General features: G+C 66.2%; 82 protein-coding genes and 1 tRNA gene. 31 read left to right on the top strand and 52 right to left on the bottom strand.

Annotated elements, in window-relative coordinates; translation table 11 throughout:
- Window positions 1-96: 96 nt before the first annotated feature.
- Complete coding sequence (locus ABR323_RS14435; protein WP_439449814.1) at window positions 97-1,053, top strand: DUF2268 domain-containing putative Zn-dependent protease; 957 nt, start codon at window positions 97-99, stop codon at window positions 1,051-1,053.
- A gap of 159 nt (window positions 1,054-1,212) precedes the next feature.
- Here the strand turns inward: ABR323_RS14435 and queC are convergent, their stop codons facing one another.
- From queC to aspS, 19 genes are all read right to left on the bottom strand, one after another.
- On the bottom strand, window positions 1,213-1,878 hold the full coding sequence (gene queC / locus ABR323_RS14440; RefSeq protein ID WP_253078807.1) for a 7-cyano-7-deazaguanine synthase QueC: 666 nt from the start codon (window positions 1,876-1,878) through the stop codon (window positions 1,213-1,215).
- 77 nt (window positions 1,879-1,955) lie between these two features.
- The gene (gene queE, locus ABR323_RS14445; protein WP_439449815.1) at window positions 1,956-2,657 is read right to left on the bottom strand and encodes a 7-carboxy-7-deazaguanine synthase QueE; all 702 of its coding nucleotides are present in this window, start codon (window positions 2,655-2,657) and stop codon (window positions 1,956-1,958) included.
- Between the two features lie 236 nt (window positions 2,658-2,893).
- On the bottom strand, window positions 2,894-3,712 hold the full coding sequence (ybgF, locus tag ABR323_RS14450; protein ID WP_135274846.1) for a tol-pal system protein YbgF: 819 nt from the start codon (window positions 3,710-3,712) through the stop codon (window positions 2,894-2,896).
- A 3-nt stretch (window positions 3,713-3,715) separates the two neighbouring features.
- Window positions 3,716-4,234: a peptidoglycan-associated lipoprotein Pal gene (pal, locus tag ABR323_RS14455; protein ID WP_439449816.1), complete on the bottom strand. Its 519-nt coding sequence runs from the start codon at window positions 4,232-4,234 to the stop codon at window positions 3,716-3,718.
- Window positions 4,235-4,298: 64 nt separating this feature from the next.
- Window positions 4,299-5,618, bottom strand: a complete 1,320-nt coding sequence (gene tolB / locus ABR323_RS14460) for a Tol-Pal system beta propeller repeat protein TolB (RefSeq protein ID WP_439449817.1) — start codon at window positions 5,616-5,618, stop codon at window positions 4,299-4,301.
- A 145-nt stretch (window positions 5,619-5,763) separates the two neighbouring features.
- Window positions 5,764-6,180 (bottom strand): TonB C-terminal domain-containing protein, encoded by a 417-nt coding sequence (locus ABR323_RS14465; protein ID WP_439449818.1) that lies wholly within the window; start codon window positions 6,178-6,180, stop codon window positions 5,764-5,766.
- Between the two features lie 4 nt (window positions 6,181-6,184).
- Window positions 6,185-7,237 (bottom strand): cell envelope integrity protein TolA, encoded by a 1,053-nt coding sequence (gene tolA, locus ABR323_RS14470; RefSeq protein ID WP_439449819.1) that lies wholly within the window; start codon window positions 7,235-7,237, stop codon window positions 6,185-6,187.
- Window positions 7,227-7,655, bottom strand: a complete 429-nt coding sequence (gene tolR / locus ABR323_RS14475; protein ID WP_006386166.1) for a protein TolR — start codon at window positions 7,653-7,655, stop codon at window positions 7,227-7,229. The genes tolA and tolR overlap by 11 nt, the downstream gene beginning before the upstream one ends.
- 24 nt (window positions 7,656-7,679) lie before the next feature.
- The gene (gene tolQ / locus ABR323_RS14480) at window positions 7,680-8,459 is read right to left on the bottom strand and encodes a protein TolQ (RefSeq protein WP_439449820.1); all 780 of its coding nucleotides are present in this window, start codon (window positions 8,457-8,459) and stop codon (window positions 7,680-7,682) included.
- Window positions 8,460-8,469: 10 nt separating this feature from the next.
- Complete coding sequence (ybgC, locus tag ABR323_RS14485; protein WP_135274849.1) at window positions 8,470-8,901, bottom strand: tol-pal system-associated acyl-CoA thioesterase; 432 nt, start codon at window positions 8,899-8,901, stop codon at window positions 8,470-8,472.
- Window positions 8,891-9,931 (bottom strand): Holliday junction branch migration DNA helicase RuvB, encoded by a 1,041-nt coding sequence (ruvB, locus tag ABR323_RS14490; RefSeq protein ID WP_135274850.1) that lies wholly within the window; start codon window positions 9,929-9,931, stop codon window positions 8,891-8,893. The genes ybgC and ruvB overlap by 11 nt, the downstream gene beginning before the upstream one ends.
- A gap of 332 nt (window positions 9,932-10,263) precedes the next feature.
- Window positions 10,264-12,183, bottom strand: coding sequence for a potassium transporter Kup (locus ABR323_RS14495; protein ID WP_135273444.1), 1,920 nt, complete (start codon window positions 12,181-12,183; stop codon window positions 10,264-10,266).
- A gap of 49 nt (window positions 12,184-12,232) precedes the next feature.
- On the bottom strand, window positions 12,233-12,826 hold the full coding sequence (gene ruvA, locus ABR323_RS14500; protein ID WP_005410756.1) for a Holliday junction branch migration protein RuvA: 594 nt from the start codon (window positions 12,824-12,826) through the stop codon (window positions 12,233-12,235).
- A gap of 13 nt (window positions 12,827-12,839) precedes the next feature.
- Window positions 12,840-13,361 carry a crossover junction endodeoxyribonuclease RuvC gene (ruvC, locus tag ABR323_RS14505; protein WP_439449821.1) on the bottom strand — a complete coding sequence of 174 codons (522 nt, stop codon included), beginning with the start codon at window positions 13,359-13,361 and terminating at the stop codon, window positions 12,840-12,842.
- Between the two features lie 129 nt (window positions 13,362-13,490).
- The gene (locus ABR323_RS14510; protein WP_135273446.1) at window positions 13,491-14,222 is read right to left on the bottom strand and encodes a YebC/PmpR family DNA-binding transcriptional regulator; all 732 of its coding nucleotides are present in this window, start codon (window positions 14,220-14,222) and stop codon (window positions 13,491-13,493) included.
- Between the two features lie 201 nt (window positions 14,223-14,423).
- Window positions 14,424-15,056 (bottom strand): esterase/lipase family protein, encoded by a 633-nt coding sequence (locus ABR323_RS14515; protein WP_439449822.1) that lies wholly within the window; start codon window positions 15,054-15,056, stop codon window positions 14,424-14,426.
- Between the two features lie 75 nt (window positions 15,057-15,131).
- Complete coding sequence (locus ABR323_RS14520) at window positions 15,132-15,653, bottom strand: GNAT family N-acetyltransferase (RefSeq protein WP_439449823.1); 522 nt, start codon at window positions 15,651-15,653, stop codon at window positions 15,132-15,134.
- A 32-nt stretch (window positions 15,654-15,685) separates the two neighbouring features.
- Window positions 15,686-16,018: a DNA primase gene (locus ABR323_RS14525; RefSeq protein WP_439449824.1), complete on the bottom strand. Its 333-nt coding sequence runs from the start codon at window positions 16,016-16,018 to the stop codon at window positions 15,686-15,688.
- Between the two features lie 16 nt (window positions 16,019-16,034).
- Window positions 16,035-17,786, bottom strand: a complete 1,752-nt coding sequence (gene aspS, locus ABR323_RS14530; protein WP_439449825.1) for an aspartate--tRNA ligase — start codon at window positions 17,784-17,786, stop codon at window positions 16,035-16,037.
- A 158-nt stretch (window positions 17,787-17,944) separates the two neighbouring features.
- Between aspS and ABR323_RS14535 the strand changes: the two genes are divergently transcribed.
- Entirely contained in the window at window positions 17,945-18,694 is a 750-nt protein-coding gene (locus ABR323_RS14535) for a DUF3011 domain-containing protein (protein WP_439449826.1), read from the top strand.
- A 100-nt stretch (window positions 18,695-18,794) separates the two neighbouring features.
- Here ABR323_RS14535 and ABR323_RS14540 read toward each other — a convergent pair whose 3' ends face one another.
- From ABR323_RS14540 to blaL2, 3 genes are all read right to left on the bottom strand, one after another.
- A complete protein-coding gene (locus ABR323_RS14540; RefSeq protein WP_439449827.1) occupies window positions 18,795-19,436 on the bottom strand; it encodes a hypothetical protein in 642 nt (213 codons plus the stop codon).
- A 53-nt stretch (window positions 19,437-19,489) separates the two neighbouring features.
- Window positions 19,490-20,704, bottom strand: a complete 1,215-nt coding sequence (locus tag ABR323_RS14545; protein ID WP_135273453.1) for a cation:proton antiporter — start codon at window positions 20,702-20,704, stop codon at window positions 19,490-19,492.
- Window positions 20,705-20,789: 85 nt separating this feature from the next.
- Complete coding sequence (gene blaL2 / locus ABR323_RS14550) at window positions 20,790-21,701, bottom strand: L2 family extended-spectrum class A beta-lactamase (protein ID WP_439449828.1); 912 nt, start codon at window positions 21,699-21,701, stop codon at window positions 20,790-20,792.
- Window positions 21,702-21,876: 175 nt separating this feature from the next.
- On the opposite strand from blaL2, the gene ampR reads away from it, so the two are divergent.
- Complete coding sequence (gene ampR / locus ABR323_RS14555) at window positions 21,877-22,740, top strand: LysR family transcriptional regulator AmpR (RefSeq protein ID WP_439449829.1); 864 nt, start codon at window positions 21,877-21,879, stop codon at window positions 22,738-22,740.
- Between the two features lie 91 nt (window positions 22,741-22,831).
- On the opposite strand, the gene ABR323_RS14560 is transcribed toward ampR, so the two are convergent.
- Window positions 22,832-24,697 (bottom strand): ABC-F family ATP-binding cassette domain-containing protein, encoded by a 1,866-nt coding sequence (locus tag ABR323_RS14560; protein ID WP_439449830.1) that lies wholly within the window; start codon window positions 24,695-24,697, stop codon window positions 22,832-22,834.
- Window positions 24,698-25,033: 336 nt separating this feature from the next.
- On the opposite strand from ABR323_RS14560, the gene ABR323_RS14565 reads away from it, so the two are divergent.
- Both ABR323_RS14565 and ybaL read left to right on the top strand, forming a co-directional pair.
- Complete coding sequence (locus tag ABR323_RS14565; RefSeq protein ID WP_439449831.1) at window positions 25,034-27,421, top strand: TonB-dependent receptor plug domain-containing protein; 2,388 nt, start codon at window positions 25,034-25,036, stop codon at window positions 27,419-27,421.
- Between the two features lie 210 nt (window positions 27,422-27,631).
- Complete coding sequence (ybaL, locus tag ABR323_RS14570) at window positions 27,632-29,332, top strand: YbaL family putative K(+) efflux transporter (protein ID WP_135274854.1); 1,701 nt, start codon at window positions 27,632-27,634, stop codon at window positions 29,330-29,332.
- 324 nt (window positions 29,333-29,656) lie between these two features.
- On the opposite strand, the gene ABR323_RS14575 is transcribed toward ybaL, so the two are convergent.
- Window positions 29,657-30,943, bottom strand: coding sequence for an O-acetylhomoserine aminocarboxypropyltransferase/cysteine synthase family protein (locus ABR323_RS14575; RefSeq protein WP_439449832.1), 1,287 nt, complete (start codon window positions 30,941-30,943; stop codon window positions 29,657-29,659).
- A gap of 181 nt (window positions 30,944-31,124) precedes the next feature.
- On the opposite strand from ABR323_RS14575, the gene ABR323_RS14580 reads away from it, so the two are divergent.
- The 3 genes from ABR323_RS14580 (at window position 31,125) to ABR323_RS14590 (ending at window position 34,089) form a co-directional block, all read left to right on the top strand.
- Complete coding sequence (locus tag ABR323_RS14580; protein WP_439449833.1) at window positions 31,125-31,862, top strand: winged helix-turn-helix domain-containing protein; 738 nt, start codon at window positions 31,125-31,127, stop codon at window positions 31,860-31,862.
- Window positions 31,859-33,148 (top strand): ATP-binding protein, encoded by a 1,290-nt coding sequence (locus ABR323_RS14585; protein WP_439449834.1) that lies wholly within the window; start codon window positions 31,859-31,861, stop codon window positions 33,146-33,148. The genes ABR323_RS14580 and ABR323_RS14585 overlap by 4 nt, the downstream gene beginning before the upstream one ends.
- A 140-nt stretch (window positions 33,149-33,288) precedes the next feature.
- Window positions 33,289-34,089, top strand: coding sequence for a MipA/OmpV family protein (locus ABR323_RS14590; RefSeq protein ID WP_439449835.1), 801 nt, complete (start codon window positions 33,289-33,291; stop codon window positions 34,087-34,089).
- A 72-nt stretch (window positions 34,090-34,161) separates the two neighbouring features.
- Here ABR323_RS14590 and clpB read toward each other — a convergent pair whose 3' ends face one another.
- Together clpB and ABR323_RS14600 are read right to left on the bottom strand one after the other, a co-directional pair.
- Complete coding sequence (gene clpB, locus ABR323_RS14595) at window positions 34,162-36,747, bottom strand: ATP-dependent chaperone ClpB (protein ID WP_439449836.1); 2,586 nt, start codon at window positions 36,745-36,747, stop codon at window positions 34,162-34,164.
- Window positions 36,748-36,928: 181 nt separating this feature from the next.
- Window positions 36,929-37,750, bottom strand: coding sequence for a DUF3014 domain-containing protein (locus tag ABR323_RS14600; protein ID WP_439449837.1), 822 nt, complete (start codon window positions 37,748-37,750; stop codon window positions 36,929-36,931).
- 170 nt (window positions 37,751-37,920) lie between these two features.
- Between ABR323_RS14600 and ABR323_RS14605 the strand changes: the two genes are divergently transcribed.
- On the top strand, window positions 37,921-38,631 hold the full coding sequence (locus tag ABR323_RS14605) for a glutathione S-transferase (protein ID WP_439449838.1): 711 nt from the start codon (window positions 37,921-37,923) through the stop codon (window positions 38,629-38,631).
- A gap of 79 nt (window positions 38,632-38,710) precedes the next feature.
- Here the strand turns inward: ABR323_RS14605 and ABR323_RS14610 are convergent, their stop codons facing one another.
- The 4 genes from ABR323_RS14610 to ABR323_RS14625 form a co-directional block, all read right to left on the bottom strand.
- Window positions 38,711-40,315: a hypothetical protein gene (locus ABR323_RS14610; RefSeq protein ID WP_439449839.1), complete on the bottom strand. Its 1,605-nt coding sequence runs from the start codon at window positions 40,313-40,315 to the stop codon at window positions 38,711-38,713.
- Window positions 40,316-40,743: 428 nt separating this feature from the next.
- On the bottom strand, window positions 40,744-42,462 hold the full coding sequence (locus ABR323_RS14615) for a thiamine pyrophosphate-dependent enzyme (protein WP_439449840.1): 1,719 nt from the start codon (window positions 42,460-42,462) through the stop codon (window positions 40,744-40,746).
- Window positions 42,463-42,591: 129 nt separating this feature from the next.
- Window positions 42,592-43,449: an XAC2610-related protein gene (locus ABR323_RS14620; protein ID WP_439449841.1), complete on the bottom strand. Its 858-nt coding sequence runs from the start codon at window positions 43,447-43,449 to the stop codon at window positions 42,592-42,594.
- 36 nt (window positions 43,450-43,485) lie between these two features.
- On the bottom strand, window positions 43,486-43,968 hold the full coding sequence (locus ABR323_RS14625; protein ID WP_005410781.1) for a DUF3574 domain-containing protein: 483 nt from the start codon (window positions 43,966-43,968) through the stop codon (window positions 43,486-43,488).
- 214 nt (window positions 43,969-44,182) lie between these two features.
- Between ABR323_RS14625 and ABR323_RS14630 the strand changes: the two genes are divergently transcribed.
- From ABR323_RS14630 to otsA, 4 genes are all read left to right on the top strand, one after another.
- On the top strand, window positions 44,183-46,618 hold the full coding sequence (locus ABR323_RS14630) for a TonB-dependent receptor plug domain-containing protein (protein ID WP_439449842.1): 2,436 nt from the start codon (window positions 44,183-44,185) through the stop codon (window positions 46,616-46,618).
- 232 nt (window positions 46,619-46,850) lie between these two features.
- On the top strand, window positions 46,851-47,609 hold the full coding sequence (otsB, locus tag ABR323_RS14635; protein WP_439449843.1) for a trehalose-phosphatase: 759 nt from the start codon (window positions 46,851-46,853) through the stop codon (window positions 47,607-47,609).
- Window positions 47,610-47,649: 40 nt separating this feature from the next.
- Complete coding sequence (locus ABR323_RS14640) at window positions 47,650-49,431, top strand: glycoside hydrolase family 15 protein (RefSeq protein ID WP_135274869.1); 1,782 nt, start codon at window positions 47,650-47,652, stop codon at window positions 49,429-49,431.
- On the top strand, window positions 49,428-50,792 hold the full coding sequence (gene otsA / locus ABR323_RS14645) for an alpha,alpha-trehalose-phosphate synthase (UDP-forming) (protein WP_439449844.1): 1,365 nt from the start codon (window positions 49,428-49,430) through the stop codon (window positions 50,790-50,792). The genes ABR323_RS14640 and otsA overlap by 4 nt, the downstream gene beginning before the upstream one ends.
- A gap of 71 nt (window positions 50,793-50,863) precedes the next feature.
- Here the strand turns inward: otsA and ABR323_RS14650 are convergent, their stop codons facing one another.
- Genes ABR323_RS14650 through rluD form a run of 4 tightly spaced genes read right to left on the bottom strand, consistent with a single transcriptional unit; the run spans window position 50,864 to window position 53,550 of the window.
- Window positions 50,864-51,289, bottom strand: coding sequence for a thiol-disulfide oxidoreductase DCC family protein (locus ABR323_RS14650; protein ID WP_439449845.1), 426 nt, complete (start codon window positions 51,287-51,289; stop codon window positions 50,864-50,866).
- Entirely contained in the window at window positions 51,264-51,770 is a 507-nt protein-coding gene (locus ABR323_RS14655) for a DUF4166 domain-containing protein (protein WP_439449846.1), read from the bottom strand. The genes ABR323_RS14650 and ABR323_RS14655 overlap by 26 nt, the downstream gene beginning before the upstream one ends.
- Window positions 51,771-51,790: 20 nt before the next feature.
- Window positions 51,791-52,561: a peptidoglycan editing factor PgeF gene (gene pgeF / locus ABR323_RS14660; protein WP_439449847.1), complete on the bottom strand. Its 771-nt coding sequence runs from the start codon at window positions 52,559-52,561 to the stop codon at window positions 51,791-51,793.
- A complete protein-coding gene (gene rluD / locus ABR323_RS14665) occupies window positions 52,561-53,550 on the bottom strand; it encodes a 23S rRNA pseudouridine(1911/1915/1917) synthase RluD (RefSeq protein WP_439449848.1) in 990 nt (329 codons plus the stop codon). Before rluD ends, pgeF begins: the two co-directional genes overlap by 1 nt.
- A 113-nt stretch (window positions 53,551-53,663) precedes the next feature.
- Here rluD and ABR323_RS14670 point away from each other — a divergent pair, with 113 nt between their 5' ends.
- Both ABR323_RS14670 and ABR323_RS14675 read left to right on the top strand, forming a co-directional pair.
- Window positions 53,664-54,551 (top strand): outer membrane protein assembly factor BamD, encoded by an 888-nt coding sequence (locus ABR323_RS14670; RefSeq protein ID WP_135274874.1) that lies wholly within the window; start codon window positions 53,664-53,666, stop codon window positions 54,549-54,551.
- A 190-nt stretch (window positions 54,552-54,741) separates the two neighbouring features.
- Complete coding sequence (locus tag ABR323_RS14675; RefSeq protein WP_439449849.1) at window positions 54,742-55,944, top strand: lipase family protein; 1,203 nt, start codon at window positions 54,742-54,744, stop codon at window positions 55,942-55,944.
- Between the two features lie 56 nt (window positions 55,945-56,000).
- Here the strand turns inward: ABR323_RS14675 and ABR323_RS14680 are convergent, their stop codons facing one another.
- The 3 genes from ABR323_RS14680 to sucC all read right to left on the bottom strand — a co-directional run bounded on the left by ABR323_RS14680 (window position 56,001) and on the right by sucC (window position 59,940).
- Entirely contained in the window at window positions 56,001-57,635 is a 1,635-nt protein-coding gene (locus tag ABR323_RS14680; protein ID WP_439449850.1) for an NAD+ synthase, read from the bottom strand.
- Between the two features lie 238 nt (window positions 57,636-57,873).
- On the bottom strand, window positions 57,874-58,749 hold the full coding sequence (gene sucD / locus ABR323_RS14685; protein ID WP_439449851.1) for a succinate--CoA ligase subunit alpha: 876 nt from the start codon (window positions 58,747-58,749) through the stop codon (window positions 57,874-57,876).
- A gap of 21 nt (window positions 58,750-58,770) precedes the next feature.
- Window positions 58,771-59,940, bottom strand: a complete 1,170-nt coding sequence (gene sucC, locus ABR323_RS14690; protein ID WP_004154430.1) for an ADP-forming succinate--CoA ligase subunit beta — start codon at window positions 59,938-59,940, stop codon at window positions 58,771-58,773.
- Window positions 59,941-60,344: 404 nt separating this feature from the next.
- On the opposite strand from sucC, the gene ABR323_RS14695 reads away from it, so the two are divergent.
- A complete protein-coding gene (locus tag ABR323_RS14695; protein WP_439449852.1) occupies window positions 60,345-61,958 on the top strand; it encodes a sensor histidine kinase in 1,614 nt (537 codons plus the stop codon).
- A gap of 60 nt (window positions 61,959-62,018) precedes the next feature.
- A complete protein-coding gene (locus ABR323_RS14700; RefSeq protein ID WP_135274879.1) occupies window positions 62,019-63,392 on the top strand; it encodes a sigma-54-dependent transcriptional regulator in 1,374 nt (457 codons plus the stop codon).
- Window positions 63,393-63,625: 233 nt separating this feature from the next.
- On the opposite strand, the gene pilB is transcribed toward ABR323_RS14700, so the two are convergent.
- The 3 genes from pilB to ABR323_RS14715 form a co-directional block, all read right to left on the bottom strand.
- On the bottom strand, window positions 63,626-65,359 hold the full coding sequence (gene pilB, locus ABR323_RS14705; protein ID WP_439449853.1) for a type IV-A pilus assembly ATPase PilB: 1,734 nt from the start codon (window positions 65,357-65,359) through the stop codon (window positions 63,626-63,628).
- Window positions 65,360-65,580: 221 nt separating this feature from the next.
- A complete protein-coding gene (locus tag ABR323_RS14710) occupies window positions 65,581-65,988 on the bottom strand; it encodes a pilin (RefSeq protein WP_135274881.1) in 408 nt (135 codons plus the stop codon).
- Between the two features lie 151 nt (window positions 65,989-66,139).
- Window positions 66,140-66,562, bottom strand: coding sequence for a pilin (locus tag ABR323_RS14715; protein WP_439449854.1), 423 nt, complete (start codon window positions 66,560-66,562; stop codon window positions 66,140-66,142).
- A gap of 350 nt (window positions 66,563-66,912) precedes the next feature.
- Here ABR323_RS14715 and ABR323_RS14720 point away from each other — a divergent pair, with 350 nt between their 5' ends.
- The 3 genes from ABR323_RS14720 to coaE are packed head-to-tail and all read left to right on the top strand — an operon-like array spanning window position 66,913 to window position 69,666.
- On the top strand, window positions 66,913-68,172 hold the full coding sequence (locus tag ABR323_RS14720; RefSeq protein ID WP_439449855.1) for a type II secretion system F family protein: 1,260 nt from the start codon (window positions 66,913-66,915) through the stop codon (window positions 68,170-68,172).
- 7 nt (window positions 68,173-68,179) lie between these two features.
- Window positions 68,180-69,043: a prepilin peptidase gene (locus tag ABR323_RS14725; protein ID WP_046985453.1), complete on the top strand. Its 864-nt coding sequence runs from the start codon at window positions 68,180-68,182 to the stop codon at window positions 69,041-69,043.
- Window positions 69,044-69,054: 11 nt separating this feature from the next.
- Complete coding sequence (gene coaE, locus ABR323_RS14730; protein WP_439449856.1) at window positions 69,055-69,666, top strand: dephospho-CoA kinase; 612 nt, start codon at window positions 69,055-69,057, stop codon at window positions 69,664-69,666.
- An 86-nt stretch (window positions 69,667-69,752) separates the two neighbouring features.
- Here coaE and ABR323_RS14735 read toward each other — a convergent pair whose 3' ends face one another.
- The 6 genes from ABR323_RS14735 to rimK form a co-directional block, all read right to left on the bottom strand.
- Window positions 69,753-71,120 (bottom strand): sensor histidine kinase, encoded by a 1,368-nt coding sequence (locus tag ABR323_RS14735; protein WP_135274886.1) that lies wholly within the window; start codon window positions 71,118-71,120, stop codon window positions 69,753-69,755.
- A complete protein-coding gene (locus ABR323_RS14740; RefSeq protein ID WP_005410804.1) occupies window positions 71,083-71,760 on the bottom strand; it encodes a response regulator transcription factor in 678 nt (225 codons plus the stop codon). The genes ABR323_RS14735 and ABR323_RS14740 overlap by 38 nt, the downstream gene beginning before the upstream one ends.
- Before the next feature lie 153 nt (window positions 71,761-71,913).
- Window positions 71,914-72,375 carry a hypothetical protein gene (locus tag ABR323_RS14745; RefSeq protein ID WP_135274887.1) on the bottom strand — a complete coding sequence of 154 codons (462 nt, stop codon included), beginning with the start codon at window positions 72,373-72,375 and terminating at the stop codon, window positions 71,914-71,916.
- Window positions 72,376-72,477: 102 nt separating this feature from the next.
- On the bottom strand, window positions 72,478-72,954 hold the full coding sequence (locus ABR323_RS14750) for a hypothetical protein (protein WP_135274888.1): 477 nt from the start codon (window positions 72,952-72,954) through the stop codon (window positions 72,478-72,480).
- Window positions 72,955-73,049: 95 nt separating this feature from the next.
- Window positions 73,050-73,526, bottom strand: coding sequence for a hypothetical protein (locus ABR323_RS14755; protein WP_439449857.1), 477 nt, complete (start codon window positions 73,524-73,526; stop codon window positions 73,050-73,052).
- A gap of 246 nt (window positions 73,527-73,772) precedes the next feature.
- Window positions 73,773-74,651, bottom strand: a complete 879-nt coding sequence (rimK, locus tag ABR323_RS14760) for a 30S ribosomal protein S6--L-glutamate ligase (protein WP_135274890.1) — start codon at window positions 74,649-74,651, stop codon at window positions 73,773-73,775.
- A gap of 166 nt (window positions 74,652-74,817) precedes the next feature.
- Here rimK and ABR323_RS14765 point away from each other — a divergent pair, with 166 nt between their 5' ends.
- Window positions 74,818-75,183, top strand: coding sequence for a hypothetical protein (locus tag ABR323_RS14765; RefSeq protein ID WP_439449858.1), 366 nt, complete (start codon window positions 74,818-74,820; stop codon window positions 75,181-75,183).
- Window positions 75,184-75,262: 79 nt separating this feature from the next.
- Window positions 75,263-75,685: an acyl-CoA thioesterase gene (locus ABR323_RS14770; protein ID WP_439449859.1), complete on the top strand. Its 423-nt coding sequence runs from the start codon at window positions 75,263-75,265 to the stop codon at window positions 75,683-75,685.
- A 1-nt stretch (window position 75,686) separates the two neighbouring features.
- On the opposite strand, the gene ABR323_RS14775 is transcribed toward ABR323_RS14770, so the two are convergent.
- The 3 genes from ABR323_RS14775 to ABR323_RS14785 are packed head-to-tail and all read right to left on the bottom strand — an operon-like array spanning window position 75,687 to window position 77,733.
- Window positions 75,687-76,076, bottom strand: coding sequence for a hypothetical protein (locus tag ABR323_RS14775; protein WP_439449860.1), 390 nt, complete (start codon window positions 76,074-76,076; stop codon window positions 75,687-75,689).
- A gap of 31 nt (window positions 76,077-76,107) precedes the next feature.
- Entirely contained in the window at window positions 76,108-77,289 is a 1,182-nt protein-coding gene (locus ABR323_RS14780) for a hypothetical protein (protein WP_439449861.1), read from the bottom strand.
- Window positions 77,290-77,328: 39 nt separating this feature from the next.
- Complete coding sequence (locus tag ABR323_RS14785) at window positions 77,329-77,733, bottom strand: DUF805 domain-containing protein (RefSeq protein ID WP_439449862.1); 405 nt, start codon at window positions 77,731-77,733, stop codon at window positions 77,329-77,331.
- Window positions 77,734-78,030: 297 nt separating this feature from the next.
- Between ABR323_RS14785 and ABR323_RS14790 the strand changes: the two genes are divergently transcribed.
- A complete protein-coding gene (locus ABR323_RS14790; RefSeq protein ID WP_439449863.1) occupies window positions 78,031-78,768 on the top strand; it encodes a hypothetical protein in 738 nt (245 codons plus the stop codon).
- 137 nt (window positions 78,769-78,905) lie between these two features.
- Here the strand turns inward: ABR323_RS14790 and ABR323_RS14795 are convergent.
- Both ABR323_RS14795 and ABR323_RS14800 read right to left on the bottom strand, forming a co-directional pair.
- Window positions 78,906-78,979 (bottom strand) — tRNA-Gly (locus ABR323_RS14795).
- 121 nt (window positions 78,980-79,100) lie between these two features.
- Window positions 79,101-80,954: an autotransporter outer membrane beta-barrel domain-containing protein gene (locus ABR323_RS14800; protein ID WP_439449864.1), complete on the bottom strand. Its 1,854-nt coding sequence runs from the start codon at window positions 80,952-80,954 to the stop codon at window positions 79,101-79,103.
- 207 nt (window positions 80,955-81,161) lie between these two features.
- On the opposite strand from ABR323_RS14800, the gene thiS reads away from it, so the two are divergent.
- From thiS to ABR323_RS14820, 4 genes are all read left to right on the top strand, one after another.
- Window positions 81,162-81,362: a sulfur carrier protein ThiS gene (thiS, locus tag ABR323_RS14805; protein WP_046985464.1), complete on the top strand. Its 201-nt coding sequence runs from the start codon at window positions 81,162-81,164 to the stop codon at window positions 81,360-81,362.
- Between the two features lie 153 nt (window positions 81,363-81,515).
- The gene (locus ABR323_RS14810) at window positions 81,516-82,310 is read left to right on the top strand and encodes a thiazole synthase (protein ID WP_439449865.1); all 795 of its coding nucleotides are present in this window, start codon (window positions 81,516-81,518) and stop codon (window positions 82,308-82,310) included.
- The gene (gene trmB, locus ABR323_RS14815) at window positions 82,310-83,044 is read left to right on the top strand and encodes a tRNA (guanosine(46)-N7)-methyltransferase TrmB (protein ID WP_439449866.1); all 735 of its coding nucleotides are present in this window, start codon (window positions 82,310-82,312) and stop codon (window positions 83,042-83,044) included. The genes ABR323_RS14810 and trmB overlap by 1 nt, the downstream gene beginning before the upstream one ends.
- A 27-nt stretch (window positions 83,045-83,071) precedes the next feature.
- Entirely contained in the window at window positions 83,072-84,919 is a 1,848-nt protein-coding gene (locus ABR323_RS14820; RefSeq protein ID WP_439449867.1) for an SLC13 family permease, read from the top strand.
- Window positions 84,920-85,125: 206 nt separating this feature from the next.
- Here ABR323_RS14820 and ABR323_RS14825 read toward each other — a convergent pair whose 3' ends face one another.
- Window positions 85,126-85,461 carry a Rieske (2Fe-2S) protein gene (locus ABR323_RS14825; protein WP_135274898.1) on the bottom strand — a complete coding sequence of 112 codons (336 nt, stop codon included), beginning with the start codon at window positions 85,459-85,461 and terminating at the stop codon, window positions 85,126-85,128.
- Window positions 85,462-85,639: 178 nt separating this feature from the next.
- On the opposite strand from ABR323_RS14825, the gene ABR323_RS14830 reads away from it, so the two are divergent.
- The 4 genes from ABR323_RS14830 (at window position 85,640) to ABR323_RS14845 (ending at window position 88,819) form a co-directional block, all read left to right on the top strand.
- Complete coding sequence (locus ABR323_RS14830; protein WP_135274899.1) at window positions 85,640-85,921, top strand: hypothetical protein; 282 nt, start codon at window positions 85,640-85,642, stop codon at window positions 85,919-85,921.
- A 75-nt stretch (window positions 85,922-85,996) separates the two neighbouring features.
- The gene (locus ABR323_RS14835) at window positions 85,997-86,713 is read left to right on the top strand and encodes a fumarylacetoacetate hydrolase family protein (RefSeq protein ID WP_135274900.1); all 717 of its coding nucleotides are present in this window, start codon (window positions 85,997-85,999) and stop codon (window positions 86,711-86,713) included.
- 55 nt (window positions 86,714-86,768) lie between these two features.
- Complete coding sequence (gene mscL / locus ABR323_RS14840) at window positions 86,769-87,173, top strand: large-conductance mechanosensitive channel protein MscL (protein WP_439449868.1); 405 nt, start codon at window positions 86,769-86,771, stop codon at window positions 87,171-87,173.
- Window positions 87,174-87,397: 224 nt separating this feature from the next.
- Window positions 87,398-88,819, top strand: coding sequence for a M28 family peptidase (locus ABR323_RS14845; protein WP_012481115.1), 1,422 nt, complete (start codon window positions 87,398-87,400; stop codon window positions 88,817-88,819).
- Window positions 88,820-89,022: the final 203 nt, after the last annotated feature.

The raw sequence follows: 89,022 nt of genomic DNA on the forward strand, positions 1-89,022 counted from the left end.
CCGGCAAGCGGCCGGCACTACCCCGATCTGGGCTGTCGGCCTAAACCTTTCAGACGACTACTGCATCCCAGCTGTGATCCCACTGCGGAACTCCGGATGCGCCTGCCCTTCAGCCTGCTTGCCGCCCTGCTGCTGCCCTGCGCGGCACTGGCCGCCCCGTCCAAGGTTGTCACCGACGATATCGGCCGCTTCTGGGCCACCTATGACGCGGTGCGCGCCGAGCCTGACGTCGAACGCCAGGCAGCACTCGTGCAGCAGCGCTACATCGATCCGGGCAGCCCCGGCCTGCATGCGCTGATGCAGGTCCGCAGCTACACCGCCCGCGAATACGCCGAGGCCATGCGGGCGTGGCCACGCTTCTGGGCATCGGTTCGGCCATTGACCACCAACGCGCAGCAGGCCAGCGCAACGCTGGAGCGGGATCTTTCCGACTTCCGGGCGCTCTACCCGGCTTTGCGCCCGGCAACGATCACCTATGCGGTCGGCGTGCTGCGCACCGGCGGCACCACGCTGGGTGACAAGGTGCTGATCGGAGCCGAGATGGCGCTGGGCGATGAGCGCGTGGACGTGAGCGAGTTGCCGGAGCCGATGCGCAGCCGCCTGCGGATCTTCTACGACAGCCGTCCGGGTGCGAACAACGCGCAGAACAACCTGCACGAGTACGTGCACACCCAGCAGCGCGAGACCTCCGGCAGCCTGGCTCAGTACGCGGTGCGCGAAGGCGTGGCCGAATACGTGGCCGAACGGCTGAGCGGGCGTCGGCCGGCGCTGCCGCTGTACACCTACGGGCCCGCGCACGAAGCGGAAATCCGCACGCGCTTCATTGCCGAGATGGATGGCGACGACCTGGACAACTGGCTGTACAACAGCGCGCGCAATCCGTTCGGGGTGAGTGACCTGGGCTACTACGCCGGCTACCGCATCGCGCAGGAGTACATGCGCCAGCAGACCGATGAGAGGGCCGGCATCGCGCGGATGATCGAGTTGGACTATGCCGATCCGAAGGCGGTGCGGGCGTTTATTGAAGCATCGGGGTGGTTGCGGCAGCGGTAGCACCGGGCCATGCCTGGCGGGTCAGGGAGTGCGAACCAACGGTTCGCACCCACCAGCGTCAGACCTCCCCGGTAGCGCCGGGCCGTGTCTGGCGGACAGTGCCAACCAAGGTTGGCACCCACGGGAATGCCGGCCAGCGGCCGGCACTACCAGAAGCGGTCAGGCGTACAGCGTCGGGTCCGGCACGCCGGCTTCGGTGAAGCCCTGCGCGCGCAGGCGGCAGGCGTCGCAGTGGCCGCAGGCGGCGCCGTTGGCGTCGGCGTTGTAGCAGGACACGGTCAGGCCGAAGTCCACTCCCAGGCGCACGCCTTCGCTGACGATCTGGCCCTTGCTGAGGAACTGCAGCGGCGCGTGCACCTTGATGCCCGCGCCTTCGACGCCCGACTTGGTGGCCAGGTTGGCCAGCGCCTGGAACGCGGCCACGAACTCAGGCCGGCAGTCCGGGTAGCCGGAGTAGTCCACGGCATTGACGCCGCAGAAGATGTCGTTGGCGCCAAGCACTTCGGCCCAGCCCAACGCCAGCGACAACATGATGGTGTTACGCGCCGGCACGTAGGTGACAGGGATGCCGGCGCCACCGGCCTCGGGCACGTCGATGTCATCGGTCAGTGCCGAACCACCGATGCTGCGCAGGTCCACGTCCACGGTCTTGTGCGCGATCACACCCTGGGCCTTGGCCACGCGGGCGGCGGCATCCAGTTCGGAGGTATGGCGCTGGCCATAGCGCACGCTCAGGGCATGCACGGCAAAGCCCTGTTCCTGGGCCATGGCGATGACGGCGGCTGAATCCATGCCGCCGGAGAGAAGCACGACTGCCTTCTTCATGGGAAAAACGTCCGGTTGGAGGGGAAAGCCAGCACGCTGTCCCGCGCCGGAGCTACATCAGGGAACGTTGCGCGGGCTCATCGACCCGGCTCGTCGTTCCACAGGATTTTATGCAACTGCATCTGGAAGCGCACCGGCAGCCGGTCCTCGACGATCCAGTCAGCCAGTTGCCGCGCGGTAATCTCGCCCTTGCTGGGCGAGAAGAACACTGTGCAGCGCTTCACCAGATCGTGTTCGTCCAGCATGCCCTTGGCCCAGTCGTAGTCCTCGCGGCTGCAGATGACGAACTTGATCTGGTCGCGGGCGGTCAGCAGCGGCAGGTTCTCCAGGCGGTTGCGCGCGACCTCGGCCGAACCCGGCGTCTTGATGTCGACCACGCGCGACACGCGCGGGTCCACGGCGCTGACGTCCAGCGCGCCGGAGGTTTCCAGCGAGACGTCCATGCCGGCATCGCACAGCTTCTGCAGCAGCACCAGGCAGCGCTTCTGCGCCAGCGGCTCGCCGCCGGTCACGCAGACATGGCGCACGCCCTGGGCCAGCACCTCGGCCACGATGTCGTCGATGTCCCACCAGGTGCCGCCGTGGAAGGCATAGGCGGTGTCGCAGTACTGGCAGCGCAGCGGGCAGCCGGTCAGGCGCACAAACACGGTCGGCCAGCCGGCGGTATCGGCTTCGCCCTGCAGCGAGGTGAAGATCTCGGTGATCTTCAGGCGTGGCAGGGGCGACTGCACGATCTCGCTGGGCGTAGCGGCGGCGCTGGACGGGGTAACGGCGGTCATGGTGGGTACTTCTTGGTGGGACACGTGGCGGGTGGGCTACCGTGGCCGGTAACGAAAGCAGCCGAGCATGGCTCGGCTCTACAAAAGCAACCGGGAGGGCGGCCCAAGCCGGCAATGCAAGCAGCCGGGCATGGCCCGGCGCTAGCGGATCCGGGCGGGTTTGCCGATCCGGAAACGAAAGCAGCCGAGCGTGGGCTCGGCGCTACAGGGCACCCATTGTACGCCCGGTCAGCGGATCAGCGGATCTGCTTGCCGAGGCGGATGGACTGCAGACGGTCCTGCGCGGTGCGCGCGGCGTCCGAGCCGGGGTACTGCGCCACGACGGTCTCCAGCGTCTGCTGGGCCTGGTCGACCTTGCCCTCGCCATACTGCGAGAGGCCGACCTTGAGCAGGCCGCCAGCGGCCTTGTCGTGGGTCGGATAGCGCGAAAGCAGTTCACGGAACTGGGTCTCGGCCATCGGGAAATTGCGGGTGGCGTAGTAGCTCTCGCCCAGCCAGTACAGCGCGTTCGGCGCGTAAACGCCGTTCGGGTACAGCTGCAGGAAGCTCAGGAACAGCTGCGCCGAGTCATCGTACTTGCCGGCCTTCAGCGAATCGAAGGCGACGTTGTAGGTGGTGCGCTCGTCGCCGGTGGCGGCAAGGCTGCCGGCATCACCATGGACCGAAGGCGGCCGCTCGGAAGGGGCCGCCGCTGCGGGTTTTGCCGGGGCCGGAGCGGCCTTCGGCGCGCTCGCCGGAACGGGCGGCAGGGCCGGGGCGGCATTGCCCCCTTCCAACCGGTTCAGGCGGCTGTCCAGATCCAGGTACTGGTCCTGGGCGGACTGCTTGAGCTGGGCGTTGTCGTGCTGCAACTGCTCGATCGAGGCCTGCAGGCTGGTGACCTGCTGCCGCAGCTGGTTGATCTGGTTCAACAGGTCCTGGTTGGCACTGTTGTTGTACATCTGCTGCTCGATCGCGCCGACACGGTCGGCCAGACTCTGTCGCTGTGCATGCGCCGGTGCGGCAGCCACGAGGGCTGCCGCAACGACCAGCATCAGTTTGATGCCAATGCGCATGGATTACTGCGCGGTGTAGACGATTTCGACGCGACGGTTCTGCGACCAGCAGGACTCGTTCGACTCGGTGCAGACCGGACGCTCTTCACCGTAGGACACGACGGTCAGCTGCGAAGCCGAGCCACCGTTGGCCTGCAGGGCCGAGTTGACGCCGTTGCCACGACGCTCACCCAGGGCCTGGTTGTACGCGCGCGAACCGCGCTCGTCGGTGTGGCCCTGCAGGGTGATGCGCGAGGACGGACGATCACGCAGGTACTTGGCGTGGCACGCCATGATGGCCTGGAATTCCGACTTCACGTCTTCCTTGTCCAGGTCGAAGTAGACAACGCGCTGGCGCAGGCAAGCGTCGGTGTCCAGGTCGCCCGGGCCGTACAGGCCGGAGGTCGACGGAGCGGTCGGGGTGGTGGTCGAGGTGCCGGTGTCGACCGGGGCTGCCGGCTCTTCCTTCACTTTCTTCGAGCAACCGGCCAGGACGGCCACAGACAGCAGGGAAACAAGCAGAACGCGGGTGGACTTGTTCATGGCGATACCTTTGTGGCTCCTAGGCCGATGAGGGGATCAAGACAGCGAAAATATTAACACTCTTTTAGCGCTGGGTACGGTATGGGGACCATGCCGGTTCGCGCACATCTCCGTCGGCCAGAACCAACCGCTGGCGCACGCGCGCATCGGCCGAAACGGCATACAGCACACCACGGCCACCCTCGCGGGCGGCGTACAACACCATGCTTGCGTTGGGCGCAAAGCTCGGAGACTCATCCAGCGAACCTGGGGACAGCGTGCTCCAGCGGGGCGAACCCAGCGAGCTGTCCATCATCGCGATCTTGTAGCTGTTGCCCGAGCCCTGGGCAACGGCGATCTTCCTGCCATCGTAGGACACCGAGGGCTTGGCGTTGTAGTTGCCCTGGAAGGTCACGCGCTCGGCGCTGCCGCCGCCGGCACCGACCTTGTAGACCTGCGGACGGCCGCCGCGGTCGGAAGTGAAGTACACCGCGCTGCCGTCCGGCGCCCAGGTCGGCTCGGTGTCGATGGCGAAGTGGTTGGTCAGCTGCGCCAGCTGCTTGCTGCCCAGGTCCATCACGTAGATTTCCGGGTTGCCCGAACGCGACAGCGTCAGGGCCAGCTTGCGGCCGTCCGGCGAGAAGGCCGGGGCGCTGTTGATGCCGCGGAAGCTGGTGACCAGTTCGCGCGCGCCGGTGCCGATGTTCTGGATGTAGATCGCCGAATTGCCACGCTCGAAGCTGACGTAGGCCAGCTTGCTGCCATCCGGGCTCCACGACGGCGACAGCAGCGGCTCGGCCGAACGTACGATGGTCTGCGGATTGAAACCATCGGAGTCGGCCACCATCAGCGCATAGCGCATGGCGTCGCCCTTGCCGCTGGCGGTCACATAGGCGATGCGGGTCCAGAAGGCGCCACGGACACCGGTGATCTTCTCGTAGATGGCGTCGGCCATCTGGTGGGCGACGTCACGCATGGCGTTGCCACGGGCGGTCATCGCCAGGCCCAGCAGGCGTTCGCCCTTGGGCACGTCGAACAGTTCGTATTCGACGCGGTAGGCGCCGGCACCGGCGTCGAGCACGCGGCCGACCACGATGTAGTTCTGCTTCAGCGCGCGCCAGGTGGCGAACTGGATGTCACCACCGCGCACCGGCTTTTCAACGATCTGCGCTTCCGGCAGCGTGCGGAACTGGCCGGAACGTTCGAGGTCGGCGCGGACCACGCCAGCGACGTCGGTCTGCGGTGCGGCCGAAGACCCTTGGTAAGGCATCGGCACAACGGTGATCGGCAGCGCGGAGGCATTACCACCGATGATGTCGATATCCAGCCCCTTCTGCTGCGCGACGGCAGCAAAGGGCAGCAACAGGGCCGCAAACACGGCAAGCCAGCGAGGCATCTTTTTCATGGAGCGCTCAATAGGGGGAAACCGGAACGAGGGATAGCAAAGCGGGAGTGAACCGCTTCGCAATCATGAACCAAGGGTACGTGAAAGGAGAGTCACCCGGGAAATGTCAATCACGAGCTTTTAACAAAAATGTACCCTCTCGCGGCTACTCCGCGATGAAAGTCATCAGCAGATCCCGCACATAGACACGCTCGAATCCCTTGGTGGGCAAAGGCTGGGCTCTGCGGACGGCATCTTCCAAGGATGTCCGCCCGACGGCATCGAACTGACAGTCCGCCTGCGTTTCGACGTTGATCACGGTGCCGGTAGCCAACTGCACGATGCGCGCGGAGCAGTGTTGGCCGGGCAGCACCGAAGCAGGACGCAGCCAGTTCTCCAGGACGCGTGAGCGAATGGACTCGGCGTAGGCCCGTTTCAATGCAGGATCGTCATTGCGGGTAGCGGCGGACGGCTCTGCTGCCGATAGCGACAGCGCCACCGGCAGCAACAAGGCGAATGCACACAGCCGCAGAACCGCCTTCGTGGCAGGTCCGTCACAACGCTGGGAATGGGCGTCCACCATGCCGTCAGTCCTGCGCGGTAAAGGTCAGGTTGAGCGTGCGGTTGAACACCGACTCAAAGCCCCGGTACGGCAGCGGCTGGGCATTGAGCACGGCGGCCTCGATCGAGCGCTTGCCGGCCTCGTCATAGGGGCAATTTGCACCAACCTTGGCCTGCAGCACCTGTCCACCCGGGATCTGGGTGATGGTCACCTGACACCTCTGCCCCAGCGGCACGCTGTCCGGGCGGGTCCAGGTGTCACGCACCTTGGCCTGGATCGCCGCAGCGTACTTGGCAGTCAGATCATCGCTGTTGCCACCACCACCGGCGGCCGGCTGGGAGGCACCCCTTGTACCGGCAGCCGCACTACCGACAGCGTTCTGCGCAGCAGCCACCTGGCGCAGCTTCTGCTCGGCCAGCTTGGCTTCCTTTTCGGCCTGCTCGCGGCGGGCACGGATCTCGGCGATCTTCTTCTGCTTCTCGGCCTCGGCCTTGTCAGCCGCCACGCGCTCCTGCTCGGCCTGCTTCTTCTTCTCGTCCGCTTCCTGCTGCTTGGCCAGGCGCAGCTTCTGCTCGGCATCTTCCTGGCGCTTGCGTTCGGTCAGGTCGATCTGCTCCTGGCGGCGCTTGGCTTCCTGTTCCTGCTTGGCCTTCTCCTGCGAGATGGCCAACGCGCTCACTGCCTCCTGATCCTTGGTATCGGGCTGCGCGACGCGTTCCTGCGCCTGTTGCTGCTGCGGCGTCGGCGCGTCCTGTGGGCGTGGTTCGGGAATCGGCTGCGGCGGCGGAATGGTGTCTTCCGGCACCGGGATCGGCTCGGCGACCGGCGGCGGCAGGTCTTCCAGCTTCTCCGACTGGCGCAGCGCCTGGCGCGCGGCAGCGGCCTCGGACGAGGACAGCGCCAGACTGGCCTCGACCGACGGATCGCCGGCGGCGGCATCGGTGTTGCGCTGGGGCGACCACAGCCAGGCGCCGATGAAAATCAGCGCGACCAGCAGATGCACCAGCACGGCCAGGGCCAGGGGCAGGCCCCAGCCGGGTTCGCGCTCATGCGAGGGTGGCAGGGCGTCAGCGTGCATCGGTGGCCAGGCCTACCTTGTCTACCTTGGCGCGCTTGATCACATCCATCGCGGCAATGACCTTTTCATAGGCCACGGCACGGTCGGCGGCGACGATCACGCGCACGCCCTTGTCCTGGGCGGCGATGCCGGCCAGGCGGCCTTCCAGTTCCTCGGCCGACACGGCGGTCGGCTCCTTGGCGTCGGGCAGCTTCAGGCTGAGCTGGCCGTCCTGGCGCACCGAGACGATCACCGGGTCCTGCTTGCTCTCCAGCGCCTTGGCGTTGGAGTTGGGCAGGTCGACGTCGAAGCTCAGGGTGAGCAGCGGTGCGGTGACCATGAAGATGATCAGCAGCACCAGCATGACGTCGATGTAAGGAACGACGTTGATTTCCGATTTCAGCTTGCGGCGCTTGCGGCGACCGATGGCAGCGGACATGGCTTGGACTCCCGGGTCAGTCGCTTACTCGTCGCCAGCGCTCTGGCGCTGCAGGATGGAGCTGAACTCGTCGGCAAAGGTCTCGAACCGCACCGACATGCGCTCAACGCGCGTGGTGAAGCGGTTGTAGGCCCACACCGCCGGGATCGCCACGAACAGGCCGATGGCGGTGGCAAACAGCGCTTCGGAGATGCCCGGCGCGACCGCGGCGATGCCGGCCTGGGCACCGCTGCTGATCATGTCGTGCATGGTCACCATGATGCCGAACACGGTACCGACCAGGCCCACGTACGGGGCGGTCGAACCGATGTTGGCCAGCAGTTCCAGGTTGCGCTCGAGCTGGTCCACTTCGCGGGTGTAGGTGGTGCGCATGGCGCGCTGCGCGCCTTCCAGCTGCGCACGGCCATCCAGCCGGCGCTTGTCGCGCAGGCGGGAGTACTCGCGGAAACCCGCTTCGAAGATGGCTTCCAGGCCGCCGACATTGCGGCTGCGGTCGGTGGCCGAGCTGTACAGCTTGCCCAGATCAGCACCAGACCAGAAGCGGTTCTCGAACTCGTCCGCTTCACGGGTGGCCTGCTTGAACACGCGGGCCTTGCGGAAAATGATCACCCAGCTGACGAACGAGCCGACCAGCAGCAGCAGCACGATGATCTTCACCGGCAGGCTGGCCTTGGCCATCAGTTCGAGGTAATTGATGCCGCCGCCGGTGGTGGCCTGGGCAAGGGTCTGTGTCGCGGCGTTGCTGACGTCGGCCGGCAATGCCTCGGTGACCGTGGCCTGCAGGGCCAGGAGCGTTGCGATCATCCGTTGTTCCTCAATGTTCGGATTCGGGGTGGAGGTGGGGTTTCAGCACGGCAAGGACGGCATCGTCCATGCCACGCGGGCGAAAACTGGCCGCTTCCAATGCGGCGATTCGGACCTGGGCCGACAGCAGCAGCTCGCCGTCGCGCAGGATCTGCTGGTCGAAGGCCATGCTGGCCTTCTTCAGCTGGACCAGCGTGGCGCTCACCTGCAGGGTGTCATCCAGCCGTGCCGGCCTGATGAAATCCATCTGCATCGAACGCACCGCGAACACCATGCCGTGCTCGGCACGCATGCGCTCCTGGCCGTAGCCCAGCGCACGCATCCATTCGGTCCGGGCCCGTTCCATGAAGGCCACGTAGCGGGCGTGGTAGACCACGCCACCTGCGTCGGTATCTTCCCAGTAAATGCGTGTCGGCCAACTGAATCGGGGCTCAACCGACATCGGGAACCTCGGCGAACAGGTCCTGCGGCGGGTTCTTCGGCTTCAGGCCCATGTGCCGGTAGGCCTTGTGGGTCGCCATGCGGCCGCGCGCGGTGCGCACCAGGAAGCCCTGCTGGATCAGGTACGGCTCCACCACGTCTTCCAGCGTGCCACGCTCTTCGGACAGCGCCGCGGCCAGCGATTCAATGCCGACCGGGCCGCCATCGAAGTAGTCGACCATGGTCTTGAGCAGGCGCCGGTCGAGTTCGTCGAAGCCCTCCGGGTCCACTTTCAACATCTGCATCGCGGCCTGCGCCACAGCCTGGTCGATGTGGCCACCGGCCTTGACCTGGGCGTAATCGCGCACGCGGCGCAGCAGGCGGTTGGCGATACGCGGGGTGCCACGCGCGCGGCGCGCGATCTCCCCTGCCCCGTCGGCGGTGCAGTCGATGGCCAGGATCGTGGCCGAGCGGCGCACGATGCGGGTCAGCTCTTCAACGCTGTAGAACTCCAGGCGCTGGACGATGCCGAAGCGGTCGCGCAGCGGTGCGGTCAGCAGGCCGGCACGGGTGGTGGCGCCGATCAGGGTGAACGGCGGCAGATCGATCTTGATCGAGCGGGCGGCGGGGCCCTCACCGATCATGATGTCGATCTGGAAATCTTCCATCGCCGGGTACAGCACTTCTTCCACCACCGGCGACAGGCGATGGATTTCGTCGATGAACAGCACATCGTGCGGCTGCAGGTTGGTCAGCAGCGCGGCCAGGTCGCCGGCCTTCTCGATCACCGGGCCGGAGGTCACGCGCAGGGCCACGCCCAGTTCGTTGGCGATGACATGGCTCAGAGTGGTCTTGCCCAGGCCGGGCGGGCCGAAGATCAGCACGTGGTCCAGTGCATCGCCACGACCCTTGGCGGCCTGGATGTAGATCTCCATCTGCTCGCGCACCGGCACCTGGCCGAGGTAGTCGGCCAGACGCTTGGGGCGGATGCTGGCGTCGGCGGCGTCATCCTCGCGGGTGGCGCCGGCGCCGATGATGCGGTCGTCGGTCATATGCTGATTATGCGGCAAAAGTACGGGTTTCGGCCGGGCTGCGCCCGGCACCCGCAGAGGCAACGTCAACGTCAAATGCGAATCTACTGGGGATGGCGGGGTGGGTCCGGTCGCGGGGGACGCCGTGAACCCGTCCTTGGGGGCTTGGCCGCGGCATCCATGCCGCGGACACCCCCGCAACCGGACCCACCCCGCCTTCGACAGATCGCCGCGACCTGTCTGGATGGCATGGCCTGCTCTTGGTAGGTGTCGACCTTGGTCGACACGGTAGATCCACGCCATGCGTGGATGGCGCTGGATGAAACGAACCGAACATGGGGTCCAGGTGGAGATTAAATCTCCACCTGCGCGCCGAGTTCCACCAGGCGATTGCCCGGAATCCGGAAGAAGCCCGTTGCCGGGGCGGCGTTGCGATGCATCAGCGCGAACAGCTTGTCGCGCCAGATCGGCATGCCGCGGTTGGCAGTGGCGACGATGGTTTCGCGGCTGGCGAAGAACGTGGTGTCCATCGGGTCGAAATAGATGCCACCGTGGTCGCACGAGCGCATCAGCGCCAGCGGTACGTCCGGGGTCTCCATGAAGCCGAAGCGCACGTAGACCCGGTAGAACTCGTCACCCACCGATTCGATCTTCAAGCGCTGGCCCTCCGCCGCATACGGCACCGGCAGGGTCACCACGTGCAGGAACACGTTGCGCTCATGCAGCACCTTGTTGTGCTTGAGGTTGTGCATCAACGCGTGCGGGGCCACGGTCGGGTCGGCGGTGAGGAACACCGCGGTGCCCGGCACACGCACCGGCGGTGCCAGCATCAGGCCCGGCAGGAAGGTATCGATGCGGATACCGTCCTTGCGGATCTCATCGCGCAGCAGCTCGCGGCCTCGGCGCCAGGTACGCATCATGGTGAACAGGAAGATGCCCAGCACCACCGGGAACCAGGCGCCCTGCAGCAGCTTGGCACCGTTGGCGATGACGAAGCCCAGATCGATGACGAAGAACACCACGCACAGCGGCAGGATCCAGTTGCGCGCCTTCGGCCACAGTGAACGGGCCACCAGCGCCAGCAGCAGAGTATCGATCAGCATCGTGGCCGACACCGAGATGCCGTAGGCCACGGCCAGGTTGGACGAGCTGCGGAAGGCCAGCACCAGGCCGATCACCATCACCGCGATGCCCCAGTTGATGCCCGGGATGTAGATCTGGCCGATGGTGTCGTGCGAGGTGTGCTTGATGCGCATGCGCGGGATGTAGCCCAGCTGCATGGCCTGGCGCGAGACCGAGAAGGCACCGGTGATGACCGACTGCGAGGCAATCACCGCCGCCATGGTGGCCAGGATGATCATCGGGTACAGCGCCCACGACGGCACCGCTTCGAAGAACGGGTTCTTCACCGCCTCGGGGTGGTTGAGCACCAGCGCGCCCTGCCCCAGGTAGTTCAGCACCAGGCACGGCAGCACGAAGAAGTACCAGGCGTGGCGGATCGGTTTGGCACCGAAGTGGCCCATGTCGGCGTACAGCGCCTCACCACCGGTGACTGCCAGCACCACCGCACCCAGGATGAAGATGCTGTGCCAGCCATGCTCCATGAAGAAGCGGATCGCCCACCACGGGTTGAACGCCTTCAGCACTTCCGGTGCATCGACGATGTTGTAGATGCCGATCGCCGCCAGCGAAATGAACCAGATCGAGGTGATCGGCCCGAACAGCTTGCCGATCTTCGCGGTGCCGAAGCGCTGTACCGCGAACACCGCCAGCAGCACCACCACGGTGATCGGCACGATGAAGGCGTGCAGTCCCGGCGCGGCAACCTCCAGGCCTTCGACCGCACCCAGCACCGATATCGCGGGCGTGATCACGCCATCGCCGAAGAACAGCGAGGCACCAAAAATACCGAGGATGCCGACCACATAGGCCGAGCGCGAACCATTGCGCAACGTGCGCTGGGTCAGCGCCATCAGCGCCATGATGCCGCCTTCGCCATCGTTGTCGGCACGCATGATGATGGTCACGTACTTCAGGGTGACCACGATGTTCAGCGCCCAGAACGCCAGCGACAGCACGCCCAGCACCGTGTCATGGTCGCTGGTAAGCCCGTAGTGCGGCGAGAACGCCTCCTTCAGGGTATACAGCGGGCTGGTACCGATATCGCCGAACACCACGCCGATCGCACCGATGATCAGCGCCAGGCCTCCGGCTGGAGGGGCGTGACCATGACCGCCAGGGGCGGCTGCGTGCGGGGTTTGACTGCTGGACATGGGACTCCTGGCGAAGCTCAGGCGGTTGGTTGGGGGAAAGGAATGCGGGTCAGCGCAGCGCCGACTGCAGCGCCTTGCGGATCACGGTGGCCACTTCGTCACCTTCATTGAAGGCATCGCGGGCCATGCGCGCCGCTTCAGCCGGCTTGTAGCCCAGCTGCTGCAGGGCCACGGTGGCATCGGACAGCGGATCGGCCGGGGCCGGGCCACTGCCCGTCGGCAGCGCGCCACCGGCGCCGAACTGGGCAGCACGGTCGCGCAGCTCCAGCACCATGCGCTCGGCAGTCTTCTTGCCGATGCCGGGAATGCGGGTCAGCGCGGTGATGTCGCCGGCCTGGACCATGCGCGCGAATTCCTCGACGGTGACACCGGACAGCACGGCCAGCGCGATCTTCGCGCCGATGCCGCTGACCTTCTGCACATCGCGGAACAGCCTGCGCTCACCCTCGCGCAGGAAGCCGTACAGCGAGACGCTGTCTTCCTTCTGCGAGTAATGGGTGTACAGGGTGACCTCGCGGCCGAGCTCGGGCAGGTCGTAGAAGGTGCTCATCGGCGCCTCCAGTTCGTAGCCCACTCCGTTCACGTCCACCACCAGCCACGGCGGCGCCTTGTAGGCGACGATGCCGCGCAGTCGACCGATCATTGCGTGCAGCTCCTCATTTGCGGCCCCACGCCTGGCGGGCAGTCAGCCCCAGGCGGTTGGCCGTTGCCCGCACATGGGCATGGGTGATGGCCACGGCCAACGCGTCGGCCGCGTCGGCCTGCAGCTTGGTTTTCAGGTTGAGCATGAGCCCGACCATGTGTTGAACCTGTTGCTTTTCGGCGCCACCGCGCCCGACCACGGCCAGCTTGATCTCGCTGGCGGCATATTCGTGCACCGGCAGGTCACGCAGCACCACGGCCGAGATCGCCGCACCGCGGGCCTGGCCCAGCTTCAGCGCCGAATCGGGGTTGCGCGCCATGAACACCTTTTCGATGGCCACTTCGGTGGGCTGGAACTGCTGGCACAACTCGGCCAGGCCCAGCACCAGCAGCTTCATCCGCTGCGGGAAGTCATCGGCGCCCAGCAGCACCAGCGGTTGGTGATGGACATGGCTCACCCGGCCGGTGGCATCGACATCGATGATGCCGACCCCGGTCCGCTGCGAACCCGGGTCGATGCCGAGAATGCGGGTCATGCGGCACACGCGCGGCTGCCGAAGGCCCGGGACGGACGCTGGCGGCGGCAATGGCAGGAAACGGCTGGGGTCATCATGGTGCGCATTGTCCGCTCACCGGCCGCCAAAGGCGACCGGCGATGCGTCCGTTCAGGCGTAAGCGTCCGCGCCGAGGTCGGCGTTGGAATACACGTCCTGCACGTCGTCGAGGTCTTCCAGCATGTCCAGCAGCTTCTTGACCTGCAGGACGGTGTCGCCTTCAACCTTGATGTCGTTGTCAGCACGGAAGGTCAGTTCCGCATGATCCGGCGTGTGCCCGGCCGCTTCCATCGCTTCCTTGACCGCGTGGTAGCTGTCGGCGGCCGTGAGCACGTCGATCGCGCCATCTTCGGGATAGACCACGATGTCGTCCGCACCGGCCTCGATGGCCGCTTCGGAGATGGCGTCCTCATCGGCACCTGCGGCGAAATGCAGCACGCCCACGCGCTTGAACATGAAGCTCACCGAGCCTTCGGTGCCCATGTTGCCGCCGCACTTGCTGAACGCATGGCGGACGTCGGCGACGGTGCGCACGCGGTTGTCGGTCAGGCAGTCGACGATGACGGCCACGCCACCCGGGGCATAGCCCTCGTAGCGGATCTCTTCGTACTCGACGCCTTCCAGCTCACCGGTGGCCTTCTTGATGGCGCGCTCGATCACGTCCTTGGACATGTTCGCGGTCAGGCCCTTGTCCATCGCCACGCGCAGGCGCGGGTTGTTGTTGGGGTCGCCTCCACCGCCGCGCGCGGCAACGCCGATCTCACGGATGATCTTGGTGAAAATCTTGCCGCGCTTCGCGTCAGACGCGTTTTTGCGGTTTTCGATGGAGGGGCCTCTACCCATGGGTCTTTCCGTACGTGCGTTGATGGATAAGGCCGCGGATTCTACCTGATCGGACCCCGTGACCGTGTCGAGGACGGCAGGATGCCGCCGGGCGTGGCCGGGCCAAGAGCGTGCGAACCAACGGTTCGCACCCACCAAGGCAGGTCGGTTCGCACCCACCCAGGCAGGCCGGTAGCGCCGGGCCATGCCCGGCGAACCGCATTACGCTGCGACGGCGTCGCGGCCGTGCTGGAACTGGCCGTGACGCAGGAAGTGCGCGGTCTGCCGTGCGGCATCCGGCGACACCACCAGGCCGCTGTGGCTGGTCCGCACCACACAGTGGTCGGCCAGGCCCGGCAGGCGGGTCTCGGCCAGCGCCACGGTACCGTCGGAGGCATCGTCAATGGCCCCCAGCAGACTGCCCAGCCCGTGTGGCACCGAGCCCGCAATCAGGCCCACCTCAGCCTTGCCCTGCCAGTCCGGCAGGCCATCAAGCAGCAGTTCGCTGCTGCGGCCCAGCGCCAGCCCCCAGCCATGCTCGGACAGCGAGCGCGCCGTACCGCTGCCGCGCAGTGGCGACCCCAGGCAGACCACGCGCTGCACCGGCAACTGCGGATTGCGACGCAATGCCTCCAGTGCCAGCAGGCCGCCCAGGCTATGGCCCACCAGCGACAGCGGACCGGCATCGGCCAGCCGCTCCAGCAGCTGCGGCACCGCCACATCCGGGCCACCGAACACCGAGGAGTAGCCAAAGGCATGCACCTGGAAGCCGCGCGCGCGCAGTCGCCAGGCCAGCGGCCCAACCCAGGCACGGGCGTTCCAGATGCCATGCAGCAGCAATACGGGGGGAGTCATGCAAACAGCCTGGCAGTCAGCGGGGCAGGAACGTACGGTGATTGAACACGCGCGCGCAGCAAGCGGCGGTGAACGTCAGGCCTCGCGCGGTGCGCGGCGCAGGATGAATTCAAGATCGTGGGTATCGCCGACCGGGAACAGGTACTCGCCGGCCTTCTCGAAACCATAGCGGGCATAGAAGCGTTGCGCGCCGAAGTTTTCCGACCATACGCCCAGCCACAGCGTGCGCGGGCCCTGCTGTTCGAGCCAGGCCAGCGCGGTTTCCAGCAGGCGGCTGCCCCAGCCACAACTCTGCTGGGTCTTGATCAGGTACAGGCGCTTGAGTTCGCCATCGCCGGGCTTCACGTCCGGGTGCGGCAGGCCACAGGGGCCGGCGGCGGCATGGCCGACCGCCTCCCCGTCCAGCTCCAGCAGCCACACCGCGTAGTCGGAGTGGGCCAGGATCGTGCGCTGGCGCTCAACCGTATAGGACTCATCCAGGAAGGCCTGAAGATCCTGCGGCGGATAAAGATGTCCGAAGGTTTCGGTGAACGTGCGGGCGGCCAGCGCCGACAGGGTCGGCGCGTCGTCCACGGTAGCGCGGCGGATCGAATACATGGGGCGAGTTGACGTCAGGACAACGGTTCGGGTCAAGCCCGTTCCGCCGGTGCCTTCTCGTCTTCTTCCTCGTCCTCTTCGTATTCCTCGTCGTCCTCTTCTTCCTCGCCGTCTTCCTCTTCTTCGCCTTCCTCGTCCTCGTCGTACTCTTCTTCTTCGTCGTCCTCGTAGTCCTCGACGCCGAAGTCTTCACCGTCCCAACGGCCTTCGCCGTCGGCGACGAAGGTCAGGGCCATCGCCGCAGGGTTGGTACCGACGCGGACCAGCCAACCACCGAACACGCGTGCACGCTCGGTGACCAGGGTGGCCTCGGAGCCTTCATTGCCCAGCTTTTCCCACTCCAGCGAAAACGCAAACTCGGTCATTGCCTGGATCTCCTGATCAGTTGGTCTTGGGGCGAACCTGGATATGCACTTCGGCCAGCTGCACGTCGACGATCGGCGACGGCGCATCGGTCATCAGATCCTGTGCACCGGTGGTCTTCGGGAACGGGATGACGTCGCGGATCGACTCGGTGCCGGCCATCAGCGCGGCGATGCGGTCGATGCCGAAGGCGATGCCACCGTGCGGCGGCGCGCCGTAGTTCAGCGCGTCCAGCAGGAAGCCGAACTTGGCGCGGGCTTCTTCGGCACCGATGCCGAGCAGCTCGAACACCGCGCTCTGCATGTCCGGACGATGGATACGGATCGAACCGCCGCCGATTTCATTGCCGTTGAGCACCATGTCGTAGCCGCGCGAAACGGCGGTACGGGCGTTGGCGCGCAGGTCGGCGATGTCGTCCACGGCCGGCGCGGTGAAGGGGTGATGCAGGGCGACGTAGCGCTGGTCTTCGTCGTCCCATTCGAACATCGGGAAGTCGGTGACCCACAGCGGCGCCCAGCCGTCGGCGACCAGGCCGAAGTCCTTGCCGGCCTTCAGGCGCAGCGCGCCCATGAAGTCGGACACCTTGTTGTAGCCGCCTGCACCGAAGAACACGATGTCACCGTTGCCGGCACCGACGTGCGCGACCAGGGCGGCGAAGCGCTCTTCGCTGAAGAATTTCTGGATCGGCGAGCTGACTTCGCCGTTGTCGGCGATCTTGATGTACGCCAGGCCCTTCGCGCCGTACTTGGCGGCATGCGCGGCGTACTCGTCGATCTGCTTGCGGCTGAGCGATGCACCGCCCGGGATACGCAGTGCGGCCACACGGCCTTCGGCGTCATTGGCCGGGCCGGTGAACACGGCAAATTCGCTGTCCTTGACCAGTTCGGCCACGTCCACCAGTTCCAGCGCGATGCGCAGGTCGGGCTTGTCCGAACCGTAGCGACGCATCGCCTCGGCCCAGGTCATGCGCGGGAAGCTGGCCGCCAGATCGACGTTGACCACTTCCTTGAAGATGCCGCGGATCATGTCTTCCACGAAGTCCTGCACATCGGCCTCGCGGACGAAGGCGAACTCCATGTCCAGCTGGGTGAATTCCAGCTGGCGGTCGGCACGCAGGGCTTCATCGCGGAAGCAGCGCGCGATCTGGTAGTAGCGGTCGAAGCCGGCCACCATCAGGATCTGCTTGAACAGCTGCGGGCTCTGCGGCAGGGCGTAGAACTCGCCCGGGTGCATGCGCGCCGGTACCAGGAAGTCGCGTGCGCCTTCCGGGGTGGCCTTGGTCAGGATCGGGGTTTCGATGTCCTGGAAGCCCTTTTCGTCCAGGTGGCGACGCAGGGCCTGCACCAGCTTGATGCGGGTGCGCTGCATGCGCTGCATTTCCGGGCGGCGCAGGTCCAGGTAACGGTACTTCAGGCGGGTTTCTTCGCCCGGATTCTCGTGGGCGTGGAACGGCAGCGGCGCCGCCTTGTTCAGCACGGTGATGGCGGTGGCGATCACTTCCACCTTGCCCGTGCGCAGCTTGTCGTTGACCGCGTGGCGGGCACGCACCACGCCTTCCACCTGCAGCACGTCCTCGTAGCCCAGGCTGGCGGCCACGGCGAACACTTCGGCGTTGTCGAGCTCCACCGTCACCTGCACGATGCCTTCATGATCGCGGAGATCGATGAAGCAGACGCCGCCCTGGTTACGGGCCACGTCGGTCCAGCCGGCGAGGGTGACAGTCTGGCCAATCAGGGTCTCATCGACCAGGCCGCAGAAGTGGGTACGCATGGGGGGAAGCTCCGCTGGAGAACGCCGGCGCCCGATGGGGGCCGGAAAGCCTCGTATTCTGCGGCCGAGGCCCCGGCCGGGGCAAATCCTGCCAGTCACATCGGCTTGATCGCCTCCCTCCCTATAGTCGGGCACCTGCCACCGTATGGGATGCCGCCATGAAACCGCTGTCCCTGGCCAGTCTGGCCGTGAGCCTCACCCTGAGCGCACTGGGCACCCTTGCCCTGCCCGCCCCGCACGCCGCTGCGCAGAACGGCGTCATCCGCTGCGAAAGCCAGAGCAACCGCGAACGGGTCTGCAACACCGGCTGGCGCAATGCGCAGCTGGTGCGCCAGCTGTCCGGCTCGGACTGTGATGAAGGACGCACCTGGGGCAGCCGCAATGGCAGCATCTGGGTCACCAACGGCTGCCGTGCCGAATTCGTGGAGGCCCGCGGCGGCTGGGGCGGCGGCAACGGGGGTGGCTGGGGCGGCAACAATGGCCGCCCGGGCGAAACGATCCGCTGCGAAAGCCAGAACAACCGCGAGCGCAGCTGCCAGGTCGGCTGGCGCAATGCCCGCCTGGTCCGCCAGCTGTCCGGCAGCCCCTGCGACGAAGGCCGCACCTGGGGCGTGCGCAATGGCGCGATCTGGGTCAGCGGCGGCTGCCGCGCCGAATTCGCCGAGGCCCGCGGCTGGGGCGGTGGTGGAGGCGGTGGTTGGGGCGGCGGCGGTGACCGCAACTACTCCGTCACCTGCAGCAGCAACAACAACCGTTCGCAGACCTGCAACTGGGATGAGCGCCAGGGCCGACCGGTACTGCAGCAGCAACTGTCAGGCAGCGCCTGCCAGGAAGGCCGCAGCTGGGGGTACGCGCGTGGTCAGGTGTGGGTGAGCAACGGTTGCCGCGCACGCTTCGGCACGCGTTGAGCGTGGGGCCGGATCCCTGGCCGATGGCCAGGGCTCTGACCCCGGTCAGGTATCCCGCATCCACGCATGGCGTGGATCTACTGGGGATCCGACCCCGCGATCACGGCGCGGGTGCCTTTTCGTCGCCCCACGGTGCGGGCGGCAGGTCAACCGGCTTGCTCAGGTCGAACTGCACGCGGAAGCGACGGCCGTCTGGCCGGGTCAGTTCGTAGACGAAGGTCTGGTCGGGATCGATCTCCATCGCCCACGTGTTGTGGGTCGAGGCCAGCATGTCGGCGCGGCGGAACATCGCCACCGAATCCGTATCGGCCGGGAACTGCTGGCGCTCGGCGGTTCCCGGCGGCGTGCTGTCGCCGCCGTACAGGGTGATCGCGTCGGCGCTGCCGTCTTCATGGCGATGATCGTGTTTCAGGCGCAGGCCGTTCGGAGTGCGGGTCAGCACCCACGTGCGCGAGTGGTCATCACCGACATGGAACGGGATGCGCAACTCATGTGCCGGGTCGGCACAGCCGCGCACGTGCATGACCAGGCGCTGCCCGGCGAACGGGTCCTTCCCGGTCGGTGCCGGCGTGTCTTCCACTACGGTGCCGGCGTAAGCCTGGCCACAGTGCGCGGCGATGGCGGCCATGAAGGCATCGGCCGGTGCGGTCGCCAGATCATGGGCGACCGTGTCGGAGCGCTGCGTACAGGCAGCAAGGCTGAGCAGGAGGACGGAAGCGGTGACGGCGGCGGGCAGTTTCATACCCCAACCCTAACGGCCATGGCCGGTGGGCGCAAACCGCACGCGCTACCCGTTCAACGTTCAGCTGCCTGCGCCACCGGCAGCGTTTCGGTGGCTGCCACCGGCGCCGCCTCGCCCTCGCCCGCCGGCTCCTGTTCAACCGGATCGACATCGAACGGGGTGCGGAACACCAGCGAAGGCAGCAGCGTGGTCAACGCCGCGTAGAGCAGCAGTGCACCGAACAGCACCGCCGGGATCTGGAAACGCTCGCGCATGATCGCCGCCAGCACCAGGGTGAAGATCAGCGTCGGTGCCAGCGCCAGCGAGACCCGCAGGCTGCTGCGGAAGCTTTCGCCGAACATCACCCGGCGCTGCAGCCAGACCACGCCGATGCGCAACGGCAGCACCACCAGGGTGATCACGATGCCCAGCCCCAGCGCCTCGAAGCTGAGCGCTTCGGCGGGGACCTTGGTGCCGGCATTGAAAAAGTAGAACGGCACGAAGAACGAGGCGAACAGGCGCAGCGCGTGCAGGTTCTCGTGCGAGGCCAGCAGCGGCATGCGCTGATGCAGCAGGCGCGCGACCAGGCCGGCGATGAACGCGCCCACCAGGTAGTACACGCCCAGCAGATAGGTGATGTAGGCCGCGACCATGCCGACCATCACCAGCAGCGAGAACTCCGAACCCGGCGCATGCGGCGCCACCCAGCGGCCGAGCGCGATGAACAGCAGCGGCAGGCCGATCATCATCGCCAGCAGGGCCAGGCTGGACAGCGCCATATGCCCCGGATCGCCCGCCTGCAGCACGATGAACAAGGCGGCCAGCGCCAGCAGTTCACCGGCAATGGCCTTGCTGGTAACCCAGAAGCGCTCGTCTTCGCTCAGGCCCAGCCGCGACAGCGAATCCATGATGAAGCCGGTGGACGGGGTCAGCAGCGCCAGCGCCAGCAGCCCGGCGGCCTGCCATGGCAGACCTGCATAGCGCCAGGCCAGCCAACCCACGCCGAACAGGGTGGCGCTGCGGATCACCAGGTGCGCCAGCAGCGGCCACATGCCACGGCGCAGCGCCTGCAGGTCCACTTCCAGGCCGGCGAACAGGAACAGCGAGGAGATCCCGAGCGTGGCCAGCAGACCGATCACTGCGTCGTGCGCCTGGTCACCCAGCCACAGCATGCCGATGATGCCGAACAGCAGGCAGGTCAGCGGCGCCGGCAGGCTGAAACGCTGCAGCGCGCGCGGTATCACCAGCAATGCGAAGATCAGCAGCAGGTAGATCAGCTCATGGCTCATGGGGGACTTCCGTGTGGTTCGAAGGCGCGCAGGATGCGCGCGCCGAACCGATCCGGCAAGCCACGGTTGAATGACCCCGGTTACCTCAGCCGATCAGGCGATCGGCGATCCGTCCGACCTGTGCCAGCACCATGGCGCGCTGCTCGTAGCTGACCGCCCCGGCCTGCAGGTAGGCGGTCAGCACCCACGGCGAGCCACCGGCCACCGGCCACAGCACAGCGATGTCGTTGCGCGCGTCCTCACCATTGCTGCCGGTCTTGTCGCCCACCCGCCAGCGCTTGCCGAGGCCCGCACGCAGGCAGGCATCACCGGTTTCGTTGTCGATCAGCCAATCGGCAAGCTGCTGCCGTGACGCTGGCTGCAGCACCTCACCCAGCACCACGCGCTGCAGGGTCGCGGCCATCGCCGCCGGCGTGGTGGTGTCGCGCGGGTCGCCCTTGGCGAAGCTGTTCAGTTCCGGCTCCAGCCGGTCGCTGCGGCTCACCGCATCGCCGCTGGCGCGCAGGAAGGCGGTCACCGCCGGCGGACCGCCGACCACGCCGAACAGCAGGTTGGCGGCGGTGTTGTCACTGGTGATCAGCGTCGCCCGGCACAGGTCGCGCACGGTCATGTCCTTGCCGGCATGGCGGCGGGTGACCGGTGCGTGCGAAAGCAGATCGGCCTCGTGCACCGGCACGCGCCTGTCCAGCAACGCCGGCGTGCGCTCGGCCTGGTTGAGCACCGTTGCCGCCAGCACGCTCTTGAAGGTGCTGCACATCGGGAAACGCTCGTCCTGGCGATGGCCGAAGCGACGGCCGCTGGCGGTGTCGAGCAGGGTCACGCCGAGGCGCCCGGCACAGGCTTTTTCCAGCGCGGCGAAGTCGACAGCGGCGGTGATGGCGGCATCGGTCGGTGCGCCGGTCTGGGGGGCGCCTGCCGCACGTGCCAGCAACGGCAGGGCAAGCGAGGAAGCCACGGCGGCACCACTGAACTGCAGGAATCGGCGACGGGCGAGCATGCGGGGTTCTCCTGGGGGACCTTTCGATTATTGAAGCCTCCCGCGCAGGCGACCAGCGCGAAAAATCAGCGGAAGGCATTAGATTTATTAATGCCTGTCGTAATAAACCCCTTAATTCTCCTGAACTGGACATTGAGAAGGTAGGATCAGCCATCATCCTGGCTCACGACTCCCGATGCTGCACCCTACTCTGCCACTGAACGCACTGCGTGCCTTCGAGGCGGCGGCCCGCCACCAGAATTTCACCCGCGCCGCGCTGGAACTGTGCGTCAGCCAGGCCGCGCTGAGCCACCAGATCCGTGGGCTTGAGGACCGGCTCGGCATCCGCCTGTTCCATCGCCTGCCGCGCGGCGTCGCACTCACCGACGAAGGCGCGGCGTTGTATCCGGTGCTCAACGAATCGTTCGAACGCATCTCGGCCAGCATCGCGCGCTACACCGGTGGCCCGGCCCGCGAGGTGCTGACGCTGGGCGTGGTCGGCACCTTCGCCACTGGCTGGCTGCTGCCACGGCTGGCCGCGTTCGAGGCCGCGCACCCCGATATCGAGCTGCGCCTGCAGACCCACAACAACCGCATCGACCTGGCCGGCGAAGGGCTGGACCTGGCCATCCGCTTCGGTGATGGCGACTGGCAGGGCCAGGCCTGCACGGCGATCCTCGATGCGCCCTTCGCACCGCTGTGTGCACCGGCGTTGGCGCGGCGGCTGAAACAACCGCGGGACCTGGGCACGCTGCCGCTGCTGCGCTCGTACCGCAGCGACGAATGGCCGCGCTGGCTGCAGGCAGCCGGCGTCAGCGGTGTGGAAGCGCGCGGACCGGTGTTCGATTCGTCGTTGACCGTGGCGATGGCCGCAGTCGGTGGCGCGGGCGTGGCGCTGCTGCCCTTGCGCATGTTCGAGCAGGAGCTGGCTGAAGGCCGGCTGCTGCAGCCGTTCGGTACCACACTGGAGCTGGGGCGCTACTGGCTGACGCGGCTGCGCTCGCGTGCCGAGCGTGAGCCGGCAAAGCGGTTCCGCGAGTGGTTGCAGGCGCAGGCATGAAACACACGCGACGTGGGTAGCGCCGGGCCATGCCCGGCGAGCGCAGCGGATGGGAACAGCCGCCGGGCATGGCCCGGCGCTACCGATGGAATCAGGACTCCAGCAGTTCCATCCACGCCGCCTCAGCCTTTTCCAGCTGGGCAGCGGCGGTTTCGCGGTCACGACCGATCACCGCCATGCGGGTGGCATCGGCGTAGTTGGCCGGGTCGGCCAGCTGGCGGTCCAGCTCGGCCAGCGTGCCTTCCAGCTCGGCCACCTTGGCTTCGGCAGCGGCCAGCTTGTGCGGGTTCACCGGCTTCTTCTGCACCACCTGTGCAACCGGTTCGGTCTTGACCACCACCGGCTCTTCCACCTGCTCCATGCGTGCCTTGGTGCCCTGCGCCTGCGGACGGGTTCGCAGCCACGCGGCGTAGGCATCGAGGTCGCCATCGAACGGTTCGACCACGCCATCGGCCACGCGCCAATAGGTATCGCAGACCAGGCCGATCAGGTGCCGGTCATGCGAAACCATCACGATTGCGCCTTCGAAATCGGCCAGTGCTTCGGCCAGCGCTTCGCGCATTTCCAGGTCAAGGTGGTTGGTCGGTTCGTCCAGCAGCAGCACGTTCGGCTGCTGCCAGGCGATCAGCGCCAATGCCAGGCGCGCGCGCTCGCCACCGGAGAAGCCATCGACCGGCTCGAATGCGCGGTCGCCCGGGAAATTCCACTTGCCGAGGAAATCGCGGAACGACTGGTTCGGCGCATCCGGGGCGATATCGCGGAAGTGCTCCATGGGCGACTGGCCCTCGTGCAGCGACTCCACCGTGTGCTGTGCGAAGTAGCCGATCTTCAGGTCCGGGTGCGCCATGCGCTCGCCGACGATCGGCGCCAGTTCGCCCACCAGGGTCTTCACCAGCGTGGTCTTGCCGGCACCGTTCGGGCCAAGCAGGCCAATGCGCTGGCCCGCTTCCAGGCCGAAGCCGACGTTGTGCAGGATCACCGCATCCTTGCCGTAGCCGGCCTCGACGTGGTTCAAGCGGATCAGCGAGAACGGCAGCTTGGCCGGCGGCGCGAACTCGATGCGGAACTCGCGCTCAGCACGCACCGCTTCGGTGCCAGCCAGCTTGGCCAGACGCTTCATGCGGCTCTGCGCCTGCGCCGCCTTGCTGGCCTGCGCCTTGAAGCGGTCGATGAAGCTCTGCAGGTGGGCGCGCTCGGCCTGTTCCTTGTCGTGCGCGATCTGCTGCTGGCGCAGCTGTTCGGCACGCTGGCGCTCGAAGTCGGTATAGCCGCCCGGGTAAAGCTTGGCGCCGCCACCGTGCAGGTGCAGGGTGTGGGTGGCCACGTTGTCGAGGAACTCGCGGTCGTGCGAGATCAGCAGCAGGGTGCCCGGGTACTTCAACAGCCACTGTTCCAGCCAATAAACCGCGTCCAGATCCAGATGGTTGGTCGGTTCGTCCAGCAGCAGCAGGTCGCTGGGCATCATCAGCGCGCGGGCCAGGTTCAGGCGAACGCGCCAGCCACCGGAGAACGAGGACACCGCGCGGTGATGGGTCTCGGCCGGGAAGCCGAGGCCGTGCAGCAGCTTGCCGGCGCGCGCTTCGGCGTCATAGGCATTGAGCTCGGCCATCTTCGTATGCGCTTCGGCCACCGCTTCCCAGTCCTCGCGGGCGGTGGCGTCGGCCTCGGCGGCCAGCACCGCAGCCACTTCGATGTCGCCGCCCAGCACGAAGCTCAGTGCCGGGTCGGGCAGCGACGGGGTTTCCTGGGCAACGCTGGCAATGCGCACCTTGCCGGGCAGATCGACGTCGCCCTTGTCCGCCTCCAGCTCGCCCTTCACTGCCGCGAACAGGCTGGACTTGCCGGCACCGTTGCGGCCGACCACACCCACCCGGTAACCGGCATGCAGGGTCAGGTCGACATTGGACAACAGCAGCCGCTCGCCGCGGCGCAAGGCGAAATTACGAAGGGAGATCATCGGGGGAGGGGTCCATATAACCAGATGGAATGTGCTGGTAAGCACTGTTCCTGCGACGCAATTCTAGCGTTAACGAATACTTGACGGGCCCCGGGATGCGCAGCGGCCGGCGTTTCTCTCTCCCACGTCCTCGCCGCGCGCCTCCCGGGTCCCCTCCCCCGTCAGTGTCGATCCGGGCTAAATGGTTGCTGCTGCAACGTTTTTTCTGATGACCGGCATTTGACAGGCGCTGAATATCCCGTTAATTCCTGTATTGCGCACCGCAACAACCGCCGTCCGCCTCACCCCCGTGATGTCGATTCCGGTGCCGCCCCCGCCAACCGGAGCCCCATCCCGATGACCCGCAAGACCAGCCTGATCGCCGCCGCCGTCGCTGTCGCACTCGGTGGCTCTCCGTTCGTTGCCGCTGCCCAGCAGGCTGGCACCGCTGCCAACACCCTGGACACGGTGATCGTCACCGGCACCCGCGTGGCCGACCGCACGGTCGCCGAATCGCAGTCGCCGATCGACATCATCACCCCCGAAGCCCTGCAGTCCACCGGCACCAGCGAACTGGCCACCGCGCTGTCGCGCGCCCTGCCCTCGCTGAACTTCCCGCGCCCTGCGCTGACCGACGGCACCAGCGGCGTGCGCCCGGCGCAGCTGCGTGGCCTGTCGCCGGACCAGGTGCTGGTGCTGGTCGACGGCAAGCGCCGCCACACCTCGGCCATGATCAACGTCAACGGCAGCATCGGCCGCGGCTCGTCGGCCGTGGACATCAATGCGATTCCGATCGCCGCCATCGAACGCGTGGAAGTGCTGCGTGACGGTGCGTCGGCACAGTACGGTTCGGATGCCATCGCCGGCGTCATCAACATCGTGCTGAAGGGCAGCGGCAGTGGCGGCAGCCTGGCGGTTGACTACGGCCAGTACTCGGCCGGTGATGGCAACAAGTACCAGCTCTCCGGCGATACCGGCGTCGAGTTCGGCAACGGCCGTGGCCGCGTGCACGTGGCCGGCCAGATCAGCCAGCAGGACGAGAGCAACCGCGCCGGCCCGTACCGGGGCACTACGCCGAACACCGGCAACTTCCCCAGCATCGGCCAGAAGACCTTCATCGTCGGCGACCCGCGCGTGGATGCCACCGCCGCCTCGGTCAACACCAGCTTCGACTTCAGCGACCGGGTGACCGGCTACGCCAGCGCACTGCTCAGCAACCGCGACATCACCTCGTTCGCGTTCTACCGCTCGCGCAACCACAACAGCCAGGGCGCGCTGCTGGCGCAGACCTACCCGGACGGCTTCGTGCCGGAGATCAACCAGTACTCCAAGGACCGCTCGCTGGTGGCCGGGGTCAAGGGCAACACCGAAAACGGCTGGACCTGGGACCTGAGCCTGAACCACGGCGAGAACACCCTGGACTTCCACACCCGCAACAGCATCAACTACAGCCTGGGCGCGACCAGCCCGCGCTCGTTCTACGACGGCACGCTGAAGTACCAGCAGGACATCTTCAATGCCGATCTGACCAAGTCGCTGGACTGGGGCCTGGCCTACCCGGTCACGCTGTCCTTCGGCGGTGAATACCGCAAGGAAAAGTGGGACCAGAAGCCGGGCGAACTGAACTCGTACACCGGCAGCGGTGCGCAGGGCTTCGGTGGCTTCACGCCCACTAATGAAGTGCATGCCGACCGCCACAACTACGCGGTCTACGCAGGCCTGGAAGCGGATCTGACCGAGAAGTTCTCGGCTGGCATCACCGGCCGTTACGAGGATTACTCGGACTTCGGTGACCGCTTCTCCGGCAAGTTGTCGGCGCGTTACGCGTTCACCGACAAGGTCGCGCTGCGTGCCACTGCATCCAGCGGCTTCCGTGCGCCGTCGCTGGCCCAGCAGGGCTACCAGGCGGTGACCAGCCAGTTCACCAACGGCGTGTTCGTCGAACGCGGCACCTTCCCGACCACCAGCCAGGCCGCGCAGGCACTGGGCGCCTCGCCGCTGAAGGCCGAGACCTCCACCTCCTACAGCGTGGGTCTGGTGCTGCAGCCGGTCGACCGCCTGTACATCACCGTCGATGCGTACCAGATCGACATCGATGACCGCATCGCGCTGTCGTCCAGCATCACCACCAACGCGGCCAGCAGCGCGCTGCTGACCAGCCTGGGCCTGCCACAGGTGACGGCGTTCTCGTACTTCACCAACGGCCTGGATACGCGCACCCGTGGCGTCGACTTCGTGTCCAGCTACACCGTGCCGTTCAGCGCCAGCAGCCTGGAGCTGACCGCGGCCTACAGTTACAACGACACCGAAGTACGTCGCGTCGGTGGCACCCCGGCGGTGTTCGGCACGCTGGGCCTGAACCAATCGCTGATCGGCCGCGATGAGATCGGCCGCATCGAGGACAGCTACCCGCGCGACAAGGCGATCGTGAGCGGCACCTGGCGTTCGGACCACTGGGAACTGGGCCTGGCCGCAACCCGTTACGGCAAGTTCACCGTGCGCAACTCGGCCACCGCGCTGCGCGACCAGACCTACGGCGACGCCTGGGTGGTGGACGCCTCGGCCAGCTACAAGCCGAGCAGCAACTGGACCCTCACCGTGGGCGCCGACAACCTGCTGGACAAGTACCCGGACCGCACCGAAGACCTGCAGAACTCGACCTTCGGCATGCTGCCCTACAGCAACTACTCGCCGTTCGGCTTCAACGGCGCGTATGTCTACGGCCGCATCAAGTACACCTGGTAAGCGGTAGTGCCGGCCGCTGGCCGGCATACCCACGCCGCATCTGAAGGAGAGCCCCTCCTCGCCAAAAGGTTCGGATCCCTCCCCTGCGGGAGAGGGATCCGAACCCATCGGACCCTGCACGCCGCAACCTTCCATTCCACCAGCTGGGTTTGCCGCATCTGGCGCATTAGGTGAAAATCGGGATATCCCCCCGATTTCCTGCGAGTGCCGATGCACCATGACACCGACCTGATCAACATCGTTGCCGTTGGCCTGGGGCTCGCCTTCATCTTCGGCGCGCTGGCCAACAAGCTGCGCTTGTCTCCGCTGGTCGGTTACCTGGTTGCTGGCATCTGTGTAGGCCCGTTCACCCCCGGCTTCGTCGCCGACCAGGCGCTGGCCAACCAGTTGGCCGAGCTGGGCGTGATGCTGCTGATGTTCGGCGTCGGCCTGCACTTCTCGCTGAAAGACCTGATGGCGGTCAAGGCCATCGCCATTCCCGGCGCGGTCGGCCAGATCCTGGTCGCCACCCTGCTGGGCTGGGGCCTGGCAGCGCTGATGGGCTGGCCGGTCATCCACGGCATCGTGTTTGGTTTCGCGCTGGCCACCGCCAGTACCGTGGTGCTGCTGCGGGCCATGGAAGAACGGCGCCTGCTGGAAACCCAGCGCGGCAAGATCGCCGTCGGCTGGCTGATCGTCGAAGACCTGGCCTGTGTGCTGGCACTGGTGATGATGCCGGTGCTGGCGGGCGTGTTCGGGCCCGACGCGGCCAACGAAACCCATACCGTCGGCAGCGTGCTGGCCAGCATCGGCTGGACCTTTGTGCAGTTGGGCCTGTTCGTGGCGGTGATGCTGGTGGTCGGCCGCCGCGTCATTCCGTGGATTCTGGAGCGCATCGCCGGCACCGGCTCGCGCGAACTGTTCACGCTTTCGGTGCTGGCCATCGCGCTGGGCGTGGCATTCGGTTCGGCCATGCTGTTCGGCGTGTCCTTCGCACTGGGCGCGTTCTTCGCTGGCATGCTGCTCAACGAATCGGAACTGAGCCACAAGGCAGCCAGCGATTCGCTGCCGCTGCGCGATGCGTTCGCAGTGCTGTTCTTCGTCTCGGTGGGCATGCTGTTCAACCCCAGCATCCTGATCGAGCATCCGTGGCAGGTGCTGGCCACCGCTGCGATCATCATGTTCGGCAAGTCGGCGGCCGCCTTCTTCATCGTGCGTGCGTTCGGCCACCCCACCGGCACCGCGCTGACCATCTCGGCCAGCCTGGCGCAGATCGGCGAGTTCGCCTTCATCATCGCCGGCCTCGGCGTGACCCTGAAGATCCTGCCGCCCACCGGTCAGGCCCTGGTGCTGGCCGGCGCGCTGATCTCGATCATGCTCAACCCGCTGGTATTCGGCCTGCTGGACCGCTGGCTGCTGAAGCACCAGGAAGCGACCCCGGCCGCGGTGGAGACCGAGCTGCCACCCGGCCCGTCGCTGGATCTGCATGACCACGCCATCGTCATCGGTTACGGACGTGTCGGCAGTGCACTGGCACAGGTGCTGCGCGACCGTGGTGTGCCGGTGATGATCATCGACGACAACAAAGAGCATGTCGCTGAAGCGCATGCAGCCGGCCTGCCCGGCATCCGCGGCAGTGCCGCCTCGGACAAGGTCCTGGCCGAAGCTCATCCCGAGCGCGCCAAGATTGCCGTACTGGCAATTCCGCAACCCCTGGAGGCCGGCGAGACGCTGGCCAAGCTGCGCGCGCTGAACCCGACCCTGACCCTGCTGGCGCGTGCGCACAGCGATGCCGAGGTGAAGCACCTGCTGGAGCACGGCGCCGACGGTACGGTGATGGCCGAACGCGAGCTGGCCTATTCGCTGGCCGAGATGGTGATGGCCACGCCGCCGTACCGGAATCTCGGGCAGCACAGCATTCCGGTGGTGTGACATACCGCGGGCACTCCCGCAACTGGATCCACCCCGCCTTCGACAGATTTCTGCGATCTGCAGTAGATCCACGCCATGCGTGGATGGATGACCATCAGAATCGAACATTCCGACAGTTCATCGAAGAGCATCCACGCATGGCGCGGATCTACCGGGTTTGATGCCGGCCATTGGTGCATGGGGAACAAAAAAATCCCCGGTCGACCCGCATCGACCGGGGATCTGGATCGCCACGTTGCCATGCCTTGGAGAGGCAGTTCCACCGTAGCGCATCGCGGCGGCGGTGGTGATCGCCTGTGGCGATGACGACCAAGCGTGTGGCTATCAGGCGCCAGCCAAGGCCTGCTCCAGGTCGGCACGCAGGTCGCCGATGTGCTCGATACCGATCGACAGCCGCACGGTGTCTTCGCTGACGCCGGCCTTGGCCAGTTCGGCGGCATCCAGCTGGCGATGGGTGGTGGAGGCTGGATGGGTGGCCAGCGACTTCGCATCGCCCAGGTTGACCAGGCGGGTGAACAGCTTCAGCGCATCGAGGAAGCGTGCGCCGGCTTCGCGGCCACCGGGCAGGCCGAAGGTCAGTACGCCCGAGCCGTGCCCACCCAGGTAGCGCTGCGCGGCAGCGTGCTCCGGGTCGTCGGCCAGTCCGGCGTAGCGTACCCAGGCCACCTTGTCGTGCGCCTTCAGGTACTGCGCGACGGCCAGTGCATTGGCGTTGATGCGCTCCATGCGCAGCGCCAGGGTCTCGATGCCCTGCAGGATCAGGAACGCATTGAACGGCGACAACGCTGCGCCGGTATTGCGCAGCGGCACCACGCGTGCGCGGCCGATGTAGGCCGCCGGCCCCAGCGCTTCGGTGTAGACCACGCCGTGGTAGCTGGGATCAGGCTGATTGAGGCGCGCGAAGCGCTTGGGCTGCGCGGCCCAGTCGAAGCGGCCGGAATCGATGATCGCGCCGCCGAGGCTGGTGCCATGGCCGCCCAGGTACTTGGTCAGCGAATGCACCACGATGTCGGCGCCATGCTCGAATGGGCGCAGCAGGAACGGTGTGGCCACCGTGTTGTCCACGATCAGCGGCACGCCGGCGGCATGCGCGACCTCGGCGATCGCAGCGATGTCGGTGACGTTGCCGCGCGGGTTGCCGATCGATTCGATGAACACCGCCTTGGTGCGCTCGTCGATCAGGTCGGCGAACGCCGCTGGATCGGCCGGGTCGGCGAAGCGCGCCTGGATGCCGTACTGCGGCAGCGTGTGCGCCAGCAGGTTGAGGCTGCCGCCATACAGCGCGCTGGAGGCGACGATGTTGTCACCGGCCTCGGCGATGGTCTGGATGGCATAGGTGATCGCCGCCTGCCCCGAGGCCAGCGCCAGCGCACCAATGCCGCCTTCCAGCGCCGCAACGCGCTGCTCCAGCACATCGGTGGTGGGGTTCATGATGCGCGTATAGATGTTGCCCGGCACCTTCAGGTCGAACAGGTCGGCACCGTGCTGGGTGTCATCGAAGGCATACGCCACCGTCTGGTAGATCGGCACCGCCACCGCGCGGGTGGTCGGGTCGGGACGATAGCCGCCGTGCACGGCCAGGGTTTCCAGTTGCCACTGCGGGTCGCTCATTGCACCAGGTTCCATCCGGGAAACCGCCACCATAGGCCAGCCCGCGCGCACCACTGAAAACCGCTGGCGATGATGGCCGTACCACCGGTTATCAGGTTGGCCGCGATTCAGGCAGCGGTCACGGCGCGTTGCTAGGCTTCGCCGCCGGGCGCTCCTGCCCGGGCACGGAAGCCCAACGCGCATGCAACCCTCCCCTTGGACACCCACCGCCAGCGGCACCCCGACCCAGGTCCTGCTGGTGGAAGACGATCGCCGCCTGGCCGAACTGGTCAGCGACTACCTCCACGAACACGGCTTCGCCGTGCAGCACGTCGCGCGCGGCGACCTGGCCGGCGCGGCCTGCCGCCAGCACGCGCCGGAACTGGTGGTGCTGGACCTGATGCTGCCGGGCCTCGGCGGCATCGACGTGTGCCGGCAGATCCGCAGCTTTTCCGATGTACCGATCCTGATGCTGACCGCCTGCGAGGACGATATCGAACAGGTGCTGGGCCTGGAATCGGGCGCCGACGATTACGTGCACAAGCCGATCGAACCGCGCCTGCTGCTGGCCCGCCTGCGCGCCCTGCTGCGGCGCCGCCATGGCAGCGGCAACACCAGCTCGCCGTGCCGGCTGATACACGGTGGGCTGCTGATCGACCGCATGCAGCGCGAGGTGCACCTGCACGGGCAGCCAGTGGAACTGGGCACCACGGAATTCGAGATCCTGTGGCTGCTGGCCAGCCAGCCCGGGCAGATCCTGTCGCGCGACCAGATCCTGCAGGCGGTGCGCGGCATCGGCTTCGACGGTCTGGACCGCAGTGTCGATGTCAGCATCGGCAAGCTGCGTCGCAAGCTCGGCGACGATGCGCGCGAACCGCGGCGGATCAAGACCGTGTGGGGCCGTGGCTACCAGTTCAACCCGTCGGCCTGGGCCGCATGAAGCGGCTGTTCCTGTGGCTGTGGTTCGTCACCGGCGCCTGTTTCCTGGCCTCGGTGTTCTTCCTCAACCACCTTCTGGACGGCATCTACACGCCCGTGCAGGATCGCGTCTTCGTCCAGCAGGTGCGCGGCCAGGTGTACGCCCTGCGCAGTGGCCTGGCTGGCCTGGACACCGACCAGCAGCGTGAGCGCCTGCAGCAGTGGCAGCCACACTACGGCATCGCCCTGACCCTGCTCGACACTCCTCCCGCCCTCGACCCGCAGGAACAAGCGGCCGTGCAGGCCGATGGCTTCATCGTGCGCGATCAGTACCAGCAGGTCCTGCTGCCCATCGAGGGCATCGGCGGCCGCTGGCTGCACCTGCGCTTGCCTGGCGCGGTGCAGATGACAACGTACATGACCATTGCCGCCTACCTCAGCATCCTGTTGCTGGTGGGCGCCAGCCTGTATGCCTGGGTGCGCCTGCTCTGGCGCGACCTCGAAGCGTTGCGCCTGCACGCCGACCGCATCGGTGCCGGTGACCTGCAGGCGCGCGCACAGGTCTCGCCACGTTCGCAGATCCGGGTCATCGTCGACCATTCCAACCGCATGGCTGCGCGCGTGGCCGAACTGGTGCAGCGTCAACGCGACCTGACCCATGCGATCTCGCATGAACTGCGCACGCCGATCGCGCGCGTTGCCTTCGGCCTGGACCTGATGCAGGACAGCGAAGATCGCGAACGCCGCGCACGGCTGGCGCAGGGGCTGCACGGTGACCTGGCCGAACTCAACCGTCTGGTCAGCGAACTGCTGGCCTACGAACGCCTGGAGCATCCCAGCGAAGGCGAGCCGATGCAGCGTATCGAAGCCAACGATTGGCTGCAGGACTGCCTGGCTGATGCACGCCGTGATGCCGAACGTGCCGGTGTGGTCCTGCGCGTGCAGCCCAGTGCGTTGCCGCGGGTGGATGCCGAGCCGCGCCTGCTGCAGCTGGCACTGAGCAATCTGGTGGGCAATGCGCTGCGCCATGCGCGTTCGCAGGTGGAAGTCTCGCTGGTGGGGGTCGGCGGCCGCGTCTGCCTGCGCGTGGACGACGACGGCCCCGGCATCGCCGAAGCTGACCGGGAAAAGGTGATGCGGCCATTCACCCGCCTGGACGACAGCCGCAGCCGCGATACCGGCGGCTTCGGGCTGGGCTTGGCCATCGTTAGTCGCATCGCAGCGCGCCACGGCGGCGAGCTGCATATCAGCCGCGCCACGCTGGGCGGCGCGCGCCTGGAAATGCACTGGCCACTGGCTGCCAGCTGAACGCCCGAGGGCGCGTTTACAGTTGATTACAACTCCCGCACAACTGCGGAGGGATCGGTCGCCGGCATTTCGCCACGCTGGCAACCCTGCAGCACTCGCCGGATGCGCGTGCTGCTTTCCTCCCATTGTCGAGAGTTTCCATGTCCCAGCTTCGCCGTTCCCCCGCCCTGCTCTGCCTGGCCCTGCTGCCGCTGTTCGCTGCCCCGATCGCCCACGCCAAGGATGACCACTGGACCTTCGAAGTCGCCGCCGGTGCCGGCGTGACGCCACGTTACAGCGGCAGCGAGGAGTACCGCGCAACGCCATCGCTGTCGTTCGATGTCACCTCGCCGGGGGGATGGTTTCTGGGCACCAGCGGCATCGGCTGGGGCACGTCCATCGGCGAGCACACCCGCGTGCGTGCCTACGTGGGTGGCAGTGGGATCCGCCGCGAAAAGGATTCGCTGCTTGGCGGTTCGGACTTCCTGCGCGGCATGGGGGATATCGATACCCGTCCCCTGGTCGGCCTCTCGGCTGGCTATACGCTGGGCGAAGCCGTGCTGAGCGGTTCCTGGCAGTTCACCCGCAAGGACGAGGACAAAGCCGAGAACGGCCTGGCCACCCAGCAGATCCATCTGAACCTGACGATGCCGCTGTTCGATCTGGCCGGTGGCGTGGTCAGCGGCAGCGTCTCCACCGAATACGGCAACCGTGGCTACATGCAGACCTGGTACGGCGTCAGCCCCGAACAGGCGGCGCGCACCGGCTTTGCCGAGCACAAGCCGAAGGCCGGACTGGTCAGCGCGGGGGTCGGCCTGAAGTGGAGCCACCGCGTGGGCCGCAATGGCAACTGGTACATCTCGGCCGAAGGCACGCGCCTGCTCGGCGATGCAGCCGACAGCCCGATCGTGCAGAAGGCAAACCAGTTTGGCTTGATGAGCGGCTACACGCACCGCTTCTGAGTGAGCACCGGGCATGGCCCGGCGTACTCCGAAGGAAACAGGGCGCTGCGGTCAAGCAGCGCCCCGTGTGACTCAGGCCTTGGCAAACACCAGATGGCCGCCGTCGTTGCCGACTTCGATGGTGTCGCCGTTGACGAAGGCGCCGGACAGGATCTTCTGGGCCAGCGGATTCTCCAGCTGTGCCTGGATCGCGCGCTTCAACGGACGCGCACCGTACACCGGATCGAAGCCGACGTTGCCCAGCAGGTCGAACGCTGCATCGGACACCACCAGCTTCAAGCCACGCTCGGCCAGGCGCTTCTCCAGGCCACGCATCTGGATGCGCGCGATCTGCTTGATCTGCTGCTTGTCCAGCGGGTGGAACACCACGATGTCGTCCAAACGGTTGATGAACTCCGGACGGAAGTGCGCCTGCACCACGCCCATCACCGCTGCCTTCATCTGCGTATAGGCTTCCGGGCTGTCATCGCTGCTCATGTCCTGGATCTGGTGCGAGCCCAGGTTCGAGGTCATCACGATGACGGTGTTGCGGAAGTCCACGGTGCGACCCTGGCCATCGGTCAGGCGGCCATCGTCCAGTACCTGCAGCAGGATGTTGAACACATCCGGGTGCGCCTTCTCCACTTCGTCCAGCAGGATCAGTGAGTACGGACGGCGACGCACCGCCTCGGTCAGGTAGCCACCTTCCTCGTAGCCCACGTAGCCCGGGGGCGCACCGATCAGGCGGGCGACGCTGTGCTTCTCCATGAACTCGCTCATGTCGATGCGGATCATCGCGTCGGCGCTGTCGAACAGGAACTCGGCCAGCGACTTGCACAGCTCGGTCTTGCCCACACCGGTCGGGCCGAGGAACAGGAACGAACCGCCCGGCCGATTGGGGTCGGACAGGCCGGCACGCGAACGACGCACCGCGTCTGACACCACCTTGATCGCCTCTTCCTGGCCGACCACGCGATTGTGCAGCACCTCTTCCATGCGCAGCAGCTTGTCGCGCTCGCCTTCGAGCATCTTGTTGACCGGGATACCGGTCCAGCGCGAAACGACCTCGGCGATTTCCTCGTCGGTGACGCGGTCCTGCACCAGCTTGAAGTCCTTGTTGTCCATTTCCTGCGCGGCGGCCAACTGCTTTTCCAGCTGCGGCAGCAGGCCGTACTGGATCTCGCTCATCTTGGCGAAATCCTGGCGGCGCTGTGCGGCTTCCAGCTCCAGCTTGGCCTGCTCGACCTGCTCCTTGATCTTCGTGGCGCCCTGCAACGCGGCCTTCTCCGACTTCCAGATCTCGTTGAGATCGGAGAACTCGCGCTCCAGCCCCTCGATGTCGTTCTCCAGGTCGGCCAGACGCTGCCGCGAAGCCTCGTCCTTTTCCTTCTTCAGCATCTCGCGCTGGATCTTCAGCTGGATCACCCGGCGTTCCAGGCGGTCCAGTTCCTCCGGCTTGGAGTCGATCTCCATGCGCAGGCGCGAGGCGGCCTCGTCCATCAGATCGATGGCCTTGTCGGGCAGCTGGCGGTCGGTGATGTAGCGGTTGGACAGCGTGGCCGCCGCCACGATGGCCGGGTCGGTGATCTCCACGCCGTGGTGCACCGCGTACTTTTCCTTCAGGCCGCGCAGGATCGCGATGGTGTCTTCCACCGACGGTTCGCCCACGAACACCTTCTGGAAGCGGCGCTCCAGCGCGGCGTCCTTTTCGATGTACTTGCGGTACTCATCCAGCGTGGTGGCGCCCACGCAGTGCAGCTCGCCACGTGCAAGTGCGGGCTTGAGCATGTTGCCGGCGTCCATTGCACCGTCGGCCTTGCCGGCGCCGACCATGGTATGCAGCTCGTCGATGAACAGGATGATCTGCCCTTCGCTCTTGGCCAGGTCGTTGAGAACACCCTTCAGGCGTTCCTCGAATTCACCCCGGAACTTGGCACCGGCAATCAACGCGCCCATGTCCAGCGACAGCACGCGCTTGCCACGCAGGCCCTCGGGCACTTCGTCGTTGATGATGCGCTGGGCCAGGCCTTCGACGATCGCGGTCTTGCCCACGCCCGGCTCGCCGATCAGCACCGGATTGTTCTTGGTCCGGCGCTGCAGCACCTGGATGGTGCGGCGGATCTCTTCATCGCGACCGATCACCGGATCGAGCTTGCCGCTCTCCGCGCGCGCGGTCAGGTCGATGGTGTACTTCTCCAGCGCCTGCCGCTGTTCCTCGGCATTTTCCGACTGCACGTTCTCGCCGCCACGCAGCTTGTCGATCGCGGCCTGCAGGCGGGTCTTGTCGGCACCGGCGGCGCGCAGCGCCATGCCCAGCGTGCCACTGTCTTCCAGCGCGGCCAGCACGAACCACTCGCTGGCGATGAAGGCATCGCCGTTCTGCTGGGCCAGCTTGTCGGTGTGGTTGAGCAGGCGCCCGAGGTCATTGCCCATCGAAACGTTGCCGGCCTGGCCGGATACCTTCGGCAGTGCATCCAGCGCCTCGGTCAGGCGCTCGCGCAGCACCGGCACGTTCACCCCGGCCTGGGCCAGCAGCGGGCGCGTGCTGCCGCCCTGCTGGTCCAGCAGTACGCTGAACAGGTGAACCGGTTCGATGATGCTGTTGTCGCGGCCCACGGCCAGCGACTGTGCGTCTGCCAGCGCCTGCTGGAAACGCGAGGTGAGCTTGTCCATCCGCATTGCGAAACCTCATCGGTGATCTGGGCCGGCCCGCGCCGGCGATGCTGGAAAGATGCGGTTGCCCCACCCGGTTTCAAGGGTGGCTGCGACTGCACCCCGAGGCCAGTCAGCCTGCGGCCAGCATGCCGGAGCGGGTGTGGTCGGCGCGTTGATCCGGATCAGTCATGCGCGGTGGACGGGTTCAGCGGGCGATCGCGGTGCGGATCGCGCGCAACTGCTGCTTGACCGCCCGGGCCTGCGTCACGTCCATGCGCAGCAGGGCCTTCTGTCCGATCGAACGCGCCTGCAACCCGGGATCGACGAAGCGGTAACGGCCGCGCTCATCGCGCTCCACCAAGGGCGCCTGCGCCAGTTCCGGGGTGTCCAGCAGGTGGTCGATCACCGCGACCAGACGGTCGTTGAAATAGCCCTCCGGCCGGCCCAGGTCGACGTAGGCCTGCTGGATCAGCGGATAGAAGCGCTTGTAGGCCGTGGCCGTCGCCGCCGGGTCCAGCGCGGTAAACGCCTGCACGTAGGGCGCATAACGCGCCGCATTGCTGGCGGCGATGCGTTCGCCGCCCTCACCGGGCTCGACCTGCAGGCTGCCCGGCAGCGGCCGCGCGGCCAGCGCGGTGGGTGGCACGCTGGGCTTGTCCAGGTTGTCGACCTGGGTGACCAAGCGTTGGATCAGGTGATCGCGCAGCAGCAGGGTCAGCGGACCCTCGCCCTGGAACAGCTGGCTCAATGCACCCCAGGCGTCCGCATCGCTGTCAGCCAGCTTCGGCAGCGCCGGGTCGGCTGCGGCCTCGGCATCCAGCGGATGCTTGATCGGCGGTGGTGCTGGTGCGGGCTCTGCCGCCGCCTTCGGTTGTGGCGGTGTACTGGTACTGGCGGGGGTTGATTGCACCGGCACCGAGACACCGTCTGCCAGGCTCTTCAGCTGATCGCGGAACAACCAACCACCCGCGCCACCGATCACCACCACACCCAACACCCAGGGCCATACCGCCTTTCCACTCTGCATGATGCAGCACCTCGTTTCACACGCATGGAGAAGGTGTGACCCCACCGATTCCAACGGGTTCCCCACCTGTTCCGCTGCCGTTCGGGTTCGGGCCTGCATCAGAACCGCGCTCACGCCTGCTTTGCACGCCCCGCGCGACGCTGTGGGTCTTGTCCTGTGGAGGAACTGCCATGCAGTACGCGCTGTATTACTGGACCGGCATCCAGGGCCGTGGCGAGTTCGTGCGCCTGGCGCTGGAAGATGCCGGCGCCGACTACATCGACATGGCGCGGGTGCACGGCGATGCAGTGATGCAGCCGTTTCTCGATGGCAGCAGTGAAGGTGCGCAGCCCTTCGCACCGCCGTTCCTTAAGGCGGGCCGCCAGGTCATCGCACAGGTCGCGGCCATCCTGGATTTCCTCGGCCCGACGCTGGACCTGGTGCCGCAGGCGGCCTCGCGACGGATGCAGGCGCTGCAACTGCAGCTGACCATCGCCGATCTGGTGGCCGAGGTGCACGACACCCATCATCCGATCGCTGCATCGAAGTACTACGAAGACCAGAAGACCGAAGCCAAGGCTCGTGCCGCGTCACTGCGCAGCGAGCGGTTGCCGAAGTTCCTCGGCTATTTCGAGCAGGTACTGGCCGCCAATGGTGGCCGCCACGCACTGCGCGAGCATTCGTATGTGGATCTGTCGCTGTTCCAACTGCTGAGCGGGCTGGACTACATGTTCCCTCGCCGCATGCAGGCGCTCGGCCCCACCCTGCCCCTGCTGCGTGCGCTGCAGGAGCGGGTGGCGAAGCGGCCGAACATCGCCGCCTACCTGGGCTCGGAACGGCGGCTGGCGTTCAACACCAACGGCATCTTCCGGCATTACCCAGAGCTGGATTCAGAACGGTAGCGCCGGCCGCTGGCCGGCAACCACATGATGCGTCTGCAGCCCACCGCGTTGCCGGCCAGCGGCCGGCACTACCGTGGGGTCAGCTGTTTTCACCCAGCGGCTTCACCGGCTGCTTCTGCAACGATAGGAGCCCCAACAGGATGGCCAGCGCCACATAGGCGCCTGCGAACTGCCAGCTGATGATGCGCGCCAGGCCGTCCAGATCCCACGGCAGGTAGATGCCGCCGCGCGGATCCACCGAGTGGATAAGGCCGAACAGGGTCAGCACCGCCGCCACCAGCAGGAAGCCGCAGGCACGGCGCAGGCGGCCATCGACCATCGCCGCCACCGCCGAGATCCACAGCATCGAGGTGATGATGAAACCATTGCCGAGGGTGAAGATCACCGCCAGCTCCGGCAGGCCGTGACCGTCGAGCTTGGTCAGCAGCTGCGGCAGCTGATCCGGGGCGATCCAGCCTGGCGCCTTGATCGCCAGCAGGTACGCCACCGACGGCAGGAAACCAAACACCATCGCACCGGTATGGTGGCGCGGCGTGGCCTGGAAGGCCTGGGTGGTGATGTCGATGGCCACGTACACGATGATCGGTGCCAGCACCGCCAACGGCAGCCACTGCACCAGCCCGGAGATGATGCCGAGCATGCCGCCGATGCCGACGAACAGGCCGGTCAGCAGCGTGTAGCCGCTGCGCGCCCCCATGTGCTTGTACGCCGGCTGGCCGATGTACGGCGTGGTCTGCGCCACGCCGCCGCAGACGCCGGCCACCAGCGTGGCCACCGCTTCCACCAGCAGGATGTCGCGGGTGCGGTAGTCATCGCCGGCCGCGCGCGCACTCTCGGACACATTGATGCCACCGACCACCATCAACAGGCCGAACGGCAGCAGCAGCGGCAGGTAGGTCATCGCGGTCGGCAGGCCGTCGAGGAAGCCCAGCGTCGGCAGCGGCAGCACCACCTGCGGCGGCACCCACTCCGGCACATGGAAGCCGGGCGCGCCCAGCCCGGCCAGGCCGAGGCCGTAATACAGCACGGTGCCGAACACGAAGGCCAGCAGCACGCCCGGGCCACGCACCGGCAGCTTGCCCTTGGCGATCAGCACATACAGCAGCAGGCCGAGTGTGGTGAAGCCGACCAGCGGCGAGCGCAGCGTTTCCAGCAGCGGCAGCAGGCCCATCAGCACCAGCGCGATGCCGGCGATGGAACCCAGCAGCGCGGCACGCGGCAGCGCGCGGGTGACCGCTTCGCCGAAGAACGACAGCACGAACTTGAGCACGCCCATGATGACCAGCGCGGCCATGCCCAGCTGCCAGGTAGCGATGCCTGCTGCGTGCGGGTCCATGCCCTGCTGCTTGAAGGCGAGGAAGGCCGGGCCGAGCACTAGCAGGGCCATGCCGATACTGGTCGGTGCGTCCAGGCCCAGTGGCATGGCGGTGACATCGTCACGGCCGGTACGCGCGGCCAGCCGGCGCGCCATCAGGGTGTACAGCAGGTTGCCGACCAATACGCCGAAGGCGGTGCCGGGGAACATGCGGCCGAACACTACATCGGCAGGGAACTGGAAGATCCCGACCAGAGCCATGGCGATGAAGCCGAGGATGGAGAGGTTGTCGACGACCAGGCCGAAGAAGCCGTTGAAGTCGCCGGCGACGAACCAGCGACGCGGTGCGGCGGAAGCGGGAGCGGACATGGAAGGGGCGGTGGGGGTGGGGACCGCCGATGGTAGGCCCAGCAGGGCCGGCGCGCCAATTCCCGCGTGGAATGATGGGTTCCAGCCAACGGCGGGGCCCCTCGTGGCTGGATTGGTCGTGGGAGCGGGATCCTGGGCTGGGCTGGGCTGGGCGGCTGGGCTGGGCGGCTGGGCTGGGCGGCTGGGCGGCTGGGCGGCTGGGCGGCTGGGCGGGCGGGCGGGCGGGCCGGCGGGCCGGCGGGCAGTAGATCCACGCCATGCGTGGATGAGATCTGTCAGATATCGAATCAAATTCATCCACGCATGGCGTGGATCTACCGTGTCGACCTAGGTCGACACCCACCAGAGCAGAACGCCGCCTTTGCTTTTGAGGTTGCCGGCCAGCGGCCGGCACTACCGCGGGTGCAGGGCGCAGCCCTGCATCCCCCCTACTTCTTCAGGAAGTTGTCCACCAGCAGATGCTTCACGTCGTCGAAGCGGCCGTTCAACACCGCCTTGGCCGCATACAGCGCCGTACCGGCCACCTGCTTGGCCTCGATCTGCGGCGGCATCACCAGCTCGGCGCGGCTGGTATGCACGTCCAGCAGTGCCGGGCCACGCTGGGCAAGGAAGTCCAGCACCGCTTCCTCCAGATCCTCGCTGCGCGTCACCGTGCGGCCGTGGAAACCGATCACTTCGGCCAGGCGGCCGAAGTCCGGGTTTTTCAGGTCGGTGTAGTTATCCAGCAGGCCTTCCACCTTCTGCTCCAGCTCGACGAAGTTCAGCGAGCCGTTGTTGAACACCACCACCTTGATCGGCAGGTTCTCCTGCACCGCGGTCAGCAGGTCACCCAGCAGCATCGCCAGGCCACCATCGCCGGACAGCGAAATCACCTGCCGGCCCGGGAACGCCTTCTGCAGGCCCAGCGCCTGCGGCATCGCGTTGGCCATCGTGCCGTGCAGCAGGCTGGTCAACGTGCGGCGGCGGCCATTCACCCGGATATGCCGCAGCACCCACACCATCGGCGAACCACCGTCAGCGGTGAACAGCGCATCGTCGCTGGCATGCTTCGACAGCAGCGCGGTCAGGTGCTGCGGATGGATCAGCTCGCCCTCACCGGGCTGCTCTTCCTTCTCGCGCTTTTTCAGCGCCTTGTCACGACGCTCGATGCATTCATCCAGGAAGCTGCTGTCCTCGCGCGGCGGCAGCATCGGCAGCAAGGCATCCAGCGTCGGTGCGATATCACCGACCACGCCAAGGTTCACCGGGTGGCGGCGGCCAAGGTGGCTGCCATCGCGATCGACCTGGATGATCGTGGCCTTGTCCGGGTAAAACTGCCCCCAGGCGAAATCGGCACCGAGCAGCAGCAGCGTGTCGCACTCCATCAGCGTGTGGAAGCCGGATTCGATGCCGAAGATGCCGGTCATGCCCATGTTGTACGGGTTGTCCGGTTCGACGAAGTCCTTGGCGCGCGAGGTGTGCGCGATCGGAGCCTGCAGGCGCCGGGCCAGCTCCAGCAGCTGCGTGTGTGCGCCCTGGCAACCGGCACCAGCGTAGACACCGATGCGCTTGCCCTGTCCCAGCAGGTCAGCGATGCGCTGCAGTTCGGCGTCGGAAGGACGCAGCACCGGCTGGGTGTAGTGCACCGAGAACGGCACATCGTGCTTCACTTCAGCCTGGCTGATATCGGCCGGCAGGATCACCACCGCCACGCCGCGGCGGCTGATCGCGGCCTGGCAGGCCAGCGTGACCACGCGCCGTGCCTGCTCGGCGCTGTGCACCTGCTCGCAGAACACCGAACAACTGGCGTACACCGCCTTGAAGTCCACTTCCTGAGGAAATTCCATGCCCAGCTCGCTGGTCACCACCTGGCTGGCGATCAGCACCATCGGCGCACGGTTGCGGTTGCTCTCGAACACGCCGTTGATGAAATGCAGGCTGCCAGGCCCGCAGGAACCGGCGCAGGCGGTCAGTTCGCCGCTTACCAGCGAATCGGCACCGGCGGCAAAGGCCGCCACTTCCTCATGCCGCACGTGCACCCACGCGATCTCGCTGTCATGCATCGCATCGGTCACATGGTTGAGCGTATCGCCCACGATGCCGTAGCAACGGCGGACACCGGCCTGCTGCAGGGCGTCCACCACGATTTCGGCCACGCGCTTGCTCATCGGATACATCCTCGAACGGGGGAACGTCCGAGGCTAGACCCGTAGAAGTGATGCCTCCGCAAAAAAAGGGGACGGAGGGAATTAAGTCGTGTGTGCCACAAACGACTTAATTCCCTCCGTCCCCTTTTTTCAATCGTTGACGTTGATCCAGCCCAGCACCTCGCCCTGCTTCGGGTTGCGATAGCGCAGCTTCACCCAGCCGTCCTGTTCATCCAGCAGTTCCACGCGATCCCCCTGCACCAGATAACGCTTGGTGCTGGACGCACCAGGCCGGTCGAACAGGAACAGCCGCGCGGGCACCACAGAGGCCTGCTGACCACGCAGCGGTCCATCCGGCGGTGCGCCCAGGCCATCGGCAATGGCGCTCTCCAGCACACGACCGGCGGGGTCATAGGTGCGCCAGACCGCCAGCGGGCCCTGCTCGTCGGTCTGTTCCCAATGCAGCGCGGCGTTCAACGTATCGCCCAGCATCAACACGCTCTCGGCGCGGTACAGATAGAGTTTCGCGCCTGCAAACCGGTACTGGTCGGTGTACCACATCGGGCCGCTGCGGCAGCTGCTGGTCAGGGTGCGGCTCGGACGATCGACCGTCAGCCCCATCAGGTCACCGCAACTGTCCTTGCCGTGGGTTTCGGCCTGCAGCGCGCGGAAACCTGCACTGGCCGGATCGAACCGGTACACGGTCACCGCTTCGTTGACCATGCCCACCGATGCACGCGCAATCAGTTCCGGATAGCCATCGAAATCGATGTCCTCCAGACTCCATCGCGAATTGCCGTCGGCATCCGCCGCGCCCGCCAGCGTCTGGCGCTTGCCCGACGGCGACAGCTGCACCGCGATGCTGTCATCCTGCTGGGGATCGGCGTGCGCCTGCACGTGAGCGGCCACCTGGAAGCGCAGCGTTTCTCCCTCGTCCCCACTGGCCTGCGCCGACGGTGCCAGCACGCCTGCCATCACCAGGCCCAGCATGCATTCCCTGTAGTTCATCATTGCTCCCTGCGGCACCGCGGCGGCACCTTCAACTCAGAACGATACCTCGACCGGCTGCCGCGACCACAGCACCGATTGATGCTTGGTCTGCTGCTTCCACGCCAGGCGGATCGCTTCGATATCGGCGCGACGCTGCGGGGTGTCTTCGTGCAGCACCACCAGCACCTTGGTGCGCAGGCGGTTGGGCGAGGCATCGCCGCGGAACAGCCACTGGCCGTAGGCATCGAACACGGTCAGTCCGTCCGGGAAGCGCGGGGTCACTTCCTTGTCCAGGAAAGTGCGCCATTGCGCCTCGCTGATGGTGTCGGCCTGCGGGCGGTTGCCGGCGCCCTGCTCCTCGCCCACGCCGAAGTACAGCTCGCTGCGCACCCAGCCATGGCCGGCGGACGGGCGTGCGGCATCACCCTTCAGTTCGGCAGTGGTGGCCGTGGCATAGGCGCTGGGCGCCTGCGAAGAGAGGCTGGCGCAGCCACTGGTGGCCAGCAGCACGGCGAAGACGAGGCCAAGGTGTTTCATCGGTACAGCTCCGGGGAAGGGGGGACAAGGCGAGCCGGCAGCGTACAGCGCCACCAGCCCAGCGTACTGATGCCAACCGGGCATCAGCTCATGCCGGACCGGCAGGGACTTGCATCGGCACCGGCCATCACGCGAAGATAATATATCGCTTCATCCGGATGGATGTAAGTGAAACCATCTCCCCCTTCCCGTCGTCGTTGTTGCTGGAGCCCCCATGTCCATCCGCCTGCCCGCGTCGCCGCTCGGCCTCGCCATCGCCCTCGCGCTTTCCTCAACCGCCGTCCCCGCCCTGGCCCAGGACGCCACCAACCTGGACACGGTGATCGTCACCGGCACCCGTGCCGCCGATCGCACCGTGCTCGAATCCACCTCGCCGGTGGACGTGCTCACCGCCGAGGACATCCGCAAGGCCGGCGTGGTCAACGGTGAACTGGGCAGCGCGCTGCAGGCACTGCTGCCGTCGTTCAACTTCCCGCGCCAGTCCAACTCCGGCGGCGCCGACCACGTGCGCGCGGCACAGCTGCGCGGCCTGTCGCCGGACCAGGTGCTGGTGCTGATCAACGGAAAGCGCCGCCATCACACCGCGCTGGTCAACACCGACAGCAAAATCGGCAAGGGCACCACCCCGGTCGATTTCAACTCCATTCCGGTCAGCGCGATCAAGCGCATCGAAGTGCTGCGTGATGGCGCCGGTGCGCTGTATGGCTCGGATGCGGTGGCCGGTGTGATCAACGTAATCCTCGACAACGGCGGTGACGGTGGCGAAATCGAGGCCAGCTACGGTGCCAACCACACCGACCTCAAGCCGATCGGCCGCACCCTCACCGACGGCCAGACCGGCAACATCAGCGCCAAGGTCGGCACTTCACTGGGCGAGGACGGTGGCTTCCTGCGCGTGGGCCTGGAGTACAAGCACCGCAACGGCACCAACCGCGCCGGCTTCGACCAGATTCCGCCGTGGGACCAGACCCCGGGCAACCTGGCGCTGCAGGGCAAGCGCAACTATGTGCTGGGCGATGGCAAGAGCAAGGACATCAACCTGTGGCTGAACACCGAGATCCCGGTGGGCCAGACCTCGACGTTCTATGCGTTCGGCACCTTCAACCAGCGTGATACCGAAGGCGCGAACTACTTCCGCTATCCCGATGGCGATGCCAACTGGAAGCAGGTCTATCCGAACGGCTACCGGCCAATCTCCGAAGGCGAGAACCGCGACGTGCAGGCCGTGGCCGGCGTGCGCGGGCAGTGGGGCGAATGGAGCTACGACGGCAGCCTGGACTACGGCCAGAACGACTTCACCTACCGCCTGCGTGATTCGCTCAATGCCTCGCTGGGTCCGACCAGCCCGACCCGCTTCAAGACCGCCGACTACGAATACGCACAGACCGTGGGCAACCTCGACCTGAGCCGTGTGTTCACCCAGAGCGACAGCATCAGCCACACTCTGGGCCTGGGCGTGGAAGCACGCCATGAGCGCTACCAGACCCGTCCGGGCGACCCGGCCAGCTACGCGGCCGGCCCGTACACCGACCGCCCGACCGGTTCGCAGGCCGGTGGTGGCCTGACCCCGCAGGACGCGGCCCGCCTGTCGCGCGATGTCGCCAGCGCCTATGCCAGCCTGTCCAGCCAGTTCGGCGAGAAGTTCTCCACCGATCTGGCCGCGCGCTACGAGCACAACGACGACTTCGGCGGCGAACTGACCGGCAAGCTCGGCCTGCGTTACGAATTCACTCCGGCGTTCGCGCTGCGCGGCGCCATCTCCAACAACTTCCGCGCGCCGTCGCTGGCGCAGATCGGCTACGAATCCACCTCCACCGGCTACAACGCCGGCGGTCAGCTGGTGCAGGGCCGCCTGCTGTCGGTCAACAATCCAATCGCGCGTGGCCTGGGTGCGCAGAATCTGAAGCCGGAAAAGTCGATCAACACCTCGTTGGGCTTCACCAGCCGCATCGGCGAGCATTTCGATCTGTCGCTGGACTTCTTCCAGATCGACATCGACGACCGCATCGCGCTGTCGGAGAGCATCACCGGCGACGCACTGACCGACTACGTGGCGACCAACTACGGCGTCAGTGGCCTGCAGAGCGCCAGCTTCTTCGTCAACGCTGCCGATACGCGCACCCGTGGCGCCGAGCTGGTCAGCAACTGGCGCCAGTCGCTGGGCGATGGCCAGCTGCTGCTGACCGGTACCTATGCGTACACCAAGACCACGCTGAAGAACGTCCTGGCCACGCCAGCGCAGCTGCGTGCGCTGAACCCGGACTACGTGCTGTTCGGCATCGAAGAGACCAACACGCTCACCGATGCCACCCCGCGCACGCGCGGTAGTTTCTCGGCGGCCTGGAGCAATGACCACTGGTCGCTGAGCAGCCGCGTGAACCGCTATGGCAGCGCCACTCGCGTATTCAACTTCGGTGATGGCTACATCCCGCGCCAGACCTACCAGGCCGAGTGGCAGCTGGATGCCGAAGTGGAGTACCGCATCACGCCGCAGTGGAGCGTGGCCATCGGCGGCCAGAACCTGACCGACAACTACCCGGATCGATCCAACAGCGATATCCACTACTTCGGCAACCTCCCGTACGACGTACTGTCGCCGATTGGCAGCAACGGCGCGTACTACTACGGTCGCGTCCGCTATACGTTCTGATTCGCCAGCCCGGTAGTGCCGGCCGCTGGCCGGCAACCGCATGATCCGGGTGCGGATCTGCTTTGGGTGGGTGCGGACCGTTGGTCCGCACGACAGGGTAGTGCCGGCCGCTGGCCGGCAACCGCAGGGTGCATCCATGGACCATGAAGTTGCCGGCCAGCGGCCGGCACTACCCTGATTCGTAGCCTGCCCTCGACCCCACGTACACGCCCACATTGGCAAGCTGGGCGTCATGGCTGAACCGCTCCCCCTGCGTCCGCCACCGCCATTGCTGGACGACGCCTGTGCGTTGTTCCTCGATGTCGACGGCACCCTGATCGAATTCGCTGCGCGCCCGGACGCCGTGCAGTTGCTGCCCGATGTGCGTGAAGCCATCGGCCGCATCAGCGACCGCCTGGAAGGTGCCGTGGCACTGGTCAGTGGTCGCCCGCTTGAACAGCTGGATCAACTGTTCGCCCCCTTGCAACTGCCTGCCGCCGGCCTGCATGGCCACGAACTGCGTGGCGAGGATGGTCGTGTGCTGCGCGACACACATGATGACGACACCGCAGACTGGCTGCACGCGCTGCACCAGCAGGCGATGCGTTTCGCCCACGGCCATCCCGGCGTACTGGTGGAAGACAAGGGCGTCGGCCTGGCCCTGCACTGGCGCGGCGCACCGCATGCCGCCAGCGATGTACGCGCCTTCGCCGAACGCCATCTGCGCGGTCGCAACAGCCATCGCCTGCAACCGGGTGACCATGTGGTCGAGTTCGTGCCGGTTGGCACCGACAAGGGCCGCGCGGTGCGGCGGATGATGCAGTACCTGCCCTTCCGTGGCCGCCTGCCCGTGTTCATGGGCGACGATCTCACCGATGAATTCGGCTTCGACGCTGCCAATGGCCAGCATGGCTGGAGTGTGCTGGTGGGTGAACGCGAGCCCAGTTCGGCGGTGTTCGCACTGCCCGACATACGCAGCGTGCACGCCTGGCTGCGTGAGAATGCCTATTGACCCGGCCAACCCCACGGCCGCAACCGAGATGTACCGCGTGATGACCCAACCCGATCTTGATCTGGGCGTGGTCGGCAACGGCAGCTTCGGCGCCCTGGTCGACAAACATGCCCGCGTTGTCTGGAGCTGCCTGCCCACCTTCGATGGCGACCCCACCTTCTGCGCCCTGCTCGGCCCCAACCAGCAGACCGGCGGCGATTTCGCCATCGAGCTGGAGGACTTCAGCAGCAGTGAGCAGGAATACCTGACCAACACCGCGATCCTGCGTACCGTGCTGCACGACAGCCACGGCGGTTCGCTGGAAATTCTCGATTTCGCTCCGCGCTGGCGGCAGAACGACCGCTTCTACCGTCCTGTCAGCCTGATCCGCCAAGTGCGTCCACTGGCCGGCAGCCCGCGCATCACCGTACGCGCCCGGCCGCTGGCGGACTGGGGCGCACGCGTGCCCGAGTCCACCTGGGGCAGCAACCACGTGCGCTGGATCCTGCCGGAGCACGTGCTGCGGCTGACCACCGACGTGCCGGTGCGCATGGTGCGCGAGGGCTTGCCGTTCGTGCTCAACCACCCCATCCACCTGATCCTGGGCGTGGATGAATCCCTCAACCGTTCGATCAGCGGCTATGTACAGGAAGCTTTCCAGCGCACCCGCGACTACTGGCGCGAATGGGTGCGTTACCTCTCCATTCCGCTGGAATGGCAGGACGCGGTCATCCGCAGCGCGATCACGCTGAAGCTGTGCCAGTACGAAGACAGCGGCGCCATCATTGCGGCGATGACCACCTCCATTCCAGAGGCACCGGGCAGCGTGCGCAACTGGGATTACCGCTATTGCTGGCTGCGCGATGCCGCCTTCGTGGTGCGTGCGCTGAACCGCCTGGGCGCGACGCGCACGATGGAACAGTTCCTCGGCTACATCTTCAACCTGGCGACCACCGACGGCACGCTGCAGCCGCTGTATGGCATCGGCTTCGAGGCCAAGCTTGACGAGGACGAAGTGCCCAGCCTGTCCGGTTACCGTGGCATGGGCCCGGTGCGCCGCGGCAACCTTGCCTGGGTGCAGCGCCAGCACGATGTCTATGGCAGCGTGGTACTGGCCTCCACCCAGCTGTTCTTCGACCGGCGCCTGCAGGACCCGGGTGACAGCCATGCTTTCTCCCGCCTGGAACCTCTTGGCGAGCAGGCCTTCGCCCTGCATGACGTGCCCGATGCCGGCCTGTGGGAATTCCGCGGCCGCACCGAAGTGCACACCTACACGAGTGCGATGTGCTGGGCGGCCTGCGATCGTTTGTGCAAGATCGCCGTGCGCCTGAAGCGCGACGACCGGGCGCATTACTGGCGCGAGCGCGCCGACACCATCCATGCGCGCATCATGGCCGAAGCCTGGAGCGAGGAACTCGGCCACTTCACCGACACCTTCGGCGGCCATCGCCTGGATGCCTCGTTGCTGCTGCTGGCCGACATCGGCTTCATCGATGCACTGGACGCCCGCTTCGTCGCCACCGTCGAAGCCATCGGCCGCGACCTCAAGCATGGCAATTCGCTGTACCGCTACGTTGCTCCGGATGACTTCGGCGAACCGGAAACCAGCTTCACCATCTGTACGTTCTGGTACATCGATGCACTCGCCGCGATCGGACGCATGGATGAGGCACGCGAGATGTTCGAGCTGTTGCTGAAACAGCGCAACCACCTGGGCCTGCTGTCGGAGGATCTGGCCTTCGACAGCGGCGAGGCCTGGGGCAATTTCCCGCAGACCTATTCGCACGTCGGCCTGATCACCGCCGCGATGCGCCTGTCGCGGTCCTGGCAGGAGGCATCGTGAGTCGTCTGGTAGTGGTTTCAAACCGTGTGGCCGTGCCGGGCGAGAACCGCGCCGGTGGCCTGGCGGTGGGCCTGCTGGCCGCGTTGAAGGAACGCGGCGGGATGTGGTTCGGCTGGAGCGGCAAGAGCGTGCGCGACGGCAGCGGTACGCTGCACACGCAGAAGGACGGCGACATCGAGTTCGTCACGCTGGATCTGAGCAAGCGCGAGGTCGATGGCTACTACAACGGCTTCGCCAACCGCACGTTGTGGCCACTGCTGCATTTCCGTCTTGATCTCGTCGACTACGATCGTGGCACCCGCGAGACGTACCACAAGGTCAATGCGCTGTTTGCCGACAAGCTCGCCCCGCTGCTGCGCGAGGACGACATCGTCTGGATCCACGACTACCACCTGATTCCACTGGGCGCGATGCTGCGCGAACGTGGCATCGGCTGTCGCATCGGTTTTTTCCTGCACATTCCGATGCCATCGGCCGACCTGCTGCAGGCAATGCCCGACCACCTGCGGTTGTTTTCGGCGCTGTACGCCTACGATCTGGTCGGCTTCCAGACCCAGCGCGATGCCGACCGTTTCCAGACCTACCTGCGCCTGTTCGGTGGCGGCAAGGTACTCGACAACGGTGAACTGGAAGCACCGGGAGGACGCCGTTTCCGCGCGGCCCCGTTCCCGATCGGCATCGACACCGAGCTGATTGCGCGCCAGGCCGGCACCGCTGCCACCAAAGCGGCGGTGAAGAACCTGCGCGGCAGCCTGCGTGACCGCCAACTGGCCATTGGCGTGGACCGGCTGGACTATTCCAAGGGCCTGCCCGAGCGTTTCCTCGGCTTCGAGCGCTACCTGCAGCGCCACCCCGACCAGCGAGGTTCGTTGACCTACCTGCAGATCGCGCCGGTCTCGCGTGGCGACGTCACCGAGTACCGGCAGCTGCGCAGCCAGCTGGAACAGATCGCCGGCCATATCAACGGTGGTCACGCCGAGCCCGACTGGACGCCGCTGCGCTACGTCAACCAGAACTTCACCCACGCCACGCTGACCGGTTTCTACCGGGCTGCGGCGGTGGGACTGGTGACGCCGCTGCGCGATGGCATGAACCTGGTGGCCAAGGAATACGTGGCCTCACAGGACCCGGAAGATCCCGGCGTGCTGGTGCTGTCCCTGCTGGCTGGCGCCGCCGATGAGCTGAAACAGGCACTGCTGGTGAACCCGCATGACCTTGATGGCGTCGCCGATGCCATCGCCACGGCGGCAACCATGTCGCTGCACCGGCGCAAGGAACGCTGGCACGCGATGATGGAGCACCTGCGCACCTACGACATCAACCACTGGCGCCGCAGCTACCTGGACGCGCTGGAAGGCTGAGGGAAAAAGGGGACGGAGGGGATTAAGTCGTTTGTGCACAAACGACTTAATCCCCTCCGTCCCCTTTTTCTTCAATCCAGGAATCGCGCGGCCTGCTCCGGTGCGGGCAGGTAGCAGGCGTCATGCCGCCCGAACCAGCGGTAACGGTTGCGCGCCAGCACGCGGTACGCCGCGTTGCGCCAGCTATCCGGCAGCGCGCGCAGTGCACCGGTCAGGCGCCATGCACCGCCCAACCCCGCCAGCACGCGCAGGATGGCATCGGTATCGGTCCAGGCGCCCTGTTCGTCCAGCAACAGGAACGACATCGGATCCTGCGGGTCCAGCCCGTGCGCGCGCAGCATCGCGCTGCCCTGCGCCCCCTGCATCGCCGCGAAGCGGTAACGCCCCTTGCGGTCAAAGCGCAGCAGGAAGCGCACCCAGCCGTTGCACAACGCGCATACACCGTCGAACACGATCACCGCACCGCCGGCTTCACTGCGGTTCGAGCCAGCCTTCATAGCGGATCAGGGCTCCCACCCAGGGCAGCGTCACATCGACCCGGAAAGTGTAACGCTGGCCGTGCCACGCTTCGCGGCAACGCACGCCGCCAAACCAGCGCCTTGGCAGCGGCAGCAGCCCGAATGCCCAGACCCGCCGTACCGACCAGTCGATGCCACCGTCGCGGGCCTGCAGGTCGAATTCGAAACACACCGCGCCCAGCTGCTCGCGCAGATACCCCTCGTGCAGCCACAGCCGCGACACCATCGGCCAGCGGCCGAACCGTCGTGCCCATCGCTCGCCCTGACCGTGTGCACTGAAGGCGACTTCGGTGGGAAGGGCTTCGCCGTTCTTCGGCAATCGCGCCATTGCAGCCAGCAGCGGTACCAGCCAGTGCCGTCCGCGCTGGATCCGCGCCTGGCCCACATAGCGGCAGGGCAGCGGCGCGGCATGCAGCGCCTGCACCGGCCCTGCCAGGGTGGCGAAAGCCGGCCCCAGCACGCGCGCGAACAGCGGCGGGGTCAGGGCGTGATCCAGGCCAGCGTCGCCATGCGCCCGGTACGACGGTCGCGCCGGTGTGAATACAGGTCCGGATCGGCCATGGTCGACACCGTACCGCCGTGTACCTGCGCCGGGTCCATGCCCGCCGCCTGCAGCCGCTGCCGCGCCAGCGCGAACAGGTCCACCTTCCAGTGGCCCGGTCGGGTCGCCACGAAGGCCGCCTCGGCCGCCGGGTCGTGCCCGACGAAGGCGTGGTAGACCTCCTCGCCGATCTCGTAGTCGGCCGGCCCGGCCGCCGGGCCCAACCAGGCCCGCAGCTGCGCCGGCGGGGTCTGCATGGCGGCCACGGTGGCCTCCAGCATGCCGTCGGCCAACCCGCGCCAGCCGGCGTGCGCGGCGCCAACCTCGCTGCCGTCGACGGCGGCAAACACCACCGGCAGGCAGTCGGCGGTCAGGATCGCCAGCACCACACCGGGCACCGAGGTCACTGCGGCGTCGGCCACCGGTTCGCTGGCACCCGCCACCGGCGGCGCGTTGAAGCGCAGCACGGTGCTGCTGTGCACCTGGCGCAGCCAATGCGGGGCCGACGGCAACGCCAGCCCCTGCTGCAGCAACTGGCGGTTGTGCTCGACGTTGGCCGGCGTGTCGCCATCGGCCGCGTGACGGTTGCCCAGATTGAACTGCGCGAACGGCGCCGGCGAGATGCCCGCGCCATGCCGCCGCGTGGTCAGCGCGCGGACGCCCGGGGGTGCCGGCCAGTCGGCCTGCAGCAGCGGCAGCGCGGTGCTCATCACCAGCGGTCCCGCTCGCGTGCGGCGAAGGCGTCGCTGTCTTCGCGCAGCACCTTCAGCAGGTGCAGCATGTCGGCCGGCACCGGTGCCGTGTTGCGCACCGTCTCACCGGTGATCGGGTGCACGAACTCCAGCGTTTCGGCATGCAGCGCCTGGCGCTTGAAGCCGCGCAGCGCGGCCACCAGCTCGTCGCTGGCGCCCTTGGGCAGCTTCAGCGCACCGCCGTACAGCGGGTCACCCACGATCGGGTGGCGGATGTGCGCCATGTGCACGCGGATCTGGTGGGTACGACCGGTTTCCAGGCGGCATTCCAGCGCGGTGTGTGCGCGGAAGCGCTCGCGCAGGCGGTAGTGGGTGATCGCTTCCTTGCCGTCCTCGCGCACGCCCATCTTCAGGCGGTCACGCGGGTGGCGGTCGATCGGGGCATCAGCGGTACCGCCGGCCACCAGCGCACCCATCACGATGGCCAGGTACTGGCGGTGCACGTCGCGTGCGGCCAGCTGCTCGACCAGCGCGGTCTGCGCTTCCAGGGTCTTGGCCACCACCATCACGCCGCTGGTGTCCTTGTCCAGGCGGTGCACGATGCCGGCACGCGGCAGCACCGCCACCGACGGGTCGCGGAACAGCAGGGCATTGACCAGGGTACCGCTGTGGTTGCCAGCGCCCGGGTGCACCACCAGGCCGACCGGCTTGTTGATCACCAGCAGGTGCTCGTCCTCGAACAGCACGTCCAGCGGGATGTCCTCCGGCAGGGCATCGGTCTGGGTTTCAAGCACCACGGTGAGGGTGACCACCTCGCCGCCGCGCAGCGGGTCGCGCGGGCGCGCCTGGGCGCCGTCCAGCAGCACATCGCCGGTCTTGATCCACTCGGTCAGGCGCGAACGCGAGTATTCGGGGAACAATTCGGCCACGACCGCGTCGAAACGACGGCCGGCAGAGGTGTCGGGGACGATGGCCTGGCGGGCCGATTCAGAGGGTTGTTCAGACATGGCAGGGGGCATTCTTTGAAATTTTGGGGTCCCGGCGGCCGGTTTCAGTCGCTGGACAGGACACTAGGCTATCATCGACCCTTCGTATTCCAGCCGCGTCCCGCCTCGACCCCATGATCCGACGCTCCGCCATGCTCTCTGCGCCCGTCCGCCTCACCGCCCTGTTGCTGGTGCTGGTCATCGCCGCCACCGGCTGCCACCGTGGTGCCAAGAAGGGCGACCGCCCCGATGAAGGGACGCCGGTCGAACAGTTGTACGAGAAGAGCCACAAGCTGATGCAGGGTGGCAACTGGAGCGGCGCCGAAGGCAGCTTCCGCCGCCTGGTGGCCCAGTATCCGTACGGCCCGTACACCGAACAGGCGATGATCGAAACCGCCTATGCCCAGTACAAGGCCGGCAAGCACGATGACGCGGTGTCCAGCATCGACCGCTTCATCCGTACCTACCCGACCCATCGCAACATCGCCTACCTGTACTACCTGCGCGGCCTGGCCAACTCCAACCGCAGTACGGTTTTCCTGCGCCGCGTATGGTCGCTGGATGCGAGCCGCCGCGATCTGTCCACGCCGCACCAGGCGTATTCGGACTTCAACATCGTGGTCGACCGCTACCCGAACAGCCGCTACGCCGCCGATGCGCGCCAGCGCATGCTGGAGCTGCGTGACGTGTTCGCCCAGCACGAGCTGGACAACGCCCTGTACTACATGCGCCGCGGCGCCTGGGTCTCGGCCGCCGGCCGCGCCAACTACCTGCTGGAAACCTACCCGCAGAGCGCTTTCCAGTACGACGCCGTCGCCGTGCTGGCCGATTCCTACACCCACCTGGGCAACAAGACCCTGGCCGACGACGCCCGCCGCGTCCTGCAGCTGAACCAGCCGGACCACCCGTGGCTGGAAGGCAAGTGGCCGAAGTACCCGTGGATGATCCGCAAGCTGAACCCGTTTGCCGGCGAGAAGTCCGCCAGCACCGGCCAGCGCAACGCGCGACTGGAAAAGAAGTAAAAGAGGGCCCCGCAAGGGGCCTTTTCTTTGTCGGTAGATCCACGCCATGCGTGGATGGTTCGTGCGCCAATGGACCACGACACTAGGAATTCTCCGAATCCCCGGCGGTTGCGACGCCGGTCCCAATCGGCGCGGGCAAGGCCCTCCACACTGCGGCGCAACGGCCATCCCGGCCGACAAGGAGCGCCGCATGTCCCCACCGCCCCGCCGTTTCCGGCCCTTCGCCTGCCTCGTCGCCACCGCCCTGCTGGCGCTGTCTTCGGGCCCCCTGGCTGCTGCACCGGCCGCACCCGGCGACCTGCTTTCCGCAGCGCCCTATCGCGCCAGCTGGGTACCGTCGGCGGCCGCGCAGGCCTACAAGCTGCACTACCGCACCCCGGACCACCGCGGCCAGCTGGCCGAAGGCACCGGTCTGCTGTACCTGCCGGCCGGTGCGGCTCCAGCAGGCGGCTGGCCGGTGGTGTCCTGGGCACATGGCACTCAGGGCATCGCGGATCGCTGTGCACCCTCGGTGTCCGGCCCCTACCAGCCCGAACGCGACGGCCGCTTCCTCGATCAGTTCCTGGCCCAGGGCTATGCAGTGGTTGCCGCGGACTACCAGGGCCTCGGCAGTCCAGGTGACCATGCCTATCTGCATGTGCGCACTGCCGCGCGCAACGCCATCGACCTCGTCAAAGCCAGCCGCCAGTACCTGGGCAACGCAACGCTGTCGCCGCGCTGGGTCTCGGTCGGCCATTCGCAGGGTGGTGCCGCCGCGCTCACAGCGGGCCACATCGCCCCCACCTATGCTGGGCCTTCCCTGCACTACCGAGGCAGCTTCACCACCGGTACGCCCACCGCCGTCGAATTGACCGCGCTGGTGATGAAACCGGACAACCGCACCGCCAACCCTGGCGCGCTCAACGCGTATCACGCCTATCTGTTGGACGGCCTGCTGCAGGTTGCGCCGCAGATTGATCGCGTGCTCAGCGATGAGGGGCGTTCGCGCGTCGCGCTGGCACGCAAGCAATGCCTGGGCGAACTGGCCGCCACACTGGAAGGGGCCGATACCGGCTCGATGTTCACGGCACCGCTGACGGAGGTGGCAGGCATCTGGGCGTTGCTGCATGACTATCTGGGCGTACCGCGCCGCGGTTTCAGCCAGCCGCTGATGCTGGGCCATGGCAGCCAGGACCGCGACGTGCCATACCTGACCACCCTGCTTTATGCCGCAGGCTTGGCACTGCGCGGCGAGCCCGTGGCATTCCGGCGCTATCCGGTCGACCACCGCGGCACGCTGGATGCGGCAGCGGCCGATGGCCTGGCGTTCGTGCGTGCACGGCTGGGGGAGGGCCACTTCAACGAAGCTGTCGAAACCGCCGGCCTCGAACAGCTGCTCGACGAAGCCCAGTAGATCCACGCCATGCGTGGATGGGCCGGTAGCGCCGGGCCATGCCCGGCGACGTACCCTCAGCCCTTGTAGCCGTTGCTGATCGGGTAACGACGCTCGCGACCGAACGCCCGGCGCGAAACCTTCGGGCCCGGTGCAGCCTGGTGCCGCTTCCACTCGCTGATGCGCACCAGGCGCAGCACACGGTCGACCACAGCCGCGTCGTAACCGGCCGCAACAATCTCCGTGCGCGACTGCTCCTGGTCGATGTAGCGGTACAGGATGCCGTCCAGCACGTCATAGGCCGGCAGCGAATCCTGGTCCAGCTGGTTCTCGCGCAGCTCGGCCGACGGCGGGCGGCTGATCACCGCCGGCGGGATCACCGGCGCACCACCCACGGTATTGCGCCACTTGGACAGGCCGAACACCTCGGTCTTGTACAGGTCCTTCAGCGGCGCATAGCCACCACACATGTCGCCGTAGATGGTGGCGTAGCCCACCGCGTACTCGCTCTTGTTGCCAGTAGTGAGCAACAGGCCACCGAACTTGTTGGCCAGCGCCATCAGGATCACGCCACGGCTGCGCGACTGCAGATTCTCTTCGGTCACATCCGGGGTCGTGCCTTCGAACATCGGCGCCAGCGATTCCATCAGGCCCTTGAACGCCGGCTCGATCGATACCGCCTCCAGCTTCACGCCCAGCGCCTGGCACTGTTCGGCGGCCAGATCATTGGACAGGCCGGCGGTGTAGCGCGATGGCAGACGCACCGCGGTGACGTTTTCAGCCCCCATCGCGTCCACCGCCATGGCCAGCACGATCGCCGAGTCGATGCCGCCGGACAGGCCCAGCCACACCTTCTTGAAGCCATTCTTGCGGCAGTAGTCCTGGATACCACGGGTCACCGCGCGCCAGGCCAGCGCGTCCATGCTCTCGTCGCCGTCGTCCATCCACACGTGCGGCATGAAGCGGCGGGTTTCACCGTCGTACTCCACCACCAGCCACTGGTCGACGAAGGCGGCGGCGGCCGGATGCACGGTACCGTCGCCATCGGCTACCACCGAGGCGCCGTCGAACACCAGCGCATCCTGGCCACCGACCACGTTGAGGTAGGCGATCGCTGCCCCGCTCTCGCGGGTGCGTGCGGCTAGCACGGCATCGCGCTGGGCGTGTTTGCCCCGTTCGTACGGCGACGCATTGGGCACCACCACCAGCTGCGCACCTTGGCGCACGGTGTCGGCCAGCGGCTCGGCAAACCACAGGTCCTCGCAGATCAGCAGGCCCACCGGCACGCCATTGACCTCGAACACGCAGCTGCCACCATCCGGGTCGACGTCGAAGTAGCGACGCTCATCGAACACCGCGTAGTTGGGCAGCTCGCGCTTGCGGTAGGTCTGCTCCACCAGGCCGTCGCGCAGCACGCTGGCGGCGTTGTAGACCACCGCACCGGCGGCCTGCGGCCAACCGACCACGGCGGTGATGCCACGGCAGGCCGCGGCGATGCGGGTCATTGCCTGCTCGCACTCATACAGGAAGCCCGGGCGCAGCAGCAGGTCTTCCGGCGGATATCCGCTCACCGCCAGCTCGGGGAACATCACCAGCTCGGCGCCGTACTCGTCGCGCGCCTGGCCGATCATCTCGATGATGCGCTCGGTGTTGCCGGCGACATCGCCGACCGGGAAGTCGAACTGCGCCATCGCGATGCGGATCGAAGCCATGGGAATCCAGCCTGTGGTTGCAATACGCACATTGTAGCGCCGCGCCATGTGCGCGCCCTGCCCAGTAGATCCACGCCATGCGTGGATGGCGCTCGGTCCGGGGTCAGATCCCTTTTGCTGCGCAAAAGGGATCTGACCCCAATGCAGACGCAGAAAAGCCGCCCGGAGGCGGCTTTTCTGTTTCAAGCAGCCGGCCAGCGGCCGGCTCTACACAATCGTCTGCCCGAGGCAGTCGATCTTATTTCACCAGCTTGGCGATGGCAGCGCCCAGGTCGCCCGGCGAGCGGACGGTGACAACACCGGCAGCTTCCATTGCAGCGAACTTGCCTTCTGCAGTGCCCTTGCCGCCCGAAGCAATCGCACCGGCGTGGCCCATGCGCTTGCCGGCCGGAGCCGACGCACCGGCGATGAAACCGACAACCGGCTTCTTCACGTGGGCCTTGATGTACTCGGCACCGGCTTCTTCAGCGTCGCCGCCGATTTCGCCAACCATGATGATGCCCAGGGTCTGCGGATCTTCGTTGAACAGCTTCAGGCAGTCGACGAAGTTCAGGCCATTGATCGGGTCACCACCGATGCCGATGCAGGTGGACTGGCCCAGACCAACTTCGGTGGTCTGCTTGACCGCTTCATAGGTCAACGTGCCCGAGCGCGACACGATACCGATCTTGCCCGGCATGTGGATGTGGCCCGGCATGATGCCGATCTTGCACTCGCCCGGAGTGATGACGCCCGGGCAGTTCGGACCGACCAGCACGGTGTCCGGATGGGCGCGTGTCAGCACGTTCTTGACGCGCAGCATGTCCAGCACCGGGATGCCTTCGGTGATGCAGACGATGACCGAGATGCCGGCAGCAGCGGCTTCCAGGATCGCGTCAGCCGCGTACGGCGGCGGCACGTAGATGACCGAAGCGTTGGCGCCGGTGCTCTGCACGGCGTCGGCAACGGTGTTGAAGACCGGCAGGTCGATATGGGTGGTGCCACCCTTGCCCGGGGTCACGCCGCCGACAACCTGGGTGCCGTACTCGATCATCTGAGTGGCGTGGAAGGTGCCCTGCTGGCCGGTGAAGCCCTGCACGATCACCTTGGTGTTCTTGTTGATCAAAACAGACATTGGAATTCCTTGGTGTCGGTATCAGGCGGCGTTCTTGACAGCTTCAACGATCTTCTTGGCGCCATCGTTGATGTTGTCAGCCGGGATGATGGCCATGCCGCTGTCACGCAGCAGCTGCTTGCCTTCTTCCACGTTGGTGCCTTCCAGGCGCACCACGACCGGAACCTTGACGCCCACTTCCTTCACAGCGGCGATGATGCCTTCGGCAATCATGTCGCAGCGGACGATGCCGCCGAAGATGTTGACGAAGATACCTTCGACCTTGTCCGAGGACAGGATCAGCTTGAAGGCTTCGATGACGCGCTGCTTGTTGGCACCGCCGCCCACGTCCAGGAAGTTCGCCGGCTCGCCGCCGTTGAGCTTGATGACGTCCATGGTGGCCATGGCCAGGCCTGCGCCGTTGACCATGCAGCCGATGTTGCCGTCCATGGTGACGTAGTTGATGTCCAGTTCCGAAGCGATCACTTCGGTCGGATCTTCCTGGGTCTTGTCGCGCATGGCGACCAGGGCCTTCTGGCGGAACGCGGCGTTGTCGTCGCTGTCGAACTTGCCGTCCAGCGCGTACAGGTTGCCGTCGTCCAGGATGGCCAGCGGGTTGATTTCAACCAGGGCCAGGTCCTTTTCGTTGAACAGGCGGTACAGGTTCACCATGATGCTGGCGAACTGGCCGGCCTGCTTGGCGGTCAGGCCCAGCTTGAAGCCGAAATCACGGCCGTGGTAACCCTGCACGCCTTCAACGAAGTCGACGTTCAGCGAGTGGATCAGCTCCGGGGTTTCAGCAGCGACCTGCTCGATCTCCACGCCGCCTTCCGAAGAAGCGATGTAGGTGATGGTCTTGGTGCCACGGTCAACCAGCACCGACAGGTACAGTTCCTTGACGATCTCGCCAGCGGTGGTCACCAGCACCAGGTTGACCGGCAGTTCAACGCCTGCAGTCTGGTAGGTGGCCATCTTGGTGCCGAGCATCTTGGCCGCAGCGGCCTTCACGTCGTCGGTGGTCTTGCAGAACTTGACGCCGCCAGCCTTGCCGCGGCCGCCAGCGTGGATCTGCGCCTTGACCATCCAGGGGCCCTGGCCCAGGGAGTTGGCAGCGGCAACCGCTTCGTCCGGGGTCGCAGCGACCTTGCCGGCCGGGACCGGGATGCCGTATTCGGCAAGCAGTTGTTTTGACTGGTATTCGTGGAAATTCATGCGTCACCGTGGGAATAGGAACGACCGCACGCAATTCCTCAGGGCCCCGGCGGGGCGCCGGCATGGACCGCGGCGGGCCCACTATTGTGGCCGAGCGAGCGCCGGGGCGCAAAGAAGTCTGTACAAAACGCCAGACCCGGCCAGATTTCCACCGTCATTCAGGCAGTTGCGCCCGGGCCGGCGCTGGCCACCGGTGTCCGCAGCGGGCCAAATGCGCGACCGACCATCTCCGGCGGCGCCCGGCCCGGGGGCCTATACTGGTCAGCCAGAGTATGTAGAGTCGAGCCTGCTCGACCGCGTCCACTGCAGACCATAGAGAAGCGACGTACCCGCCCGGCTTCAGGGGACGCCAGACGGGGCCGCCGCAGATTCCAGACCCAGGCAGCCAGAAGGGGAGTTCCGGCGTGTCACCCAGTGCTTCATTGATCGACCGCATCGAATCGATTCCGCGGCGTGAGCTGTATTTCTTCGCGCTGTACCGGGTGCTGATCGCCGCGGTCATCGCCGCCCTGCTGTACAGCCCGTTGTCGGCCATGGTCGGCGAAGCCCATCACCCGCGCCTGGCCGATACCGTCGCTGCCATCTATCTGGGCTTGTCGCTGCTGGCCTTGGTGATCGGCCGCAACGAACGCTGGCTGCGTCCGATCGTGGTCAGCGGCGTGCTGGTGGACATCGTCGCGGCCACCCTGTTGTCGCACGCGCTGCCTGGTGCCAGCGCCGGCATCTCGATGTCGCTGCTGTTCAACATCGCCGCCGCCGCCACCCTGCTGCCGCTCAGCCTGGGCCTGGGCCTGGCGCTGGCTGCCAGCCTGGCCACCGGCGTGGAATACACCTGGAAGCTGCTGGAAGGGGGCGATCCCACCCGCACCCTGGCCGAACTGGCCATGTTCGCCACCAGCTACCTGGCCCTGGCCTTCATCAGTTTCCAGGTGGGCAACCGCGCGCGCCGCAACCAGCAGCTGGCCAACCAGCGCGGCGATGAAGTGGCCAACCTGTTCCAGATCAACGAACTGATCATCCGCCGCATGCGCACCGGTGTCCTGGTGGTGGATGCCGACAGCCGCATCACCCTGGCCAACGAAGCCGCCTCGATGCTGCTGGGCGACAGCGATGGCAACGGCGAAAGCGGGCGACTGGACCTGACCAGCGCCGCGCCGGAACTGGCCCGTCGCCTGCAACGCTGGCGCAACGGCTGGGCGCAGGACGAACTGCCACTGCAGCTCAATCCCGACCAGCCCGAAGTACAACCGCGCTTCGCCCGCCTGCTGGCTGGCAGCGAGCTGGCACTGGTGTTCCTGGACGATTCCAGCGTGGTCTCGCGCCGCGCCGAATCGCTCACCCTGTCGGCGATGGGCCGCTTCTCGGCCAGCCTTGCACACGAGATCCGCAATCCGCTGGCGGCGATCAACTACGCCGTGCAGCTGCTGGAGGAAGGCACCGGATTCAACGAAAGCGACCGCCGCCTGCTGCAGATCATCCGCCAGCAGTGCCAGCGCACCAACGGCATCGTCGAGAGCGTACTGGGCCTGGCCCGGCGCGAGCGCGCCACGCCCGAGAACGTGGACCTGGCCGCCTTCGTGCGCCGCTTCGTGCTGGAGTACAAGCAGGGCCAGACGCTGGAGACCGACAGCATCGAGCCGATCATCAGCGACACCTCGGTGATGGCCCAGGTCGACACCAAGCATCTGTACCAGATGCTGACCGTGCTGGTGCACAACGCGCTGAAGTACGGCCGCATCGGCCAGCAGCCCGCACGCGTGCGCCTGCGCGTTGCGCAACACGAGCGCAGCGCGGTGATCGACGTGATGGACCGCGGTCCGGGTATTCCCGAGAGTGTGGCCGCGCAGCTGTTCCGGCCGTTCTTCACCACCTCCGAGCATGGCACCGGCCTGGGCCTGTATATCGCCCGCGAGCTGTGCCGGGCCAACCAGGCACGGCTCGATTACATTCCGGTACCGGCCGGCGGCTCCTGCTTCCGCCTGGTGCTGCCCGGCCCACACACGCTGTTGCCCACCTGATTCCGATTCTGTGCGTCAAACATTTGTCGCTTCCAGCCCCCTCGTTTATCTTTCACGCCCATGAACGAAACCCGCAGCGCCCTCGTCGTCGACGACGAACGCGACATCCGCGAACTGCTGGTACTGACCCTCGGCCGCATGGGGCTGCGTATCAGTACCGCCGCCAACCTTGCCGAAGCGCGCGAGCTGCTGGCCAGCAACCCGTACGACCTGTGCATCACCGACATGCGCCTGCCCGATGGCAACGGCATCGAGCTGGTCAGCGAGATCGCCCAGCACTACCCGCGCACGCCGGTGGCGATGATCACCGCCTTCGGCAGCATGGACCTGGCCGTGGAAGCGCTGAAGGCCGGTGCCTTCGACTTCGTCAGCAAGCCGGTGGACATCGCCGTGCTGCGCGGGCTGGTCAAGCACGCACTGGAACTCAACAACGCCGAACGCCCCCTGCCCGGCCCCAACGCCGAACAAGGCGCGCGCCTGCTCGGTGCTTCGCCGGCCATGGACGTGCTGCGCACCACCATCGGCAAGGTCGCGCGCAGCCAGGCCCCGGTCTACATCCTTGGTGAATCCGGGGTCGGCAAGGAACTGGTCGCGCGCACCATCCACGCCCAGGGCGCGCGCGCGGCCGGACCGTTCATTCCGGTCAACTGCGGCGCCATTCCCGGCGAACTGATGGAGAGCGAGTTCTTCGGCCATCGCAAGGGCAGCTTCAGCGGTGCCCACGCCGACAAGCCCGGCCTGTTCCAAGCCGCGCACGGTGGCACCCTGTTCCTGGACGAAGTGGCCGAACTGCCGCTGCAGATGCAGGTGAAGCTGCTGCGTGCGATCCAGGAAAAGTCGGTGCGGCCGGTGGGTGCGGCCAACGAAGAACCGGTGGACGTGCGCATCCTCTCGGCCACCCACCGCGACCTGGCCGAGCTGGTCGAAGACGGGCGCTTCCGCCACGACCTCTACTACCGCATCAACGTGATCGAACTGAGGGTGCCGCCGCTGCGCGAGCGTCGCCAGGACCTGCCGGAGCTGGCGGCGGCGGTGCTGGCAAGGCTGGCCCGCAGCCACGGCCGCACCACCCCGCTGCTGGCGCCGTCGGCGCTGGAGGCACTGGCCCACTACGCCTTCCCCGGCAATGTGCGTGAACTGGAGAACATCCTGGAACGGGCGCTGGCGCTGGCCGAGGAAGACTGCATCGGCGCAGACGACCTGCGGCTGCCGCAGCATGCCCCGCGCGCGCCGGGAAGTGCCGCGCCCGCCGAAGCCGTGGCCGACCTGCAGCCGGGCAGCGCCGCCCTGCCCTCGTACATCGAGCAGCTGGAACGCAGCGCCATCCAGCGCGCGCTGGAAGAGAACCGCTGGAACAAGACCCGCACCGCCGCACAGCTGGGCATCACCTTCCGCGCGCTGCGCTACAAGTTGAAGAAGCTGGGGATGGAGTAAGGGCCGCGGGTCGGATCCCTTTCCACAGGAAAGGGCTCTGACCCGAGGTTGGGCGGGATCATCCACGCATGGCGTGGATCTACTGGGTGTCGCGGGACATCCACGCATGGCGTGGATCTACCGGTATCGCGGGGCATCCACGCATGGCGTGGATCTACCCACCAACCTGGTAGTGCCGGCCGCTGGCCGGCAACCTCATGCATCGCGGCATCCACGCATGGCGTGGATCTACCTCAATCCTTGGTCACGCGGTTGATCTCGGCCAGGCTGGTCACGCCCGCCGCTGCCTTCTTCAACGCCGACTGGCGCAGATCATTCACCCCGATCTGCTGCGCCGCGTCGGCAATCTGCAGTGCGTTGCCGCCGGCCAGCACGATGGTGGCGATTTCGTCGGTCATCGGCATCACCTGGTAGATGCCGGTGCGGCCCTTGTAGCCCTCGGTGCACTCATCGCAGCCAACGGCTTCATACAGTTCGATGCCCGCGTCCAGCTGCGCCTGGGTGAAGCCCTCGGCCAGCAGTGCATGCTCGGGCAGGTTCGACCGCCGCTTGCAGTTGCCGCACAGCCGGCGCGCCAGGCGCTGGGCGATCACCAGCGTCACCGAGCTGGTGATGTTGTACGGCGCGATGCCCATGTTCATCAGGCGGGCGATGGTCTGCGGCGCGTCGTTGGTATGCAGCGTGGACAGCACCATGTGACCGGTCTGCGCCGCCTTGATCGCGATCTCGGCCGTTTCCAGGTCGCGGATTTCGCCGACCATGATGATGTCCGGATCCTGGCGCAGGAACGAGCGCAGCGCAGCGGCGAAGGTCATGCCGCGCTTGTTGTTCTGCTGCACCTGGTTGACGCCCGGCAGACGGATTTCCACCGGGTCTTCGGCAGTGGAGATGTTGCGCGTCTCGTCGTTGAGGATGCCCAGCGCGGTATACAGCGACACGGTCTTGCCCGAGCCGGTCGGGCCGGTCACCAGCACCATGCCGTACGGCTTGTGGATGGCATCCTGGAACAGTTTCTGCTGGTCCGGCTCGTAGCCCAGCTTGTCGATGCCCAGCTTGGCCGCGCTGCCATCGAGGATACGCAGCACCACCTTCTCGCCGAACAGCGTGGGCAGCGTGCTGACGCGGAAGTCGATCTGCTTGCTCTTGGACAGGTTGAGCTTGATGCGGCCGTCCTGCGGGACGCGCTTTTCGGCGATGTCCAGCTGCGCCATCACCTTCAGGCGAGCAGCGATGCGCTGGTTCAACTTCACCGGCGCGCGCGCCACCATCTTCAGCAGGCCATCGATGCGCAGGCGCACGCGGTAGTCGTCTTCGTAGGGCTCGAAGTGGATGTCCGATGCGCCCTTGCGGATGGCATCGACCAGCACCTTGTTGACGAACTTCACCACCGGGGTGTCATCGCCCTTGGCGTCGATGCCGGTGTCGCTGCCGCTGCTGCCGAGATCCTCGTCACCGGCAGCCACATCCAGGTTGCCCATGCCGTCGTCGTCACCGCCCAGGGCGTCGCCGATGGTGTCATGGCTGGCGTGCCACTGTTCCAGGGTGCGGCGGATCTGGTCCTCGTCGACCAGGATCGGCTCGACCACCAGATTGGTGTGGAACTTGATCTCGTCCAGCGAATGGGTCGGGTTGCTGGTACCGACAAACAGCTTGCCACCACGCTTGAACAGCGGCAGCACGTTGTGCTTGCGCAGCAGCTCCTCGCTGACCAGGCTCATCGCGTTCTGGCTGGCATCGAAGGTGGACACGTCGAACAGCGGCATGCCGAACTCGACCGCGTTGGCGGCGGCCAGCTGCGAGGCATTGACCAGCTTGTTCTGCGCGAACCACGTGGGCAGCGGCTGGCGCGCGGCGGCGGCCTTGGCCATGGCGTCGCGGGCCGTGGTCTCGTCCAGGGCGCCGTCCTGTACCAGGCGTCGGGCCAGGCCAGTGATGCCGACAAGATTGGCGGTGGTTACAGCGTTCATATGAATCCTTGGCTCATGGGGTCGTGCACTGCCGTGCGCCTTTTACGGGCACCGCACGGGGCAGCAGAACCTGCCGCAGCCAACGGCCAACGGCATCGCCAATCCATGAGCAACACTGCCTTGCCTGGCACTCCCTACCCGGCAGGCACGATCCTGACTCCCCCGGTGATGATAGCCCCGTCAAGGGTCGGCCAGCATCCCATCGGAGCGCGGAAGTGTGATCAACAGCCGGTCGGGCGATAGCGTGCTTCGAAGGCGCTGCCGTCACAGCTCCAGATGCCCTCGGCCGAGCGGCGCAGGATCAGGTCCTTGCCTTCCAGCGCGCTGTGTCCCTTCAAGGTGCAGCTGATGTGGCCGACGCCGGAGTCGCTGAGTTCGGCCTCGACGTTGGAGCAGTGGGCGTTCTGGGCGCCGCCGATGAACTCGGGGGTGACCAGACTGGCCGAGCGGTTTTCATAGACGACCGTTTCAACCAGCAACTTGCCCGGGCTGATGTCGGCCAGCGCGGCCGTCAGCTGGGTACGGATGATGTACGGCTGGAACGCCACCGTCGCGATGGCCGCCAGAATGGCGATGATGGCCACCACGATCATCAGCTCGATGAGCGTGAAGCCCTTCTGCGTGTTCATGACTCCCCCTGTTTGATCCAGCAATCCCCATTGCTGCGTGCTGACCGGGATTCGTACTCCAGTCAGCACAAGGCCCGCCGAAGCGGGCCTTGTGTCTACTCACGAGAGCTTAGGTCAAACCTAAACTACCAAGCCTCGTGGGCCTGAAGGATTACTTACAACCCTTCGGAATGAACTTGGCATCAACAGTCGTGGTCTCACAAACGAAACCACCCGCCACTGCTGCATCGCCTTCACCAGACGCTTGCGTGTACTTCAGCGCAATCGTGGAATCCTTACCAATACGGCCCGGATCGCGGATGGTGCACTTCATGCCACCTTCCGTCACGTCGATAGCGCTGCAGCTACCGGTTTCCTTGCTCTGGAAGCCAGCGGTTGCCAGCGTCGGCTTGTTGCCGTTGCTGATTTCCATCTCAAACTGGGTCTTGTGCGAGGCCAGGTCGGCCAGCGCAGCGGTGACCTTCGACTTCGAGGTGTAGTCCTGGTAAGCCGGCAGTGCGATGGCAGCCAGGATGGCGATGATCGCGACGACGATCATCAGTTCGATAAGGGTGAAGCCCTTCTGGTTCTTCATTGGTACATCCCCAAGATAGTGGTGGTTGAGTTCAGTGCACGGGATCGGACCGGACAGTGCCGGTTGAGCGGGCCCCATACCCTGCGGGTGGATCAACGCAGGTTGCGTGCCAACCCCGGCACGCCTCCCCCTGGATTTCCCCGCGCCCATGATGGCAGCAATTTCACGGATGGGAACCCCCCGCATCCGAATCTGCGATGGACGCGGCAATGTGACGCAGTACGTCACCTTTGGCCGGCCGCCGGCACGAAATTGCAATCCGGCCTGCCCGCCAACTGCCCAGACGGCAATGAACCGGCTACCATCGGCGACTGGATGCCTGCCTGGGGATGGCGGGCCGGGGAGCCAACATGTCTGTCAGTCGCAGTGCGATCAAGAAAGAACCGGTGGCGCGTGCCACCATGGAACTGCAGCCGTTTGTCTGGGTGGGGACCGACAAGCGGGGCGTGAAGATGAAGGGCGAGCAGTTGGCCAAGAACGCCAACCTGCTGCGTGCCGAGCTGCGCCGCCAGGGCATCAATCCAGGCCAGGTCAAGCTGAAGTCGAAACCGTTGTTCGGCGCCGCCGGCAGCGCCATCAAGGCCAAGGACATCGCCTTCTTCAGCCGGCAGATGGCCACGATGATGAAGTCCGGCGTGCCGATCGTATCGTCGCTGGACATCATCGCCAGCGGGCACAAGAACCCGCGGATGAAGAAACTGGTGGACACCATCCGCACCGACATCGAGGGCGGCTCTTCGATGTACGAAGCCATCAGCAAGCACCCGGTGCAGTTCGACGAGCTGTACCGCAACCTGGTGCGGGCCGGTGAAGGCGCCGGTGTGCTGGAGACCGTGCTGGATACGGTGGCCACCTACAAGGAAAACATCGAAGCGCTGAAGGGCAAGATCAAGAAGGCGCTGTTCTACCCGATCATGGTGGTGGTGGTGGCCATGCTGGTCAGCGGCATCATGCTGGTGTTCGTGGTGCCGCAGTTCGAGGACGTGTTCAAGAGCTTCGGCGCCGAGCTGCCCGCCTTCACCCAGATGGTGGTGAACCTGTCACGGTTCATGGTGACATGGTGGTGGCTGATGCTGTTGGCGGCAATCGGCACCGCGGTCGGCCTGGTCATGGCCTACAAGCGCTCGCCGAAGATGCAGCATGCGATGGACCGGTTCGTGCTGAAGGTGCCGGTGATCGGGCAGATCATGCACAACAGCGCCATCGCCCGCTTCTCGCGCACCACGGCGGTGACCTTCAAGGCCGGTGTGCCGCTGGTGGAGGCGCTGGGCATCGTGGCCGGCGCCACCGGCAATACCGTGTACGAAGAGGCGGTGCTGCGCATGCGCGACGACGTCTCGGTCGGCTACCCGGTGAACATGTCGATGAAGCAGACCAACCTGTTCCCGCACATGGTCATCCAGATGACCGGCATCGGCGAAGAGGCCGGTGCGCTGGACGCCATGCTGTTCAAGGTGGCCGAGTACTACGAGCAGGAGGTCAACAATTCGGTGGATGCCCTGAGCAGCCTGCTGGAACCAATGATCATGGTGTTCATTGGTACCATTGTTGGCGGCATGGTGATTGCCATGTACCTTCCCATCTTCAAACTCGGCGCCGTCGTCGGATAACACATACATGGCTTTTCTCGACCAGCATCCCGGCCTCGGCTACCCCGCCGCGGCCGCCCTGGGACTGCTGCTGGGCAGTTTCCTGAACGTCGTCATCCTGCGCCTGCCCAAGCGGCTGGAGTGGCAGTGGAAGCGCGATGCGCGCGAAGTCCTGGAGGAACCGGACTTCTATGAACCACCCCCACCGGGGATCGTGGTCGAGCCGTCGCACTGCCCGCACTGCAAGCACAAGCTGAGCTGGTACGAGAACATCCCGCTGTTCAGCTGGATCATCCAGGGCGGCAAGTGCCGCCACTGCAAGGCGCCGATCTCGCTGCAGTACCCGCTGGTGGAGGCGCTGACCTCGGTGCTGGTGCTGGCCTGCGTCTGGCAGTTCGGCTTCGGCTGGCAGGGCTTCGGCGCCATCGTGCTGACCTGCTTCCTGATCGCCCTGTCCGGCATCGACCTGCGCACGCAGCTGCTGCCCGACCAGTTGACCCTGCCGCTGATGTGGCTGGGGTTGATCGGCAGCATCGACAACCTGTACATGCCGGCCAAGCCCGCCCTGGTGGGTGCGGCGGTGGGCTATCTGTCGCTGTGGACGGTCTGGTGGCTGTTCAAGCAGCTGACCGGCAAGGAAGGCATGGGCCACGGCGACTTCAAGCTGCTGGCGGCGCTGGGTGCCTGGTGCGGGCTGAAAGGCATCCTGCCGATCATCCTGCTGTCGTCGGTGCTGGGCGCCATCATCGGCTCGATCTGGCTGTACAGCCGGGGCCGTGACCGTGCCACCCCCATCCCGTTCGGGCCCTATCTGGCCATCGCCGGTTGGCTCTACTTCATGTGGGGTGCGCCACTGGTGGAGCAGTACATGGTGATGAGCGGGCTGCGCTGAGGGGAGTCCCCATGAGCCGCTATGTGGTTGGCCTGACCGGCGGCATCGCCTCCGGCAAGAGCGAAGTGACCCGGCGCTTCGAAGCGTTGGGGATCGTGGTGGCCGACGCCGATCTGGCCGCACGCGCGGTGGTGGCTACCGGCAGCCCGGCCCTGGACCGCATTGCCGAGCGCTTCGGCGCCGACATGCTGCTGGCCGATGGCAGCCTGGACCGGGCCCGGCTGCGCGCCCACGTCTTTGCCGACCCGGCTGAGCGGGCGGCGCTGGAAGCCATCACCCACCCGGCCATACGCCTGCTGATGCAACAGCAGTGCGAGCAGGCCGCCAGCCCGTATGCGATCGCTGCCATACCGCTGCTGACCGAGGTCGGTGGGCGGAAGGCCTACCCGTGGCTGGACCGGGTGCTGCTGGTGGATGCACCCGAGGCCGTGCAGCATGCGCGATTGATGCGGCGCGATGGTATCGACGCCGCACTGGCCGACCGGATGATCGCCGCCCAGGCCAGCCGCGCGCAGCGGTTGGCGCTGGCCGATGATGTGGTGATCAACGATGGGCAGCCGGAGGACCTGCAGGTGCAGGTGGAACAGCTGCATGCGCGGTATCTGGGGTTGGCCGGGAGTTGAGGTCTGGTTGCCGGCCAGCGGCCGGCACTACCGAAATACATCCACGCATGGCGTGGATCTACTGTAGAGCCGGGCCCATGCTTCGCTTACAACGGCTTCGGCGAGAACGTCAGGGTGGCGATCACGCCACGCTGGCCGCCGGGACGCACGCTCACCTGCCAGCCGTACAGGTCGCACAGGCGGCTGACGATCGACAGGCCGATGCCGCCGCCCTGCGAATGGCCGGCATGCGTACCGCGGTAGCCCCGCTGGAACAGCTTGGCCGCGTCTTCCTCGCTCAGGCCCGGGCCGCTGTCGGTCACCGACACCGAATTGGTGCCGACAAACACGCGCACTTCGCCGTCCTGCGAGTACTTCACGGCGTTGCCGATCAGGTTGCCCAGTGCCACCGACAAGGCCGCCTCGGGCGCATCGATCACCAGATTGCGCTCGCCTTCCAGCAGCAGCTCCAGCGGCTTGCCACCCAGCTGCGCGCGATGCGCGTCCAACAGCTGCTCGGCTACGCGGGCGACGTTGCTGGTGCCCTGCCCGCGCTCGTTGCGCGACAGCAGCAGCAACGCGCCGATCAAGTCACTGCACTGCTGCTCTGCACGCTGGATGCGCTGCAGGCGCTGCAGCACCTTCTCGTCCAGGCCGGGCCGGGTCAGCAGCAGCTCGGTGGCGCCACGGATCACCGCCAGCGGCGTGCGCAGCTCGTGGCTGACGTCTGCATTGAACTCACGGTCGCGCTGCACCACTTCGGTCAGCCGCGAGGAATAGTCGTCCAGCGCCTGTGCCAGCTGCCCCACTTCGTCGTCGGGGAAGCGTGGTGCCAACGGCTCGGGATCACTGGTGCCGCCACGGTAGGCGCGCAGCCGCGCGGCCAGGTCCGACACCGGCTTCATCACCTTCGACGCCGACCACCAGCCCAGCACCAGCGACAACACGCTGAACACCAGCACCGACAGCACCAGCGCGCGGTTGAGCTGCTTGCCGCCGCGCACGCTGTCGGTCATGTCATAGGCGAGGAAGAACCAGGCGTCAGGCGTCTTGCGTACCGCCAGCTTGTACGAATACGCCTCGCCGTGTTCGTCACCGCTGACGCTATGGATGCCATCGGAGAAGCCCGCCCATTGCGCGCGCTCCTCGCGCACCCGGTCGAACTTGTCCTTGGAGTAGGCATACGCCCGGATCTGCAATACCGGCGCATCCGGGTTGTGGCCCGGGTGCTCGTAATAGCGGCGGGCATATTCATCGATGTTTCGGTTCATCAGCTCTTCCACCAACTGGTTTTCCACGCGAAGGCGGGCCCAGTTGGTGGCGAACGCGAACAGTGTTGTCAGGCAGAAGCCCAACAACACGAACGACACGATGATGCGGCTGCGCAGGCGTCGCCGATACGGCGTGCGTCGGCGCTCCCCTTTGGCTGCCACGGAATCAGGCTTCCGGGGTGGCGATGCGGTATCCGATGCCATGGCGGGTCTGGATCAGCGGCACTTCGAACGGCTTGTCGACCACCGCGCGCAGGCCATGGATATGCACGCGCAGCGAATCCGAATCGGGCAGTTCCTCGCCCCAGACGCGGGTTTCCAGTTCCTGGCGGGTGACAACGGCCGGGGCCGCTTCCATCAACGCCTGCAGGATCTTCAGCGCGGTCGGGTTGAGCTGCAGCAGCTTGCCCTGGCGGCGCACTTCCAGCGTATCCAGGTTGTATTCCAGGTCGCCGGTTTCCAGCACACGGGTCTGCACGCCCTTGCCACGGCGCGACAGGGCATTCAGACGCACTTCCACTTCCTGCAGCGCGAACGGCTTGATCAGGTAGTCATCAGCACCGGAATCGAAACCGGCCAGCTTGTTGTCCAGCGAATCACGAGCGGTCAGCATCAGCACCGGGGTCTGCTTGCGCGCTTCATTGCGCAGCTTGCGGCACACTTCGATGCCGTCCATGCCGGGCAGGTTGAGGTCCAGCACGATCGCGTCGAACTCGTGCACCACGGCCAGGTGCAGGCCGGTTACGCCATCGGCCGCGAAGTCCACGGTGTGGCCGCGATCTTCAAGGTAGTCGCCAAGATTGGCGGCGATGTCGCTGTTGTCTTCGATTACGAGAATGCGCACTGGGACCTCTGGTTCTTGAAGGGTCGTCGGGGGGCCAGGCCCACCCCTGCAGGATGGACCTGCAGAAGTGGACGCGACGTCTACCTGCTGAACGATACAGGTTCCATTCTTAACATTTCGTACCGGCGCCGCGACGCCGGCACCTGTTACCGGTCAGCGGCTCGTGCGCTGCTGGTCGGTCATCGCGCGGCGGCTCTCTTCCTGGGCCTTGCGGCGTTGGGCCACGGTCAGGCAGACGCTCTGCGGCATGTTGCTGCCGGTCAGGCGCTCGCGGCGGCAGATCATGCGGCTGTCGGCCTGGGCACGGGTCATGATCGTATTGACGATCTCCTGCTCGTTGAAGACGTCGTTGCGCTCCTGCGGCGCAAGCTCATCGACCTTCTCGCGGCCATTCATCTTGATCTTGATGCGGTTCAGCGCCTGCTGCACCCGGCTTTTGTCTTCCAGGCCGATCTCGCTGTAATCCTCGCTGCCCAAGGCCGTTTCGACGTGGCGGATCTGCTCGGCGACCGGCGTGGCCGTGTCCATGCGCACGGCGGGCTTGTCAGCCTTGGCATGTGCGGTGGCAACCAGGCCCAGGGACAGCATCAGGGCCAGCGTGGTCTTGCGGTACATAACGCACTCCAGGTTCTTCCATGAATGGGGGCCAACTTTACGACTCCGCCGGAGCGCCCACAAGGGACGCTCGGCAGGGTGACCGTTGGCGATGCCGTGCGATCAGGAACCAGGCTTGAAGTTGTTGAAACGCTGGGTGTCGTTGAGCGACTTGCGACTGTCTTCCTGCGCCCTGCGGCGCTGAGCGACGGTCAGGCAGACACTCTGCGGCATGTTGCTGCCGGTACTGCGCTCGCGACGGCAGACCATGCGGCTGTCGGCGTGGGCCCGGGTCATGATCGTGTTGATCACTTCCTGGTCGTTGAAGATCTGGGTCTGGTCATGCGGGCTGAGCTGGTCCACGCGTTCGTGGCTGCCCAGCGCCAGCTTGATCCGCCCCAGCGCCTGCTGCACCCGGCTTTTGTCCTCCAGGCCGATCTCGCTGTAATTCTCTGAGCTGATCGCCTTTTCGACGGTCTGGATCTGCTCGGCCACCGGTGCTTTGGCGTCGAACTTCACTTCACTCTTTTCAGACTTCGCCTGCGCAGTTGCGGCCAGGCCCAGGCACAGCACCAGGGCCATCGGGGTCATGCGTTGCATCACTACCTCCATGTTCGTCCGTGATTGAACTGCTGGAAACGGGTGCCTACCGAGGCGTCCATGCGGATCGTCCGGAAGGATGCAGGACACGATGGTCAGCGCCCTGAAGGTGGCACGAGATTGCTATAGCTTCGCTGGTCGTTGATCAGCGCCTTGCCCTTCTCTTCGATCCGGCGCCGCTCGGCCACGGTCAGGCAGCGGCCTTTGGGCATGTTGCTGCCGGTGCTGCGCTGGTAGGTGCAGATCTGGCGGCTGTCGTCATGGCCACGGGCCAGCAGGGTGTTGATCTGCTCCTGCTCGTTGAAGACATCGGCCTGCACCTGCGGCGGCAGTTCCTGCACGGTCTGGCGATCGCCCATCCGCTGGCGGATCCGCTCCAGAGACTGCTGCACGCGACCTCGGTCATCAATGGACAGCTCGGCGTATTCAGGGGTACCCAGGGCCGTTTCCACCTGGTGGATCTGCTGGGCTACCGGCGCCTGCCGGTCCATCTGCATGGCGGTCTTCTCGGCCTTGGCGGATGCAACGCCAGACAGGCCCAGCAACAACGCGATCATTGTGATGCGGTACATCACCAGCCTCCGATCCATCCAGGAACGATGGCGGTCACTCTACGGCCGTCACACCGCCTCCACAAGTTACCTTCGGCAGGCACAAAAAAAACCCAGGCGGTGCCCCCGCCTGGGTTTGAAGTTGTATCCCGATACCGATCCTGCTGAGAGGCAGAGCTGCGGTTCGCTGAAGGCTACGCCGGCGCCGATTAAAGGCGTGTTAAAGCTGATCTCATTTGCCCATGAGAATCACAAGAAACTGAATTATCAGGTTTTTTTCAGCTTTTCGACGTGTTCAATGATGCGCGTCGCCACGTCCACCCCACACGCCGCCTCGATCCCCTCCAGGCCCGGCGTCGAGTTGATTTCCAGCACCAGCGGCCCGCGCGCGGAGCGGATCAGATCCACCCCACACACCGACAGGCCCAGCGCCTTGGCCGAGCGCACCGCCACCTGCTGCTCGGCGCGGCTGGCCTTGGCCGCCACTGCCGTACCGCCAGCATGCAGGTTGGAGCGGAAGTCGCCCTCCGGCGCCTGCCGCTGCATCGAGGCCACCACCTGGTCGCCCACCACGAAGCAGCGCAGGTCGGCGCCCTTGGCCTCGCCGATGAACTCCTGCATGAGGAAGTTGGCGTACAGGCCGCGCAACGCCTCGACGATGCCGCGCGAGGCGCTGGCCTTTTCGGTGAGGATCACGCCACGGCCCTGGGTACCTTCGTTGAGCTTCACCACGTGCGGCGGCGGGCCCAGCATGGACAGCAGGTCGACGGTGTCATCGGGGTTGTCGCCGAACACGGTGACCGGCATGTCGATGCCTTTGGCCGCGAGCAACTGGTGGGCGCGCAGCTTGTCGCGCGAACGCAGGATCGCGTCGGACGGATTGGGCGTGCGCGCCCCCATCAGTTCGAACTGGCGCAGCACGGCGGTGCCATAGCGGGTGATCGAGGCGCCGATGCGCGGGATGACCATGTCCACACCGGTCATTGGCCGGCCCTTGTAATGCATCGAGAAGCCATCGGCAGCGATGCGCATATAGCAGCGCAATGGGTCGAGGATGCGCACGGTGTGGCCGCGCCCGCGCGCAGCTTCGACCAGCCGGCGGGTGGAGTACAGGGTGCTGTTGCGGGACAGGATGGCGAGCTTCATCGCGGCAGGATCGGACGGCAGGCGCGCAGCATAGCGCGGGCGTGTGGCGGGTGGATGATGCCGTGCAGACAGCTGCATCTGCGGGCCTGGCGGGGCTGTGCGAAGATGCCGCTGCCGGCCACTGGACAGGACACGGCCGGTTTACACACCTCAAGGAGAACCACAGATGCGAATGGGAATTCCGCTGTTGTTGCTGTTTGGCCTGGTGGGGGGCGCCGCAGATGTGCAGGCTGCACCGACCCATGCAGTCTCCCGGCTCTACTTCGATGCCAACAACACCCTGATCGGCCAGGGCCTGCGCTACTGCACAGGCAAGACACAGCACCAGGGCGTTGCCTCACACGCCAATACCCGCTGGATCGATGTTTCCTACGCCTGCCAGGGCGACTCGACCGACGTTTCCTACGGCGGCTGGGTACCTGCCCAGCTGCGGCAGGACTTCTGCACGCTGTATGACGCCTGCACGTCACTGATGCCGTGGCCGGAACCCGGCCTGCCCGGCACCCTCGGCAACGGCTTCTACTCTGACTGACAGCCGGTAGCCGCCGCACCGTCTCCGGCGATGGCCGCACTGTCGCCGGAGAATCCACCCACTACGCCCCGGAGACTTCATGCCGCTGACGATCCTTCCGCGCTTCTCCGAAGTGGATGTACTCGGCCACGTCACCAACACCGCCCTGCCCGTCTGGTTCGAGGAAGGCCGCCAGGAGATCTTCCGGCATTTCAGTCGCGAGGCCAGCATGCGCGACCTGACGCTGATCCTGCGCCGCTACGAGATCGACTTCCTGAAGCAGATACAGGCCGGACACGAAGTGCGCATCGAGACCCGCATCGAGAACATCGGCCGCTCCTCGCTGTCGATCGTGCAGGAGGCGTTCCAGTTCGAGGCTCTGGTGGCCAACGGGCGCTGCGTGATGGTGCATTTCGACTACACAACCAACGCCTCACGCGCGATCGATCCGGAGCAGCGCCGGGCGTTGTCGGGGCTGTTTACCGAGGAGTATGCGCAGCTGATGCAGGCGGCAGGCACATGAGTCATCCGCACTCAGTACTGCCCGCAGCCCATTTCTTCAACTTCTCCAGCTCTTTCCCGGCATGCATCTTGGTATACAACGTGACCGTCGTGATGCCTTCCACTTCCTTGAGCACGATCACCTTGTAGATCTGGGTACCCACTCCTGATGCCCCCTGGACGATCCTGGCTTCCTTCAGATCGTTGTAGTTCTGCACGTCGTTGATTGCCTGGCCAACAGGCAGGAGCTGCACAGGACGGCACTCCTCCATTGCTGCAACAATCTGCTTCAGCGTCATCTGGTATCCCTGATCGAGCGTAAATGCCGAGGCATACTCCGGTCGCTCCAGCTCTTTGGGACTGGTCGCGCAGCCGACCAGGGTTGCCGCGATCACCAACGAAAGACGACGCATGCCGGAACCTCCTTGTTTGATTCGACGCAGTCTAACCTGTGACTGACAACCACTGATCAGCCTGGGGCAGGCGCAACGAGAAGCGTCCTTCGCGGACACGCACGGCCAGTGCGGTTTCCCGCCATTCCACAGGCAGGGCGAGTGCCGTGTGTGGCGTGGGGATGCGTGTGATCGCTTCGAACGTCCATTGTTCCTCATAGGCTTCGCAGTGGAGCGCCCCCTCATCGTCAACCGCGATGACATTGATCCAGGCTCCACTCCGGGCCTTGCCGCTGCCGCCCATGGCATGGCGGCCGACGGCCTGCCAACGCCCTTGCCAGTGGACGAGCCATACGCCCTCGATGGGACGCAGATCCCCATCAAGCACACTGCCCGCCACCACCACGCATCGCCCGGATGGGCTGGTGACCACCGTCTCCAGATCGCAGGCGTGGCGGTCACTGGGCTCGCCATCAAGACAGAGCGCGTACGGGCAGATGCGCGCGAACAAGGTCGGATGCGCGGTCAGGCGCAGGTCGTCTGGAAGCAGCGGGATGGCCTGCAGCACCCGTGCATCAGGCAGGACATGCCGCAATGCCTGCGGCAACCCGGCGGCCAGCGCCGGATGCTCCTGTTCCAGCCATAGACCTCGACAGGGGCGCAGCGTGGTCAATCGACTGGGAAGATCCCGCAACCACATCGCGGCTTCGACATCCCCGCCAAGCTGCCGGCGCTCGTGCAGTTCCTGCCAGAACAGGCTGGGAACAATCGCCTGCAGGTGCATCACGCTCTTGTCCGCTTCGTCGTAGACGATCACGGCTTCACTGCGATCAATGTAGCCACTGGCCACACGCAGCGCGCTTCCCGCCAACGCCTGCCACTCGCCACTGGCATCGTGGCTGCCTCCGGTGGATACGCCCTCGACAATGGCGCCATCGCGCAGCATCTGGGTGCCGTAGGCCGGCCCTCCCATGCCCAGCTCGCCCCAATCCAACAGGACATCATGCGTGGGCGGCCGGGTGGCAAAGGGCAGCTTCGCCCGCGAGCGCAGCAGTGCGCCGCCTGCGGCATCACCGACCAGATCGAAGCGCTGCAGCACGCCGCCCACTGCAAGGCACGCGGCAAGGGCGACAACCACGCCCAGCGGCGACCACCAGGCCACGCAGATGGCGACCAGGACCAGGAACGGCAGCCACTGGGTGAAACGGCGGAGAGCGATTCGATCAACGGTCATGCGGGCATCGTGGCTGCGACTGCGCACCAGAACGCTGATTCAAGCGCCCGGCACTCCAGGCATTCCGCCGAATCGATTTTCTTCCTCGTTGCCCGGCAGCAGCATGACAGGGAACAGAACGAATACACCCAACGGGATGAAGGCGATCACGACGAACCAGCCCGACTCGTCGATGTCATGAAGTCGTCGAACAGCCAGGGCCAGCATCGGCGGGAGGAGGACGATGACAGCGCCAACCGTCATGACACCTCCCAGCGTCCGGAAGGGCTCGACGGCCTCCCAATCGAGCAGCACGATGCCCGTCAGCCAGTATCCGCCGTCCATCAAGGTGTAGCTCACTGCCACCACAAGCGCAGCAAGCAGGGAGTACGACCAGAACTCCTGCCTATTGGACCGCCCTGAAAAATCAAAGCAACGCCTGATGGGCACAAGTGCGGCAATCATTCACGCTCCGGGCAGCGGACGATGGGGAGTCAACGGTTAACGATCTTTTAGCATCCCCAAGCCCAGCACCAACTGAACCCTGCGGCCAGGCGGCTCGAGCAGACAGCGGAGGTTGCCTGAGCCGGCCGCGGCAGCCGCGCAGCCATAGACCAGGTGCGAGCTACCGCACATTTCCATGACCGTGAGCATTCTGAATCGAATCACTGGCTTGCCGAAGTGGCGGATTGGTTGAGTTCCAGTTTTCCAGAATGACGCTTCTGCTAGCGTCATTGCTCACTCATGGATTTGAGGTTCTGCATGGCTGCGATTTCCTTTTCACTGTTGGTTGCACTGCTTTCCGCCCAGGCATCGGTAGCCCCCGGCGCGGAACGTGAATACACCGGGCACGTGGGAACGTCCTCGATCGGGCCGGGTATCTGCGACCCCGGAATGGACATGCTGCCGAACGGCGGAGGGGTGCTGATCCGGCGCTGTGGCAAGAATGGTACGGTCGCGGGAGTCGGCAGCAATATCGATGATGCGACGGCCAACACGAATGGACTGCTTGCCGTTGCCGAACAGGGCCTTGTCTGCGGCGTCTCCGCGCGTGATCCCTATGTCAGCATCGCGGCACCCGGTGTGGGTATCAAGGGGCAGTGCGGTTCCCACTCCCTTTCCGCATACGGCTTGACGACCACCACTGCCGGGCGGAATCTGCTTGAACTGGCCATCAACCTGGCTGCGACCCAGGCCTGGTGCAACGTTGATTACTACTACGGCGCCGCACACGGTTACAGGTATCCCTACAGCTGCAATCGCACAGGACAGGCCTGGAGCGTGGCTGGCATTGGCTCCAGCGTCGATGATTCAAACGCGATTGCAATGCGTCTTGTAAAGAAGTCATCCGAAACAGGCAAGCACTGCTATTTCGACAATGCCGAATTGAATGGCGTCGTGTTCCGCGCATATCTGCATTGCAATGGGACGAGCTATACCGGATTCGGGAGTTCGGTAACGTCAGCGGCGAATGACGCGGCGGTGCAAGCAGGCGCATAAGCCACTCGGGCTGTGGTTCGAAGGAGCCACAGTCCAGCTTACTGGGGAAAGAGGTTCCGGCGCTGCCGCCACACGCTGGACTTCGGTGTGGTTCAACGATTGCGCCGCGTCTGCTTGGGGTGAATACCCTGGAGACATGGAGCGGGCGAAGGGAATCGAACCCTCGTCAGTAGCTTGGGAAGCTACAGCTCTACCATTGAGCTACGCCCGCATTGCGGATGAAAGTCTATGCGGAGCGGCCGGTGTTGCGCAATGGTGGCCGGTGCATCCTGCCAAGCAGCAACGGGGTCAGAGCCCTTTCCTTGCGGAAAGGGATCCGACCCCGTTCTGGATCAGAAGCTGCCGCTGACGGTGGCGAAGACCGAGGCATCGCGGGCGCGCTTCTGCGCAGCCGTGGTGCTCAGGCCAACGTTGCCCTGCAGGCCGAACAGGTCCATGCGCGCACCCAGAACGGCGGTGGCGTAGTTCTTGTCGAAGTCCAGGCCCGGCACGCGGTAGCTGCCCAGTTCCGGCAGGGTCTGCAGCCAGGCGCTGGCCTGCTTGGTGTCTTCGAACTCGTGGTCGTAGGTCACCTGCACGTAGGGCTTGACGGTGCCGCCATCGAAGCGGGCCTGCCAGCCGACGCGGCCGACGGTCGAGTCGACGTTCTGACGGTCGTAGCCCAGCGCGGTGGCCATGGTGCCGGCCGAAGCGCTTTCGGTGTAGCCGTCGATCTTGACCTTCTGCCAGATCACCGAAGCGATCGGGCCGTGGCGGAAGCCACCTTCGGCGCCGAACTCGTAACCGGCGTTCAGAGCAGCGGTCAGGTTGCTGCCGTCCGGCGAACCACCGTGTTCGCGGGTGGCCGGGCCCAGCTGGACCTTGCGGTTCACGTCATACGACAGCCAGGTGTAGCTGACCTGGCCGTTGACCCAGACGCGGTCGCCGTACCATGCCGCGAACAGGCCGGCGGTGGTGTCCTTCTGGGTGAAATCGCCACGGCTGTTGCCGAAGTCGGCATTCAGGCGGCCGAAGCCGGCGAAGCCGCCGACCACCACACCGTCGCGTGCCCAGTCGATACCGAACAGGCCAGCCGGAGCGAGGCCGTCATACAGGTCTGCGTGGTCATAGCGCTGCAGATCGCCACGCACGCCACCCCACCACGACAGGCCATCGGCCGGACGGGCGCCGAGATGGTTGCTGACCTGGTCGGCACGCGAACGGCCGACCGTCTGTGCCGAGTGGCTCAGCACCTGCTGCAGGCGCGGCGCTTCCAGCACCGAAACGGCGTACTGGCCCAGCAGCTGGTGACCGGTCACGGTCGGATGCACGCCGTCGGCAAACAGGTAGGTCTGGTAGGCATCCGGGCTGACATAGCTGGTCGGGTTGCAGCCGATGATGCTTGCGGTGGTGTCGGCCGGGTTGATCTTGCAGGCGGTGCCGGTGACGTTGGTGAAGCCGTACATGCCGGGGTTGGCAGTCACTTCACGCAGGATGCTGAAGGTATCGAGCGGGATGAACTCGATGCCGGCCTGCTTCAGGCCGCCGTACAGCGCCTTGTTGTAGCCCACCGACATGGCGGTGGCCGACGCCGCGTTGGGACCGCGGAACTGCGGGGTGATGCCCACGTCCGGCAGGTTCGGCACCAGCACGTACTGGGCGCCGGCCTGCTTGAGGGCGCCGACCAGCGCGATCTGGTCGGTGACCGCCGCGCCGATGATGCCCTGCACCTGGGCCGGCGGCGCGCCCGCGCCGGCAGCACCGGCCGCGGCGAACAGGTCGTTGGCGCCGCCCCAGACGGTGTACAACGCGTTGCGGTCGGCCTTGCCGCCGTTGGCGGCGAGGTAACGGGCCGCCTGCGACTTCAGCGACGGGATCGGGCCGAGGCCACCGCTGCCTTCAACCGACACGCGCGCACCGCCCACGGCATAGTTGTCGCCGTTCTGGCCGTTGCCGTTCGGATCCTTGTTGAGGCCATAGTAGTTGGCGATCTGCTGCGACCACACCCAGCCCGGGTTGGTGGTGAACTGGCCGGAAAGCCCCTGGGTGGCCGGCGGCAGCAGCGGGCGGAAGTAACCCGCGTCGGTCAGGCTGTCGCCGAAGAACACGGCCTTCGAATACGGGTTTTCGCCTGCCATGGCCGGAAGCGCGGCCAGCGCGATCGCGGCCGCCATCAGGGAGCGGATCGGGTGTTTGCTGAGCTGCATGTAGAAACTCCTGTGGGGAAAATAGAGATGAATCCGGCGCACGTACGCCGGCGCACGGTGAATGGTTTCACCGTGCCGCCGTTTGCTCACGCTGCGCCGCCGCATGAATTGTCGCCTGATCGCCTGACAGCATGCTGTGCCAGCGTTGGCGTCCTGAGGAAGTTGCAAGCATTCCGATCCTGGCAGGCCATCGGCGACAATGCGCGGATGAACATCCAGCTCAATGGCGAACCCCGCACCCTGCCCGCTTCGGCGACCCTCCACGACCTGCTCGAGGCCGAGCAGCTGCTGCAGCGCCGGGTGGCGGTGGAGGTCAACGGCGAGATCGTCAGCCGCAGCCGCCATGGCGAACATGCGCTGGCCGAAGGCGACGTGGTGGAGATCGTGCACGCGCTGGGTGGGGGTTGAGACCTGCCCGGGTAGTGCCGGCCGCTGGCCGGCAATCCGGCGCTGTCCAACGCCCCGCATCTGCCGGCCAGCGGCCGGCACTACCCACATCGATCCACGGCCGGCACGCCATCGCGTGACCCCATCTTCAGGCGGATAAGCGATAATCGCGCCATGAACGTTCAAGTCTCCCCCGATTCGCTGGTGATCGCCGGCAAGACCTATGGCTCGCGGCTGCTGACCGGCACCGGCAAGTTCAAGGATCTGGAAGAAACCCGCCTGGCCACCGAGGCAGCGGGCGCCCGGATCGTCACAGTGGCCATCCGCCGCACCAACATCGGGCAGAACCCGGGCGAGCCGAACCTGCTCGACGTGCTGCCGCCGGACCGCTACACCATCCTGCCCAACACTGCCGGCTGCTACACCGCCGAAGATGCGGTGCGTACCTGCCGCCTGGCCCGTGAACTGCTGGACGGCCACAACCTGACCAAGCTGGAAGTGCTGGGCGACCAGAAGTCGCTGTACCCGGACGTGGTGCAGACCCTCAAGGCCGCCGAGCAGCTGGTCAAGGACGGTTTCGAGGTGATGGTCTATACCTCCGACGATCCGATCCTGGCCAAGCGCCTGGAAGAGATCGGCTGCGCTGCGGTGATGCCGCTGGCCGCGCCGATCGGTTCGGGCCTGGGCATCCAGAACAAGTACAACCTGCTGCAGATCATCGAAGACGCCAAGGTGCCGATCATCGTCGACGCTGGCGTGGGCACCGCGTCGGATGCGGCGATCGCGATGGAACTGGGCTGCGATGGCGTGCTCATGAATACCGCCATTGCCGGCGCGCGCCACCCGGTGCTGATGGCCAGCGCGATGCGCAAGGCCGTCGAAGCCGGCCGCGAGGCGTTCCTGGCCGGGCGCATCCCGCGCAAGCGCTACGCCAGTGCATCGTCGCCGATTGACGGGTTGATCGGCTGATGACCAATCCTTTCGACAGCGCCGGCTCCAAGGCCCCGCCCAAGCCCTTCACCGTCAGCGAAGGCCGCCGCGAAGTCCGCAGCTTCGTGCTGCGCCAGGGCCGCTTCACGCCCGCCCAGCAGCGCGCGTTCGACGAGCGCTGGCCGCGTTTCGGCCTGGACTACACCGGCCAGCCGCGTGACCTGGACGCGACCTTCGGCCGCCCCGCGCACAAAGTGCTGGAGATCGGTTTTGGCAACGGCGCGGCCATTCGCTTCGCCGCCGAGCACGATCCGTCGCGCGACTACATCGGCATCGAGGTGCACGCCCCGGGCGTGGGCCGCCTGCTGAACGCGCTGGCCGATGACAACGCCGACCACGTGCGCCTGTATCACCACGATGCGGTGGAAGTGCTGCAGAACGAGATCGCCGATGGCGCGCTCGATGAAGTGCGCATCTATTTCCCGGACCCGTGGCACAAGAAGCGCCACAACAAGCGCCGCCTGCTGCAGCCGGCGTTCGCGGAACTGATCGTGCGCAAGCTGCGCCCCGGTGGCCGCCTGCATTGCGCCACCGACTGGGAAGACTATGCCGAGCAGATGTGGGACGTGCTCGACGCCACTGCTGGCCTGGTCAATCGTGCCGGTCCGCGTGGCAGCGTGCCGCGCCCCGACTGGCGGCCGCAGACCCACTTCGAGACCCGCGGCCAGAAGCTCGGCCATGGTGTCTGGGACCTGTTGTACGACCGCACCTGATGATCGCCTGAGGACGCTGCGCCCCACATGGATACCGCGCTGACGCTGACCAACGACATGAAGCTCGTACTCGGGCTGGTCGGCTTCACGATGGCAATGTTCCTGTTCGAGCGCATCCGCGCCGACGTGGTCGCGTTGGTGGTGCTGGTGGTGCTGGGCGTGACCGGATTGATCGCGCCAGAGGAAATCTTCGGCGGTTTCTCCGGTAACGCGGTGATGAGCATCATCGCCACCACCATCCTCGGTGCGGGCCTGGACCGCACCGGCGCGCTGAACCGGCTGGCCGCCTGGCTGCTGCGCCGCGGCCATGGCGTCGAACAACGGCTGCTGATGATGACCACGGCCATCGCCGGCCTGAACTCGTCCTTCATGCAGAACCCGTCGGTGATGGCGCTGTACCTGCCGGTAGCGTCGCGACTGGCGGCGCGCACCGGGCTGACCATGCAGCGCCTGCTGCTGCCAATCTCGGCGGCGATCGTGATGGGCGGCGCGCTGACCATGGTCGGCAACTCGCCGCTGATCCTGCTGAACGATCTGCTGGCCTCGGCCAACAACAACCTGCCTTCGGGCCTGGCCACCATCGAGCCGCTGCGCATGTTCGCGCCGCTGCCGATCGGCGTAGCGCTGCTGATCGCCTCGTTGCTGTACTTCCGCTACTACGGCGACCGCAAGCTGGTGGAAGAAGAAAGCCTGGTCAACGACGGGGTCACTCCGGCACGCACCGAAAGCTACTTCGCCAAGACCTATGGCATCGAAGGCGATGTGTTCGAACTGGTGGTCAGCGCCGAAAGCCCGCTGGTAGGCATGACCCTGGGCGAGGCCGAAAACCTGCACGACGCGCCGCTGCTGCTGGCGCTGAAAACCGGCAACGACACCCGCCTGGCACCGCCGGCGGAGATGCGCATCTGGGTCGGCAGCGTGTTGGGGGCGATGGGCCCGCGCGAGCAGATCCACGATTTCGCACAGAACCAGTTCCTGCGCATGTCCTCGCGGCTGAAGCACCTGGGTGACCTGTTCAATCCCAGCCGTGCCGGCATTTCCGAAGCGGTGGTGCCACCCACCTCGAATGTGATCGGCAAGAGCGCGGCCGACCTGCGCCTGCGCAAGGAGCGCGGCATCAGCCTGCTGGCGATCAACCGCGACAAGCAGGTGATCCGCGAGGACGTGCGCGACGTGCAGCTGCGTGCCGGCGACATGCTGGTGTTCCACAGCATCTGGACCGATCTGGCACAGGCCGCCAAGAGTCGCGACTTCGTGGTGGTGACGGACTACCCGACCGGCGAACAACGCCCGCACAAGTTCAAGATCGCGATGGCGATCTTCGCGTTGACCATCCTGATCGCGCTGACCAGCAAGCTGCCGGTGGCGCTGACCCTGATGACCGGCGTGGCCGGCATGCTGTTGACCGGCGTGCTGCGCATGGACGAGGCCTATGCCTCGATCAACTGGAAGACGGTGTTCATGATGGCCGGGCTGATCCCGCTCGGCTGGGCGATGGACTCCAGTGGCGCGGCGGCGTGGGTGGCCGGCCACACCATCGACAAACTGCCCACCGGCATCCCGGTGTGGGTGCTGGAAGTGGCGCTGGCGCTGCTGACTACGGCGTTCTCACTGGTGATCAGCCATGTGGGCGCAACCATCGTGATGGTGCCCATTGCGGTGAACCTGGCGCTGGCGGCGGGTGGCAACCCGACCGCGTTCGCGCTGATCGTGGCGCTGTCGGCGTCCAATAATCTGATGACGGCCTCCAACCCGGTGATTTCGATGATCACCGGCCCGGCCAACTACACCCCGCGCGAGATGTGGCGGGTCGGCGGCCCACTGTCGCTGATCTACACCTGCGTGGTGGTGCTGATGATCAACCTGATGTTCTGAGGGTTGGGTTTGTTGGCAGGGCTGCGCCCTGCACCCGCAGAAGCCGAAGCAACAGCAAAAGCGGGTTTCCTGGGGGATGGCGGGGCGGGTGCGGCTGTTGGTGGGTGTCGACCTTGGTCGACACAGTAGATCCACGCCATGCGTGGATGAATCTCTGGATACCCATTGATCCTGTGGGTGCCAACCTTGGTCCGCACACCGATGCCTCAGGCCAGGTAGACCTGCCCATCGCGGATATCGACTGGCACCGCACGCAGGCGGTCGCCCTTGCAGGGACCGGCGATGCAGTCACCACTGTCCAGGGCGAACGAGGCGCCATGCGCGGCGCAGACCAGATGGCCTTCGCGGCTTTTCAGGAACTGGCCCGGGGCCCAGTCCAGGCGGCGGCCGGCATGCGGGCAGATGTTCAGGAACGCCCGCACCTGCACGCCGTCGCGGTAAAGCACCAGCGACTCTGCATCGCCATCGACCACTGCCTCGACCTCGGCAAACGCGCCATCGGCAATGGCATCAAGGGCGATCAGGGCAGCAGCGGCAGTCATGGCGAAGGCTCGGACAGTAAACCCGCATTGTCGCATGCCCACTCAGGTGACTGGCTGCAACATGAACACAAGTCATTGATTCGTAATAAGCACAGGCTATATTTAACGAGTTTTTCACTCAATGACAGTGGCGCGTCCCGATACTCTGGTTTCGCTGATCCCAGCTTATCGAGCCGCCATGTTCAATCGCGCATCCGCCTTCAACCAGTTCCGCACCCTGTTCGCGCCGCGCAAGCCGCGTCACCCGCTGGTGCGCGTTGCCGTGGGCCTGCTTGGCCTGGCAATCCTGGCCGCGATGGTGTTCATCGGCGTGTTCGTCGGTGCGGCGATGATCCTGGTCGGCCTGGCGTGGAAGTTGTTGGCGTCGCGTAAGCCGGTCAATGCCCGTCCGCTCGACCCGAACGTGGTCGAGGGCGAGTTCCGCGTGGTGCGCAAGCCGGTGCTGCCGGCCTCGCACTGATCTACGCGCTCCGCGCCCGCTGACGGCGGGCGCCATGCGTTCTAGACTGCGGGCATGCCCTTCCTGGATGCCCGCATGTCCGATGTCTCCGATGTGATCCCTGCCGTAGCCCAGCCGCGTGTGCCGGTGGTGGGTGGCGGCAGCTTCCCCGTGCACCGCATTTACTGCGTCGGCCGCAACTTCGCCGACCATGCCCGCGAAATGGGCGCGGCGGTGCCGGCGGCCGATGACCGTGGCCGCCCGATGTTCTTCAGCAAGCCGGCCGATGCGATCGTGGTCGGCCACGACGATGCCATCCCCTATCCTCCGGCAACGGCCAACCTGCACCACGAGGTGGAGCTGGTGGTGGCGATCGGCCGCGATGCGCCCGCCGGCGAACTGGCCACGGCTGATGCCGAGGCGTTGGTCTATGGCTATGCGGTGGGACTGGACCTGACCCGCCGCGACCTGCAGGCCGCTGCCAAGGACAAGGGCCATCCGTGGGATGCGGCCAAGGGCTTCGATGCCTCGGCGCCGATCAGCGAGATCGTCCACGCCGAGGAAGTCGGCGACCTGGCCGCCCTGAACCTGTCGCTGGAGGTCAACGGCGAAGTGCGTCAGCAGGCGCTGCTCGACCAGATGATCTGGAACGTACCGGAGATCCTGCATGAGCTGTCCAAGCTGTGGCAGCTGCGTGCCGGCGACCTGGTGTTCATGGGCACCCCGTCCGGGGTGGCCGCGCTGAAGCCCGGCGACCGCTTCAGTGCCCGCCTGGAAAACGTGGCCGAGCGCCACGGCGTGATCGCCGGCTGACATCACCTGCGCTACCCTGCGCGCTGTCCACTTCCCCCACCGGAGAAAAACAACAATGGGAATGCTCACCGAGTTCAAGGAATTCGCGATGCGCGGCAACGTCATCGACCTCGCCGTCGGCGTGGTGATCGGCGCGGCCTTTGGCAAGATCGTGACCGCGCTGGTCGAGAAGATCATCATGCCGCCGCTGGGCATGCTGATCGGCAAGGTGGATTTCTCGCAGTTGGCGTGGACGTTGTCACCGGCCAGCATCGGTGCCGACGGCAAGGAAATCCCGGCCGTGGTGATCGGCTACGGCGACTTCATCAATACGCTGATCCAGTTCGTGATCGTGGCCTTCGCCATCTTCCTGGTGATCAAGGTGATCAACCGCCTGTCGCGCAAGCAGGACGCCGCTCCGGCCGCTCCGGCCGAGGAAGTGGTGCTGCTGCGCGAAATCCGCGACAGCCTGAGGAAATAAGAGGGTAGCGCCGGGCCATGCCCGGCGGAACGCCATCTTGCCGCTGCGCTCGCCGGGCATGGCCCGGCGCTACCGCAACAGCACACGAAAGCCCCGCCCCGGCGGGGCTTTCGCTTTGCTGGTCGTGGCGGAAAACAGCGTTCGCGCCAGCCATGACCTCCCGCCCATGCGCAGGCCTGAACGACTGTTAAGCTCCAAGGCTTGGTCCCTTCCCGGAGCTGTCCATGCGTCGCCGCGTCCTTGCCATCGCATCCTCCCTCGCCCTGCTGGCCGCCCCGGCCTTCGCGGCGCCGCACACCACCACCCTGCCCCCGGCCTCGCTGGCCACCGCCGCGCAGCTGCGCGACCAGGCGCTGGCCGACGACACCGGCTGGAAGGTGGTCGAGTCACTGACCACCGAAATCGGCCCGCGTATCGCCGGCAGCGAAGCCGACGCCCGTGCCGTGGCCTGGGCCGAAGCCAAGTTCAAGGCACTCGGCTTCGACAAGGTCTGGAAGGAACCGGTGACCTTCCCGAAGTGGGAGCGCCGCAGCGAACACGCCGCCGTGACCGGCAGGAATCCGCAGCCGCTGCAGATCACTGCGCTGGGCGGCAGCCCGGGCGGCACCGTTGAAGCCGAAGTGGTCCGCTTCGCCGACCTGGCCGCACTGCAGGCCGCACCGGCCGGTTCGCTGAAGGGCAAGATCGCCTTCGTCGATTACCAGATGCTGCCGTTCCGCGATGGCCGCGACTATGGCCGTGGCGGCGCGATCCGCAGCAAGGGCCCGTCCGAAGCGATCCGCAAGGGCGCAGTCGGCTTCCTGATGCGCTCGGCCGGTACCGACTCGCACCGCGTGCCGCACACCGGCATCACCCGCTTCGACGACGGCCTGACCCCGGTGCCATCAGCAGCACTTTCGGTGCCTGATGCCGACCAGCTGGCCCGCCTTCTGGCGCGTGGCAGCACCACGGTGAAGGTGGCGCTGGATTGCGGCTGGGATGGCACGGCAACCTCGTACAACGTGATCGGCGAGATCACCGGCCGCAGCCTGCCAAAGGAAGTGGTGGTGATCGGCGGTCACCTGGATTCGTGGGACCTGGGCACCGGCGCGGTGGATGACGGCGCGGGCGTGGGCATCACCATGGCTGCGGGCCATCTGATCGGCCAGCTCAAGCAGGCGCCGAAGCGCACCATCCGCGTGATCGCCTTCGCCAACGAAGAACAGGGCCTGTACGGCGGCAAGGCCTATGCCGAAGCGCACGCCAAGGACGTGGCCCTGCACCAGCTGGCCGCCGAGAGCGATTTCGGCGCTGGCCGCATCTACGCGTTCAATACCGGTTCGCCGAACCCGGAAGGTTCGCGCGAAGCGACCAAGCAGATTGCCGAAGTGATGAAGCCGCTGGGCATCGAATACCAGGCCGACAAGGGTGGCCCGGGCCCGGACGTCGGCCCGCTGGCCGCCAAGGGCGGTGCATGGGCGTGGTTGGCGCAGGATGGCTCAGACTACTTCCACCTGCACCACACCGCCGACGACACGCTGGACAAGATCGACCCGAAGGCGCTGGCGCAGAACGTAGCCGCGTATACCGTGTTCGCGTACCTGGCGGCGGAAGCCGATGGCAGTTTCGGCAGCGAGGCCAAGGCGACCACGCCGCCGAACGAATGATGCGGTAGCGCCGGGCCACGCCCGGCGAGTGCAGCGGCAGAAGCGGTGCGAACCCAGGTTCGCACCCACCACAGCAGATTCTGTATCGGTAGCGCCGGGCCATGCCCGGCGAGCGCAGCAGCGGAAGCGGTGCGAACCCAGGTTCGCACCCACCACAGCAGATCCTGTATCGGTAGCGCCGGGCCATGCCCGGCGAGCGCAGC

The organism is Stenotrophomonas sp. ATs4, from assembly GCF_051861585.1.
Classification (GTDB): Bacteria; Pseudomonadota; Gammaproteobacteria; order Xanthomonadales; family Xanthomonadaceae; genus Stenotrophomonas; species Stenotrophomonas maltophilia_AS.

Bases quoted from the DNA above. Each gene is read 5' to 3' on its own strand.
- ABR323_RS14435 (WP_439449814.1), top strand. From the start codon at position 97: ATGCGCCTGCCCTTCAGCCTGCTTGCCGCCCTGCTGCTGCCCTGCGCG.
- queC (WP_253078807.1), bottom strand. From the start codon at position 1,878: ATGAAGAAGGCAGTCGTGCTTCTCTCCGGCGGCATGGATTCAGCCGCC.
- queE (WP_439449815.1), bottom strand. From the start codon at position 2,657: ATGACCGCCGTTACCCCGTCCAGCGCCGCCGCTACGCCCAGCGAGATC.
- ybgF (WP_135274846.1), bottom strand. From the start codon at position 3,712: ATGCGCATTGGCATCAAACTGATGCTGGTCGTTGCGGCAGCCCTCGTG.
- pal (WP_439449816.1), bottom strand. From the start codon at position 4,234: ATGAACAAGTCCACCCGCGTTCTGCTTGTTTCCCTGCTGTCTGTGGCC.
- tolB (WP_439449817.1), bottom strand. From the start codon at position 5,618: ATGAAAAAGATGCCTCGCTGGCTTGCCGTGTTTGCGGCCCTGTTGCTG.
- ABR323_RS14465 (WP_439449818.1), bottom strand. From the start codon at position 6,180: ATGGTGGACGCCCATTCCCAGCGTTGTGACGGACCTGCCACGAAGGCG.
- tolA (WP_439449819.1), bottom strand. From the start codon at position 7,237: ATGCACGCTGACGCCCTGCCACCCTCGCATGAGCGCGAACCCGGCTGG.
- tolR (WP_006386166.1), bottom strand. From the start codon at position 7,655: ATGTCCGCTGCCATCGGTCGCCGCAAGCGCCGCAAGCTGAAATCGGAA.
- tolQ (WP_439449820.1), bottom strand. From the start codon at position 8,459: ATGATCGCAACGCTCCTGGCCCTGCAGGCCACGGTCACCGAGGCATTG.
- ybgC (WP_135274849.1), bottom strand. From the start codon at position 8,901: ATGTCGGTTGAGCCCCGATTCAGTTGGCCGACACGCATTTACTGGGAA.
- ruvB (WP_135274850.1), bottom strand. From the start codon at position 9,931: ATGACCGACGACCGCATCATCGGCGCCGGCGCCACCCGCGAGGATGAC.
- ABR323_RS14495 (WP_135273444.1), bottom strand. From the start codon at position 12,183: ATGTCCAGCAGTCAAACCCCGCACGCAGCCGCCCCTGGCGGTCATGGT.
- ruvA (WP_005410756.1), bottom strand. From the start codon at position 12,826: ATGATCGGTCGACTGCGCGGCATCGTCGCCTACAAGGCGCCGCCGTGG.
- ruvC (WP_439449821.1), bottom strand. From the start codon at position 13,361: ATGACCCGCATTCTCGGCATCGACCCGGGTTCGCAGCGGACCGGGGTC.
- ABR323_RS14510 (WP_135273446.1), bottom strand. From the start codon at position 14,222: ATGGGTAGAGGCCCCTCCATCGAAAACCGCAAAAACGCGTCTGACGCG.
- ABR323_RS14515 (WP_439449822.1), bottom strand. From the start codon at position 15,056: ATGACTCCCCCCGTATTGCTGCTGCATGGCATCTGGAACGCCCGTGCC.
- ABR323_RS14520 (WP_439449823.1), bottom strand. From the start codon at position 15,653: ATGTATTCGATCCGCCGCGCTACCGTGGACGACGCGCCGACCCTGTCG.
- ABR323_RS14525 (WP_439449824.1), bottom strand. From the start codon at position 16,018: ATGACCGAGTTTGCGTTTTCGCTGGAGTGGGAAAAGCTGGGCAATGAA.
- aspS (WP_439449825.1), bottom strand. From the start codon at position 17,786: ATGCGTACCCACTTCTGCGGCCTGGTCGATGAGACCCTGATTGGCCAG.
- ABR323_RS14535 (WP_439449826.1), top strand. From the start codon at position 17,945: ATGAAACCGCTGTCCCTGGCCAGTCTGGCCGTGAGCCTCACCCTGAGC.
- ABR323_RS14540 (WP_439449827.1), bottom strand. From the start codon at position 19,436: ATGAAACTGCCCGCCGCCGTCACCGCTTCCGTCCTCCTGCTCAGCCTT.
- ABR323_RS14545 (WP_135273453.1), bottom strand. From the start codon at position 20,704: ATGAGCCATGAGCTGATCTACCTGCTGCTGATCTTCGCATTGCTGGTG.
- blaL2 (WP_439449828.1), bottom strand. From the start codon at position 21,701: ATGCTCGCCCGTCGCCGATTCCTGCAGTTCAGTGGTGCCGCCGTGGCT.
- ampR (WP_439449829.1), top strand. From the start codon at position 21,877: ATGCTGCACCCTACTCTGCCACTGAACGCACTGCGTGCCTTCGAGGCG.
- ABR323_RS14560 (WP_439449830.1), bottom strand. From the start codon at position 24,697: ATGATCTCCCTTCGTAATTTCGCCTTGCGCCGCGGCGAGCGGCTGCTG.
- ABR323_RS14565 (WP_439449831.1), top strand. From the start codon at position 25,034: ATGACCCGCAAGACCAGCCTGATCGCCGCCGCCGTCGCTGTCGCACTC.
- ybaL (WP_135274854.1), top strand. From the start codon at position 27,632: ATGCACCATGACACCGACCTGATCAACATCGTTGCCGTTGGCCTGGGG.
- ABR323_RS14575 (WP_439449832.1), bottom strand. From the start codon at position 30,943: ATGAGCGACCCGCAGTGGCAACTGGAAACCCTGGCCGTGCACGGCGGC.
- ABR323_RS14580 (WP_439449833.1), top strand. From the start codon at position 31,125: ATGCAACCCTCCCCTTGGACACCCACCGCCAGCGGCACCCCGACCCAG.
- ABR323_RS14585 (WP_439449834.1), top strand. From the start codon at position 31,859: ATGAAGCGGCTGTTCCTGTGGCTGTGGTTCGTCACCGGCGCCTGTTTC.
- ABR323_RS14590 (WP_439449835.1), top strand. From the start codon at position 33,289: ATGTCCCAGCTTCGCCGTTCCCCCGCCCTGCTCTGCCTGGCCCTGCTG.
- clpB (WP_439449836.1), bottom strand. From the start codon at position 36,747: ATGCGGATGGACAAGCTCACCTCGCGTTTCCAGCAGGCGCTGGCAGAC.
- ABR323_RS14600 (WP_439449837.1), bottom strand. From the start codon at position 37,750: ATGCAGAGTGGAAAGGCGGTATGGCCCTGGGTGTTGGGTGTGGTGGTG.
- ABR323_RS14605 (WP_439449838.1), top strand. From the start codon at position 37,921: ATGCAGTACGCGCTGTATTACTGGACCGGCATCCAGGGCCGTGGCGAG.
- ABR323_RS14610 (WP_439449839.1), bottom strand. From the start codon at position 40,315: ATGTCCGCTCCCGCTTCCGCCGCACCGCGTCGCTGGTTCGTCGCCGGC.
- ABR323_RS14615 (WP_439449840.1), bottom strand. From the start codon at position 42,462: ATGAGCAAGCGCGTGGCCGAAATCGTGGTGGACGCCCTGCAGCAGGCC.
- ABR323_RS14620 (WP_439449841.1), bottom strand. From the start codon at position 43,449: ATGAACTACAGGGAATGCATGCTGGGCCTGGTGATGGCAGGCGTGCTG.
- ABR323_RS14625 (WP_005410781.1), bottom strand. From the start codon at position 43,968: ATGAAACACCTTGGCCTCGTCTTCGCCGTGCTGCTGGCCACCAGTGGC.
- ABR323_RS14630 (WP_439449842.1), top strand. From the start codon at position 44,183: ATGTCCATCCGCCTGCCCGCGTCGCCGCTCGGCCTCGCCATCGCCCTC.
- otsB (WP_439449843.1), top strand. From the start codon at position 46,851: ATGGCTGAACCGCTCCCCCTGCGTCCGCCACCGCCATTGCTGGACGAC.
- ABR323_RS14640 (WP_135274869.1), top strand. From the start codon at position 47,650: ATGACCCAACCCGATCTTGATCTGGGCGTGGTCGGCAACGGCAGCTTC.
- ABR323_RS14650 (WP_439449845.1), bottom strand. From the start codon at position 51,289: ATGAAGGCTGGCTCGAACCGCAGTGAAGCCGGCGGTGCGGTGATCGTG.
- pgeF (WP_439449847.1), bottom strand. From the start codon at position 52,561: ATGAGCACCGCGCTGCCGCTGCTGCAGGCCGACTGGCCGGCACCCCCG.
- rluD (WP_439449848.1), bottom strand. From the start codon at position 53,550: ATGTCTGAACAACCCTCTGAATCGGCCCGCCAGGCCATCGTCCCCGAC.
- ABR323_RS14670 (WP_135274874.1), top strand. From the start codon at position 53,664: ATGATCCGACGCTCCGCCATGCTCTCTGCGCCCGTCCGCCTCACCGCC.
- ABR323_RS14675 (WP_439449849.1), top strand. From the start codon at position 54,742: ATGTCCCCACCGCCCCGCCGTTTCCGGCCCTTCGCCTGCCTCGTCGCC.
- ABR323_RS14680 (WP_439449850.1), bottom strand. From the start codon at position 57,635: ATGGCTTCGATCCGCATCGCGATGGCGCAGTTCGACTTCCCGGTCGGC.
- sucD (WP_439449851.1), bottom strand. From the start codon at position 58,749: ATGTCTGTTTTGATCAACAAGAACACCAAGGTGATCGTGCAGGGCTTC.
- sucC (WP_004154430.1), bottom strand. From the start codon at position 59,940: ATGAATTTCCACGAATACCAGTCAAAACAACTGCTTGCCGAATACGGC.
- ABR323_RS14700 (WP_135274879.1), top strand. From the start codon at position 62,019: ATGAACGAAACCCGCAGCGCCCTCGTCGTCGACGACGAACGCGACATC.
- pilB (WP_439449853.1), bottom strand. From the start codon at position 65,359: ATGAACGCTGTAACCACCGCCAATCTTGTCGGCATCACTGGCCTGGCC.
- ABR323_RS14710 (WP_135274881.1), bottom strand. From the start codon at position 65,988: ATGAACACGCAGAAGGGCTTCACGCTCATCGAGCTGATGATCGTGGTG.
- ABR323_RS14715 (WP_439449854.1), bottom strand. From the start codon at position 66,562: ATGAAGAACCAGAAGGGCTTCACCCTTATCGAACTGATGATCGTCGTC.
- ABR323_RS14720 (WP_439449855.1), top strand. From the start codon at position 66,913: ATGTCTGTCAGTCGCAGTGCGATCAAGAAAGAACCGGTGGCGCGTGCC.
- ABR323_RS14725 (WP_046985453.1), top strand. From the start codon at position 68,180: ATGGCTTTTCTCGACCAGCATCCCGGCCTCGGCTACCCCGCCGCGGCC.
- coaE (WP_439449856.1), top strand. From the start codon at position 69,055: ATGAGCCGCTATGTGGTTGGCCTGACCGGCGGCATCGCCTCCGGCAAG.
- ABR323_RS14735 (WP_135274886.1), bottom strand. From the start codon at position 71,120: ATGGCATCGGATACCGCATCGCCACCCCGGAAGCCTGATTCCGTGGCA.
- ABR323_RS14745 (WP_135274887.1), bottom strand. From the start codon at position 72,375: ATGTACCGCAAGACCACGCTGGCCCTGATGCTGTCCCTGGGCCTGGTT.
- ABR323_RS14750 (WP_135274888.1), bottom strand. From the start codon at position 72,954: ATGCAACGCATGACCCCGATGGCCCTGGTGCTGTGCCTGGGCCTGGCC.
- ABR323_RS14755 (WP_439449857.1), bottom strand. From the start codon at position 73,526: ATGTACCGCATCACAATGATCGCGTTGTTGCTGGGCCTGTCTGGCGTT.
- rimK (WP_135274890.1), bottom strand. From the start codon at position 74,651: ATGAAGCTCGCCATCCTGTCCCGCAACAGCACCCTGTACTCCACCCGC.
- ABR323_RS14765 (WP_439449858.1), top strand. From the start codon at position 74,818: ATGCGAATGGGAATTCCGCTGTTGTTGCTGTTTGGCCTGGTGGGGGGC.
- ABR323_RS14770 (WP_439449859.1), top strand. From the start codon at position 75,263: ATGCCGCTGACGATCCTTCCGCGCTTCTCCGAAGTGGATGTACTCGGC.
- ABR323_RS14775 (WP_439449860.1), bottom strand. From the start codon at position 76,076: ATGCGTCGTCTTTCGTTGGTGATCGCGGCAACCCTGGTCGGCTGCGCG.
- ABR323_RS14780 (WP_439449861.1), bottom strand. From the start codon at position 77,289: ATGACCGTTGATCGAATCGCTCTCCGCCGTTTCACCCAGTGGCTGCCG.
- ABR323_RS14785 (WP_439449862.1), bottom strand. From the start codon at position 77,733: ATGATTGCCGCACTTGTGCCCATCAGGCGTTGCTTTGATTTTTCAGGG.
- ABR323_RS14790 (WP_439449863.1), top strand. From the start codon at position 78,031: ATGGCTGCGATTTCCTTTTCACTGTTGGTTGCACTGCTTTCCGCCCAG.
- ABR323_RS14800 (WP_439449864.1), bottom strand. From the start codon at position 80,954: ATGCAGCTCAGCAAACACCCGATCCGCTCCCTGATGGCGGCCGCGATC.
- thiS (WP_046985464.1), top strand. From the start codon at position 81,162: ATGAACATCCAGCTCAATGGCGAACCCCGCACCCTGCCCGCTTCGGCG.
- ABR323_RS14810 (WP_439449865.1), top strand. From the start codon at position 81,516: ATGAACGTTCAAGTCTCCCCCGATTCGCTGGTGATCGCCGGCAAGACC.
- trmB (WP_439449866.1), top strand. From the start codon at position 82,310: ATGACCAATCCTTTCGACAGCGCCGGCTCCAAGGCCCCGCCCAAGCCC.
- ABR323_RS14820 (WP_439449867.1), top strand. From the start codon at position 83,072: ATGGATACCGCGCTGACGCTGACCAACGACATGAAGCTCGTACTCGGG.
- ABR323_RS14825 (WP_135274898.1), bottom strand. From the start codon at position 85,461: ATGACTGCCGCTGCTGCCCTGATCGCCCTTGATGCCATTGCCGATGGC.
- ABR323_RS14830 (WP_135274899.1), top strand. From the start codon at position 85,640: ATGTTCAATCGCGCATCCGCCTTCAACCAGTTCCGCACCCTGTTCGCG.
- ABR323_RS14835 (WP_135274900.1), top strand. From the start codon at position 85,997: ATGTCCGATGTCTCCGATGTGATCCCTGCCGTAGCCCAGCCGCGTGTG.
- mscL (WP_439449868.1), top strand. From the start codon at position 86,769: ATGGGAATGCTCACCGAGTTCAAGGAATTCGCGATGCGCGGCAACGTC.
- ABR323_RS14845 (WP_012481115.1), top strand. From the start codon at position 87,398: ATGCGTCGCCGCGTCCTTGCCATCGCATCCTCCCTCGCCCTGCTGGCC.